This window comes from Paenochrobactrum sp. BZR 201-1 (assembly GCF_044987585.2).
In the GTDB taxonomy this organism is placed as follows: Bacteria; Pseudomonadota; Alphaproteobacteria; order Rhizobiales; family Rhizobiaceae; genus Paenochrobactrum; species Paenochrobactrum pullorum.
Genome location: NZ_JBJDRZ020000017.1, coordinates 57,338 through 153,809, shown reverse-complemented (window position 1 = coordinate 153,809; position 96,472 = coordinate 57,338). Strand labels below are relative to the sequence as shown.

At 49.6% G+C, this 96,472-nt stretch carries 96 protein-coding genes, 1 tRNA gene, 1 other RNA gene, 1 pseudogene and 1 riboswitch (1 of these 100 only partly in view); of the genes and pseudogenes, 59 read left to right on the top strand and 40 right to left on the bottom strand.

Going from position 1 to position 96,472, the window contains the following annotated elements; genetic code table 11:
- Positions 1–80: 80 nt before the first annotated feature.
- Genes ACI0FR_RS11205 through ACI0FR_RS11190 form a run of 4 tightly spaced genes read right to left on the bottom strand, consistent with a single transcriptional unit; the run spans position 81 to position 4,437 of the window.
- Positions 81–575, bottom strand: coding sequence for a hypothetical protein (locus ACI0FR_RS11205; protein WP_374832452.1), 495 nt, complete (start codon positions 573–575; stop codon positions 81–83).
- Positions 576–590: 15 nt separating this feature from the next.
- A complete protein-coding gene (locus ACI0FR_RS11200; RefSeq protein ID WP_374832450.1) occupies positions 591–1,400 on the bottom strand; it encodes an SH3 domain-containing protein in 810 nt (269 codons plus the stop codon).
- A 2-nt stretch (positions 1,401–1,402) separates the two neighbouring features.
- Entirely contained in the window at positions 1,403–3,454 is a 2,052-nt protein-coding gene (locus ACI0FR_RS11195) for a vWA domain-containing protein (protein ID WP_404907505.1), read from the bottom strand.
- On the bottom strand, positions 3,451–4,437 hold the full coding sequence (locus ACI0FR_RS11190; RefSeq protein ID WP_374832446.1) for a hypothetical protein: 987 nt from the start codon (positions 4,435–4,437) through the stop codon (positions 3,451–3,453). Before ACI0FR_RS11190 ends, ACI0FR_RS11195 begins: the two co-directional genes overlap by 4 nt.
- A 204-nt stretch (positions 4,438–4,641) precedes the next feature.
- Between ACI0FR_RS11190 and ACI0FR_RS11185 the strand changes: the two genes are divergently transcribed.
- From ACI0FR_RS11185 to ACI0FR_RS11165, 5 genes are all read left to right on the top strand, one after another.
- Positions 4,642–5,145, top strand: a complete 504-nt coding sequence (locus ACI0FR_RS11185; RefSeq protein ID WP_374832444.1) for a putative pterin-binding protein — start codon at positions 4,642–4,644, stop codon at positions 5,143–5,145.
- Positions 5,142–6,947, top strand: coding sequence for a sensor histidine kinase (locus ACI0FR_RS11180; protein WP_374832442.1), 1,806 nt, complete (start codon positions 5,142–5,144; stop codon positions 6,945–6,947). The genes ACI0FR_RS11185 and ACI0FR_RS11180 overlap by 4 nt, the downstream gene beginning before the upstream one ends.
- Positions 6,944–7,573 (top strand): response regulator, encoded by a 630-nt coding sequence (locus tag ACI0FR_RS11175; RefSeq protein ID WP_374832440.1) that lies wholly within the window; start codon positions 6,944–6,946, stop codon positions 7,571–7,573. The genes ACI0FR_RS11180 and ACI0FR_RS11175 overlap by 4 nt, the downstream gene beginning before the upstream one ends.
- A gap of 364 nt (positions 7,574–7,937) precedes the next feature.
- Positions 7,938–9,194: an FkbM family methyltransferase gene (locus tag ACI0FR_RS11170; RefSeq protein WP_404907498.1), complete on the top strand. Its 1,257-nt coding sequence runs from the start codon at positions 7,938–7,940 to the stop codon at positions 9,192–9,194.
- Complete coding sequence (locus ACI0FR_RS11165) at positions 9,194–12,829, top strand: glycosyltransferase (protein WP_404907496.1); 3,636 nt, start codon at positions 9,194–9,196, stop codon at positions 12,827–12,829. Before ACI0FR_RS11170 ends, ACI0FR_RS11165 begins: the two co-directional genes overlap by 1 nt.
- 38 nt (positions 12,830–12,867) lie before the next feature.
- Here ACI0FR_RS11165 and ACI0FR_RS11160 read toward each other — a convergent pair whose 3' ends face one another.
- The 3 genes from ACI0FR_RS11160 to ACI0FR_RS11150 are packed head-to-tail and all read right to left on the bottom strand — an operon-like array spanning position 12,868 to position 14,045.
- Positions 12,868–13,290, bottom strand: coding sequence for a DUF6691 family protein (locus tag ACI0FR_RS11160; protein WP_374832434.1), 423 nt, complete (start codon positions 13,288–13,290; stop codon positions 12,868–12,870).
- On the bottom strand, positions 13,291–13,719 hold the full coding sequence (locus ACI0FR_RS11155; RefSeq protein WP_404907494.1) for a YeeE/YedE family protein: 429 nt from the start codon (positions 13,717–13,719) through the stop codon (positions 13,291–13,293). It lies immediately after the preceding gene.
- The gene (locus ACI0FR_RS11150) at positions 13,716–14,045 is read right to left on the bottom strand and encodes an ArsR/SmtB family transcription factor (protein WP_404909764.1); all 330 of its coding nucleotides are present in this window, start codon (positions 14,043–14,045) and stop codon (positions 13,716–13,718) included. Before ACI0FR_RS11150 ends, ACI0FR_RS11155 begins: the two co-directional genes overlap by 4 nt.
- 356 nt (positions 14,046–14,401) lie before the next feature.
- On the opposite strand from ACI0FR_RS11150, the gene ACI0FR_RS11145 reads away from it, so the two are divergent.
- Both ACI0FR_RS11145 and ACI0FR_RS11140 read left to right on the top strand, forming a co-directional pair.
- Complete coding sequence (locus ACI0FR_RS11145) at positions 14,402–14,872, top strand: thioesterase family protein (RefSeq protein WP_404909763.1); 471 nt, start codon at positions 14,402–14,404, stop codon at positions 14,870–14,872.
- Positions 14,873–14,939: 67 nt separating this feature from the next.
- On the top strand, positions 14,940–16,118 hold the full coding sequence (locus ACI0FR_RS11140; RefSeq protein ID WP_404907488.1) for a BaiN/RdsA family NAD(P)/FAD-dependent oxidoreductase: 1,179 nt from the start codon (positions 14,940–14,942) through the stop codon (positions 16,116–16,118).
- 15 nt (positions 16,119–16,133) lie between these two features.
- On the opposite strand, the gene ACI0FR_RS11135 is transcribed toward ACI0FR_RS11140, so the two are convergent.
- Genes ACI0FR_RS11135 through ACI0FR_RS11125 form a run of 3 tightly spaced genes read right to left on the bottom strand, consistent with a single transcriptional unit; the run spans position 16,134 to position 17,954 of the window.
- The gene (locus ACI0FR_RS11135) at positions 16,134–16,628 is read right to left on the bottom strand and encodes a peptide deformylase (protein ID WP_404907487.1); all 495 of its coding nucleotides are present in this window, start codon (positions 16,626–16,628) and stop codon (positions 16,134–16,136) included.
- A gap of 4 nt (positions 16,629–16,632) precedes the next feature.
- A complete protein-coding gene (locus tag ACI0FR_RS11130; RefSeq protein WP_404907485.1) occupies positions 16,633–17,274 on the bottom strand; it encodes a class I SAM-dependent methyltransferase in 642 nt (213 codons plus the stop codon).
- A gap of 11 nt (positions 17,275–17,285) precedes the next feature.
- Entirely contained in the window at positions 17,286–17,954 is a 669-nt protein-coding gene (locus tag ACI0FR_RS11125) for a pseudouridine synthase (RefSeq protein WP_404907483.1), read from the bottom strand.
- A gap of 224 nt (positions 17,955–18,178) precedes the next feature.
- Here ACI0FR_RS11125 and ACI0FR_RS11120 point away from each other — a divergent pair, with 224 nt between their 5' ends.
- Together ACI0FR_RS11120 and ACI0FR_RS11115 are read left to right on the top strand one after the other, a co-directional pair.
- Positions 18,179–18,769, top strand: a complete 591-nt coding sequence (locus ACI0FR_RS11120; RefSeq protein WP_374832418.1) for an ankyrin repeat domain-containing protein — start codon at positions 18,179–18,181, stop codon at positions 18,767–18,769.
- 103 nt (positions 18,770–18,872) lie between these two features.
- Positions 18,873–19,424, top strand: a complete 552-nt coding sequence (locus tag ACI0FR_RS11115) for an NADPH-dependent FMN reductase (RefSeq protein ID WP_374832416.1) — start codon at positions 18,873–18,875, stop codon at positions 19,422–19,424.
- Positions 19,425–19,491: 67 nt separating this feature from the next.
- Here the strand turns inward: ACI0FR_RS11115 and ACI0FR_RS11110 are convergent, their stop codons facing one another.
- The 5 genes from ACI0FR_RS11110 to ACI0FR_RS11090 form a co-directional block, all read right to left on the bottom strand.
- The gene (locus ACI0FR_RS11110) at positions 19,492–20,928 is read right to left on the bottom strand and encodes an aspartate aminotransferase family protein (protein WP_374832414.1); all 1,437 of its coding nucleotides are present in this window, start codon (positions 20,926–20,928) and stop codon (positions 19,492–19,494) included.
- Positions 20,929–20,939: 11 nt separating this feature from the next.
- Positions 20,940–21,950 (bottom strand): NAD-dependent epimerase/dehydratase family protein, encoded by a 1,011-nt coding sequence (locus ACI0FR_RS11105; RefSeq protein ID WP_404907480.1) that lies wholly within the window; start codon positions 21,948–21,950, stop codon positions 20,940–20,942.
- Between the two features lies 1 nt (position 21,951).
- Positions 21,952–22,383 carry an EamA family transporter gene (locus tag ACI0FR_RS11100; protein WP_374832410.1) on the bottom strand — a complete coding sequence of 144 codons (432 nt, stop codon included), beginning with the start codon at positions 22,381–22,383 and terminating at the stop codon, positions 21,952–21,954.
- Positions 22,384–22,452: 69 nt separating this feature from the next.
- Positions 22,453–23,763 (bottom strand): FAD-binding oxidoreductase, encoded by a 1,311-nt coding sequence (locus ACI0FR_RS11095; protein ID WP_404907478.1) that lies wholly within the window; start codon positions 23,761–23,763, stop codon positions 22,453–22,455.
- The gene (locus ACI0FR_RS11090; RefSeq protein ID WP_404907476.1) at positions 23,763–25,229 is read right to left on the bottom strand and encodes a UbiA family prenyltransferase; all 1,467 of its coding nucleotides are present in this window, start codon (positions 25,227–25,229) and stop codon (positions 23,763–23,765) included. The genes ACI0FR_RS11095 and ACI0FR_RS11090 overlap by 1 nt, the downstream gene beginning before the upstream one ends.
- Before the next feature lie 199 nt (positions 25,230–25,428).
- Between ACI0FR_RS11090 and ACI0FR_RS11085 the strand changes: the two genes are divergently transcribed.
- Entirely contained in the window at positions 25,429–26,613 is a 1,185-nt protein-coding gene (locus ACI0FR_RS11085) for a hypothetical protein (RefSeq protein ID WP_404907475.1), read from the top strand.
- 24 nt (positions 26,614–26,637) lie between these two features.
- Here the strand turns inward: ACI0FR_RS11085 and ACI0FR_RS11080 are convergent.
- Positions 26,638–26,727, bottom strand: a tRNA-Ser gene (locus ACI0FR_RS11080).
- Between the two features lie 331 nt (positions 26,728–27,058).
- On the opposite strand from ACI0FR_RS11080, the gene rplU reads away from it, so the two are divergent.
- The 8 genes from rplU (at position 27,059) to ACI0FR_RS11040 (ending at position 33,437) form a co-directional block, all read left to right on the top strand.
- On the top strand, positions 27,059–27,427 hold the full coding sequence (gene rplU / locus ACI0FR_RS11075; RefSeq protein ID WP_374832402.1) for a 50S ribosomal protein L21: 369 nt from the start codon (positions 27,059–27,061) through the stop codon (positions 27,425–27,427).
- A gap of 24 nt (positions 27,428–27,451) precedes the next feature.
- Positions 27,452–27,721 carry a 50S ribosomal protein L27 gene (gene rpmA, locus ACI0FR_RS11070; protein ID WP_374832400.1) on the top strand — a complete coding sequence of 90 codons (270 nt, stop codon included), beginning with the start codon at positions 27,452–27,454 and terminating at the stop codon, positions 27,719–27,721.
- Between the two features lie 123 nt (positions 27,722–27,844).
- Entirely contained in the window at positions 27,845–28,480 is a 636-nt protein-coding gene (locus ACI0FR_RS11065) for a GNAT family N-acetyltransferase (protein WP_374832398.1), read from the top strand.
- Between the two features lie 83 nt (positions 28,481–28,563).
- Positions 28,564–29,145, top strand: coding sequence for a GNAT family N-acetyltransferase (locus ACI0FR_RS11060; protein ID WP_404907472.1), 582 nt, complete (start codon positions 28,564–28,566; stop codon positions 29,143–29,145).
- Between the two features lie 90 nt (positions 29,146–29,235).
- Entirely contained in the window at positions 29,236–30,264 is a 1,029-nt protein-coding gene (gene obgE, locus ACI0FR_RS11055; protein WP_404907470.1) for a GTPase ObgE, read from the top strand.
- Between the two features lie 42 nt (positions 30,265–30,306).
- On the top strand, positions 30,307–31,455 hold the full coding sequence (proB, locus tag ACI0FR_RS11050; protein WP_404907468.1) for a glutamate 5-kinase: 1,149 nt from the start codon (positions 30,307–30,309) through the stop codon (positions 31,453–31,455).
- Between the two features lie 36 nt (positions 31,456–31,491).
- A complete protein-coding gene (locus ACI0FR_RS11045) occupies positions 31,492–32,775 on the top strand; it encodes a glutamate-5-semialdehyde dehydrogenase (RefSeq protein WP_404907466.1) in 1,284 nt (427 codons plus the stop codon).
- 14 nt (positions 32,776–32,789) lie between these two features.
- Positions 32,790–33,437, top strand: a complete 648-nt coding sequence (locus tag ACI0FR_RS11040) for a nicotinate-nucleotide adenylyltransferase (RefSeq protein WP_404907464.1) — start codon at positions 32,790–32,792, stop codon at positions 33,435–33,437.
- A gap of 79 nt (positions 33,438–33,516) precedes the next feature.
- On the opposite strand, the gene fsa is transcribed toward ACI0FR_RS11040, so the two are convergent.
- Positions 33,517–34,170: a fructose-6-phosphate aldolase gene (fsa, locus tag ACI0FR_RS11035; protein WP_374832386.1), complete on the bottom strand. Its 654-nt coding sequence runs from the start codon at positions 34,168–34,170 to the stop codon at positions 33,517–33,519.
- 95 nt (positions 34,171–34,265) lie between these two features.
- On the opposite strand from fsa, the gene ACI0FR_RS11030 reads away from it, so the two are divergent.
- From ACI0FR_RS11030 to ACI0FR_RS11000, 7 genes are all read left to right on the top strand, one after another.
- Complete coding sequence (locus tag ACI0FR_RS11030) at positions 34,266–36,449, top strand: primosomal protein N' (RefSeq protein ID WP_374832478.1); 2,184 nt, start codon at positions 34,266–34,268, stop codon at positions 36,447–36,449.
- A 75-nt stretch (positions 36,450–36,524) separates the two neighbouring features.
- Positions 36,525–36,914, top strand: coding sequence for an AGROH133_08824 family phage infection protein (locus tag ACI0FR_RS11025; protein ID WP_374832382.1), 390 nt, complete (start codon positions 36,525–36,527; stop codon positions 36,912–36,914).
- A gap of 229 nt (positions 36,915–37,143) precedes the next feature.
- Positions 37,144–37,704, top strand: coding sequence for a F0F1 ATP synthase subunit delta (locus ACI0FR_RS11020; RefSeq protein ID WP_374832380.1), 561 nt, complete (start codon positions 37,144–37,146; stop codon positions 37,702–37,704).
- Positions 37,704–39,233, top strand: a complete 1,530-nt coding sequence (atpA, locus tag ACI0FR_RS11015; RefSeq protein ID WP_374832378.1) for a F0F1 ATP synthase subunit alpha — start codon at positions 37,704–37,706, stop codon at positions 39,231–39,233. The genes ACI0FR_RS11020 and atpA overlap by 1 nt, the downstream gene beginning before the upstream one ends.
- Positions 39,234–39,254: 21 nt before the next feature.
- Positions 39,255–40,133, top strand: a complete 879-nt coding sequence (locus tag ACI0FR_RS11010) for a F0F1 ATP synthase subunit gamma (RefSeq protein WP_374832376.1) — start codon at positions 39,255–39,257, stop codon at positions 40,131–40,133.
- A 17-nt stretch (positions 40,134–40,150) separates the two neighbouring features.
- A complete protein-coding gene (atpD, locus tag ACI0FR_RS11005) occupies positions 40,151–41,689 on the top strand; it encodes a F0F1 ATP synthase subunit beta (RefSeq protein ID WP_374832374.1) in 1,539 nt (512 codons plus the stop codon).
- 70 nt (positions 41,690–41,759) lie between these two features.
- Positions 41,760–42,167, top strand: a complete 408-nt coding sequence (locus ACI0FR_RS11000) for a F0F1 ATP synthase subunit epsilon (protein ID WP_404907460.1) — start codon at positions 41,760–41,762, stop codon at positions 42,165–42,167.
- Positions 42,168–42,260: 93 nt separating this feature from the next.
- On the opposite strand, the gene ACI0FR_RS10995 is transcribed toward ACI0FR_RS11000, so the two are convergent.
- Positions 42,261–42,407 (bottom strand): hypothetical protein, encoded by a 147-nt coding sequence (locus ACI0FR_RS10995; RefSeq protein ID WP_374832370.1) that lies wholly within the window; start codon positions 42,405–42,407, stop codon positions 42,261–42,263.
- A gap of 269 nt (positions 42,408–42,676) precedes the next feature.
- On the bottom strand, positions 42,677–42,985 hold the full coding sequence (locus ACI0FR_RS10990) for a hypothetical protein (RefSeq protein ID WP_374832368.1): 309 nt from the start codon (positions 42,983–42,985) through the stop codon (positions 42,677–42,679).
- A 416-nt stretch (positions 42,986–43,401) separates the two neighbouring features.
- On the opposite strand from ACI0FR_RS10990, the gene ACI0FR_RS10985 reads away from it, so the two are divergent.
- From ACI0FR_RS10985 to ispG, 8 genes are all read left to right on the top strand, one after another.
- Positions 43,402–44,310: a branched-chain amino acid ABC transporter permease gene (locus ACI0FR_RS10985; RefSeq protein WP_374832366.1), complete on the top strand. Its 909-nt coding sequence runs from the start codon at positions 43,402–43,404 to the stop codon at positions 44,308–44,310.
- A 2-nt stretch (positions 44,311–44,312) separates the two neighbouring features.
- Positions 44,313–45,689 (top strand): high-affinity branched-chain amino acid ABC transporter permease LivM, encoded by a 1,377-nt coding sequence (gene livM, locus ACI0FR_RS10980; RefSeq protein ID WP_404907458.1) that lies wholly within the window; start codon positions 44,313–44,315, stop codon positions 45,687–45,689.
- Positions 45,690–45,706: 17 nt separating this feature from the next.
- Positions 45,707–46,966, top strand: coding sequence for an ATP-binding cassette domain-containing protein (locus ACI0FR_RS10975; protein WP_374832476.1), 1,260 nt, complete (start codon positions 45,707–45,709; stop codon positions 46,964–46,966).
- Positions 46,966–47,697: an ABC transporter ATP-binding protein gene (locus ACI0FR_RS10970; protein ID WP_374832362.1), complete on the top strand. Its 732-nt coding sequence runs from the start codon at positions 46,966–46,968 to the stop codon at positions 47,695–47,697. The genes ACI0FR_RS10975 and ACI0FR_RS10970 overlap by 1 nt, the downstream gene beginning before the upstream one ends.
- Before the next feature lie 12 nt (positions 47,698–47,709).
- On the top strand, positions 47,710–48,054 hold the full coding sequence (locus ACI0FR_RS10965; protein WP_374832360.1) for a DUF6867 family protein: 345 nt from the start codon (positions 47,710–47,712) through the stop codon (positions 48,052–48,054).
- 111 nt (positions 48,055–48,165) lie between these two features.
- Entirely contained in the window at positions 48,166–49,293 is a 1,128-nt protein-coding gene (locus tag ACI0FR_RS10960) for a branched-chain amino acid ABC transporter substrate-binding protein (RefSeq protein ID WP_404907455.1), read from the top strand.
- A 227-nt stretch (positions 49,294–49,520) separates the two neighbouring features.
- Positions 49,521–50,699 (top strand): MFS transporter, encoded by a 1,179-nt coding sequence (locus tag ACI0FR_RS10955; protein WP_404907524.1) that lies wholly within the window; start codon positions 49,521–49,523, stop codon positions 50,697–50,699.
- A 156-nt stretch (positions 50,700–50,855) separates the two neighbouring features.
- On the top strand, positions 50,856–52,130 hold the full coding sequence (ispG, locus tag ACI0FR_RS10950; protein WP_374832356.1) for a flavodoxin-dependent (E)-4-hydroxy-3-methylbut-2-enyl-diphosphate synthase: 1,275 nt from the start codon (positions 50,856–50,858) through the stop codon (positions 52,128–52,130).
- Positions 52,131–52,197: 67 nt separating this feature from the next.
- On the opposite strand, the gene ACI0FR_RS10945 is transcribed toward ispG, so the two are convergent.
- Positions 52,198–53,118: a polyprenyl synthetase family protein gene (locus tag ACI0FR_RS10945; protein WP_404907452.1), complete on the bottom strand. Its 921-nt coding sequence runs from the start codon at positions 53,116–53,118 to the stop codon at positions 52,198–52,200.
- Between the two features lie 185 nt (positions 53,119–53,303).
- Here ACI0FR_RS10945 and mtgA point away from each other — a divergent pair, with 185 nt between their 5' ends.
- Together mtgA and rpmF are read left to right on the top strand one after the other, a co-directional pair.
- Entirely contained in the window at positions 53,304–54,032 is a 729-nt protein-coding gene (gene mtgA, locus ACI0FR_RS10940) for a monofunctional biosynthetic peptidoglycan transglycosylase (protein WP_374832352.1), read from the top strand.
- Positions 54,033–54,274: 242 nt separating this feature from the next.
- The gene (gene rpmF, locus ACI0FR_RS10935) at positions 54,275–54,457 is read left to right on the top strand and encodes a 50S ribosomal protein L32 (protein ID WP_374832350.1); all 183 of its coding nucleotides are present in this window, start codon (positions 54,275–54,277) and stop codon (positions 54,455–54,457) included.
- A gap of 167 nt (positions 54,458–54,624) precedes the next feature.
- Here rpmF and ACI0FR_RS10930 read toward each other — a convergent pair whose 3' ends face one another.
- Positions 54,625–55,056 (bottom strand): GlcG/HbpS family heme-binding protein, encoded by a 432-nt coding sequence (locus tag ACI0FR_RS10930; RefSeq protein ID WP_184222579.1) that lies wholly within the window; start codon positions 55,054–55,056, stop codon positions 54,625–54,627.
- Between the two features lie 256 nt (positions 55,057–55,312).
- Here ACI0FR_RS10930 and ACI0FR_RS10925 point away from each other — a divergent pair, with 256 nt between their 5' ends.
- The 5 genes and pseudogenes from ACI0FR_RS10925 to ACI0FR_RS10905 all read left to right on the top strand — a co-directional run bounded on the left by ACI0FR_RS10925 (position 55,313) and on the right by ACI0FR_RS10905 (position 62,080).
- Complete coding sequence (locus ACI0FR_RS10925) at positions 55,313–56,491, top strand: acetyl-CoA C-acetyltransferase (protein ID WP_404907522.1); 1,179 nt, start codon at positions 55,313–55,315, stop codon at positions 56,489–56,491.
- Between the two features lie 637 nt (positions 56,492–57,128).
- Positions 57,129–59,826: pseudogene (locus ACI0FR_RS10920) on the top strand (helicase-related protein); the annotation flags it as partial.
- Between the two features lie 358 nt (positions 59,827–60,184).
- Complete coding sequence (locus tag ACI0FR_RS10915) at positions 60,185–60,577, top strand: RNA-binding S4 domain-containing protein (protein ID WP_404907449.1); 393 nt, start codon at positions 60,185–60,187, stop codon at positions 60,575–60,577.
- A gap of 214 nt (positions 60,578–60,791) precedes the next feature.
- Complete coding sequence (gene fdxA, locus ACI0FR_RS10910; RefSeq protein WP_374832346.1) at positions 60,792–61,127, top strand: ferredoxin FdxA; 336 nt, start codon at positions 60,792–60,794, stop codon at positions 61,125–61,127.
- A gap of 383 nt (positions 61,128–61,510) precedes the next feature.
- The gene (locus ACI0FR_RS10905; protein WP_374832344.1) at positions 61,511–62,080 is read left to right on the top strand and encodes a CarD family transcriptional regulator; all 570 of its coding nucleotides are present in this window, start codon (positions 61,511–61,513) and stop codon (positions 62,078–62,080) included.
- 91 nt (positions 62,081–62,171) lie between these two features.
- Here the strand turns inward: ACI0FR_RS10905 and cdlP are convergent, their stop codons facing one another.
- From cdlP to thiB, 4 genes are all read right to left on the bottom strand, one after another.
- Complete coding sequence (cdlP, locus tag ACI0FR_RS10900; RefSeq protein WP_404907520.1) at positions 62,172–63,644, bottom strand: cell division protease CdlP; 1,473 nt, start codon at positions 63,642–63,644, stop codon at positions 62,172–62,174.
- A gap of 363 nt (positions 63,645–64,007) precedes the next feature.
- The gene (locus tag ACI0FR_RS10895; protein WP_404907446.1) at positions 64,008–64,718 is read right to left on the bottom strand and encodes a thiamine ABC transporter ATP-binding protein; all 711 of its coding nucleotides are present in this window, start codon (positions 64,716–64,718) and stop codon (positions 64,008–64,010) included.
- A complete protein-coding gene (gene thiP, locus ACI0FR_RS10890; protein ID WP_404907444.1) occupies positions 64,718–66,358 on the bottom strand; it encodes a thiamine/thiamine pyrophosphate ABC transporter permease in 1,641 nt (546 codons plus the stop codon). The genes ACI0FR_RS10895 and thiP overlap by 1 nt, the downstream gene beginning before the upstream one ends.
- A 16-nt stretch (positions 66,359–66,374) precedes the next feature.
- Positions 66,375–67,379, bottom strand: coding sequence for a thiamine ABC transporter substrate binding subunit (gene thiB / locus ACI0FR_RS10885; RefSeq protein WP_404907442.1), 1,005 nt, complete (start codon positions 67,377–67,379; stop codon positions 66,375–66,377).
- Between the two features lie 45 nt (positions 67,380–67,424).
- A riboswitch (TPP riboswitch) is annotated at positions 67,425–67,539 on the bottom strand.
- An 85-nt stretch (positions 67,540–67,624) separates the two neighbouring features.
- On the opposite strand from thiB, the gene ACI0FR_RS10880 reads away from it, so the two are divergent.
- The 3 genes from ACI0FR_RS10880 to ACI0FR_RS10870 all read left to right on the top strand — a co-directional run bounded on the left by ACI0FR_RS10880 (position 67,625) and on the right by ACI0FR_RS10870 (position 70,667).
- Positions 67,625–68,254, top strand: coding sequence for a thiamine diphosphokinase (locus ACI0FR_RS10880; protein ID WP_404907440.1), 630 nt, complete (start codon positions 67,625–67,627; stop codon positions 68,252–68,254).
- Between the two features lie 118 nt (positions 68,255–68,372).
- On the top strand, positions 68,373–68,657 hold the full coding sequence (locus tag ACI0FR_RS10875) for a YMGG-like glycine zipper-containing protein (protein ID WP_374832334.1): 285 nt from the start codon (positions 68,373–68,375) through the stop codon (positions 68,655–68,657).
- Positions 68,658–68,846: 189 nt separating this feature from the next.
- Positions 68,847–70,667: an ABC-F family ATP-binding cassette domain-containing protein gene (locus ACI0FR_RS10870; protein WP_374832332.1), complete on the top strand. Its 1,821-nt coding sequence runs from the start codon at positions 68,847–68,849 to the stop codon at positions 70,665–70,667.
- Positions 70,668–70,730: 63 nt separating this feature from the next.
- On the opposite strand, the gene ACI0FR_RS10865 is transcribed toward ACI0FR_RS10870, so the two are convergent.
- From ACI0FR_RS10865 to ACI0FR_RS10840, 6 genes are all read right to left on the bottom strand, one after another.
- Positions 70,731–71,483, bottom strand: coding sequence for a TerC family protein (locus tag ACI0FR_RS10865; protein WP_374832330.1), 753 nt, complete (start codon positions 71,481–71,483; stop codon positions 70,731–70,733).
- A 178-nt stretch (positions 71,484–71,661) separates the two neighbouring features.
- A complete protein-coding gene (locus ACI0FR_RS10860; RefSeq protein ID WP_374832328.1) occupies positions 71,662–72,486 on the bottom strand; it encodes a TIGR00282 family metallophosphoesterase in 825 nt (274 codons plus the stop codon).
- A gap of 9 nt (positions 72,487–72,495) precedes the next feature.
- Positions 72,496–73,083, bottom strand: coding sequence for a 5-formyltetrahydrofolate cyclo-ligase (locus ACI0FR_RS10855; RefSeq protein ID WP_404907437.1), 588 nt, complete (start codon positions 73,081–73,083; stop codon positions 72,496–72,498).
- A gap of 42 nt (positions 73,084–73,125) precedes the next feature.
- Positions 73,126–73,284, bottom strand: a non-coding RNA gene (ssrS, locus tag ACI0FR_RS10850) — 6S RNA.
- A 109-nt stretch (positions 73,285–73,393) separates the two neighbouring features.
- Entirely contained in the window at positions 73,394–73,729 is a 336-nt protein-coding gene (locus ACI0FR_RS10845) for a cell division protein ZapA (protein WP_374832324.1), read from the bottom strand.
- Between the two features lie 11 nt (positions 73,730–73,740).
- The gene (locus tag ACI0FR_RS10840; protein WP_404907435.1) at positions 73,741–74,013 is read right to left on the bottom strand and encodes a DUF4164 domain-containing protein; all 273 of its coding nucleotides are present in this window, start codon (positions 74,011–74,013) and stop codon (positions 73,741–73,743) included.
- Positions 74,014–74,502: 489 nt separating this feature from the next.
- Here ACI0FR_RS10840 and tkt point away from each other — a divergent pair, with 489 nt between their 5' ends.
- The 4 genes from tkt (at position 74,503) to ACI0FR_RS10820 (ending at position 80,140) form a co-directional block, all read left to right on the top strand.
- A complete protein-coding gene (tkt, locus tag ACI0FR_RS10835) occupies positions 74,503–76,497 on the top strand; it encodes a transketolase (RefSeq protein WP_374832320.1) in 1,995 nt (664 codons plus the stop codon).
- Positions 76,498–76,589: 92 nt separating this feature from the next.
- Complete coding sequence (gap, locus tag ACI0FR_RS10830; RefSeq protein WP_374832318.1) at positions 76,590–77,597, top strand: type I glyceraldehyde-3-phosphate dehydrogenase; 1,008 nt, start codon at positions 76,590–76,592, stop codon at positions 77,595–77,597.
- A gap of 69 nt (positions 77,598–77,666) precedes the next feature.
- The gene (locus ACI0FR_RS10825; protein ID WP_404907432.1) at positions 77,667–78,857 is read left to right on the top strand and encodes a phosphoglycerate kinase; all 1,191 of its coding nucleotides are present in this window, start codon (positions 77,667–77,669) and stop codon (positions 78,855–78,857) included.
- A 257-nt stretch (positions 78,858–79,114) separates the two neighbouring features.
- The gene (locus ACI0FR_RS10820) at positions 79,115–80,140 is read left to right on the top strand and encodes a class I fructose-bisphosphate aldolase (protein WP_404907430.1); all 1,026 of its coding nucleotides are present in this window, start codon (positions 79,115–79,117) and stop codon (positions 80,138–80,140) included.
- A 124-nt stretch (positions 80,141–80,264) separates the two neighbouring features.
- Here the strand turns inward: ACI0FR_RS10820 and ACI0FR_RS10815 are convergent, their stop codons facing one another.
- Complete coding sequence (locus tag ACI0FR_RS10815; RefSeq protein WP_374832312.1) at positions 80,265–80,957, bottom strand: DUF1013 domain-containing protein; 693 nt, start codon at positions 80,955–80,957, stop codon at positions 80,265–80,267.
- Between the two features lie 222 nt (positions 80,958–81,179).
- The gene (locus ACI0FR_RS10810) at positions 81,180–82,184 is read right to left on the bottom strand and encodes an NAD(P)H-quinone oxidoreductase (protein ID WP_404907428.1); all 1,005 of its coding nucleotides are present in this window, start codon (positions 82,182–82,184) and stop codon (positions 81,180–81,182) included.
- 157 nt (positions 82,185–82,341) lie between these two features.
- Between ACI0FR_RS10810 and ACI0FR_RS10805 the strand changes: the two genes are divergently transcribed.
- Entirely contained in the window at positions 82,342–82,533 is a 192-nt protein-coding gene (locus ACI0FR_RS10805) for a DUF1192 domain-containing protein (RefSeq protein ID WP_374832308.1), read from the top strand.
- 140 nt (positions 82,534–82,673) lie between these two features.
- Positions 82,674–83,909, top strand: coding sequence for an MFS transporter (locus tag ACI0FR_RS10800; RefSeq protein ID WP_404907426.1), 1,236 nt, complete (start codon positions 82,674–82,676; stop codon positions 83,907–83,909).
- Positions 83,910–84,241: 332 nt separating this feature from the next.
- Here ACI0FR_RS10800 and ACI0FR_RS10795 read toward each other — a convergent pair whose 3' ends face one another.
- Positions 84,242–84,424 (bottom strand): DUF465 domain-containing protein, encoded by a 183-nt coding sequence (locus tag ACI0FR_RS10795; protein WP_374832304.1) that lies wholly within the window; start codon positions 84,422–84,424, stop codon positions 84,242–84,244.
- Positions 84,425–84,665: 241 nt separating this feature from the next.
- Between ACI0FR_RS10795 and ACI0FR_RS10790 the strand changes: the two genes are divergently transcribed.
- The 5 genes from ACI0FR_RS10790 (at position 84,666) to ACI0FR_RS10770 (ending at position 87,823) form a co-directional block, all read left to right on the top strand.
- The gene (locus tag ACI0FR_RS10790; RefSeq protein ID WP_374832302.1) at positions 84,666–84,869 is read left to right on the top strand and encodes a YdcH family protein; all 204 of its coding nucleotides are present in this window, start codon (positions 84,666–84,668) and stop codon (positions 84,867–84,869) included.
- A 77-nt stretch (positions 84,870–84,946) separates the two neighbouring features.
- Positions 84,947–85,447: a 5-(carboxyamino)imidazole ribonucleotide mutase gene (gene purE, locus ACI0FR_RS10785; RefSeq protein WP_404907423.1), complete on the top strand. Its 501-nt coding sequence runs from the start codon at positions 84,947–84,949 to the stop codon at positions 85,445–85,447.
- Positions 85,437–86,534 carry a 5-(carboxyamino)imidazole ribonucleotide synthase gene (locus ACI0FR_RS10780; protein WP_404907421.1) on the top strand — a complete coding sequence of 366 codons (1,098 nt, stop codon included), beginning with the start codon at positions 85,437–85,439 and terminating at the stop codon, positions 86,532–86,534. The genes purE and ACI0FR_RS10780 overlap by 11 nt, the downstream gene beginning before the upstream one ends.
- A gap of 201 nt (positions 86,535–86,735) precedes the next feature.
- The gene (gene ykgO, locus ACI0FR_RS10775; protein WP_184222528.1) at positions 86,736–86,861 is read left to right on the top strand and encodes a type B 50S ribosomal protein L36; all 126 of its coding nucleotides are present in this window, start codon (positions 86,736–86,738) and stop codon (positions 86,859–86,861) included.
- A gap of 248 nt (positions 86,862–87,109) precedes the next feature.
- A complete protein-coding gene (locus ACI0FR_RS10770) occupies positions 87,110–87,823 on the top strand; it encodes a tetratricopeptide repeat protein (RefSeq protein ID WP_404907419.1) in 714 nt (237 codons plus the stop codon).
- Between the two features lie 68 nt (positions 87,824–87,891).
- Here ACI0FR_RS10770 and pyk read toward each other — a convergent pair whose 3' ends face one another.
- Both pyk and ACI0FR_RS10760 read right to left on the bottom strand, forming a co-directional pair.
- Entirely contained in the window at positions 87,892–89,328 is a 1,437-nt protein-coding gene (gene pyk / locus ACI0FR_RS10765) for a pyruvate kinase (protein WP_374832294.1), read from the bottom strand.
- Positions 89,325–89,786, bottom strand: coding sequence for a DUF1036 domain-containing protein (locus ACI0FR_RS10760; RefSeq protein ID WP_374832292.1), 462 nt, complete (start codon positions 89,784–89,786; stop codon positions 89,325–89,327). The genes pyk and ACI0FR_RS10760 overlap by 4 nt, the downstream gene beginning before the upstream one ends.
- A gap of 277 nt (positions 89,787–90,063) precedes the next feature.
- On the opposite strand from ACI0FR_RS10760, the gene ACI0FR_RS10755 reads away from it, so the two are divergent.
- Together ACI0FR_RS10755 and ACI0FR_RS10750 are read left to right on the top strand one after the other, a co-directional pair.
- Positions 90,064–90,849 (top strand): N-formylglutamate amidohydrolase, encoded by a 786-nt coding sequence (locus ACI0FR_RS10755; RefSeq protein WP_404907416.1) that lies wholly within the window; start codon positions 90,064–90,066, stop codon positions 90,847–90,849.
- Positions 90,850–90,861: 12 nt separating this feature from the next.
- Positions 90,862–91,167, top strand: a complete 306-nt coding sequence (locus tag ACI0FR_RS10750; RefSeq protein ID WP_374832288.1) for a DUF1244 domain-containing protein — start codon at positions 90,862–90,864, stop codon at positions 91,165–91,167.
- A gap of 68 nt (positions 91,168–91,235) precedes the next feature.
- Here the strand turns inward: ACI0FR_RS10750 and ACI0FR_RS10745 are convergent, their stop codons facing one another.
- Entirely contained in the window at positions 91,236–93,152 is a 1,917-nt protein-coding gene (locus tag ACI0FR_RS10745) for a propionyl-CoA synthetase (RefSeq protein ID WP_404907414.1), read from the bottom strand.
- A 164-nt stretch (positions 93,153–93,316) separates the two neighbouring features.
- Here ACI0FR_RS10745 and ACI0FR_RS10740 point away from each other — a divergent pair, with 164 nt between their 5' ends.
- Together ACI0FR_RS10740 and ACI0FR_RS10735 are read left to right on the top strand one after the other, a co-directional pair.
- A complete protein-coding gene (locus ACI0FR_RS10740; protein WP_374832284.1) occupies positions 93,317–93,484 on the top strand; it encodes a hypothetical protein in 168 nt (55 codons plus the stop codon).
- Between the two features lie 90 nt (positions 93,485–93,574).
- Complete coding sequence (locus ACI0FR_RS10735; RefSeq protein ID WP_184222512.1) at positions 93,575–93,835, top strand: GapR family DNA-binding domain-containing protein; 261 nt, start codon at positions 93,575–93,577, stop codon at positions 93,833–93,835.
- An 86-nt stretch (positions 93,836–93,921) separates the two neighbouring features.
- Here ACI0FR_RS10735 and ACI0FR_RS10730 read toward each other — a convergent pair whose 3' ends face one another.
- The 3 genes from ACI0FR_RS10730 to ACI0FR_RS10720 all read right to left on the bottom strand — a co-directional run bounded on the left by ACI0FR_RS10730 (position 93,922) and on the right by ACI0FR_RS10720 (position 96,030).
- The gene (locus ACI0FR_RS10730) at positions 93,922–94,359 is read right to left on the bottom strand and encodes a DUF1284 domain-containing protein (RefSeq protein ID WP_374832282.1); all 438 of its coding nucleotides are present in this window, start codon (positions 94,357–94,359) and stop codon (positions 93,922–93,924) included.
- A gap of 71 nt (positions 94,360–94,430) precedes the next feature.
- Positions 94,431–94,982 carry a biotin transporter BioY gene (locus ACI0FR_RS10725; RefSeq protein WP_404907518.1) on the bottom strand — a complete coding sequence of 184 codons (552 nt, stop codon included), beginning with the start codon at positions 94,980–94,982 and terminating at the stop codon, positions 94,431–94,433.
- Between the two features lie 379 nt (positions 94,983–95,361).
- On the bottom strand, positions 95,362–96,030 hold the full coding sequence (locus ACI0FR_RS10720; RefSeq protein WP_404907411.1) for a GntR family transcriptional regulator: 669 nt from the start codon (positions 96,028–96,030) through the stop codon (positions 95,362–95,364).
- A 271-nt stretch (positions 96,031–96,301) separates the two neighbouring features.
- On the opposite strand from ACI0FR_RS10720, the gene ACI0FR_RS10715 reads away from it, so the two are divergent.
- On the top strand, positions 96,302–96,472 hold the start of the coding sequence (locus tag ACI0FR_RS10715; RefSeq protein WP_404907409.1) for a YebC/PmpR family DNA-binding transcriptional regulator. The gene runs 579 nt beyond the window's last position; only the first 171 of its 750 coding nucleotides appear in the window; it begins with the start codon at positions 96,302–96,304; its stop codon lies off the right edge, out of view.

Below are 96,472 nucleotides of genomic sequence, written 5' to 3'. Positions count from 1 at the left end.
TCTCCTTGGTGGCTTTTAAAAACAACCACACTATCGCACAAAAGCGGATCAGGAGGCCGTCCACCACATCAAGTCCATTCTTACTGTGCGCTGCAATTGATGCTGAGGGTGGCGCCATTCACGACGGGTGCGCCATCCTCGTTGACCAGAACCAGATCGTTGATCGACAGCATTTCGCCGGCGACGACGATGTCAAGCTCTTGTGAATAGATGCGTCCGGCCTTGAGCTGTCGCTCAGGGCTGGCGTAGGGACGATCGACGCCGAGGCCAATGGTCAGTGCATTCGCCGTTGACGACAGTTCGAAGAAGAGCTTCTCGCCGTCTGGCGTCGTTCCGGGACCCCGGAGCTCAATATCGTAGGCTCCATCCTGCTCATAAAAGGCGCATGTTGTCGGCGTCAACTCGTAGCGACCAGCTGTAGTTTCCAGAATACCTGATCCAGCCCCAGTAACGCTCTCTACTGGCGGTGCTTCCGCCTCTGCACTGCACCCTGTAAGCATAAGGCTGCCGCACGAAGCGATCAGGAGAGCGATGCGCGTACGGCGCTTCTTCGTTTTGGGGTTTTGCGTGAACATTTCGCTCTCCAGTGCTTATGGATATGACCAGCCATCGTGCTCGACGCGGAAAATCCGCAACGGAGCGCCGGCTTTGGTGGTGTCGGCGCGCAGGTAGAAAACCGCGCGCTGCTTCTTGCCGAAATTGGTGAAATCGACGTTGATGGTGATCATACCACGCAGCATCGGCTGGTGAGGATCAGGCGTCGGATCTTCTAAGACGACATCGAAGTCCTGAGCGCCGTATAGAGGATGTGCACCAACTTTGCCTGAGGCCAGCCAGGTCACAATCTCGTCGGTAAAGTAGTTTTTGGACACCTTCGGATCGAACGCGCTCGGTAAATTGCCGTTTTCGGACTGGAACTGGCGTTCATAAATCTCACGAACCAGATCCTGCGCCTGAGCAACAGGATCGATGTCTGGTTCGGGTAAGTATGGCTCGGTCGGGTGCTCGACAGACTTTCGCGCCGGAGAGACAAGTAGCGGCTCATTATCGGGCGTGATGTAGCGTTGTGCTACCCAACCAGCCTTGCTCATTTCTTTGTTGCGCATCAGGCACCAACGTGGCGGCAGCGCCTTGATCTGCGCTTGCGTCATCTTCGTATAGTGTGCCGCGGTGTAAAATGGCACGCAGGTGATCTGCTGTAGCCCGCGCTCATAGTCGCTGAAAGCCTCGATCACCGGATAATTGGTGCCCGGTCCCATGCGCGCATTGAGCACGTCCCCGACAGTCACATTGGTGACGCGCCAGGCATCCGGTCCGTGGCCATCGATTTCGGCATGGGCGTGAGATGCGGCCAGACCGAGTGTCATGACAAGCAGTGCGGCCTTAAATGTGTGTGTCATGGTCATTTCACCTCTACGATCGCGCGACCCAGAACCTTGCGGTCGCCGACATTAAGAAACCGGATTTCATAGGTTCCGGCCTGTGCCGGCATTTGCAGTTCCAACGACTTTTCGTCTCCGACCTTGTGCGCCGCAATCCAGCTGAAATCGGCCTGATCGGTGCGGGCAATAGCGATGCGCTGATCTGCGCTTCCGCCTTCCGAGCTCCACGACACGGTGATCGTTTCGCCTATACCCGCCTGCGCCGGTACCTTGAGCCCAGCTCCGTCATCCAGCGGGGCGTTTTCCGCCACCACTTCCAACCGGTGGCTGGCAAGGGTGCGAGCGCCTTCGCGCAGCACATAGCGGATTTCGTAAAGTCCGGTTTCGGCCGGAGTTTTCATATCGGCTGCACTTGCGTCCCGAACCCGGATATAGTCGGCATATTTGCCTTCAGCGGTTCCGGCAGGGACAATGGTGAGATAGTCTTCCGGGTGGACTGAAGTCGACCAGGTGACTTTAATTTTGCTTCCCGCACGGGCGACTTCCGGACCGCTGACTGTCACTTCGGCGGCCACCACTTCCACGGGGGTGGAAGCCATTGTGCGTCCACCTTCTCGCAATACATAACGCACCTCGTAAAAACCGGGCTCGGCAGGTGCCGTCAATTTGTTTTCGGTGACATCGCGCACGCGCTGATAGTTGGTGTATTTTCCTTCTTCAGCTCCGGCAGGGACGATGGTGACATAGTCTTCCGGATGGATCGAAGCTGACCACGTCACCTTGAAGCTTGCACCGGTGGCCACCTCGCTGGACGCGCTGATGCCCATTTCGGCCTCAATGACTTCCACAGGAGCGGAAGCCAATGTGCGCCCACCTTCTCGCAACACATAACGCACCTCGTAAAAGCCGGGATCGGCGGGCGCGATCAATCTGTTTTCAGTGACATTGCGCACGCGCTGATAATTGGTGTATTTTCCTTCTTCAGCTCCGGCAGGGACGATGGTGACATAATCTTCCGGATGGATGGAAGCTGACCACGTCACCTTGAAGCTTGCGCCGGTGATCACCTCTTCGGGGGCAGTGATAGCCATTTCGGCCTCAATGACTTCCACAGGAGCGGAAGCCATTGTGCGCCCACCTTCTCGCAGCACATAACGCACCTCGTAAAAGCCGGGCTCGGCGGGCGCGATCAAACTGTTTTCGGTGACATAGCGCACGCGCTGATAATTGGTATATCTGCCTTCTTCAGCTCCGGCAGGAACGATAGTGACATAGTCTTCCGGATGGATCGAGTCTGACCATGTCACCTTGAAGCTTGAGCCGGTGGTCACCTGTCCTGGAGCTTGGATATCAATTTCCGCTTCCTGCATGGGTTCGTGCGTTGAGTTGGGCTGTTGCTCCACCATTGGCTGCAAATCCATGACCGACTGCACATGCGCCAGCGCTTCTTTCAGCTCAGCAGCATTTTGGGCCGGAACGAAGACGCCACCGGTGTTTTCGGCAATGCAGGCGAGGCTGGCATGAGCCTTGTCCTCAAGATCGAAACCAACGACATGGGTCGTGAACTTCACGCCCTGCCGTGCCAGCTGCTCGGCGACCGCGCAAGGATCGGCCTGACAGGTTTCCAGACCATCAGAAATGAGCACGACCGTGGCGGGGTTGTCACGATAAGATAAGAGTTCTGCGGCGTGCTGGACGGCTGCGGAAATCGGCGTCTTTCCTTTCGGGCGGATGCCGTTCACCGTGCTGATGAAGTTTGCCTTGTCGAGCGCGCCCGGTTTGATCAATGTTTCGATGTCGCGGCAGTCGCCTTCTGAACGATGTCCATAGGCGACCAGACCTAGATTGATGTCGTCGGACCAGCCGGTCACGAGATCGACCATCACGTCGCGTGCGATTTCTATCTTGCTGGTGCCGTTGATCTGGCCCCACATCGAGCCGGAGGCGTCATAAACGATGACCACATCTTCTGCCGCTACGGCGACCGACAGAGGGGGGATGATAGCGGTAGCCGCGATCAGTGCCGTTTTCAAAGCTTTCATCATGGTGTTTCGTTCCGTAAATTGTTTCATGCAGGCTGCACATCACTGTCGCTACGCGGACCGGAAGAACCTGACGCTCCCATGGCGCGCGCCTTCAGCTTGCGGAATTTGCCCGACATCTGCTCCAGCCTTGCGTCCCATTGGGGGTCGGGTTGCTGACCTTCGATGGTTTTGAAAAACACCTGCATCAGGCAGGCGATGGCAAACGGCTCCAGCAATGCCGCCTTAACGCTCCAGGCAAACAAAAGCGCGAACACGAAGCCACCGGCTGCCCACGCGCCAGGCATCACGTAGACTACTAGAGCTGCTGGCGCGAGCATCACCAGAAACACCAGAAAGCTCAGAAGGTAGACAATGATTGCTAGCCAGGCAGCGTTCTTGAGCATGACACGGTAGTTCTGGCCGTAAAGCACGAGCGCTTCTCTGGCCGATCCCCAAGGGTTTGTCGCGCCTGTGCGGATTGCATAGGCGAGAATGATTTCGTCGATGAAACCAACAGCAACCCGCAGGAAGGCGTGCAGGATACCCGAAAGCTGCTGCGCTCCCGGTATGGGCAGGATGGTCAGGATGCCGCGCACCAGCCCGGTGATTGCTCCGATCACACCCTTCACCAGCTGATCGATAGCAAACAGGACACTGGCCTGAGCAAAGCGTTCCTTCACCACGGTTGTCGCATGGCTGATCTGTGACTTGCCATCCGGCATTGGCTTGCCGTCGATTAGTTCCACCAATACCGCGATATGGCCCGCCTTGACGATATAAAGTATATATTCGCGCGCCCAGTACATGATGGCGCCAAACAGGCCAAAGCCTATAACGCCGCCCCATAGCGTTGTGTTTGCCTGAAACCCTTCATCGCCGAAGCCGCCCACGCCATAGCCGATACCGGCGCCGGTCCCCGTCAGCAAAACATAGCCAACCGCAATACCGAAGTAGACTGCTATCCGCAGCACGATGAACGGCATGGTCCGCGCCATCATTGCTAGCGCGCCACCGACTCTAAAATCCCACATGCCTTATCTCGCCTTCTATATAACCTTGCCTTTTACATCCGTTCAGGAAACTTTAGCAGAAGCAAAGCAGGCATGCCCCATCCATTTGGATAGGGACATGTCGGAAAAACTGAGTATAATTAGTCAAAATGTGCCAAAGTGGATAAATATATAAAATAAGTGAGCACAAAAAATTAGGGGCAGCCTGGAGGGAAGCGCGTAGTTTTGCAAGTATTTTTCTTTTCTATTTTGACAGCCGTGTTGTTTTACTTTTCTTCTGAAGTCAGTGGTCAGGATCAGTCAATATTGCCTTCCTCCATACTTGAGGTGAGCGGCGCTATTTCGAAAGGCAATGCGGAAGGGGTCGCACATTTCGACATCGTGGAGCTGCGGACACTTCCTCAAGCGCGGCTCGAAACAACCACCGCTGTCACAGATGGTGTGCACCGCTTTGACGGCGTTTTAATGAGAGATATTTTGGCGCATGTCGGCTCTCACGGCACAGTCGTGACTGCGAGAGCCCTGAATGATTACGCGATTGAATTCGCAGTCGAGGAATTTGACCAGTTCGACATTCTTGTTGCCTATGAGATGGACGGAAAACCGCTGCTGCCGAGCGAGAAGGGGCCGCTATGGATTGTCTACCCACGTGACCAGCATGCCGAGCTGCAGGATATCCGCTTTGATTATCGTTGGGTTTGGCAATTAAAATCGCTGGATATTCGATGAGCAGGCGAGCACGTGCATTGCTGGGCGTCGCGCTGCCTGTCTCGGCCATCGCTATCTTTGTCGTTCTGCTCGCATTCTCTTTGATGCGCCTGTCTGATATCGAGCGCAACATGCGCATTGAGGCCACCCAGAATATGCTTTGGGTGATCTCGCAGGCGCATATTTCAAGCCTGCAGCTGAGCGAGGCCATCGCGGACAACGCTGCCGGAGAGGCTGATCACGCGCAAACAGAGTTGCGCCTGAACATATTCCTCAGCCGGCTAGCCTTACTTGATGATGGCCCGCAACGTCGGCGGATGGAAGCGCTTGGTGCGTTGGCTCCTTTGGATGAGTTGCGGGAAAACCTCGACGAGCTTGGCTCGTTGCTGAAAAGCCCCAGCTCGGCGACAATGCCGCGCATCAGAGCTCTGCTGGATCCTTACAATGCGACGCTCACTGAAGCTGCCAACAAGGCAATGGTGGCCGAATGGGACGATCTTGGCGCGACGCTTGATGTCACGCGCAAGCAGCTGTGGCAAATCATTATCTCCATGATCGGCATATCATTGGCAGGCTCGATGCTTTGCGTTCATTTTCTGCTGGCGATCCGTGATGCAAGGCAACGGACTCGCTTGCTCAACAAGGAAAAGGCGTTTTCCGAACTGCTGATCGGATCCAGCGATGAAGGTATTATCGCTGTCGATATGGATCGACGCTGCACGGTCTGGAACGAGGCTGCCGAACGGCTGTTCCGTGTTGGTGCTGATCGGGCAACAGGTGGTGCGCTGGGAGAATTATCAGGCTTTTTCGCGGTAGACCGGGTCGAGATGGCCATCGGCGAGGCTCTGCAGGGCCAGGCTGTCGCATTGCTCGATCAGCCGTTTTTTCCAGATGATCAGTCTGAGCCGCTCTATGTCGATCTGCGCTGTTTTTCGCTGCGCGATGGTGGCCGCATCATAGGCACGATCCTTCTGATCTCGGACGTCACAGAACGACGAGCAGTCCAGCGTAAAATCGCGGATCATCGCGACTATCTTGAGCAATTGGTGCAAGCGCGTACGCAGGAGCTTGAGGCGGCGCTGGTCAGGGAACGTGCCACCGCTGATCTATACCGCAACTTCGGCACGATGATCTCGCACCAGTTCCGCACTCCACTTGCGCTCGTCGATTCTGCGCTTCAGCGGTTGATCCGCCGGCGCGAACAATTAACGCCGGCAGAGATCACTGAGCGGGGTAGCCAAGCCCGTAGTGCCATCGCACGCCTGGTCAGGCTGGTAGAGAGCACCCTCGACGCGGCGCGGCTTGATGCCGGCCAGATTGAGGTCCGCAGCCAGGCCTGCGATCTCGGCCTTCTTGTTGCGGACATCTGCGCACGGCAGGCTGAGGACATGGGTGGACGCAGGATCACGGTCATGCCGCCGGTTGATGGGTCGCCGATTGCCTATTGCGATCCGGTTCATGCGGAGCACATTTTGACAAACCTTTTGTCCAATGCGGTGAAATATTCTCCGAAGGAGACGTTGATCGGTATCAGTTTTACCGTCGATCAGTCGCTTATTACCTGCATCGTAACGAATACCGGCTCATTGGGCGGAATGTTCGAGCGGGACGTGCTGTTTGATCGCTATTATCGTGGCAGCAATACTGAAGGCTGCCCCGGTATTGGCGTTGGTCTTTACATGGCGAAAGCGCTTGCGCGCTTGCAGGGCGGCGACGTGTGTTTACAGGATTCGGAGACAGGCGTTGTTCGAATGGCGATGTCGCTGCCACGTTCTGCATCCGGTGCTGGTGCGCCCATGATCTTTCGAAAGGTGAGGGTATGATCGCGGAGCCTTTTGTGATCCTTTGCATTGAGGACGAAGTGCAATTGCGGCGTGACATCGTAGACGAACTGGTCGAGGCGGGGTATGATGTCGTCGAAGCCAGTAATGGTAGGCAAGCGCTTGGCGAGCTGGCACGTGTCTGCCCCGATCTGGTTCTTTGCGACATCTCCATGCCCGAACTTGATGGTTATGGCGTGCTTGATGCGCTGCAAGAACGAGGGCCTGACTATGCCGAAATTCCTTTTGTCTTCCTCTCCGCCCTTGCCGATCCAAGGCATATCGTTGATGGCAAGCGTCTTGGTGCAGATGATTACCTCGTGAAGCCAATCGATTATGATCTCTTACTGGCGACCATCGAAGCGCGTCTGCGACAGATCAGACGCATCCGTTCGGCGCGCCCATTACGGTCAGCTGCTCCTAATTTTACAAAATTTTCGGAAGTCTATGGCCTTACACCCGCAGAACTACGGATCACGCAAGCGCTCGCTCAAGGTAGTAAATTGACGCAGATCGCGACTGACCTCGGCGTCTCGCGTTCTACTGTTGCTTTTCACATGCGCAATATATTCCAGAAAACGGAGACCGGCCGGCAGACGGAACTGGTAGCTTTGGTACTCAAGAGATAAGATGATCAATCATATAAATGAGCTCTGGTGTAGTGATCTGCATGAGTTAGTTGAAACGACTTAGTGATATATCTTACTGATGCGCTGCTATATGGTTACCTCTAATGAATGTCGGTATCGGTAGTTGCGTGCCCCCGCAACCAAATCAAAACGGCTCAAGCAATTATGCTTGAGCCGTTTTTGCATTTAACAATACTATTTGAATTCCAGTAAATAACCAAGCGCTTGCTGTTCTCTCGTTAAATCCGTAATCTTGTAAATTGGTTGCTTTGATGAAGTTATTTCAAGCTTCATATAATTCATAAATTCATATGCTACTTTTAACTATAAATTATTTTACGCCTTTTTTTCCGGGTGATTGTATATGCTGATCTCATACGCGCAAAATTTTGAAGATATTATGTTGTGGCGCGCATTTAAAAATATCAAAAAAGGTTTTTACATCGATATCGGTGCGTGGTCACCCACTAAGGATAGCGTAACGCGCTGTTTTTATGATGCAGGATGGCATGGCATCAATATTGAACCTAATCCTTACTACTATCGCGAGTTAAAACTACAACGAAAACGGGATCTCAACCTGAAAATTGCTGTAAGTGATTATGAAGGAACCGCCACGATGTTTTTCGTTGCAGGCAGTGGTCTTTCAACACTCGATCCTGATTTCGTTACAAAATATGAAGCACAGGGTTTTAACATCAAACCACAAAAGGTTGATGTGCTCACATTACCGGCTATTTGGATTGAATATGTTCCAGATCATCAAGAGGTTCATTTTTTAAAGGTTGATGTTGAAGGTTTGGAAAAAGCGATTATTGCTTCGCATGACTGGCAGAAATATCGCCCTTGGATTGTGGTTGTGGAGGCGACTTTGCCACTATCGCAAATTGCTTCCCATCGTGATTGGGAACATGTTCTGCTCTCTAATCAGTATAATTTAGTTTATCAGGATGGACTCAACCGTTTTTATCTGGCGCATGAGCATAGTGATTTAGAGAGGTTTTTTGATTATCCACCAAACGTATTTGATAATTTTATGTTGGCGAGTGAAGCGGCCTACATAAAAAAGAATAATAAGCTGCTGACTGAACAGAAAACTTTAAAAAAGAATTTAAATGCGGTGAATGCAAAGCTGAATGATTTGATACAGACGTTGCAGTTAGAAACAACAAAGAGTGCTAAGCAACAAGACGATTTTGAATCAGCGAAACAACACTATGAAACATTGATTTCAGCAAAAGATGATCAGATTACAGCACTTTATCGCAGCACATCGTGGCGCGTGACCTCTCCAATTCGATGGATAGGGTTAAGCATTGATAAGCTGAGTTGGCAGGAATGGAAGCATAAGGGGCGTTTTGCTTTACAAAAATGCAGTTTTTTTATTATGCAGCGACCCCAAATTATGCGTATTTTTCGAACATTTTTTGTGCGATTTCCAAAAGTTAAAGACTATCTGCATCGGCTGATCATAGGGCGACCAATGAGCTCGCAATCGACTTTTCGAGCTGAGGATATGCCTGTTGAAAAGCGTGAATTGGCATTGGGTGCATTGAATTATCGCGCAAAGTCTATCTATCATGATCTCGTGCGGAGCTCTGGACATAAAGGAGAGCTCTGATGCGTATTGTTTTTGATATGCAGGGATTGCAGACAGAAAGCCGATTTCGCGGTATTGGTCGCTATACGCAATCATTGGTGAAGGCTGTTATACGTCAGAATAAGAGCCATGAGATTATTCTTGTGTTGAATGGCATGTTGGTTGACTCAGTTGCGGCTATTCGTGATGCGTTTGAACATTTGTTGCCAGCTGAGAATATTGTCATTTGGCAAGCGCCAGTTCCTGTATCAGCAGGCTTGGCAGAAAATAAAGCCCGCCACGACATAGCCGAATTGTTGCGTGAACGTTTTCTGAAAGATCTTCGGCCGGATATTATTCATATAACCAGTTTGTTTGAAGGCTATATGGATGATGCAGTGTCAACCATTCATGTCTTTGATCAAGATATTCCAGTGAGTGTAATGGTCTATGATCTTATACCGCTTAGTAATCCGGAAGAATATTTAAAAAATAATGCGGCTTATAATCATTATTATTCAAAAAAAATCGAGAATTTAAAACGAGCTGATTTATTGCTGGCAATCTCGGAATTTTCCAAAATTGAAGCAGAGGATTTATTAAAAATTCCAGCTGATAAAATTATCAATATATCTTCTGCCGTTGATCCATGTTTTAAAAAACTGACTTTATCGCAAAGAAAGATCGATGCGCTGCTACAACGATTGCAGCTCACTAGGCCCTTTATTTTATATGCAGGCGGAACTGATCCGCGCAAAAATCTTCCGCGTTTGATTAAGGCTTATGCTGCTCTGCCTGAAGCTTTGAGACAAAAATATATGTTGCTCTTGGCTGGCAAGATGAGTGCGCATGAACGTGTATTCTTGCAAGGACTGGCCAAATCGGCTGGCCTTGAGGCGGGTGAGTTATGTTTTGCCGGCTACGTAAATGATGAAGATTTAATCGCACTTTATAATTTATGCGAATTGTTTGTTTTTCCAAGCTGGCAGGAAGGGTTTGGCTTACCTGCACTGGAAGCAATGCACTGCGGAGCCGCTGTCATTGGTTCTAACACGTCCAGTCTACCGGAAGTGGTTGGTTGGGAAGATGCGTTGTTTGACCCTTTCGATGAGCAGGCGATCTCGAACAAACTTCTACAAGCTTTGACGGATGATGTTTTTCGCACATGTCTGAAGGAAAATGCAGCAAAACGCGCTCAATTATTCTCATGGGATGAGACGGCAAAGCGTTTGATAAAGGCATGGGAAGCGCTCTATGAGTCCCAGGCAGCCCGACAGCGTCATTTTCTTGCTTGGAGCGATCAATATTGTGCGAATAATGAAACCTATCAGAAGCTTATTCACAGATTGAGTGATTATCTGCCGCAGATCAAACAGGATCGCCAGCAAGAGCTGATCAATATAGCGCAGGCGATTGAACTAAACGAAAAACAGGCACAGTATTTTAATCGTGGCGCTGTGCTGGAAGAGACAATTCGCTGGCGATTGGAGGGGCCTTTTGACAGTTCCTATAGTCTTGCGCTGCTCAACCGTGAATTAGCCCGTGCATTAGCAAAATTAGGTCATCAAGTTGCTTTGCACTCAACCGAAGGGGCAGGGGATTTCGCTGCTGATCAAGCATTTTTGCAAGCAAATCCAGATTTGGCACATATGCAAAAACAGGCAGAAAATCTGGATGAATTGTCGGCGGATATAACCAGCCGCAATCTTTATCCGCCGCGTGTCGAGGATATGAAAGGCCGCATTAATCTGCTGCATTCTTATGGTTGGGAGGAGAGCAGTTTTCCTTATCGCTGGACAGAAAAACTAAATGTCAGCTTGCAGGGCATCACGGTCATGTCTGAGCATGTGCGAAAAGTCCTGATCGACAATGGTGTGTCTGTTCCTATTAAAGTTGCAGGGGTTGGTGTCGATCATTGGGAGCGTGTGGTGGCTGATGATCATTATCAGGTGCAAGGCAAGAGGTTTCGCTTTTTGCACGTTTCATCATGCTTTCCGCGCAAAGGTGTTGATGTGATGCTGGAGGCTTATGGAAGGCAGTTTACGCGATCAGATGACGTTACGCTGATCATCAAAACATTTGCCAACCCTCACAATCAGATACATGTTTGGCTTGAACAAATACGTTCGAAATATCCCAATTATCCCGATGTTGTTATTATTGAGGAGGATTTGAGCGACAGTCAGCTGAAAAAACTTTATCAGGATTGTCATGCTCTGGTTGCGCCGAGTCGTGCGGAAGGTTTTGGACTGCCATTGGCCGAGGCAATGCTTTCAGGATTAGCTGTGATTACGACGAGGTGGAGTGGTCAGCTTGATTTTTGCACTGCGCAAAACACCTGGTTGGTTGATTATCAATTTTCGCCGACCGATACGCATTTTGAATTGTTTAATTCAGTTTGGGCTGAGCCGGATGTTGAAGATCTGGCACTAAAAATGCGTGAGGTTTTTGAAGCGCCTCTGAGCGAAATCACTCAACGATGTGCCTGCGCACGTGAACAGCTTTTATCAAAGCATCGTTGGGAAGATGTGGCACAACGTAATGTAGAAGCCGCACGGCAATTCTCACAAGCTCTTCCAGAAAAAGAGATGCGGCTTGGCTGGATTTCGTCATGGAATACACGCTGTGGGATCGCTACTTATTCAGAGCATTTGATCAAATCTCTGGTACAGCCAATCCGTATATTTGCATCTCATGCTCATTCCTCATTAAAAAATGATGAACCGAATGTTTTTCGATGTTGGAACGATAATAATATCGATGATTTTAAGATGATGTATGAAGAGATCATCCGGCAGCGTATCAATGTTATTGTGATACAGTTCAATTATGGTTTCTTTAATTTTATTTATTTTAAAGAATTTTTGAGCCAGCTCCATGATGCCGGTATCGTTGTGGTTGTTGTCATGCATGCGACGCAGAATCCTGATACGGATCCAACCAAAAAGCTTGATCAATTGGTTGAAGAGTTGAAACAATGTGCACGTATTTTAGTTCACAATTGTGATGATCTTAATCGCTTGAAAAAAATTGGTATTTTTGAGAATTCTGTTTTGTTTCCTCATGGAATTCTGGAGTCAAAGATAGAAAAACAAGAGCAAAAAAACGAGAACAGTTTTGTACTAGGCTCTTATGGTTTCTTTTTACCTCATAAAGGCTTGTTAGAGTTGATTGATGTCGTCCGTATTTTAAGAGACAAGGGCATGAATGTGTGTTTGAAAATGCTGAACGCTGAGTATCCAGTACCGCAGTCAGCTAAAATCATAGCGCAGGCCCGAAAGAAAATTGAGACGCTTCAATTACAAAATTATATAAGCATCAATACTGATTTTCTGGATGATGAAAGCAGTATTAAACAACTTTCCCAAACCGATCTTGTCGTTTTTCCTTATCAAAAAACTGCTGAATCTTCGAGCGGAGCGGTTCGCTACGGTATCACATGCGGGACACCTGTTGCAGTCACACCATTGGCTATCTTTAAAGATGTCGCGCCTGCGGTTTTCACATTGCGGGGTATCTCACCGGAGGATATTGCGGCTGGAATTGAAGATTTTATCAGGCTGAGTGTGTCGGAAAAAATTGAGCAGCAACAGCGTGCGCAAAAATGGCGAGATCAACATGCATATCCGGTGTTGGCACAAAAGCTCTATGGCATGTTGCGTGGTCTAAATCGTTAAGATAAACAGAAGCGTGTTTTAAAACACGCTTCTGGCTTTTAACATTGCATTTTGCCACGCATAAAGCGTGCAATCAGAATGCCTGTGATCATCGAGGCGACCAGAATATAAACGTCAGTTTGCATTAGACCCAACGCCGGAATAGAGCCGCCTGGACAAAAACCGCCAATGCCCCAACCAATGCCGAAAATGGCAGAACCTGCAATCAAAGGTCGATCAATCTGCTGCTTTAATGGCAGGTGAAAGCTTTTATCCAGCAAAGGTGCCGGACGTTTCAAAATAAAGAAATAACCAATCGCTGTGATGATCAAAGCGCCTCCCATTACAAATGCCAGCGAGGGATCCCATGTGCCAAAAAAATCAAAGAAATTAAGCACTTTGGCAGGATTGATCATGCCTGAAACGGCAATGCCGCTACCGAAAATCAGACCAATGAATAGAGCTGATAGAATGCGCGACATTTAAAAGCCTCCGAAAACATGGCGAATGGTAAAGACAGTGATGGTTGTGGTCAGCATGAAAGTGAGAGTTGCTGCAATGGAGCGGATGGACAGCCGCGAGATGCCACAAATGCCGTGGCCGGATGTGCAACCGGAACCGATTGTGATGCCGAAACCAACAAGCAGACCACTGATAATCAGCCCAAATACCGGAACGTTATTTGCAAAGGCGGGTGTGAAGTCGAAGCAATAAAACAATAATGTTGGTGCGGCGATTGCACCAATAAGAAAAGCAGCACGCCAACCCCAATCAGGGCTGAAAGGTGGCAAAACGCCTGATAAAATACCGCTGATACCGGCAATGCGGCCATGTAGATACATCAGCATACAGGCGGCTAATCCAATCAGCGCACCGCCACCAAGTGATTGAAGAGGGGTAAAGCCGGTCATGATTTTTGTTCTCCGGCCTTACAAAACAGACCATGCATCGTTTGAATGAATGTTTCAATGCGTGGATCAGCGAGCCGGTAGAATACTTGTTTGCCTTCTTTGCGCCCTTCGATAAGACCGGCTTGGCGTAATTCCGCCAATTGTTGCGACAGGCCGGGCTGGCGAATGTTTAGCATGTCTTCCAGTTCGCGTACCGAGCGTTCACCATCGACGAGTGCACAAGTCACTAATAAGCGATCTGGATTGGAGAGCTTTTTGAGAAAGTTGGAGGCTTCTTTCACATTTTCTTTCATAAAAGCGGCCTGTTTGGAAAGGTCGTACTGCATTATTTGCCCCATGCTACTTTCGGTCGTTTATCGCGCGGAATTTTTAAATAACGCACAAAGTTATCTTCCGGCTCGCTTATGCATTGAGCCATGTCGTTTTTGCTTGTCACAACAGCCACAATAAGCTGCACCGAACCGATGTGAAGGCGGTAAAAACTGGCCGTTTAAGGAATATGAAAATATCCGCCATAAGGGCAGCTCCTTTAAACTAATTAATCATTAAATAATAATAATTGCAAAAAAATGCAATCGTTTATTTTAAAATATATGTAGTTTGTAAAATCTACCTTAAAAGTGCATCAAGACTGAGATTGAGAAAAGACGAAGAAATAGGGAGCGGATATCCGCGGGCGTAATTGTTATTTACAATGGAAGTGACGGTTCTGCCTGACTGGGTGGATTATAATGGCCATATGGCGGATCATGCTTATGGGCTTGTGTTTTCACATGCCGGCAATGCCTATCTTGAGCATCATCATTTGGGTGCGGCCTATTTAAAGGCTGAAAAGACTACATTCTACACGCTTGAAAACCGGATCGGCTATTTTAAAGAATGCCATCAGGGCGACAAGATCAATGTCAGCGTGCAATTGATTGGCCTTGATAAAAAGCGGGTGCGTTTTCTGCTAGAAATGAAAAACAAGGACAATGAGGTACTGGCTTTGTCCGAGCAGAGGCTGATGCATGTGAGCCAAGTTTCAGGTACACCGAAAGCAATGTCTATGAGCCAAGCGGTATTTGAGTGCTTAGAGCCAGAATTTGAGCGGCATAAAACCTTGCCCAAACCACGTTGGCTTAACCGCAGAATGGGTTTGCAAAGCAAATAGTGCTTTCTTGTCCGGCAGACATGCTGTAGCGCCTTATCTTTGAATAAGTCGTCGGAGTGGATGTGACGTGAAGTGGTTTGATGTTGTGATTATCGGAGCTGGTGCGGCTGGCATGATGTGCGCCATAGAGGCGGGCAAACGCGGGCGCTCGGTGCTGGTGATTGATCACGCCAAACGTGCTGGCGAGAAGATTCGTATCTCCGGCGGCGGGCGTTGCAACTTCACCAATTTGCATGCAAGCCCGAAGAATTTCATTTCGCAAAACCCGCATTTTTGTAAATCGGCCCTCAGCCGTTATACGCAAAACCATTTCATCGCCATGATGGATCGTCACGCGATCGCTTATCATGAGAAAACACTGGGGCAGCTTTTCTGTGACGGTTCAGCCCAACAAATCATTGATATGCTGCTGGATGAAATGAAACGCTTTTCTGTGCAATTGGCGCTATCGACGAGTGTCGATGTCATCGAAAAAACTGATGCCGGTTTTTTGGTGAAGTTTGACGATGTGCAGATCAATTGCGGTTCGGTTGTGGTGGCAACGGGTGGTAAATCCATCCCCAAAATGGGCGCAACCGGCTTTGGCTATGATGTGGCGCGCCAGTTTGGTTTGCGATTGGTGGAAACGCGTCCCGGCCTTGTGCCTTTGACATTCGAGCCAAATTTGCTGGAGCGCTTGAAACCACTCGCCGGTGTGGCGCTGGATGCGAAAATCACCTGTGGCAAAACCAGCTTTGAAGAGGCGATGCTTTTTACCCATCGCGGTATTAGCGGGCCTTCGGTTTTGCAGATTTCATCTTATTGGCGCGAAGGGGACGAGATCGCCATTTCAATGCTGCCACATTTGGACGTGTTGGATGTGTTAAAAAAGCAGCGGGCGCAAAATGGCCGTCACGAATTGCAAACAGCGCTTGCACAGTATTTGCCGAAAAAACTGGCGCAGACGATTGCCGAAGCGCAAGTAAAATTTGCCAAGCTTGCGGATATGCCGGACAAAGAATTCCGCCGTATTGAAGCAGCGATTAATGATTGGCGCATTAAACCGGCAGGGTCGGAAGGCTACCGCACGGCGGAAGTTACCCTTGGCGGTGTGGATACCCGTGATCTGGATTCCAAGACGATGGAAAGCAAAACAGTGAGCGGGCTTTATTTCATCGGCGAAGTAGTTGATGTCACCGGCTGGCTCGGCGGCTATAATTTCCAATGGGCTTGGTCATCGGGCTGGTGCGCGGGGCAGGTTGTATAAAAACCCCTTTAGCTATTATCTGTTCAGCTTTGAATAGCGTTTGATCAGGCGATCACGCTTGAGGCGGGAGAGGCGCTGCAACCAAAAAATGCCGTTGAGCTGATCCACTTCATGCTGATGGCAAACCGCAAGCAGCCCTTCAGATTCTTCAAACTGTTCTTGGCCCTCTAAGTTCTGATAGCGCAGGCGAATTGTGGCGTGACGTTCCACATCATCCACCATCCCCGTCATGGAAACACTGCCTTCCTGATGACGGATCATGGTTTCAGAAGCTTCGATGATTTCAGGGTTGATATAAAATTTATATCCGGTCTCTGGGGAAATTTCGAGAACGACAACACGGCTTAAAACGCCAATATGCGGTGCCGTTATGCCGATGCCCGGTGCCGCACGCATAGTTTCCAACAGGTCATGGCAAAGCGTTTTTAAAGCCTCGTCAAATTGGGTGACGGTTTCAGCTTTTTGTTGCAAGCGCGGATCCGGAAAGCGGACAATCGGGCGTATGGTCATGGTGCTATTCGGTCTCCTGCTCTTCTGGTGGCAGCAGTTTGGCTTTGACAAAAACATCATATCTGGTGCTTTTGCCTAAAATTTGGTGCGAAAATTTACGGATATTTTGCATCGGTGCAGCACGAAGCGGCCATTTCAGCACAACGCGGTTTTGTGCGTGTTCCAGCGCCACCTGCATTAGTTTTTCAGCATCCGGATCAGTACCGACGATTTCGCGGATTTGGCGCATTTCTTTTTTGACCAAAGCCGTATTGCCGCGCGGCGGGTGCATCGGGTCAACCAGCACCACTTGTGGTTTGAGATCAGGCAGCACTTCGCTGGAATCGCCATGAATGAGCGTCATGCGGGCGATCGTTTCAGCCAGTCGTCCACCTTCATTGGCGGCGCGCTGCATTCCTTCTGCGAGCAGGTGGTGCATCTTTTCCGAGCGTTCAATCAAGGTGACATGCGCGCCCAGTGTGGCAAGCAAAAACGCGTCACGTCCAAGCCCTGCTGTCGCATCGACAATAAAGGGCGTGATATTGCCGGTGAGCCCTGCCGCTTTTGCCAAGGCCTGCCCGCGGCCTTCATTGACGCGAAAGCGGTGGCCGACAGCGCCGCCGACAAAATCCACAATCAGATCATCATTTTCTGTGTTTTTTGACATGGAGCACATCTTTAAAAAGGGCAGGGAGCGCTAAATGTTACCAGACCGCCATCAGGATGCTGAAAGGTAATTTCTTCTGCATGGAGCATCAGGCGATTGGCGCGGGTCAGTGCTTCGCCGGTTGCATAAAATTCATCGCCCAAAATCACATGGCCGATGGCTTTCATATGTACACGCAATTGATGGGTACGGCCTGTAAGCGGCGACAATTGCAGCCTTGTTGTATCTGCGCCGCGCGAGAGTACCTGCCAGCGTGATTGCGCCGGTTTGCCATTAACCGCGTCGACATGATGACAAGGTTTGTTATCGGGGTCGATGCAGAGCGGCAGATCAACAAGGCCGCTCTCTTCCTTCACATTGCCCCAAACTTCGGCCACATAGGATTTTTTCGTCGAACGCTCGGCAAATTGGTTGGCAATTAGTGCATGGGCTTTACGATTTAGAGACATCAGCACAATGCCGGATGTGTCTTTATCCAAACGGTGGATCATCAGCGCTTCGGGAAACTGTTTTTGCACCCGCGTTGCCAGACTATCCGACAAGGCCGGATGACGGCCGGGTACCGATAAAAGACCGCTTGGTTTATCCAGCACCAAAAAATCCCGCTCCTGATGCAAGATCGTGAGATAAGGCTCCAATGGCGGATGATAGATCGGAGTTGGCATAGATAAAGCGCTCATGCGCCATGCCCTATCATGTTTTGGTGTCGGGCGAGAAGTCTCATTATCAGGTCTGCGTCTGTTTGTTTGCGTGTCCGTCACAATTAAGCTTTGATAGATTGAATATATTATTTTCTAAAATTGTGGTTTGCGGATGAGGTTTTTGGTTTATGTTTGAATGGAAATCCGGTTTTAAGACGGTTTTTATCGCTTTATCTTTTGTTGTTTTGACAATTGGAGGAGCTATGTCACAATCTAATGATACAAAAATTTTAAAAGCCGCAGCCGATAATGATGTGGTGGCAATCAGCACATTGCTTGAAGCGAGTGTGAAGCCTGATGTTCGTAATGAACAAGGCCAAACTGCATTGCTGGTCGCAACGATTGCCAACAATGTCGAGGCTGCAAAGCTTTTGATTGAAGCCGGTGCCGATGTGAATGCCAAAGACAGTATTCACGACAGTCCCTATCTTTATGCCGGTGCGCGAGGCCATTTGGACATTTTGAAAATGACCCTTGCTCATGGTGCTGATTTGAAAAGTACCAACCGCTATGGTGGTACGGCTTTAATTCCGGCGGCAGAACGCGGCCATGTCGAGACGGTTAAAACTTTGATTGAAGCAGGCGTTGATGTTGATCATGTCAATAATCTGGGCTGGACAGCTTTGCTGGAGGCTGTGATTTTGGGCAATGGCGGGGTAAAACATACCGCAATTGTCAAATTGCTGGTTGATGCCGGAGCTGACACATCCATTACTGATAAAGATGGTGTGAGCGCATTGCAGCATGCCAAGGCACGTGGATATCAGGATATTAACGCGATTTTGGAAAAATAATTTTGCGCCCTGCACAAGTGATGGCATGGTGCATTACATATGCAGAATAATTCTATCGAAAGATCAACAGTCTGAACCATTTAAGGGTATAAGGAGTGCATTGATGTCGAAATTGAATGTCGCTGTCTTGGTTGGAAGCTTGAGAAAAGAATCTTTCAGTCGCCGGGTTGCCAACGGACTTAAACTTGTAGCCCCTGATGATATGGCTTTAACGATTGTGGAAATCGGAGATCTGCCGTTTTATAATCCTGATCTGGAGACAGATACGCCGCCTGCAACATGGACACGCTTCCGTTCTGAAATCGCCAAAGCCGATGCCGTTATTTTGGTAACACCTGAATATAACCGCTCGGTACCGGCAGCCTTGAAAAATGCGCTGGATGTTGGCTCGCGTCCTTATGGAAAAAGCGTCTGGGGTGGCAAGCCTGCGGCCGTAGTCAGCAGCTCGCCCGGTAATATTTCAGGTTTTGGTGCCAATCATCATCTGCGCCAATCGCTGGTTTTCTTGGATATGCCAACCTTGCAGCAGCCGGAAGCCTATCTGGCGCAGGTTGATAAGCTGTTGGATGAAAAGACTGGTTTTGTAGAGGATACCGCCAAATTCATGGGGATATTCATGGCAAAATTCGACCAATTCGCCCGCAAGAATATTTGACATTATTTTGCTTGCAGCAGGATTAAAAAAAGCCGGCTAAAACCGGCTTTTATGTTTTTGTTATTATTTATTTGATCTGTGCAGTGATGAAATCTTTAACGATTTTCACGATGCCACGTCCCAAGACTTCATCCAGCGCGGCAATAAATTCGTCAACATGCTGGCGCTTGCAGATCAGTGGCGGCTCCAAGCGGATGACATTACGGTTATATTCGGTGAAAGCCACCAGAACGCCGTGATCACGCAAAAGATGCGCGCCAATAAAGCCCGGCAGTGAGCCTTTAAGCTTGTCATCCAGCATGGAAAGCAGTGGGCGCAACACCATCGGCATGGTTTGGGAAAAGTCATGGAACTCAAGCCCGACCATCATGCCTTTGCCGCGCACATCTTTGAGAAGGGCAGGGTAACGCTGTTGCAGTTCTTGCAACTTCTCCAGCAGATAGTCACCGCTTTCCGCCGCATTATCAATCAGATGCTCATCATAGAGAATGTTTAGCGCTTCAATGGAAGTGACGCAAGCTTCACCAATACCGCCGAATGTTGCCATGGCATGGATCATTGCGGTTTTTGGTGTGCCATAAGCTTTCATATAAATATCGCGGCGTGCAATCATGGCAGCCATTGCAGTTTTTCCGCCGCCCAATGATTTCGCCAAGGCGGTTACATCCGGTATCACACCATAATGTTCAAACGCATAGAACTTGCCGGTACGTCCCAGACCGCACTGCACTTCATCGGCAACCCAGATCACGCCATATTGATCACAGAGTGCACGCAATTTCTGCCAATATTCAGGCTCAGCCTGAATGATGCCACCGCCGCCTTGAACGGTTTCCAAAACAATGACACCGACTTTGGGATCGGATTTAAAGAGGTTTTCAACCGCTTCAATATCGCCGAAAGGAATTTTGACCGTATTGTCGACAAGCTCAAATTCACCGCGATAAAGCGCACCATCGGTGATGGAAAGAACACCTTTGGTTTTGCCGTGGAATGAGTTTTCCGCATAGACAATTTTAGGCCGGTTGGGGCCTGCGGCACGCTCTGCGACCTTAATCGCTGCTTCCATGGCTTCCGAACCGGAAGAGCCTAAGAAAACCATATCGAGATCGCCCGGCGAACAAGCGGCAATGTCATAGGCTAAAGCGGTGGCATATTGCGACATGAAAGCGATGGCGATTTCATGGCGTTGCTCTTCCTGAAACTGGCGGCGGGCTTGCAAAATGCGCGGGTGGTTATGACCAAAAGCGAGAGACCCGAAACCGCCGAAAAAGTCGAGAATTTTACGACCGTTTTGATCGTAATAATACATGCCTTCAGCACGTTCGATTTTAATTTTATGGAAGCCCAAAAGCTTCATAAAATGGAGCTGCCCCGGATTGAGATGCGCCGTGAACAGTTCTGTCATCTGCGCAATGCCCATATCTTTGGCTTGCTCGACACTTAGTAAATCCGGCTTTGGTGTATAATTTTGTTTGGCCGATCCGGCGATATCATTCGTCATGGTAAAAATCCTTATGCGGCCTTTAATGGTGTATGATCATGGGGCTGTTTGCCGGACAATTTATTGCGATATTCGCTATAAGCTGCGATCAGCATATCTTCATCGCGATATTGCGGCACCCAGCCAAGCTCACGCTCACCTTTAGAAACATCGAGCACGCACATTTCATCTGCAATCAGATATTGCTCCGGATCCATCAGTGGTTTGTTGAGCCAGTCGAGGAAATCCAGTGTGCGTTTTACCGCCCATGCCGGTGTCGGCAGCAAAATGGATTTTGAGCCCGCATGTTCGACGAGGTCGCCCAGCAATTTGCGTACAGGCGGCGGATTAAGCGAGCCCAAATTATAAACCTCATTGGGAACGCCCGCTTTGTAAGCTGCATATGCCGCACTGGCGCAATCAAAAACGGAAATAAATTGATATGGGTTCTTACCCGAGCCAATCATCGGAACCGGTAAATTATAATCAATCAGTTTGAAGAGTTTTTCCAAAATGCCGAGACGTCCTGGTCCGATAATGAGGCGTGGGCGGAAAAGCGTAATATTCATGCCCTTCGTGCGCCACTCGGCCGCCAGTTCTTCGGTCTTGAGTTTTGACCAACCATATTCACCTAGCGGCGCGACAGGATGTTCTTCCGTTTGCGGCCAGGAATAGGTGTGGCCATAGACCATGTCGGTGGTGAAATGAACCAGACGGGTAGCACCCGCTTCGGCCATAGCTTTAATGATATTTTCCGTGCCGAAATAATTGACCGGAAAGAAAAAATCATGACGTTTGGCGCGTATCTGCAAGGGCGAGAGCATTTTTGCCGACAGATTATAAATCATGTCGTCAGGTCGGATATTCAGCCGCGCAATAGCCTCTGGCTCGGTCACATCTGTATGAATGAACTGAGCCTGATTATAATGCGGCAGATCGCTTTTCACGATATCAGCGACGATAACTTCATATCCGTCTGCGAGTAAAAGCGGTGCAAGATAACGTCCGACGAAGCCGTCGCCACCAAAAATTATATGTCTCATTTTAAACTCCGCTCGTCATATTTTTAGAATTTTGCAATGTCGCGGCTGTGTGAGCGCTGTTACCACTGCCGCTTTGTGCAATCAGAATGGTGCCGATGCAGATGAAAATAATGCCGGCAATTTTCAGTGTGCCCAGCTCTTCGTTAAACAGCCACCAAGCAAGCAAGGCCACCATGACATAAGCGAGGCTCAAAAACGGATAGGCAAAGGATAAATCGACCTTTGAGAGCACATAAAGATGCGATGCCATTGAAATGACAAAGGTAACAAGACCTGCAAAAACCCATGGATTAAAGACGATCTGAAAAACCCGTTGAATGAGTGTTTCAGCTGAAAAATTGATGGAACCAAGTGAAATCATGCCGTATTTGAGCAGTAATTGCGCTGCCGCATTGGTCATGACCGTAAAAAGAATGAACGGTATATATTTCATGCTACCCCCGAATTACTTATTCTGCCCCAGCCGTGCTTATTCACTTTGTACGGCTAAAGCCGCCATTGTTTAACTTTGTACGGCTAAAGCCGTACGGGACCAAAAATCAGAGCAGAAAGACGGATCCCGCAAAGTTTCCAGTGTTTGCCATTGCTCAAAGCCTTGTTTAAAGCATGCGGCACTCATGTGATGGTCTTTATATGGATTAACACGACCGCCGAAATCCATCGTGATTGCGTCCAGACGATCCAATAATTGCAGTGTTTTCAGCCCCTTATTGGGGAAGTCCAGTGTCAATGTAAAGCCCGCCCGCGGGAATGATAAAATGCCGGGTGAGGCAATAAATCCGAAACGCTTCAGCACGGTCAGAAAGGACGCCTGACCTGCTTCACCGGCAGCTTGCAATAAAGCGGCAATCGCTGAACGCGCTGTTTCAAACGGGATCACACTTTGATGCTGAAACAAACCGGCGTGTCCATAAAGACGGTTCCAGTATTTTACGCCGTCGAGCGGATAGAAAAAACTGTCCATATCAGTCAGATGCGGGGTGGTCTTACTGCTTTTGGCTTTGAAATAAGCATAGTTAAACGCTTTCAGGCTGAAGCGGTTGAGCATGGAAAACGGCATTTCAAATGGCACGGATGGTAAAAATCCGCGCGGCTTTACTTTGAAGTTTCCATTGTCAGCATGATTGCCGGTTATCAAAACGCCGCGTCCGGCTTTGTCGCCGCTTGCCAGTTGGTCAAGCCACGCCACAGCATATTCATTTTCGGCATCATTGGCTTCTGCAATATCAAAATAATGATCCAGATTTTTAAACGGCTGAATCTTTTCAATAACATCAAGCGAGCCGATTTTCATCAGCCGGATACGGGCAGAAACGATGATACCAGTGAGCCCCATGCCGCCAATGGTTGCACGAAAGAGTGCGTCATTTTCACTGGTAGAACAGACATAAGTCTGACCATCGGAGCGCAACAGTCGGAAGCTTTCTACATGACAGCCGAATGTGCCACGCAAGTGATGATTTTTGCCATGTACATCATTGGCGATGGCACCCCCGAGGGTGACAAATTTTGTTCCTGGTGTAACGGCCAAGAAATAACCGGAGGGCGCTGCAGTGGCGATAATCTCTTCCAGCGTTATGCCGCTTTCAGCCTCAAAAACCCCGCTATCGGTATCAAAGCTGATAAGCTTGGCATGATTGCACATGGCAATCAGCAAGCCATCATCATTATGACAGCTATCGCCATAAGAACGGCCATTGCCGAATGCCAATAATTTTGGCTTGTCTTCAATGGGCAGATTTAATGCCTCAAAGGGTAAAGAATCGCGCTTTTTGCGATCAATACGTCCAAAACTATCCAATGTCGGGCGCATCAATGTATCCCCGCAATGATGAAGCAGAGCATCCCGATAGATATTACCAGCTGACTGCGCCAATCTGTTGCCAGAAAGACAACCGGATCTTCATCCATCTCTCCGCGATGTGCCAAAATCCAAATACGCAAATTGAGATAAAGCACGATAGGCCCTAATGGCCACAACATCCATGGATAGTCATAGCGGGTCAAAATCTGATCATTATTGATATAAAGTGCTAACACCAAGGCGGCAGTGAAGGCAGAAGCCACACCGCTTTGTCCGACAATATCGCGGTCTTCCGGACAATAGCCACGTCCGGCAAGTTTATTTTTGATCATTAAGGTTGAATTTGCAAGCTCGACATAACGCTTCACCAAGGCCAGCGACAGGAAGAAAAACATGGAAAAAGCCATCAGCCAAAACGACTGTTCAATTCCGGCTGCGGCCATGCCGCCCAGAAGGCGCAGGCTGTAAAGTCCGGCGAGGCATAAAACATCGACCAGCATTTTACGTTTGATAAATAAGGAATAGGCGAAAGTCGTTACAATATAAATGCCGAGAACTAAACTAAATTCCAACGGCAATGTCAGACAGATAAGCGCTGAAACAAGCAGGAGACTTACAGACGTTGCCAGGCCGAAAGGTATTGAAACCATGCCGCTTGCCAGAGGGCGGTTACGCTTTTTCAAATGCTGGCGGTCTGATGGCAGATCAATCAGATCATTGACAATATAAATCGCGGACGCAGCGGTGGAATAAGCAAAAAATGCAGCAATGCTTGCCATGAAAATGGCACCATTGAGAAATTCATGGGCAAGAATGACAGGGACAAAAACCAAAATGTTTTTCAGCCATTGATGCACCCGGATCATTTTCAGGAAAATGATTGGGGTCGGTGCCGGCGCTGCAAATAGTTGTGTCATATGTTTTTTTTGATATTTTGCGGCAGATCTGTCTGGTGCAACAATAATTGCTTGATTGGCAACAGCAAAAACAGCCAGATCATCACGGCTATTTCCTGCATAATCAAAGCCTTTGTCACCATAGAGTTCGCGTAAAAGCGAGGCTTTGCGATGTGAAGACAGGTTGCGGTTTATATCGGTTGCAAAAACTTTATCAAAAACACCCAAATGTTCAGCAACAGCATCGGCAAATTTTTGTGCCGAAGCCGTGGCCAGTATAATTTTTTGCCCGTCGGCATGACAATTTTTCAAAAAATTCAAAAAATCCTGACGATAAGGCAGATGGGTTGCGTCGATGGTGACACGTGCTGCAATGGCGGTTTTTAAGTAGGCTTTCCCTTTCAGGAGCCAAAAAGGTACGATAAAAATATAAAGTATATTTTTGCCGAAAAGTACAAACAGACTTTCCCAGAGAAGATCGGAAGCAATCAAAGTGCCATCCAGATCAACCGCCAAAGGAATGCCTTTTTTCAAAGATTGGCATTCTAACACATCAATGTCCCCAACATGAAGTGTCAAATCCTTTACAGGCTTCCTGGAGATATATCCAGACCAAAGGTGAGCTTTATAGCGCTCTGTTGTCTGTGGCGACTGATTAAAAAAATCAGACATAAGAGCTTGATGGGATATTTGATATTCATTAAGGCTTAATTCTACTGGTAAAAATTCTATAATTGTTGGAGAAGCTTAAATAAGAACAGTTTAGGGCTACCTGTTAATGATTATAAAGAAAAGGCCGATTGATAGAATTCTGTCACCGCTGGTAGCTGTGTGGTCGGCTGAACGCATACATAAGCTATCAAAAATTGCGGGTGTCTTGGCAATCTTGGCTGCGATGGCGACTACCGTGATTTATTCGCTGACCAAGCCGGATAATAATTGGGATATGATCCCCTATATTGCAGCCGCGCTCAATGATCGGTACTCTGATCCTGATGCATTATACACAGAAACATGGCGTCAGGTTATTGATGTGACGTCGGAATATGAGCTGTATGCGCTTAAATATGGCGATCATTATCGACGTGCGCAGTGGGAAAGCCCTGAGAATTTTGCATCACAATTACCGATGTATCATGTCAAAACCGGTTATGTACAACTTTTGCGGTTCATCGAACCCTATACCGGTTTGGTAAAGGGCGGGCATTTGATCAGTCTTGCGGCGGCACTTTTGTCGGGTGTGATTATTATCGCGCTTCTTGCCTATTATAATGCACTGCAAGCTGGGTTGTTGATCGCGCCGGCACTGTTGATCGCAGGCTATGGGCCGATGACCGCGGCCGTGTTTCCCGATATTGTTCTGGCAGCACTTTCCTTTGCGGCGATTGCCGCATTTTTGCGTAAGCGGGATTGGCTCGCGGCCATTTTACTTGTAGCGGCCTTCATGATCAGGCCGGATAATATTATAATGACTTTCGCATTGCTGATTGCAGCTGTTTTATTCGGCTGGCGTAAACTGCCACTCCTGATTGCCTTTGTGGTTTCTGTGATTGCTGGTCTTTATATTTCGAAGTCCGCAGGCCATATCGGCTGGTGGGCGCATCTCTATTTTACTTGCATTGAAATTCAACCATCACTCACCGGTTTTAAACCCGATTTTTCCGTTGTGCTTCTCATCAAGGCCTATATTCGCGGTATTTTGCTTGCACTTTATCTGGAAAGTTGGCCGTCAATTCTTTTGGTGTCGCTGGTTGCATGGGCTGCAATGGCAAAAGCCGGTGTTAAAACAACTATCCCTCGATTGAACGGTGTCGCTTTTGCGATGGTGATCGGAATTTTGGGCAAGTTTGTCTATTTTCCGATGCCTTATGATCGCTTTTTCTTCAATATGATCGTTATTCTGGTGTTGGTGCTATCTCTTGGATGGGCAAATAATGCAAACCTGAAATTTCTAAAAGAATAGAGATTGGAAAATACGGAATATAACTGGCGGAGAGAGAGGGATTTGAACCCCCGATGGAGTTGCCCCCATGCCGCATTTCGAGTGCGGTGCTTTCAACCACTCAGCCATCTCTCCGCAATTCAAGCCTCTTTGGTGCTTGAAATACACGTTTGTTCAGCCTTGAATGCTTTCAACTTCGTGTGGCTCGCTAAATAGCGGGGAACGACACATTAGACAAGACCTATTTTGCATTGAAAACGGGAATTTTCTTGACTCTCGTGCAAAATACAACCTATATGCAGCTAACTTGGGCGCAACTCCTATTGCGCCTATTGTTTTGTTTGGGGGAAATCAGGCTTTTACGATTCTGATCGCACCCAGATTAATCTTTAAATGTCACGACTGACAAAAAGACAACCCATGTGGAAACACATGAGAGTTGGTCCGAACACCGAAAGGCAAAAAAATGTTCGCAGTCATTAAAACTGGTGGTAAGCAGTATCGCGTTGCTGCCAATGATCTGATCAAGATCGAAAAAGTTGCTGGCGAAGCCGGTGACACAGTAGAATTCACAGAAATCTTGATGGTTGGCTCCACCATTGGTGCACCAACTGTTGAAGGTGCAACTGTCACTGCAGAAGTTGTTGAACAGGGTCGCGCACGCAAGGTTATTGCGTTTAAGAAGCGTCGTCGTCAGAACTCGAAGCGTACACGCGGTCATCGTCAGGAACAGACTACAATTCGTATTTCTGAAATCCTCACCGGTGGTGCAAAGCCAGCTAAAGCTAAAGCAGCGCCTAAAAAGGCAGCAGCTAAAGCAGAAGCAGCTGAATAAGTAACGGATTAAAGGAGAACTCCCATGGCACACAAAAAAGCTGGCGGTTCGTCGCGTAACGGTCGCGATTCAGAATCCAAACGCCTTGGCCTGAAAAAATTCGGTGGCGAGCAGGTTGTTCCAGGCAACATCATTGCACGTCAACGTGGCACTAAATGGCACCCAGGTGTAAACGTCGGTATGGGCAAAGATCATACCCTCTTTGCACTGGTAAACGGTTCCGTGTCTTTCCGCGCGAAAGCCAACGGTCGTGTTTTCGTATCGGTTGACCCGATTGCGGAAGCTGCTGAGTAAGCCGGTACGCTCAAATATAAGCACCGGCGTCCCATCGGACCCGGTGTAAAGGCAAGCTGCCAATAGATCGAAAAGGGAAGATGGGACACCATCTTCCCTTTTTTGTTTTTGGAGCTTGAAAAAATGGTCGCTGAACCCCCTTTAGAAGAAGAATGTTTATCTGCTGCATGTCTGGATTATGCCGATAATGAAATGACGGACTTCCCTGGCCTGGAATGTCCGACGCTGATTACTGAACGGCTGCTGTTGAGAACTCCGCATGATGAAGATGTGGATGCCATTGCCCATCTCGCCAATAATCCGCGTATTGCTGAAATGCTTACCCGTATGCCGCATCCATATGATGTGGCGGCGGCGCAAGACTTTATAAAACGCGTGCGATCTGGCGAAATGGGCAATTGTATCTATGCGATTACCCAAATGGAAACCGGTATATTTATGGGGAGCTGCGGCATCCATCCTTCCAAACATGGAGAAGGGCTGGAGATCGGCTATTGGCTTGGTGAACCATATTGGGGACATGGTTATGCGACAGAAGCAGCGCAAGCGCTGATTGATCTGGCTTTTCGTGCCACTAATATTGACGAGCTTTATATTACTTGCCGTACCATCAATGAAGGTTCACGCAATGTTATCCGTAAATCCGGCTTTTCGTTTTTGATGTATGGCACCGACGATTCTTTATACAGCGGCACTGTTGATGTGGAGCGTTACAGCCTGCATCGCGATCGCTGGATCGAGATGCGGCATCAGGCATAAAAGATAAGTTTAAGTGGTGTGACGGCTTTGGCTTTCACACCACCCAAGCTAATAAATTTATTGATATTAGGACAGTCGGAAACATGTCAGACGATAAGAAAACAACAGATGCAGCCGCATTACAGGCACGGCGCGACCGGATCATAGTGCGTGTTTTAACCCCCAATGATGTGCAGGCCTATAAGGCTGTGCGTATTCACGCTTTAAAAAACTCACCTTTGACCTTTGGTTCGAGCTATATGCAAGAAAGCGGTTATTCGGACGAGGTTTTCGCGCATCGTATTCGCCATGAAGGTGGCAATGCTGTTTTTGGTGCCTTTGATGGCGACACTTTGCTTGGAGCCGCTGGTGTATTCGTGCATGAGCGTTGGTCGGAAAAGCACCGTGGCACATTGTGGGGTGTTTATGTTATGCCGCAGGCACGTGGTTTAGGCCTTGGTCGATTGCTGGTGGAGCATGTCATCCGATATGCTGAAAAGCATGTGGTGGTGCTGGATGCCAAAGTGGTGGCCAGCAACGACTATGCACGACGGATTTATTATGATTTGGGCTTTGAAAAATACGGGCTGGAAAAGAAGTCATTTTGCATAGAAGGTCAGTTTCAGGATCAGGAATTGATTTTTATTGACTTCAGCAGTGCGGAATGGCGCTCAAAAGACAATTAAATGGCAGTTTGCAGCATGGAATGCATGCTGCATATTTGCACAGACGCGGTTTTGCTGTAATTGCCAGAGCCGACAGAAGAGGTATACCAGATGAAATTTCTTGATCAGGCTAAAATTTACATTCGTTCCGGTAGCGGCGGCGCTGGCTCGGTATCCTTTCGCCGTGAGAAATTTCTGGAATTCGGCGGTCCGGACGGCGGTGATGGCGGTCGCGGCGGTGATGTCTGGGCCGAAGTCGTTGATGGCCTCAACACGCTGATCGATTATCGTTATATGCAGCATTTCCGCGCTAAAACCGGTATGCATGGTATGGGGCGTAACATGACCGGCGGTAAGGGTGATGATGTCATTCTTAAAGTGCCGGTCGGCACCCAGATTTTCGAAGAAGATAACGAAACTCTCATTTGCGATCTGACTGAAATTGGTCAGCGTTATCGCCTTGCAAAAGGCGGTAATGGTGGTTTTGGTAATTTGCATTTCAAAACCTCGACCAATCAGGCACCACGCCGCGCTAATCCTGGTCAGGATGGCTTGGAGCGCACCATTTGGTTGCGTTTGAAACTGATTGCGGATGCCGGTCTTGTTGGTCTGCCAAATGCCGGTAAATCGACATTTTTGGCAAGCGTAACCGCAGCCAAGCCTAAAATTGCTGATTACCCGTTCACTACATTGCATCCGAACTTGGGCGTCGCCCGCGTAGATGCGCGTGAATTTGTAATTGCTGATATTCCGGGTTTAATTGAAGGTGCCAGCGAAGGCATTGGCCTTGGCGATCGCTTTTTAGGTCATGTTGAGCGTACTCGTGTTTTGCTGCATCTGGTTTCAGCACAAGAAGAAGATGTCGCAAAAGCCTACACCACCATCCGCAACGAGCTGGAGGCTTATGGCGGTGGTTTGGATGAGAAGCTGGAAATTGTAGCGCTTTCGCAGATCGATACGCTTGATCCCGAAACACGCAAACAAAAGGCCGCTGAGCTGCAAAAGGTGTGTGGCAAGGTGCCGATGCAGATTTCTGCTGTCAGCCGTGATGGTATTGAAGGTGTCTTGCGTCAATTAATCAGCATTGTCGAAACCAGCCGCAAGGCTGAAAAAGGCATTGTCGAAGACGACGATCTATAAAACCAAAAAACATATAAGAGCCAAAAAAAATAAGAGATTGACATGGGCGGGAATGGCGAGAAGGGTTTGGCGGCTCTCAATCAATATAAGCGGATTGTTGTAAAAATCGGCTCTGCTTTATTGGTTGATCGTACAACCGGTTTGAAGCGGGATTGGCTGGATAGTCTGGGGCAGGATATCGCCGCTTTATCTGCCCAAGGGGTTGAAGTTCTGGTGGTCTCTTCCGGTGCGATTGCACTGGGGCGCACCATTTTGAAACTGCCCAAAAAGGCGCTGAAACTGGAAGAAAGTCAGGCGGCTGCGGCTGCCGGTCAGATCGCTCTCGCCAAGGCCTATGCCGATGTGCTGGGTGCGCATGATATTCAGGCGGGTCAGGTTCTTCTCACTCTTTCTGATACGGAAGAACGCCGCCGCTATTTGAATGCGCGCGCCACTATCGAGACCCTGCTGAAGCTGAAGGCAATTCCGATCATCAACGAAAATGATACGGTTGCCACCAGTGAAATCCGCTATGGCGACAATGATCGCTTGGCGGCACGCGTTGCAACCATGATTGGTGCGGATCTTCTGATCCTGCTTTCCGATATTGATGGTCTTTATTCGGCGCCGCCGCACAAAGACCCGAATGCGGAATTTTTGCCGCTCATTGAAAATATTACACCTGAAATTGAAGCAATGGCAGGGGCTGCTGCTTCTGAATTATCACGTGGCGGCATGAAGACGAAGCTCGATGCCGGCAAGATTGCCAATGCTGCCGGTACGGCGATGATTATTACCTCCGGCGCACGGCTTAATCCGCTGGCGGCAATTGATCGCGGTGAACGTGCAAGCCTGTTCAAGCCATCTTTGCAGCCGGTCAATGCCTGGAAAACGTGGATTTCCGGCAATCTGGAACCGGCAGGCCGCCTTTATGTGGATGCTGGCGCTGCGACAGCACTTAAAAAGGGTAAGTCCTTGCTTCCTGCTGGTGTCACCCGTGTGGAAGGTCAGTTCCAGCGCGGTGATACGGTTGCGGTGATGAATGATGGCGGCATTGAAATTGCCCGCGGTCTGATTGCCTATGATGTGGATGATGCGCTTTTGGTGGCAGGGCATAAAAGTGATGAGATCAGCGCGTTGTTGGGCTATGATGGCCGTGCAGCGATGGTGCATCGTAATGATCTGGTCATGCGTGGGAGCAAATCTGCCTGAGTTGAGAAAAGGCAGACAAAAAAAAGGGCTATGGGTATGCTTGATAAAGTCGGGGCTGATATGACAGTTGCACAAGTGATGGCAGAGATTGGAAAGCGCGCGCGCGCTGCAGCCGCTCCGTTGGCAATCGCTCCGGCAGAGCAGAAAAACAAAGCTCTTTTGGCCATGGCCGATGCGATCATTGCACAAAGTGCCGATATTTTAGCTGCCAACAAAATTGATGTCGCCAATGCAGAAAGCGCCGGTACTGCCGCTTCTTTTATTGATCGTCTGAAACTTGATGAAGGCCGCTTGAACGGCATTGCCGATGCCATTCGTGCTATCGCTGATTTGAAAGATCCGGTCGGTGATGTGATTGCCGCTTGGGATCGCCCGAACGGTTTGAATATCGAGCGCGTACGCACACCGCTTGGTGTGATCGGTGTGATTTATGAAAGCCGCCCGAATGTCACCGCCGATGCAGGGGCTTTGTGCCTCAAAGCCGGTAATGCTGTCGTGTTGCGCGGTGGTTCGGATTCAGCCCATTCATCGCGCGCTATTCATGCAGCCCTTGTGAGCGGTTTGGAAAGCGCCGGCCTGCCACGTGATGCCATTCAGATTGTACCGACCACAGATCGTGCGGCCGTTGGCGAAATGCTGAAAGGCTTGAACGGCAATATTGATGTGATCGTGCCGCGTGGTGGTAAAAGCTTGGTCGAGCGCGTGCAAAATGAAGCGCGTGTGCCGGTTTTTGCGCATCTTGAAGGCATCTGCCATGTCTATATTGATGCGTCTGCCGAGCTTGATATGGCGGTCAATGTCGTGGTGAACGCCAAAATGCGCCGCACTGGTATTTGTGGTGCAGCTGAAACTTTGCTGGTTGATCGTCAAGTGGCAGATACCCATCTGGTGCCGATCTTGGAAGCCTTGAGCGCCAAGGGTTGTGAAATTCGCGGTGATGCCGATGTGGTCGCCTGTTTTGCAAGTGCCAAATCTGCAAATGACGCCGATTGGTCAACTGAATATCTGGATGCGATCCTTTCAGTTAAACTCGTTGATGGTGTGGGCGATGCCATCCGTCATATCGGGCAATATTCCTCCCATCATACTGAAGCGATTATTGCTCAGGACGAGCAAGCGGTTGAGCGTTTCTTCAATGAAATTGATTCGGCCATTCTTGTGCATAATGCCTCGACACAATTTGCCGATGGCGGTGAGTTCGGCATGGGCGGAGAAATCGGCATCGCCACCGGCAAGATGCATGCGCGCGGGCCGGTTGGTGTCGAGCAGCTCACCTCGTTTAAATATCGCGTCCACGGCACCGGCCAGACGCGGGCTTAAGGGCTAAGTTCCTGATGGTGAGCGTCTCCCGTTTTTCCACGCTGAAAGAGTTTTATCCTGATGTGAGCATGTGTGACTTGCGCATGCCGCATGTGGAAAAGGGTATGAGCGTGGGATTATTCGGCGGCTCGTTCAATCCGCCCCATGCCGGACATTTACTAGTGGCGGAAACGGCACTGCGCCGCTTGAAACTCGACCAGCTCTGGTGGATGGTGACACCCGGCAGCCCGCTTAAAGATGCGCGTGATTTGGTACCGTTAAAAGATCGATTGAATGCCAGCCGCCAATTGGCGCGTGATCCGCGCATTAAAATCACTGCATTGGAAGCTGCATATAAAGTGCGCTTCACCGCCGACACTTTGGCCATCATTAAAGCGGCCAATCCGGATGTGAACTTTGTCTGGATCATGGGGGCAGATAATCTGGCGCAGTTTCACCGCTGGGATCGCTGGCGCCAGATTGCTGACCAATTTCCGATTGCCGTGATTGATCGCCCCAATGCCAGCCTCACACCGCTGACATCCCGGATGGCACAAACTTATGCGCCTTACCGGTTGAATGAGCGCGACGCAGCAAGCCTTGCCAAACGTCCGGCACCCGCATGGGTGTTTTTACACGGGCCCCGTTCCAGGCTTTCATCGACCGCGTTGCGTAACCTATAAAAATACCGGCACAGTTTGCCTGCGCCGGTTTTTTTATTTTCATCGCTTAGAAGTTAAGCAATCGACTTAAGCAATTGGCTTACGCAATCGATTGGCCGGTTTTTGCCCAGTCAGCCAGGAATGCTTCCAAGCCTTTGTCGGTCAGCGGATGCTTGACCAGTGCTTTCAGGGTTGCCGGTGGTGCAGTGACGACGTCAGCGCCGATGAGAGCTGCTTCTTTAACGTGGTTTACGGTGCGAACAGATGCCGCCAAAATCTGGGTTTTGAAATCATAATTGTCGAAGATCGAACGGATTTCAGCAATCAGTTCCATGCCGTTGAGGCCGATATCATCAATACGGCCGATGAACGGAGAAACATAAGTTGCACCGGCTTTTGCAGCCAGAAGCGCCTGATTGGCGGAGAAGCAAAGGGTGACGTTGGTCTGGTGACCATCAGATGTCAGCGCCTTACAAGCTTTCAAACCATCAAGGGTAAGCGGCAGTTTGATGCAGATATTGTCTGCGATCTTGGCAATAACAGCCGCTTCTTTCATGATGGTTGCATAGTCGGTTGCTGCAACTTCAGCGGAAACCGGACCATCAACAATGCTGCAAATTTCTTTGGTGACTTCAAGAATATCGCGGCCTGATTTAAGAATCAGCGACGGGTTGGTTGTAACACCGTCCACCAGACCTAAATCATTCAGTTCACGGATATCATTGACGTCTGCGGTATCTACGAAGAATTTCATAACGGGTTTCCTTCATCCGGATGGGTGCTTTTATAAGCATATTGCGCAAAGGTGGCTTTTCTTTAACGCAAAGCCGCGCCAAGGTCACGCTCATGATGCAAGATTCGTTTTTTTCTCAACGCATTGTGCCTGTATTGGTGCCTTTGCCGTCTGAACGGCCTTATTCTTATTTGGTTCCCGATGGAATGTCGGTGCAGCCGGGCTCTGTCGTGCGCGTGCCGCTGGGGCCAAGATTGGTGCCGGGCATTGTCGTTGACGGTGAGGTGGACAAAGTTGATCCGAAAAAACTGAAAAGCATATCGGAAGTTTTTGATTGCCCGCTCATTCATCCCGACATCATCAAATTCATGCTATGGGCAGCCGATTATACGCTGTCCCCACCGGGAATGGTAGCGCGGATGATTTTGCGGGTGCCGACAGCTTTTGATCCGGAGCCACCGATTGCAGGTTTACGATATATTGGCGGTGAACCGGAGCGTTTGACCTCGGCACGCTCAAGGGTATTGGAACATGCCAGCAATGGCTTGGCATGGACACGGACCGGCCTTGCGCATGTGGCCGGTGTTTCCGCAACGGTGATTGACGGCTTGAAGGCACAAGGGCTGTTTGAGGATGTCTTTATTCCATCTCCTCCGGTTGTTGCGCCACCCGATACTAATTTTGCCCGCGCATCGCTCTCCGAAGATCAACGCGATGCGGCCGACCGCTTGGTGGAAGCGGTGGACGCCAAGCGCTTTTCGGTGTCACTCATTGATGGTGTGACGGGTTCGGGTAAAACGGAAGTTTACTTTGAAGCGGTGGCGCGTGCGCTGGAGCAGGGACGTCAAGTGCTGATCCTGTTGCCGGAAATTGCGCTGACACAGCAGTTCTTGGATCGCTTCCATGACCGATTCGGCTCAAAGCCTGCCGAGTGGCACTCAGACCTTGCACCACGCAGTCGTGAACGTGTTTGGCGCCAAGTGGCGGAAGGCACGGTGAAGATTGTCGCTGGTGCGCGTTCTGCGTTGTTTTTGCCGTTTCAGGATTTAGGCCTTATCGTTGTCGATGAAGAACATGATCCGGCTTACAAACAAGAAGATCGTGTTTTCTATAATGCGCGCGATATGGCTGTGGTGCGCGGGCATATTGGCGGCTTTCCGGTGGTGCTGGCTTCTGCGACGCCGTCGATTGAAAGTCAGGTTAACGCCGATCAGGGGCGTTACGCCCGAATCAAACTCTATAGCCGCTATGCCGATGCGGCTCTGCCGACACTCAAAACCATCGATATGCGGCGCTCACCGCCGCCACCGGGACGCTTTTTGTCGCCTGCTTTGACCGAAGTGATGGGTAAAACCATCGAGCGCGGCGAACAGGCGCTGCTTTTCCTCAATCGTCGTGGTTATGCGCCTCTGACATTATGTCGCGTCTGCGGTCACCGCTTTCAATGTCCGAGCTGCTCGAGCTGGCTGGTCGAGCATCGCTTCCGCGGTCAATTGATGTGCCACCAATGCGGCTATCATGAACCAGTGCCGGAAGCTTGCCCTGAATGCGGCACGCTTGATCATCTGGTTGCCTGTGGCCCTGGTGTGGAACGTATTGCCGAAGAGGCGGAGGCGCTGTTTCCGAAGGCGCGAATCATAGTGCTTTCGTCTGATATGGCAGGTGGCGTGAAACGTTTGCGTTTGGAGCTGGAAGCGATTTCCAAAGGTGAGGCCGATATTGTTATCGGTACACAATTGGTGGCTAAAGGTCATAACTTCCCCAATATGACGCTTGTGGGCGTAGTGGATGCGGATTTGGGGCTTGCCAATGGCGATCCGCGTGCGGCTGAGCGCACCTTCCAATTGCTCAATCAGGTGACGGGACGTGCGGGGCGAACGGGCAAGAAAAGCCTAGGACTTTTACAGACTTATCAGCCGGAACACCCCGTGATGCAAGCGATCATCAGCGGTGATACGCAAGCTTTTTACGAGCGCGAGATTGATGAGCGCGAGCGCAATGGCTTGCCGCCATTCGGCCGTCTGGCTGCATTGATTGTATCGGGTGAAAACCGCGTTGAGGCAGAGAATCACGCGCGCGCTTTAAGGCGTGCGGCACCGCCATCTTCTGAATTGTCCGTGATGGGGCCGGCAGAAGCGCCCTTAGCCTTTGTACGCGGGCGTTATCGTTATCGTTTGTTGATTCACGGCAGCAAACGCGCAGACATTCAGGCATTTATGAGGGTATTGCTGGAAAGAGCGCCAAAGATTAAAGGAAATTTACGGGTGCAGGTGGATATTGACCCGCAGAGTTTTTTGTAAACTATCGGGCAAACTTTTAGCATCTTTTTGATGCTACTTTATGCTTATTGAGAAAAGTCGCACAGGGATATCAAAATGGAATTCTATCTGCCGTCAAGTAACGGGGAATGGCTGGCATGGCTAAGTGCCGTCATAACCTCATTATTCGGGCTGGTGATGTTTTTTGCACCTGCATTCACGCTGAAATTGCTGCGTCTGGATTTGGCGGGTGGCCGTAAAGAAGGATTGGCAACGATCCGGTCGACGATGGCCGGGTTTTATTTGGGGCTTGGGCTTGGATGTTTAATCTTTGCACAGCCGTTTTTATGGCTTGTAATCGGCGCTGCTTGGGGCTTTACATTGTTCGGTCGTTTTATTTCAATTATGTCGGATAAAACCGGTTCAATCTATAATTGGAGTTTTGCGATTCTTGAGTTTTTCTTGGCTGCCGGACCGCTGCTTTTTGCCTTCGGTTTGGTGCAATAATGGGTGTTTGAGCCATATGCGCTGCAAAATATACCAAAATTGCTGCCAAGGTTATATAAAAGTGGGGGATTCGCGTGTTGCGAGTCCCGCTGGTCTATGCTAGACGGCATTCAAAATTCAGTGCGGCTACTTATGTAGTCAAGGGTTTCTCCGGAAACATTCAATCAGATCGTAATTTGGCAAAACAAAAAGCCGAAATTATGATTGCAACGTAGAGAGCTGGTATTTCGTGACAGAAACGTCTTCGCTCATTTCAGGTGTCGCTCAGCGTTATGCAGGATCGTTATTCGATTTGGCACTCGACACCAATTCCGTTGCCGCTGTGGAAAAAGATCTTGGTCGCTTTGAAGCACTTCTGGAAGGAAGTGAAGATCTGCGCCGTTTGATTAACAGTCCGGTATTTACCTCTGAAGATCAGCTGCGCGCTATTTCCAATGTCGCCGATAAGGCAGGCATCAAGGGGCTGGTCGGAAATTTGTTGCGTGTTGTGGCACGTAACCGTCGTTTATTCGTGATGCCGGGCATTATTGCAGCATTCCGCAATATTGCTGCCGAGCATCGCGGTGAAGTTTCTGCTGATGTTGTGTCTGCTTACGAGCTGACCACCGCACAGAAAAATGAATTGAAGGCAACGCTGAAGAGTGTTGCCGGCAAGGACGTGGCAATCAATGTCACTGTCGATCCGTCGATCCTCGGCGGGCTTATCGTCAAGATGGGTTCGCGCCAGATTGACACTTCTCTTCGCACTAAACTTTCTTCTCTCAAGCTTGCACTGAAAGAGGTCGGCTGATGGACATCCGCGCCGCGGAAATTTCCGCAATCCTGAAAGAGCAAATCAAGAACTTTGGCAAGGAGGCTGAGGTCTCCGAAGTCGGTCAAGTTCTGTCCGTCGGTGACGGTATTGCACGCGTCTACGGTCTGGACAATGTTCAGGCCGGTGAAATGGTCGAATTCCCTGGTGGCATTCGCGGCATGGCGCTCAACCTTGAAAGCGACAATGTCGGTGTTGTTATCTTCGGCTCCGACCGTGACATCAAGGAAGGCGATACTGTTAAGCGTACGGGCGCGATCGTTGACGTACCGGTTGGTCCGGGTCTTCTTGGTCGTGTTGTTGACGCTCTTGGTAACCCAATTGATGGTAAAGGTCCGATTGTTGCGACCGAGCGCCGTCGTGTAGACGTTAAAGCTCCCGGCATCATCCCGCGCAAATCGGTGCATGAGCCAATGTCAACCGGTTTGAAAGCCATTGACGCTTTGATCCCTGTTGGTCGTGGTCAGCGCGAGCTGGTCATTGGTGACCGTCAGACAGGTAAAACCGCGATCATTCTCGACAGCTTTCTCAACCAGAAGGCGATCCATGATAATGGTCCGGAAAAAGATAAACTGTTCTGCATTTATGTAGCTGTTGGCCAGAAGCGTTCAACTGTTGCGCAGTTTGTTAAAGTTCTCGAAGAGCGTGGCGCACTGGAATATTCAGTTGTGATCGCTGCAACGGCTTCTGATGCTGCTCCGATGCAGTTCCTTGCACCATTTGCAGGTTGCGCGATCGGTGAATATTTCCGTGATAATGGCATGCACGCACTGATCGGTTATGACGATCTGTCCAAGCAGGCTGTTGCTTATCGTCAGATGTCCTTGTTGCTGCGTCGTCCTCCGGGCCGTGAAGCATATCCAGGTGACGTTTTCTACCTTCACTCCCGTTTGCTCGAACGTGCTGCAAAGCTCAATGACGAACTCGGTGGCGGTTCCTTGACTGCTCTGCCAATTATTGAAACGCAGGGTAATGACGTTTCTGCATTTATTCCGACCAACGTGATTTCGATTACTGACGGTCAGATTTTCTTGGAAACCGATCTGTTCTATCAGGGGATTCGTCCTGCTGTTAACGTTGGTCTCTCCGTTTCCCGTGTTGGTTCTGCGGCTCAGATCAAAGCGATGAAGCAGGTTGCCGGTTCCATTAAAGGTGAGCTTGCCCAGTATCGTGAAATGGCAGCATTCGCCCAGTTCGGTTCCGATCTTGATGCTGCAACACAGCGTCTTCTGAACCGTGGTGCACGCCTGACCGAACTTCTGAAGCAGCCGCAGTTCTCGCCGCTGAAAACAGAAGAACAAGTTGCAGTGATTTATGCCGGTGTTAACGGTTATCTCGATGCAATCGCTGTTAATCAGGTTGGCAAATTCGAACAGGGTCTTCTGTCCTCACTGCGCACCGAGCACAAAGATGTGCTTGAAGCGATCCGTGATGAGAAAGCTCTTACCGATGACATCAAGGCAAGGCTCAAGGCAGCGGTTGACGCTTACGCCAAGTCCTTTGCCTGAACTTTGTGACGGGATGAACGGATGCCTTCACTAAAGGATCTGAGAAACCGTATCGCCTCGGTCAAGGCGACGCAGAAAATTACCAAAGCGATGCAAATGGTCGCTGCGGCTAAACTGCGCCGTGCCCAAGAAGCAGCGGAAGCAGCCCGCCCTTACTCGCAGCGTATGAGTGCCGTTCTGGCAAACATCGCAGCCAATGTAAGCGGTGATGATGCTCCGCAGCTGATGACCGGTACCGGAAAGGACGACGTGCATTTGCTCGTCGTCGCTACGGCAGAACGAGGCCTTTGCGGTGGCTTTAACTCACAGATTGCGCGTCTTGCGCGTGATCATGCAAGAAAGCTCCTTAGCCAGGGCAAAACGGTCAAGATTTTGACAGTCGGTAAAAAAGGCGCGGATATTCTGCGTCGTGAATTTGCTGATCTTATCCTTGACCATGTCAATCTGCGCGAAGTCAAACAGCTTGCATTCATCCATGCGGATGAGATTGGCCACAAGGTCATCAAGCTGTTTGAAGAAGGTGCATTTGACGTTTGCACACTGTTCTATTCTGAATTCAAGTCGGTCATCTCTCAGGTGCCAACTGCATTGCAACTCATTCCGGCCTCCGCGCCGCAGAGCAGCGAAGCAGCCGGTTCCGATGGCGCGATCTATGAATATGAACCTGATCCTGCGGCTATCCTCAGCACGCTGATCCCGCGTAATATTTCGGTCCAGATTTTCCGTGCATTGCTGGAAAATGTGGCGGGCGAAATGGGCGCGAAGATGAGTGCAATGGATAACGCGACGCGTAATGCCGGTGATATGATCAACAAATTGTCGATCACATATAACCGTCAGCGTCAGGCCCAGATCACTAAGGAACTGATCGAAATCATTTCGGGCGCGGAAGCGCTCTAATCGGAAGGTAAGGATCGATGGCTAAAGCAGCGACCCCGAAAACTACCGCCGCAGCAAAGGCGGCGCCGGAAGATAAGGCGGCCAAGGCTCCGGCTAAGGCTTCTGCCAAGTCTACCGCAACGAAAGCAGCGGCTAAAGGTGCTGTCGGACGTATCAAGCAGGTGATTGGTGCGGTTGTTGACGTTCAGTTTGAAGATGGTCAGCTGCCGCTGATCCTCAACGCGCTGGAAACAGACAATCTCGGTGCCCGTCTTGTGCTTGAAGTTGCACAGCACTTGGGTGAAAATACTGTTCGTACCATTGCTATGGACTCGACCGAAGGTCTCGTGCGTGGACAGGAAGTAACCGATACTGGCGCACCTATCATGGTTCCAGTTGGTGAAGAAACACTCGGCCGTATCATGAATGTGATCGGTGAGCCTGTGGACGAAGCTGGTCCGATCAAGACTGCTGCACGTCGTGCAATTCACCAGGAAGCACCTGCTTATATCGAACAGTCGACAGAATCTGAGATTCTCGTCACCGGTATTAAGGTTGTTGACCTGTTGGCCCCATATGCCAAGGGCGGTAAGATCGGCCTCTTCGGCGGTGCGGGCGTTGGTAAAACCGTTCTCATCATGGAACTGATCAATAACGTGGCGAAAGCGCACGGCGGTTACTCTGTATTCGCAGGTGTTGGTGAGCGTACCCGTGAAGGTAACGACCTTTACCACGAAATGATCGAATCCGGGGTTAATAAACTTGGCGGGGGTGAAGGTTCTAAAGCTGCACTCGTTTACGGTCAAATGAACGAACCACCGGGTGCCCGTGCACGTGTTGCTCTCTCCGGTTTGACAATTGCGGAAAACTTCCGTGATGAAGGTCAGGACGTTCTGTTCTTCGTGGACAACATCTTCCGCTTCACACAGGCTGGTTCCGAAGTGTCGGCGCTGTTGGGTCGTATTCCTTCTGCTGTTGGTTATCAGCCAACACTTGCAACTGACATGGGTCAGATGCAGGAACGTATTACGACAACAACAAAGGGCTCGATTACATCTGTTCAGGCAATTTACGTTCCTGCGGATGACTTGACCGACCCTGCGCCTGCGACATCCTTTGCGCACTTGGATGCGACGACCGTTCTTAACCGTTCGATCGCTGAAAAGGGTATTTATCCGGCTGTTGACCCGCTTGACTCAACATCGCGTATGCTTGACCCAATGATTGTTGGTGAAGAGCATTATGATGTTGCCCGTCAGGTACAGTCCATCCTGCAGCGCTATAAGTCACTTCAGGACATCATCGCCATTCTTGGTATGGATGAATTGTCAGAAGACGATAAGCTGACCGTTGCGCGCGCTCGTAAGATCGAACGCTTCCTCAGCCAGCCATTCTTCGTGGCTGAAATCTTCACCGGTTCTCCAGGTAAGCTGGTTGATCTGGCTGACACCATCAAGGGCTTTAAAGGTCTTTGCGCAGGTGATTACGATCACCTTCCAGAACCTGCTTTCTACATGGTCGGCTCTATTGAAGAAGCGATCGAAAAAGCAGAGCGTATGGCAGCAGAAGCAGCCTAATAAGTTGAAGTCCCGGCAGGTATTCTCCTGCTGGGATTTACAGTCTGTTTAGCAATCTGAGTGAGAACCCATGTCTGTAGCTTTCCAATTCGAACTGGTGTCGCCTGAGCGACTTCTGCTTTCGACGCAAGTAACGGAAGTCGTCATTCCGGGCAGCGAAGGCTATTTGACCGCGCTTTCCGGACATTCGCCCCTGATGACAACAATCATGCCGGGCATCGTCAGTGTTAAAACTGCAGATGGCAAAACTGATTCTTACGTTGTTTATGGTGGTTTTGCTGATATTTCGCCAAATGGCTGTTCTATCCTGGCAGAATCGGCAACCCATATTGACGAATTGGATCGTTCCGATTTGCAGCGTCGTATCGATGAAGCGCGTGACTCTTTAGAAAATAGTGACAATCATGAACATCGTACCAAGCTGGAAGCATTCTTGCACCAGTTGATGACTTTGCAGGGCTCAGTTCTGCCCGCATAAACTTGTTTCATGGCTGGAATATAAAAAACGGGCGAAAGCCCGTTTTTTATTGTCTACAATAGAAATATATATGCAGTTAAATTGCATAACCGGTCAGTTTTGCTCGACCGAAACACCATTTTCATTAATTTTGAGTTCGACGCCGGATGGCTTGGTTTCTTGTTTATATGCATAAACACTAAAACCAATAATCACGACGATCAGCGCGCCAAGTAGCAAGTAAAGCGTATTGCGGTTCATATATTACTCCCGAGATAACGAGCCAATCAAGCAAAAGCGATTTTCAATTTGCCGAAATTGTAAGGGCCGGCTAAATACCCAAGCCATGATATGTGAGATAAAATTGAGCAAATACAAAATAAAAAGGAGGGTGAGCTCTCTAGAGGGGGGGGGGGAAGAGGCTCACCCTCGCTTTTGACCGATGAACATTTAAGTCATGGCAAATGTTCATCGGCTGTTTTTGGCAATAGATGGCTCTCAATGTTGCCTAAAAGAACAATGCTACATCTCTATTTGCGGGCGATGAGGCCAACAAGCAGACTGATACCAGCAACAACGGCGAGCGTTGCAATCGGATTTTCCCGCGCGGTTTCTTTTACGATACGAGCTTGCTCAGACACTTTATCGGCTGCCTGTGCGCCACGCTCACGCACAACATCATAGAACTCTGATGCTGTGTCTTCAGCAGTGCTGGCAAGACTTGAGCCTTTCTTCGACAGGGATTTACTCAAAGCAGCGATTTCTTTGCGCATTTCTGCAACTTGCGCTTCCAGTGCATCGCGTAGTTCTGCTGCGGTTTTATCCGTTGATGATGCCATGTCTAACTCCTTAAAACCATAATTTACGCACCGCATTAAACTTCAAAGTTTTTCTAATGCTGTGTGGTAAGAACGAACGAATTTGATGTTGGTTCCGTTGCAGATAAGAAATTTTTTCACAAATTATAAACCGCCGACTCAAATAGGTTATTTCTTGGGAGAAAATGGTCGTTTTGAAATGCGTTGCATAGGGAGATAATTACAATTATTACGTGTAAATTTTAACTCAAAAAATCTTTATTATCAGTATTTTAATTGATTTTTACTGGTTCGTTACATCTCTATTAGCCGAATGTCTGATATGAAAATCGCTTGCATTCCGTAATACAGCGTTTAGTTTTGGTTTTTAGGGATAACAACCAAGCCGTTTAGGGCATAATTATAACGTCCCGCATAAAATAATGGGTGGCTCTTCGATGGAATATTTCCTTCAGCAAGTGATCAATGGGCTAGCGCTCGGTTCGATCTACGGCCTGATCGCCATCGGCTATACGATGGTTTATGGCATCATCGGCATGATTAACTTTGCTCATGGTGATGTCTTTATGCTTGGCGCATTTATGGCGCTGATCGTTTTTTTAATTATCACGACATTTATCGGTGCTTTACCTGTGGCTTTGGCATTGCTGATCATGATGATCGTGGCGATGTTGCTGACAGGTCTTTGGAGCTGGGCAATTGAGCGTGTGGCTTACCGGCCATTGCGCGGATCTTTCCGTTTGGCACCGTTGATTACCGCAATCGGTATGTCGATTGCTTTGTCCAACTTTGTGCAGGTCACACAGGGGCCGCGCAACAAACCGATCCCGAACCTCATCAATGATTCATATTCCCTGTTTGGTAGTAATGTGACGATTTCGCTGAAACAGATCGTGGTCGTTGTTGTAACGGCAATTCTGCTGGCAGCTTTCTGGTATGTGGTTAACCGTACATCGCTTGGCCGCGCGCAACGTGCCTGTGAGCAGGATCGTAAAATGGCGGCACTGCTCGGCATCAATGTTGACCGTGTGATTTCGCTGACCTTTGTGATGGGTGCAATGCTGGCGGCAGTTGCCGGTACGCTCTACCTGACATTCTACGGTGTTATTTCTTTTGCTGATGGTTTTACACCAGGGGTCAAGGCATTCACCGCGGCGGTTCTTGGCGGTATCGGTTCGCTCCCTGGCGCGGTTGTGGGAGGTTTGCTCATCGGCCTGATTGAAGCGCTTTGGTCGGCATATTTCTCGATTGATTATAAAGACGTCGCGGCATTCTCCATTCTTGCCATCGTACTGATCTTTATGCCGTCCGGTATTCTCGGTCGTCCAGAAGTCGAAAAGGTGTAATCATGGCGCTCAAATCGTCTTCACAGGCTGACTCCGTATTCGGTAAAGCAATTCGCGAAGGGATCATAGCCGGTCTGCTGGCTTTGGGACTCTTTGTACTGATTGTCGGTTTCAAGACCGATCAAAACATTAACAACCAATTAATACTGACCACACGCTGGCCGCAGCTTTTCATAATTGTGGCGATTGCGGCAGTCGGGCGCTTTCTGTTCAAGGCATTTCTTGAGCCGTGGCTGGATAAGCGCAAAATGGCAAAAGCAGCAAAGCCTGTTAAGGCAGAAAGCCAGTCTTTTTTCCGTAAACATATTGCCCAGATCGGCATTGCAATTCTGCTTATCTATCCCGTGTTTATCGTCAATGTTTTTGGTATGCAGGGATCATTGAAATGGGTCGATAATTTTGGCGTCCAGATTCTGATCTATGTAATGTTGGCATGGGGGCTTAATATTGTTGTCGGGCTGGCAGGCTTGCTCGATCTCGGTTATGTCGCTTTCTATGCCGTTGGCGCTTACTCTTATGCATTGATTTCAAGCTATTGGGGTTTGTCCTTCTGGATTTTGCTGCCCATGGCCGGTATTTTTGCAGCACTTTGGGGCGTTATCTTAGGCTTTCCGGTGCTGCGTCTGCGGGGTGACTATCTTGCGATCGTGACACTGGCATTTGGTGAAATTATCCGCCTTGTCTTGATCAACTGGACGGATGTCACTAAGGGAACATTCGGCGTCTCGGGTATCGCCAAGGCTACTTTCTTCGGCATTCCGTTTAATGCAACACCCAATGGTTTTGCGGCAACTTTCGGCCTGTCTTTCTCGGCGGCACATTATAAAATCTTCCTTTATTATGTGATCCTGTTTTTGGCTCTGCTGACGGCATGGGTTACCATCAGAATGCGTCGGATGCCGGTTGGCCGTGCGTGGGAAGCATTGCGCGAGGATGAGATTGCCTGCCGTTCATTGGGGATCAATACCACCACGACAAAGCTTACCGCTTTTGCAACGGGTGCTATGTTTGGCGGTTTTGCGGGCTCGTTCTTTGCTGCACGTCAGGGTTTTGTTAGTCCGGAATCCTTTGTTTTCCTCGAATCTGCCGTCATTCTGGCGATCGTGGTTCTGGGCGGTATGGGCTCACTCATGGGAATTGCTGTGGCAGCCATCGTAATGATTGGCGGTACGGAAATCCTGCGTGACATGACCTTCCTCAAAGCTATTTTCGGGCCAGACTTTACGCCGGAACTCTATCGTATGCTGATTTTCGGTCTGGCGATGGTGGTGATGATGGTTTGGAAACCGCGTGGTTTTGTCGGAAAACGAGAGCCAAGTGCATTTCTGCATAGTAAAAAAATGGTGTCAGGTGCCTTTACCAAGGAAGGGCATGGCTAATGGATAAAGCACATATGATGTCCGCCAATATGACCGGAGATGATATTCTCAAGGTAGAACATTTATCCATGCGCTTTGGCGGACTGGTTGCAATCAATGACCTGTCTTTTAATGTCAAGCGTGGTGAAATTACTGCAATTATCGGCCCCAATGGTGCCGGTAAAACCACCGTGTTCAACTGCATTACCGGTTTTTATAAACCAACCGGCGGTATGTTGACGATGACGCGAAAATCCGGCGAACAGTTTTTGCTGGAACGGTTGCCTGATTTTAAAATCACGCAGAAAGCGCATGTGGCACGAACATTCCAGAATATTCGCCTGTTTACCGGCCTGACAGTTTTGGAAAATTTGCTGGTCGCACAGCATAATAAGCTGATGACTTCATCCGGTTATACAATTCTCGGCCTATTGGGATTGCCGGCTTACAAGCGTGCCGCCAAGGAATCGATTGAAAAAGCCAGCCGTTGGCTTGAAAAAATCAATTTGATTGAGCGTGCTGATGATCCGGCTGGGGATCTGCCTTATGGTGATCAGCGGCGCTTGGAAATTGCCCGCGCCATGTGCACCGAACCGGAAATGCTTTGTCTGGATGAGCCGGCAGCTGGTCTTAACCCGCGTGAGTCGGCGCAGCTCAACAAGCTGTTGTTGGATATTAAAAATGAAACCGGCACCTCTATTTTGCTCATCGAGCACGATATGTCGGTGGTTATGGAAATCTCCGACCATGTCATCGTGCTGGAATATGGCACCAAAATCTCTGACGGCACACCGGAATTTGTCCGTGATGATCCGAAAGTGATTGCGGCCTATCTGGGTGTTGATGATGATGAAGTGGCGGAGCTGATTGAAGATGCTCCTGCCAGCGGTAATGCAGCTGATTTTGTGACTGTCGCTTTGGCTAAGGAAGCTTTGGCTGAACAGGGTGATCATGCCGCTGAAGAAAAGCTTGCGTCAAGCTTTATGCCTAAAGGCGCGCTTCAGGCACCACGCGGCGATGCACCGGATAATTTGACCCTGATTAAAGGTGTCGGTGCGGTGAACGAAGAAAAACTGAACAAGCACGGCATTTTCCACTTTGATCAGATTGCAGCTTGGGATGAAGCCGATATTGCCGAATTTGATGCTTTTCTCGCCTTCGGTGGCCGGATTGAGCGTGAAGATTGGGTGGGGCAGGCAAAGTTGCTGACTGCCGGACAGGATACGGAGTTTTCAAAGCGGGTTGAGGCAGGAAATGTCCCTACCAGTCATAAAACTCAGACTGAAGGGGATGAATGATGCAGGATAAAAATCCGCTTCTGGTGATCGATAAGGTTGAAACTTATTACGGCAATATTTGTGCGCTTAAGGGCATTGATATGGTTGTGAATGACGGGGAAATTGTCACCCTCATTGGCGCCAATGGTGCCGGTAAGTCGACCTTGATGATGACGATTTTTGGTATGCCGCGTGCGCGTACAGGGCGCGTTATTTTTGACGGGCAGGATATTACCAATACACCGCCGCATCTGATTGCGCATCTTCGTATTGCGCAGTCACCTGAAGGCAGACGCATTTTCCCGCGTATGACGGTTTATGAAAATCTGCAAATGGGAGCGAGTCTCGATAATCAGCGTTTCTTTGAAGAAGATGTTGCATTGATGTTTGATCTCTTTCCCCGTTTGAAAGAGCGTATGCATCAACGTGGCGGCACGCTTTCGGGCGGTGAACAGCAAATGCTTGCTATCGCCCGTGCATTGATGGCGCGTCCGCGTTTGCTGTTGCTGGATGAACCTTCATTGGGCTTGGCACCACTGATCGTTAAGCAGATCTTTGAAGCCATTAAAGAGCTCAACCGCTCGCGCGGCTTGACTGTATTTTTGGTGGAGCAGAATGCGTTTGGTGCGTTGAAACTGGCCGATCGTGGCTATGTGATGGTCAATGGTTCCATCACGATGAGCGGTTCCGGCGTAGACTTACTGGCAAATCCCGAAGTGCGGGCTGCCTATCTCGAAGGCGGAAGGCATTAAGGGAGCAAAATCATGCAGGGAATTCTTTACGAAGAACCATCAATCTGGCTGTTTATCCTGATCACCTGTCTGCTTGGCGGTTGGGCTGCGTGGATGACAGGGCGCGCATGCGCGCAGACTTGGCGCCCTTATACTACATTGCTGTGTTATCTGATCCCGCTCGGAGTGGCCGTGCGCTTCATCCATCACGCCTTATTCGAAGGTACTATGCTTTCATTGCATTATTATCTGGTAGATACGATTATATTGATCATAATTGGTTCTATCGGGTTCAGATATACCAGAGTTAATCAGATGGTCAGCCAATATAGCTGGCTGTATGAAAAGGCATCAATGTTGTCGTGGAGGGCTAAATAGTCACTGATCCAGCTAAACCGGCCGTTTAATATAAGCATAATTTAAAAATAGCATTATACGGAAATGACGGGTTTATTCCGTCGGGGAATTGAAAATAAAGGGAGTGAGAAGTTGAAAAAATCATTATTTACTGGTGTTGCTCTTTCCGCATTGCTGGCAGTAAGCGGCGGTGCCTGGGCTGATGTTTTGGTGGGTGTCGGCGCACCGATGACGGGTCCGAACGCCACCTATGGCGCGCAGATTTTGAAGGGCGCAGAGGCTGCGATTGCTGAAATCAACGCCAATGGCGGTATGAATGGCGAGCAAATCAAAATTGTTATTGGCGATGACGTTTCCGACCCTAAACAGGGGATTTCGGTTGCGAATAAATTTGCCGGTGACGGTGTTCAGTTTGTGATCGGCCCCTATAATTCAGGCGTCGCCATTCCAGCAGCTGATGTTTATGCCGAAAACGGTATTTTGATGATCAGCCCGGGTGCGACCAACCCGGCTTACACCGAAAAAGGCCTGTGGAACGTGTTCCGCACCTGTGGCCGTGATGACCAGCAAGGTATTGTTGCCGGTGAATATATTGCGAAACATTTCAAAGATAAGAAAATCGCAGTCGTTCACGACAAAACACCTTATGGTCAGGGTCTGGCTGATGCCACCAAGAAGAAGTTTAACGAACTTGGTGTGAAAGAAGTTCTTTATGAAGGCGTCAATGTTGGCGAAAAAGACTTCTCGGCGCTGATCACCAAAGCAAAAGCTGCTGGTGTTGAAGCTATCTATTGGGGTGGTGTCCACACTGAAGGTGGTTTGCTTATCCGACAGCTGGCCGAAAACAACCTGAAGGTTCCGGTCATTTCCGGTGATGCGATCGTGAATAATGAATTGGCATCGATTGCCGGTGATGCTGTGATCGGTACACTCAATACCTTTGGTCCTGATCCGCGTGTGGATCCTGCCAATAAGGAACTGGTTGAGAAGTTCCGTGCGGCAGGTTTCGAGCCTGAAGCTTACACCATCTACTCTTATGCCGCGGCACAGGCGATTGCAGCAGCAGCAGCTGCTGCAGGCAGCAATGACCCGCAGCAGGTAGCTGCAGCACTGAAAGAAAAGGGACCTTTCCCGACAGCACTTGGTGCGCTTTCTTTTGATGCCAAAGGTGATGCTGAATTGCCGGGTTACGTCATGTATGAATGGAAGAAGAATGCTGATGGCAATTATGTCTACGAACAGCAGGTTCTGGCCGACTAATATTTGACCGCAATCTTAATAAATGCCCCCGCTGTTTGCCATCCAATAGCGGGGGCATTTTTGTTCCAACTTGTCTGTCGAACTAGCCACGTTGGGTATCTGTCGCAATTTTGTGATGAGCTATTATTTTGACATATCTACATGTTTTTGAAACAAGAGCGATGACGAACTGTATTTTCATGCTTTAAACCAACGCGGCGTACGCTTCCTTGACAAATTTTTTTAATATAGCGGTGCTGCAACAGCGCTTTAAAGTATCTTTTCCGCCTGCACGTTTTGCTGTAGCGCTTCTGTTTTTAATGAATGGCTATATTTTTGGCAGCTGGGCACCCAGAATTCCGGAATTTGCTGCGCGTTTAGGTTTTGATAGTGCGCAAATGGGGCTGATGATCCTAATTTTCGGCATCGGCTCAGTATTGTTTATGCCATTATCCGGTGCATTGTGCGCGCGTTTCGGCTCGGCCAGTATCGTTAAAATATCGGCAGTTGCAGTCGTGCCCGTGTTGTTTTTGATCAGTCTGGTGCAGCATGAAATTGTGGCAGTGATTGTGCTTTTCTATTTTGGCGGATTTATCGCTGCAATGGACGTGGCGATGAATACCAATGCGGTGGCGATGGAAAAATCATTGCGCCGCGCGGTCATGTCTTCATGTCATGCTTTTTGGAGCCTAGGCGGTTTGCTTGGAGCTGGAACAGCCGGTTATCTTATGACCAATATCGGCTCTATTGCTCATGGGGCAGTTGTTTCTGTGGTGGCCGGTATTTTAATTGTGTTGGCTTGGCCCAATATTCTGGAAGACAAAATTAGCGAGGCCAGTGAACGTGTGAAGTTGAGTTTGCCCAAACAACCATTGCCGTGGCTGATTGGACTGCTGGCATTGTTTTCGATGATACCGGAAGGGGCGATCATGGATTGGGGCAGTTATTATCTGCGCCAAGATTATGGTGCCTCGGTAGAAACGGCCAGTTTTGCTTTTGCCGCCTTTTCCCTCACAATGGCATTGATGCGCTTTGCCGGTGATAGTGTGCGCGATCGTTTTGGGGCAGTGAAAACATTGCGGGTCTGCACGCTGGTGGCAATCACTGGATTATTGATGGCAGCTTTTGCGCCGACACCCTGGCTGGCTATTGCAGGTTTTGCAGTTTGCGGCATCGGCATTTCCAATATGGCGCCGATCATCTTTTCAATGGCCGGCAATGTGCCGGGGGTGGTGCCAAGCGTCAGCCTGTCGATTGCCACCAGCCTTGGTTACTCCGGTACATTAGTGGCCCCATCGCTGATTGGCTGGATTGCCAAGTTTCATGGCTTTGCGCTGGTCTTCGCCTGTTTGCCGGTTTTACTGCTTGTGGTGTTGACCTTTTCAAGGTTGGCGCGTTTTGCTGACCATAATCATGATGGCCAGTAAGAAAAGCCAATAAAATTTTGCATGATTGGCGCGACAAGGGGCGACATGCGACTTGTAAGGGACTATATAAAGCCATAAATTTATGGCACTTGATATTTGTGATCATCAACGCGCAGCCATCGAGTAGTTTAAAAAATCCTGGATGAATTGAATAAAATGGCCTCCGAACAAATCAGCTATTTTTCGCACCCTTTTGCCCGTCGCACGTCAGTTGGCGTGGATGTTGGCGGTGTGATGGTGGGCGGCGGCGCGCCTGTGGTGGTGCAGTCGATGACCAATACGGACACGGCTGATATTGATGGCACTGTGGCGCAGGTTGCAGCCCTTCATCATGCAGGTTCTGAACTGGTGCGCATTACCGTTGATCGTGACGAGTCGGCAGCGGCTGTGCCTAAAATTCGCGAACGTCTTGAGCGTCTGGGTCTTGATGTGCCGCTGGTGGGTGATTTCCATTATATCGGCCATAAATTGCTGGCTGATCATCCGGCCTGTGCCGAGGCTTTGGCGAAATATCGTATCAATCCGGGCAATGTTGGCTTCAAAGATAAAAAAGACAAGCAGTTTGCCGATATTGTCGAAATGGCAATTCGCTACAACAAGCCGGTGCGTATCGGTGTCAATTGGGGTTCGCTTGATCAGGAATTGTTGACCACTTTAATGGATCGCAATCAGGCGGAAGGTGCGCCACTCACTGCTCAGCAAGTGATGCGTGAAGCGATTGTGCAATCTGCGCTGATCTCTGCTGATCTGGCGGAAGAAATTGGTCTGCCGCGCGATAAAATCATCCTGTCTGCCAAAGTCAGTCAGGTGCAGGATTTGATCGCGGTTTATACAGAACTAGCACGTCGCTCCAATCATGCGCTGCATCTGGGACTGACCGAAGCGGGCATGGGTACCAAGGGCGTGGTCGCATCATCTGCTTCAATGGGGATCTTGTTGCAGCAGGGAATCGGCGACACAATCCGCATTTCGCTGACGCCGGAACCGGGCGGCGACCGTACCCGTGAAGTGCAGGTCTCGCAGGAATTGTTGCAAACGATGGGTTTCCGGCAGTTCATTCCTATTGTTGCAGCATGCCCTGGTTGCGGCCGCACCACTTCGACTGTGTTTCAGGAATTGGCGCAGACCATTCAGGACGATATTCGTAAAAACATGCCGATCTGGCGTGAGAAATATCCAGGCGTCGAGGCGCTTTCTGTGGCAGTGATGGGTTGCATCGTCAATGGACCGGGCGAATCGAAACATGCCGATATCGGCATTTCACTGCCGGGTACCGGTGAAACGCCATCTGCGCCGGTTTTTGTCGATGGTAAAAAAGTAACCACTTTGCGTGGGACCGCCATTGCTGAAGATTTCCAGAAAATGGTAGCTGAATATATCGAAAATCGGTTTGGTCTGGGTGCTAAAGAACCAATGGAAATTGAGGCTTGAAGCTTAAATTGACTTATAAAAAAGCCGGTGTTTTAAATAAACATCGGCCTTTTTATTTGTTAAGTGTTTAGCTTTGTCGATGCGCGATAAAATGGGCGGCTTGCTTTAAAATCCCGGCCTTCTCGCCAAAAGGTTCCAGCAGTTCTTCAGCTTGCGCTACCAAACCCGCCAATTGCTTGCGTGTCCAGTCAATACCATGAAGCGCCACTAATGTGGCTTTCCCGGCATCCGCATCTTTGCCAGCGGCTTTGCCAAGATGCGCTGCATCCGATGTCACATCCAGCAGGTCATCAGCAAGCTGGAAGGCAAGACCGATAGCTGAGCCAAATTCTGCCAAACGCTCGCGTTCCTGTGTGGTTGCACCACCAATAATAGCACCGCTTTCACAGGCAAAACGAATGAGCGCGCCGGTTTTCATCGCCTGCAAGGTGATAATCCCAGCCTCATCCGGACTTTGTTCTTCCGCCATTAAATCAAGGGCTTGGCCGCCTGCCATGCCGCCGGGGCCGGCAGCACGTGCAAGGCTTAACACCAGCTCCAGCCGAGTGGCGGCATCCAGTTCGGTTTCTTTGCTGGCAATAATGTCAAAAGCATAGGTGAGCAGACTGTCACCGGCCAAAATCGCTGCGGCTTCATCAAAAGCTTTATGAAGGGTCGGTTGACCACGGCGCAGATCATCATCGTCCATTGCCGGCAGATCATCATGCACGAGCGAATAGCAATGGATGCTTTCAAGTGCAGCAGCAACGCGCAATGCTGCTTCTTCATTGGCACCAAAAAGGGCGGCGGTTTCCATCACCAGAAACGGGCGCAGGCGTTTGCCGCCATTCAAAACGCCGTAGCGCATGGCTGCCATCAGCCGTTCCGGACGGGCAATTTCGCCCGCTCTTAATCGCTCATCCAATTGCGATTGCAAAATGGTTTCAACCTGTATGGCACGGGCTGCAAGAGCGGCGGTGAAATCGGGGGAGAGACTGTTCTTATCCATGGGAGGAGCGTTTACCAGACTATCGCAAGGGGTCAACTATGGGAGCTTGAAGATTATATGAAATCAGTATCATAAACATGCCCCGATAAACATTGTTTATCATTTGTTAACTTTTCGGCAGATGGGTTCATTCTGCTTATTAAATAGTTTATGGCTTGTAGGACAAGAAGAACAGGCTGAGTTTAGTGGAAAAAGACATTCATCAAAACAAAGACGACGGTGATGACATCGCTAAGCCTGCCGGTAAAGCTGGCCTGCGTCTTGTTTTCAAGATTGGTTTATTTCTGCTTATATTGCCGCTGCTGTTGCTTGGCATATATAAACTGCCTTTTGTACATCCGGTTTCCACGCTGATGCTTAAAGATCAGGTGTTGCTTCAAACAATGGAGCGGCAATGGATCGATATTGATGATATTTCGCCCCATCTGGTCAATGCTGTGATGATGTCTGAAGATGGCCAATTTTGCAGCCATAGCGGAGTGGACTGGCGTCAGATGTCGCTGGTGGTAAAAGATGCCTTCAGCGGTCAACCGGCGCGTGGCGCTTCGACGATCACAATGCAAACGGCAAAGAATCTCTTTCTTTGGAATGGTCGTTCTTATTTCAGAAAAGCGCTGGAACTGCCCTTGTCGATGGCAATGGATATGATGCTGTCCAAAAAGCGCATTATGGAAATTTACTTGAATATTGCTGAATGGGGGCCAGGTATTTACGGAATCGAAGCGGCATCGCAGCATTATTTCAAACGTTCGGCGTCTAAATTGACCTTACAGCAAGCTTCGCTTTTGGCTGTTACTTTGCCAAACCCAGCGGTGCGCAATCCGGCAAAACCAAGCCGCGGCATGGTCAGAACTGCCAATATCATACAGAATCGGGCAAAAAAAGCCGGGCCTTATGTCACCTGTGTTCGTTGATATTTATTAAGCTTAGTTTGTAAGCCTGCGCTGATAAGTTTAATTGACCTTTGTCAAATGCTGTGTAGAAGCACTGATAAGCAAGAGTTAGAACAGTGATGATGCAAAAAAAATGCGAATTTGACTGGTCAAACGCTGCCAGAACGTGTATAGGCTCGTCACTTTCCGGAATCTTGTCCGATGTGACAGGCTCCTTTGGAGTCGGGCCGGACTATTATTGACCGATCATTGGAGCAGAATCCATGGCTGTACCTAAACGAAAAACTTCCCCGTCGAAGCGCGGTATGCGTCGTTCGGCTGATGCCCTGAAGGCGCCTACCTATGTTGAAGACAAAAACTCAGGTGAATTGCGCCGTCCGCATCATATCGATCTGAAAAGCGGTATGTATCGCGGTCGTCAGGTTCTGACACCGAAGGAAGCTTAAGCTTCTTCAATAGTCTGCGCTTTGTGCATAGATTATTGTTTGTGAATTAAAAACACCGTGTGAATTTCGCACGGTGTTTTTATTTGTTTTGAAGATTTAAAACATGCACATAAAAAAGCCTCCGTGTGGTTTCCCGCACGGAGGCTTTTTATTGTCAGTAATGCTATTTAGTTGGCAACAGCGGTGAAGCCTGCGGCTTCAATACCGGCAATTGCTGCCAATTCGTCATTGTCAGACGTGTCACCGGTAATGCCGACTGCGCCGAGAATTTCATTCTCTGCATTTTTGATCAAAACGCCGCCCGGAACCGCAACAATTTTGCCGCCGGATACATTGGAAAGGCCTTCGAGGAAGTGCGGGCGATCTTTCGCCTGATCGTTGAGCCAGCGTGAACCTTTGCCGACAGCCAATGCACCATAAGCTTTGCCGGAAGCAATGGCAAAGCGCAGGTTTGATGAGCCGTCCTGACGCTGGAAGGCGGTTACATAGCCGCCAGCATCCAATACAACAACGGAAAGCGGCTGCATGCCGGCTTCTTTAGCGCGTTCCAATGCACCGTTGATCATCTGGTTAGCTTTGGCGAGGGTCAGTTTTGACATGAAAAACTCCTGTGATTTTCTGCAACCAATCTAGCGGCCTTGGCAGAGGATTGCACGTTATAAGCATAAGCCTACGGGAAAAACACTTAATCTGCAGCGTGAAGGATCATCTTATTTTGAGCCTAATTTGCCGGATTGCTGCCAAGGTGCGTCTGTTTTGTTGTTTATCAGATATTTTGTGATTACTGTGTGTGCAATGAGAGGAATTGCAGCGAGAAAAGCCTGCAAATTGGGAGCTTAAAATCAAATGCCTGCCATGAATGATGTGATTGTGATTGTTGGTGCGGCACGCACACCGGTTGGAAGTTTCAACGGTGCTTTTGCCAATGTGCCGGCACATGAGCTGGGCGCAACTGCTATTGCTGCAGCTTTGAAACGCGCAGGTGTTGCGCCGCAAGAAGTCGATGAAGTGGTATTCGGTCAGGTTTTAACCGCAGGTGAGGGACAAAATCCGGCACGTCAAGCGGCCAAGCTTGCAGGCTGCCCGAATGAAACCACAGCCTTCAGCCTCAATCAGCTTTGTGGTTCAGGTCTTCGTGCGGTTGCAGTTGGTATGCAGCAGATTTTAAGCGGTGATGCCGATATTATCGTCGCTGGTGGTCAGGAATCCATGTCGATGGCACCGCATTGCGCACATTTGCGCGGCGGGGTCAAAATGGGTGATTTCAAAATGATCGACACCATGATGAAAGACGGTCTGACGGACGCTTTCTATGGTTATCCAATGGGCACAACCGCTGAAAATATTGCCACCCAATGGCAGCTTAGCCGTGAGACACAGGATCAGTTTGCGGTTGATTCTCAAAACAAAGCCGAAGACGCACAAAAATCCGGCCGCTTTAAAGATGAAATCGTACCGGTGGTGGTTAAAACCCGCAAAGGCGACATTATTGTCAGTGAAGATGAATATATCCGCCATGGTGCAACACTGGATGCGATGGCAAAACTTCGTCCTGCTTTCGATAAGGTTGGCACTGTTACAGCCGGTAATGCTTCCGGCATTAATGATGGTGCGGCGGCGGTTGTGCTGATGCGTGCAGGTGAGGCAGAAAAGCGTCAGGTGAAGCCACTGGCGCGAATCGTTTCCTGGGCAACCGCAGGTGTTGATCCGTCGATTATGGGGACTGGGCCTATTCCTGCTTCGCAGAAAGCCTTGCAAAAAGCAGGCTGGACAGTGGATGATCTTGATCTGGTGGAGGCCAATGAAGCCTTTGCCGCTCAATCTTGTGCTGTGGTGCGTGATCTGAAGCTTGATCCGGCGATTGTGAATGTGAATGGCGGGGCGATAGCAATCGGCCATCCGATTGGCGCATCGGGTGCGCGTGTGCTGACAACTTTACTTTATGCCATGCAGCAGCGTGATGCAAAACGTGGCCTTGCCACTTTGTGTATCGGTGGCGGTATGGGTGTAGCGCTTTGTGTCGAGCGTGATTAAGCGGCACTTAACGGTGACTGTATTGCAGTGTAAAAGTTAATAAAAGCAGCGCTGAAAACAATAAAAGACAGAGCTTGTGCGAGCTCTGCCTTGTTATTTATGGGCTGTTACGGTTCATACCCACCAGATAGAGCGTGTACAAAATAAGAACGTGCATTAAGTGTCGATTCGTCGCCGATTCGTTCCGGCTTTGAACCAAAGCTTAACAAAAGTGCTGAAATTCAAACATTTACGCTCAAAGATTGCCTTGTAAAATTGGCACATGAGGCATGCATATTTGCTGTGTCTGAAAAGACAAAAATAATCCGTATGCAAAGGTTAATATCTGCCAATGGAATTAGTTGGATTTTCATCCACCATCAAGGGTGGTTTACGCGGCATTTCTGGCGCTGGTAGAGGCTTCAACCGATTTGACTAGATGTAGAGGTGAACAAAAAGAGAAAGTTGCGAGGTCGACGATTCGTCGCCGATTCGTTCGAGAGTCGTTCCATTCGTTAAAATTGCCATTGTAATCAGCAAAACGCACGCTATTGTGCGGCTTGTCATTATTTATAGCGGTATTCCAGTGACTGGGAATCAGTGCTATCGCTGACAACGAAATTCAAGACGATATACTGAGGCTTTAACCGCTAACCTTATGAACCATCAACCAACCCAAGATATGCCTTTAGTGCTGAGCGGCCGCAATGTGACGGCTGTACTGGGACCGACCAATACCGGTAAAACGCATTTGGCGATCGAGCGTATGCTGGCGCATAGTAGCGGTATGATTGGTTTACCGCTGCGTTTGCTGGCGCGTGAGGTTTACACACGGGTGGTCGAGCGGGTAGGGGCGGCCAATGTTGCGCTCATTACCGGTGAAGAAAAAATCATTCCTGCCGGAGCGCGTTATTCTGTTTGCACGGTGGAAGCCTTGCCGCGCTACACCAATGTGGCCTTTGTGGCTATTGATGAAGTGCAGCTGGCAGGTGATCTCACCCGTGGCCATATTTTCACCGACCGTATTTTACATTTGCGCGGGCGGGATGAAACGCTGCTGCTGGGTGCGGCGACCATGCGTGGTATTTTGGAAAAAATGCTGCGCGGTATCAATGTCATCACCCGTCCGCGCTTGTCGCATCTGGCTTATGCCGGTTCCAAGAAAATCACCCGCCTGCCGCGTCGCTCGGCCATTGTCGCTTTTGCAGCTGACGAGGTATATGCGATTGCCGAACTGATCCGCCGCCAGCGCGGCGGTGCTGCGGTGGTTATGGGTGCGCTTAGCCCGCGAACCCGCAATGCACAGGTCGAGCTTTATCAGTCGGGCGATGTCGATTTTCTGGTCGCGACGGATGCAATCGGCATGGGGCTTAATCTCGATGTCGATCATGTGGCATTCGCGCAGAACAAAAAGTTTGACGGTTATCAGTTTCGTGATCTGACACCGTCGGAAATCGGACAGATTGCCGGTCGCGCCGGACGTCATTTACGTGACGGTACTTTTGGCGTGACGGGACAGGTTGATCCGTTCGACAATGAAATGGTGGAACGGGTCGAATCACATAATTTCGATCCCGTGAAGCTGATGCAATGGCGCACAGCCAAGTTCGACTTTTCGTCGATCACAGCTTTGCGTAATTCTTTGGACAAACCTGCACCGATTGAAGGACTTGTCCGTGCATTACCGGCAGTGGATGCGCAAGCATTGGACCATCTGTCGCGTGATGAAGAAATTAGCCGGTTGGCAACGACACCAAAACGTATAGAAATGTTATGGGATTGTTGTGCTTTGCCGGATTATCGCAAGATCGCGCCGGCACAGCATGCTGAAATTATTGCGTCGATCTATCAGGATCTCGTACGCCGGGGGAGCGTCGATGAAAATTATATGAGCGAACAATTGCGCCGTGCGGATAATGTTGATGGTGAAATCGACACTATTTCGCATAGAATAGCGCAGATAAGAACCTGGACTTTTGTGTCGCATCGGCCGGGATGGCTGGCAGATCCGACACACTGGCAGGAAAAGACGCGCGAAATTGAGGACAGATTGTCCGACGCGCTCCATGAGAGGTTGACGAAACGCTTTGTAGACCGCAGGACAAGCGTGCTTATGAGGCGCCTGAGAGAGAATGCCATGCTTGAAGCTGAAATCAGCCCGTCCGGTGATGTGATTGTTGAAGGTCATAATGTCGGACATTTGGAAGGATTCCGTTTCACTGCCGATACGCAAGCCGAAGGTTCGGATGCGAAGGCAGTGAGAGCGGCTGCACAAAAGGCGCTTGCCGCCGAGTTTGAAAAGCGGGCAGAGCGATTTGCTGCCGTGCCCAACGGTGATTTTGCACTGGGGTCAGACGGTGTGCTGCGTTATGTCGGTGCGGCTATTGCCACACTGGTAGCCGGTGAAAATGTAATGAAGCCACGTGCGGTGCTGTTGGCTGACGAGCAGCTGACAGGTCCGGCACGCGATAAGGTCGCCGCCCGTATTGATCGCTTTGTTGCCCACCATATTGAAACCGTGCTGAAACCATTGACCGATCTGGCAGAGGCGGATGCCCTGACCGGCATGACCCGTGGTCTTGCTTTCCAGCTCGTTGAAAATTTAGGCATTTTGCAACGCCGTGATGTGATTGAAGAAGTACGTGGCCTGGATCAGGATTCCCGTGCCGCCCTTCGCCGTCTTGGTGTGCGCTTTGGTGCCTATCACGTCTTTATGCCAGCTTTGCTGAAGCCGGCACCGGCAGGTCTCATCACATTGTTGTGGAGCCTGCAAAATGACGGGCGCGATAAAAACGGTTACGGCGAAGTCGTCAATGTGATGGCTGCTGGTCGTACATCGGCTGTTGTCGATCCGGAATTTGATCCGGTTTTCTATCGACTGGCCGGTTACCGTGTGCTTGGTCGTCGTGCTGTGCGCATCGACATTCTGGAACGTTTGGCGGATCTGATCCGTCCGGCTTTGGCATGGCGTCCGGGCATTGGCGAGCGTCCGGAAGGCGCTTATGACGGCAGCAAGTTCCTTGTTACCGCAGCAATGATGTCCATTTTGGGCGCAACCGCTGATGACATGGAAGAAATTCTGAAAAGCCTTGGCTATCGTCATGAAGCAACCACCGATGTGGCTGTTGCAGCGAAATTTGCCGAGCTTGATGCTTTTGCAGCCAAAGCTGTCGAGAGTGCCAAGCCTAAAGTGCCTGATGCAGAACCGGTTCCGGCACCCGTGGTACAGCAAGAGGTTGCTGAGGTTGCAGTGGCTGATGATGCCGCAGAAACCGTTGTTGAGGCTGTTGCAGAAGAGGCCAAGCCTGTTCTCCTGTGGCGTCAGGGCCGCTTTGAAAACCGCAACCGGAATGATAATCGCGGCAATCAGCGCGGCAATCATAGCGGTGGTGGCCGTCAGAACAATCAGCGCACTAATGCTGAAGGTGCAGAAGGCGAAAAAAGCGAACGTCGCAATTTCCGCGGGCCTAAGCGTAAGCCATCTGGCGACAATGCAGCCCAAAATCATGCCGGTGAAGGTGAAAACCGCAAACACCATCGTGACGATCAGCGCAAATCCGGTGCGCCCCATAAGGGTGGTCCGAAGCGCGGTGGCCAGCACAATAAGCATGAAAGCAATCAGCGTTTTGAACGTCAGGAACGTGTTGTGAAGCTTGATCCTGATTCGCCATTTGCAAAATTGGCAGCGCTGAAGGAACAGCTGAAGAAGTAACCATGGGTACAGCATCAGAAAAGCAGCGGATCGATAAATGGCTGTTTTTCGCGCGCGTGGTGAAATCAAGATCGCTGGCGGCAAAGCTTGCCGCCGGTGGTCACGTCAGAGTCAACGGACAAAAGCTTGATCAAGCGTCATATGGCGTGAAACTCGGTGATGATCTGACCATTACGTTAGAGCGTAAAATTCTGATTTATAAAGTTTTATTGTTGGGTGAACGGCGAGGGCCTGCATCGGATGCACAGCTGCTTTATCAGGATAACTCGCCCGCGATGCCGGACAAAGATGAAATGGCCAATATCAAACCTGGCTTGCGGGATGCCGGATCAGGTCGCCCGACCAAGCGTGAGCGTCGTTTAACGGATAAATTGCGTCAAGTTTTTTCCGATTAACAAAATTCTGATTTTTGTAGTGCAAATATATTTTTGCGAATTTTATTACTTTTAGTTGAAAATACCAAGACTGCGGCAAAATCTGCAATCTGTGTGCCATTTTAGTTTTGCCCTGCGGTGAACCGTCACTATTGGGCGTTTCTAGGCTTGTCATACGGCTTCAAAATCGTTACCTGACTGCTCAACGAATGCCTTTTCTGACTGGAGTTTGACTATGACCTACGTTGTCACTGACAATTGTATCCGTTGTAAATACACGGATTGTGTAGAGGTCTGTCCTGTTGATTGCTTTTATGAAGGTGAAAATATGCTCGTCATTAATCCTGACGAGTGTATTGATTGCGGCGTTTGCGAGCCTGAATGTCCGGCGGAGGCAATCAGCCCCGATACAGAGCCCGGCCTTGATAAGTGGCTGGAACTGAATGCTGAATATGCTGTCAAATGGCCGAATATCACTGTGAAGAAAGATGAACTGCCTGAGGCCAAAGAGATGGACGGCGTTTCTGACAAGTTGCAGTATTTCTCAGCTGAACCAGGCTCCGGTGATTAAGCGATAAAATTATCTGATAAAATGGATCTGGCTGAAGGAAACTTGCTTCGGCCAGCACGATTTTGTCAAATTCTTGCTTCTGTATCTATTTTATGGTATGGTGCCGCCAAAATGTCGGTCTCTGGACGTTAAGTCGCTACGTTTATGCGCTAATCTTTGATAGGATATATTCATTTACCGGATAAAATGACCCGGAGCGGTTAATCACGTTGATTGCAAACTGCTCATCATTAAGCCGGTCGATGAATTATGCTTAGCAGTGATTTTCAGAAAGTAAACTGACAATTTTATGCCTGCAAGTGCTTTTTTAAGGCACGGGCTAAAAAAGAATATCGCGTGTTAACCGGCGGAAGCGCCGGGCACAACAGGGAGTATGGAAGCGTATGTCATCCCAGCAGAAGAAGTCCCCAGCTCGTCAGGGTTTCAAGACCGGTGAATCGATTGTTTATCCCTCTCATGGTGTCGGTCAGATCGTCGCCATTGAAGAACAAGAAGTTGCCGGCCACAAGTTAGAACTTTTTGTAATTGATTTCGAAAAAGATAAAATGCGCCTGAAGGTTCCTGTAGCCAAGGCTCTGACTATCGGTATGCGCAAGCTTTCGGAAACTGATTATGTCGAACGTGCTTTGAAAGTTGTTCAGGGTCGTGCGCGTATCAAACGTACAATGTGGTCACGTCGTGCGCAGGAATATGATGCAAAGATCAATTCCGGCGATCTGATTTTTATCTCCGAAGTTGTCCGTGATCTTTTTCGCGCTGATAACCAGCCGGAACAGTCTTATTCAGAACGCCAGCTTTATGAAGCAGCGCTTGATCGTATGGCTCGTGAAATTGCAGCTGTTAACAAATTGTCGGAAACCGAAGCAGTTCGTCTGATTGAAGTTAATCTGGCAAAAGGTCCAAAACGTGGCGCCAAAGGCGAGGCTGAAGACGAAGAAGTTGAAGCAGCATAATTTTTTAAGCTGTTATTTTGAAAAAAGCCCGGGTTTGACCCCGGGTTTTTTTATGTCTGGATTTATCGCTTTTACTCTGATCTGGGCTCTACTACTCTGAAATGAGTTTAACGCGGTCTCCTGCTGATACAGTTGCACCGATTGGCAGCGCATTGATGAGGCGGAAGAGATCAAGTTTTTTGTCTGTGCCATACATGCGCTCGGACAGACTGGCGACAGTTTCTCCTGCTTTGACTGTGACCACACGGATGCGCAGTGGCTTCAATGCGTCTTTCTGGGCGGCTGTGAGCATTTTGAAGGACTGGGTGATGCTTTGTGAGGCAGGCATTAAAGCATTGCTGCCACGCGGCGCTGCGGTCAGGAAACGATAGACCTTGTCGCCTGCTCCAATCACCACAATATCAAACTCCCAGCGATCCGCACTGGCACGCGCGGTTGCGGCCGGCAAACCATTGATGGTGATCGGGCGGATGGTTTTTTCATCCAATCCTGTCACCCATCCAGAAGAAATATAATCGGTGAGCGACATGCCGGATGGCAAATTGGCGCCATCAAAACGGATCGCTACTTCACCCGGACCACTCGCCATGACGGCGGTAGCCGAATTGTCGATGCTGAAACCGGCTGGTGCTGTGAAGGTCAGGCCGAGTTTCGGGTGGATAAAGACCCGTTCGCGCACATAGCCTTCGCTTGGGGTGTCGCCATAAAGCAGGCCGTCAATGCCGTTGAGGAATGAATCGCGGTCGGTGGTGCCGACACCTGGTGCACCAACGCGCCGCGCATGTCCCATTGCAAGCTCAATACGTTGCGGGGTTGCCGGATGGCTGGCCAGAAAGTCGAGGCTGGCATCGGTCGCACCGGAAATGGAGCGGAAGCTTGAATAGGCTTCCATGGATTGCAGGAAGCGTGGAGAAGCAAACGGATCATAGCCTGCTTCACCGATCATGCGGATGCCGATCGAATCTGCCTGCAATTCCTGATTGCGCGAGAATTGCGCAAGTTTCAGCTTGCCGCGAATGAGGGCTTCACGTCCTGCTGCTTCATTATGCAACACTTCGGTGGCGACACGGCTGGCAATCGCAGTTTCGGCTTCTTTTTCCTGACGCAAAATACCATGATTGGCGGTGACATGTCCCATTTCATGGGCAATGACGGCTGCGACTTCGGAGGAGTCGTTGGCAAGAGCCAACAGGCCGCGTGTCACGTATAAAAATCCACCCGGCAATGCGAAGGCATTGATATTCGGACTATCAAGAATTGTGATGCGGTAGGTCTGATCGGGCTTATCGGAAACAGTGGTTAGTTTACCGACGATTTTAGCGACCATACGTTCTAACCTGGCATCTTTATATTCACCACCATAGGTGGCCAGAATACGCGGATGCTGCTGTGCACCAAGTTGTGCCAAACGGTCATTACGGGTCACATTGGCAACAGTTACCGGATTGTCAGACGGGCGCAGACTATCAGAATCACTGAAATCAAGTGTCTGGCAGGCACTCAAAAAAGACAGACCTGCCAACCCTAAAACGGACACATACCGTCGCAGACCGCGCTTATGCATCGCAGCCGGAACATGACTAATTAGTGTGAGGCTCAATTTCGCATCATTGGATGAAGTCGAGCGGAGAGGGCGGAGAGGTTTTATCTTAATCCTCGCTTTGATTCCGGATCTGTTCTTATTATCTTTAGCCAAAAAAACGAATAGTCTTTTTTGCTTCTGCTAGCTTGTGACGAAAACGCTTCTGGCTGACTTAAGTTGCATGAATAATGTTTTTTCTATGTCGACTTCATAGAGTTCGGCAGCTTTGATGCGAATAATTTGTTGCCAATTTAATTATTTAAAGTGCCGGTGTCCAGTGGAGCTGCGGTTCAACTATCGTTAATAATTTGTCAGATTCGATTATGTGATCACTACTTAACGCGGTCAGGTCAATTGGTTGCCCATATAATGCTGCAAAGCTTGCGGACCCAAGCTTGAAAGGAGGTGCTCCGCTTCGCCCGTCGCACTGATTTGGCCCGCTTCAACGAAGACCAGCCATGTTTTTAAACGCAATGCATCTTCCGGCGTATGGGTGACCATCAAAATGTTCATGGCATTTTCTTGTTGCAGTTCATCAATCAGATCAAGCATTTGATGGCGCAGTGCTGGCCCCAAAGAGGCAAAGGCTTCATCAAGCAATAAAACCGGTTTTTGCCGCACCAAAGCACGGGCAATGGCGACACGCTGACGTTCACCGCCTGATAATGCTTCTGGTTTGCGATGTTCTTTGCCGCTCAAACCAACGCGGGCAATCGCGTCTTTGATTGCTTGATGATCGGCTTGGACAAGTTTCAAATTACCGGAGCGGCCAAGGCCGACATTTTGCGTCACATCCAGATGGGCAAAGAGATTATTATCCTGAAACACCATTGAAACAGGACGCTCGGACGGTAGCAGATCACTCATATCCTGACCATTAATGATCACTTTGCCGCTCAGTGGTGTTTCAAAGCCGGCAATGATGTTGAGCAAAGTTGATTTGCCCGAACCGCTGGGGCCGATGATGGATGTAATGCGGTTTGCAGGCAGCTTTGTGTCAAAGCGCATCTGCATTTCACCATAGTTAAAGTGCACATCATCAATGATAATCGACATTAATCGGCTTTCTGATAGGGGCGGGCTTTGGCGGCGCGGTCGGCAATCATCATCAACAACAGACATAAGCTACCTAAGATAAGAGCAAGTCCCGCCGCATCAAGTGTTCGATAACTGCCCATCCGCTGTAGCAGCAAATAGGGCAGAGTGGTGAGCGCATCACTGCCAAAAAGTGCAATTGTGCCCAGATCACCCAAAGATAAGGCAAAGGCAAAAGCAAAGGCAATGATGGCAGGCTGGCGCATCACCGGCCAGTCGATCAGGCGCAAACGGCTGATGCCGGAAATACCAAGCTGCGCGCATAATCGGTTATGACCGGCGGCTGCATTGTCCCATGCGGGGCGAATGAAGCGTACGGCAAAAGGCATAGCCATAGCTGCATTAACAATGATGACCATTGCAGCAGCAAAGGAAAACGGATTGCCGAAATTACGCAGTAGAATAAACCAGCCTGCACCTAAAATAATTGGTGGCACGACCAATATTAAACTTGAACCTGTTTCCAGTGCGCTTTGATAAAAGCGTGTGGTGGCAGGCGGTTTGCTATTGCGTGATAGGCTGGCGCTATATTCACGTGCAATCACCAAGGCGAAAGAGAGAAAAACCGACAGGCAGGCGGAAGAAGCGCCAAGCCAGAGACTGGTGAAGATTGCATTCCAAACCGCAGCTTCGCTTAACAGGCGTGAAAAATCCGCCATGAATGATGATGCCACAATGCCGATCACAGGGCTGGCAATAAACAAAAATCCGGTCAGAATGACTGTGTAGTTGAAGAAGCGTTCTGTTTTTTTCACATTGTCATAGCGCTTAGTGGTTATTTTCAGCGAAAAGCCTTCCTCGCTTGGGCGACCAAAAAAGCGCAAAATGACGAGCACGGTGAGTGTCAAAATAAGCTGCATCAACGTGAGCGCTACAGCACGGGTCAGATCAAAATCGAAATGCAGTGCCTGATAGATTGCCACTTCCAAGGTGGTGGCACGAGGGCCCCCGCCAAGGGTCAAAACGGTGGTGAAAGACGTAATGCACAGCATGAAAATCAAACCGGCAATACCGGAAAGGTTGCGCCGGATCACCGGCCATTCGATCAGCCGGAACCTTGAAAAGTTACCCATGCCCAATTGCGCCGATAGTTTCCAATAATCGGCAGGAATGGTTTCAAGATTGGCCAGAATAAGCCGTACCGCCAGCGGCATATTGAAAAACACATGTGCCAGCAAAATGCCGGTGAGGCCGTAAATATTGGGCACAAAAGAACTGCCACTTAAATCTGCCAGATAAGCAATGAAGCCATTGCGTCCATAAATGGCGGTAATGCCTAAAATGGCAACCAGTGAAGGCAGCACCAAGGGCAGGGCAAAGAGCCGCAAAATTAATGCGCGCCCATAAAAATTTTCTGATGCATGTAATGCGCGCGCCAAGGGAATAGCGACAGCCACCGATAACAGGCTGGAAAGCAGTGCTTGCAACAGAGTGAAGCGGGTGATGCGCCAGACATAGGCATCAAAAACCGAGAAGAGCGAACCTTCGCCAAAGGCTTGCCATCCAAGCGAAAAGAGTGCGCCGCCTGCGAGCAAGCACAAAAAGGCGAGAGCCAAACTCCCGCCTAATGGTTTTATGATTGATGCTGAATATGCACGCACGCACTCTATTCCGGTTTTACTTGCTGGAAGCGTTTAGCCATTCGTCGATCCATTCCTTACGGTTGGCGGCGACATCTTCAGACGAAATCTGCAAAGTTTTAACAGGCTTCACCAAAGCATCAAAGGCCGGATCAAGCGGCTTGGAGGTTTTGGCGACCGGAAACATCCAATTGGTTTCCGGAATGGCGTCCTGAAAGCCCGGCTCGAGCATGAAAGCCAAAAACTGTTTGGCGAGCGGGTTTTTCTCGCCCCTACTGGTCATGCCAGCCACTTCAACCTGCAGATAATGGCCTTCTTCAAAACCAAGAGCCTGATAGCGGTCGGTTTTGTCGGCAATCACATGATAGGCAGGCGAGGTGGTATAAGAAAGCACCATTGGTGCTTCACCTTTGGTGAACAGGCCGTAAGCTTCCGACCAGCCCGGTGTGACGGTGAGAATGCGTTTTTGCAACTGCTCCCATTTGGCGGCTGCTTCATCGCCGTAAACAGCTTTCATCCATAACAACATACCAAGGCCAGGTGTCGAGGTGCGCGGATCTTGCAGCACGATTTTTTGTGATGCATCGCCTTCAACCAGCTCTTTCAGGCTTTTGGGCGGATTTTCCATCTTTTCGCTGTCATAAACGACGGCGAAATAGCTGTAATCATAGGGGACGAAAACATCATCCTTAAAACCGCCCGGCACATTGATAGAGGTGAGATCAATGCCGCTAGGGGCAAAGAGGCCGGATTTATGGGCATCGGCAATGAGGTTATTGTCGAGGCCGAGCACGATGTCGGCTCCGGTTTTAGTACCCTCCAGCTTCAGGCGGTTGAGTAACGCCACACCATCAGCAGCTGCCACAAATTTAACTTCGCAATGGCAAATTGCTTCAAAGTTTTCTTTGACAATCGGCCCCGGCCCCCATTTGGCGGTGAAGCTGTCATAGGTATAGACAGTGAGGGTATCTTTTGCCTGTGCCGCATGCGCTACGCTCAGCATGATGACAGCAGACGAGGCGAGTAAAGACAACAGCCGCATTATGCGTCTCCTTAAGGTATCAGGTTCAAAAGGATTATGCGTCGGACATTGACAGCATCTAATCCCTCCGCCGGTACAAACCGGATCAGGTTCAGCGGGTTGGCCGATTGATTGCGGCCTCTCAGCCTGATGAAAACAGCAGGCACCCCGTTAGAGCAGCTTTATCTTAAGCATTTCGACGACTTATCGCAAGCCATCCCTAAAGGAGCTTTTCGGGGCGTGATGCGCATGTTATGAGCGATTTCATGAGCACATTTGTCATTCTTCTCGGCGGCGATCTGACCGTCACGGATCGTTTGCGCCGCCAAGTTGAGGGCGCACGGTTTTTAGCCGCTGATGGTGGTATGCGCCATGCGCTTCGTTTGGGTGTGGTTCCAGAATTATGGCTTGGGGATTTTGACTCAACCGATCCGGATTTGCTGGAGGTTTTTGCCGAAGTGCCGCGGCAAACCTTTCCGGTTACCAAAGACATGACCGATGGCGAATTGGCGCTTAATAAAGCTTATCAATTGGGCGCAACGCGGGTGATTCTATGTGGTGCATTCGGTGGTGATCGTGCCGATCACACGCTTTTGCATCTGACTATGGCAACAAGATACGCGCTTGAAGGGCGTCAGATTTTGTTATCCAGTGGTTTTGAAGAAGCATATCCGCTGGTGCCGGGCAATTATCGATATGACCTGCCTGAGGCTTCCGTTTTCAGTATTTTAAGCTTTTCACAGCTCGAAGGGCTGACGATTGAACAAGCAGAATGGCCTTTGGATAAAATTACTTTGCCTTTAGGTTCGTCTTTGACAGTTTCTAATGTTGTTCATGGAACTCTTCATGTTTCTTTGCGTTTAGGCCATGCGGTACTTATCGCAAGACCGTTATGAAAAGGCTTGACGAACAACGCCTAATATAATGTAAGCTAATGATAGCAGGACTACCTGCAAGCGCCGAATTGGGGACGCAAGGTCGGTGGTTTTCAACATTCAAAGGGAGATTTCTTCCATGAAATCACGTCTTACTATGATCGCAGTCGCAGGATTGCTCGCATTCTCAACAGCAGCTTGCACAACCAATGAACAGCGTACGGCTGGTTATGGCGTTGGTGGTGCAGCTCTTGGTGCGTTGGCAGGTGGCGCAATTGGCGGTAATGGCCGCGGTGCGCTGACAGGTGCTGCTATTGGCGCAGTTGCCGGTACATTGGTTGGTGCATCCACAACCCGCAATGGTGTGCAATATTGTAAATACCGCGACCCATATGGCCGCGTTTATGAAGCTCCTTGCCAATAATAATAGAACCATTGAGGTTCATTTATTTGCAAGCTTGGCTTGAAAATATGAGAAACAGGTCGGATTTTCCGGCCTGTTTTTTTGTGTGCTGACAAGACGTCATTTGACACAAAGCTCTTTCTCGACGACAAGCAGTGCAATTGACCTTTGATTTAAAAAATACACCTGAACGAGAAGTAATCATTATCCATGGCACCACCACCACTTCTTCGCCTTGACCAGATTAAACTGACTTTTGGCGGAACACCGCTGCTTGAAGATGCTGGCTTGTCGGTCAGTGAAGGTGAGCGCATTGCGCTGGTCGGGCGCAATGGATCGGGTAAATCCACACTTTTGAAAATCGCCGCCGGCATGGTTGAGCCTACCAGTGGCGAAGTTTACAAACATCCGGGCGCAACTGTGCGTTATTTGGCGCAGTCTCCCGATATGGATGGCTTTGCCAATGTGCGCGCTTATGTGGAAGCAGGCTTGGGGCCGACCGATGATCCGCATCGTGTCACCTATCTGCTGGAACATCTGGGGCTGACAGGTGAAGAAACGCCGCAGCAATTATCGGGTGGTGAAGCACGTCGTGCAGCTTTGGCGCGGGTGATTGCGCCGCAGCCTGATGTGTTGCTTTTGGATGAGCCGACCAACCATCTTGACCTCAATACGATTGAATGGCTGGAAGATGAGCTGCGCCAGATCCGTTCGGCGATTGTGCTGATTTCCCATGACCGTCGTTTCTTGGAAAATGTCAGCCGCTCGACCATTTGGCTTGATCGTGGTGTCACACGCCGCATCGAACAAGGCTTTGCCCATTTTGAAGAATGGCGCGATAAAGTCTTGGAAGAAGAAGAGCGCGACCTGCATAAGCTTGGCCGCCAGATTGTGCGTGAAGAACATTGGCTGCGCTATGGTGTGACGGCACGGCGTAAACGCAATATGCGTCGCCTTGGCGAATTGCATTCCATGCGCGCGGAGTTTCGCAATCATCGCAAAGCGCAGGGCACGGCTGTGTTGGCGGCAAGTGACAGCAAAGAATCCGGCAAATTGGTGATTGAAGCCAAAGGCCTAAATAAAGCCTATGGCGAACGTGTGTTGGTGAAAGATTTCTCCACCCGCGTGCAGCGTGGTGATCGTATCGGTCTGGTGGGGCCAAACGGTGCCGGCAAAACTACATTGCTTTCGATGCTGACCGGCCAATTGGCGCCCGATTCAGGCACATTGCGCTTGGGCGTTAATCTGGAAATGGCAGAGCTTGATCAAAAGCGTGAAAGCCTCAATCTCGATGATACATTGGCGCATTATCTTACCGATGGTCGTGGCGAGAGCCTGATCGTCAATGGTGAGCAGCGCCATGTGGTTTCATATATGAAAGACTTCTTGTTCCAGCCGGAGCAGGCACGCACACCTATCCGTGAATTATCCGGTGGCGAACGCGCACGTTTGATGCTGGCACGGGTTTTGTCGCGCCCTGCCAATTTGCTTATTCTTGATGAGCCGACCAACGATCTGGACATGGAAACGCTTGATCTGTTGCAGGAACTGGTTTCAGCCTTCAACGGCACTGTTATTCTGGTCAGCCACGATCGTGATTTTCTCGATCGCACCGTTTCATCGGTGATTGCGCCGGAAGGCGACGGGCGCTGGTTGGAATATGCCGGTGGCTATGCCGATATGATGGCGCAGCGCAAAGAGCTGGCGCTTGCCAAACGTCAGGTGGCAAAGGCTGCATCTGCGGCTGCGAGTGGTGATGGGGCAGCTGCTCAGGCACCAAAGCGCGATGAAAAGCGCAAGCTTTCTTATAAGCAGAAATTTGCGCTCGAAACGCTGCCCGGCAAGATTGACGCTTTGTCCAAAGAGATTGAGGTGCTGGAAGCCAAAATGGCTGATCCGCAGCTTTATGCAAAAAACCCTGATCTTTTTGCCAAGGTTGCAGCCGAACTGGAAAAAAAGCGCAGCGAAAGCGATGCTTTTGAAGAGGAATGGCTTGAACTGGAAATGCTGCGCGAAGAGATTGAAGGCTAACCTAAAGCTTTGAAATAATGATATTAAAAAAGCCGCTCTTATAAGCGGCCTTTTTATTGCGTGTTACTGCTCGCCTGATTGTTTGCGTCTGCGGCGCGCCAGCATATTGAGTGCTTCCACCAAGGCGGAGAAGCCCATTGCGGCATAGATATAGCCTTTCGGCACATGATAGCCGAAGCCATCGGCAATCAATGTCATACCGATCATCAGCAAGAAGCCCAGCGCCAGCATGACGATTGTCGGATTGGCGGCAATGAATTTTGATAGCGGGTCTGCCGCCAGCATCATCACGGTGACCGCGGCCAGAACTGCAATTACCATAATAGCAATTTCATCGGTCATACCGACAGCGGTGATGATGGAATCAACCGAAAACACCAGATCAAGCAGCAGGATCTGTACGATTGCTGCACCCATTGTCATGGTGACAGCACCTGAGACTGCGGCGTCTTTTTGTCCGTCGGGATCAACCGTGTGGTGAATTTCTTTGGTTGCTTTCCAAACAAGGAACAAGCCACCAGCCACCAGAATAATGTCGCGCCATGAAAAGCCGTTACCGAATATTTCAAAGACTGGCTCGGTCATTTGAACAATAATGGAAATGGTGAACAGCAAGAGCAGGCGTAAAATCAGCGCAGCTGAAATGCCGATGCGCCGCGCTTTGGATTGCAATTCTTGCGGTAGTTTATTGGTGAGAATGGAAATAAAAATAAGATTGTCGATACCGAGTACGACCTCCATGACAACCAATGTAATCAGTGCAGCCCAGCCTGCCGGACTGGACAAGAAGGATAAATGTTCCGCAATAAATTCCATATAGGTGCTTTCTCCGGTTTCCGGAGCAATCTTTGCGGAAAAAAACGGACTCCCGTCATCAACTGCGTCGGAAAGAAAAATAATTCAGATGCAGAAAAACTGTCTGGCGGATGATATCGCACCAGACAGTAACCCCAAACACAAAAATTAGGATGGTATTTAAAAATTACAAGCGGCTTTAAGCCCAAAAAGACGGGATTGTTTGCTGTAAATGCGCACCGATACGTAATGGTTCGATTTTTTCGGCCAAACCGGTACGGTCGGAAATTTCAATGCCGACGCCGCAAATGGTGGCAGGGCCCGAAGCCACTTCAAAACGTCCCTTTGGTACCTTGGAAAGAAACCGATTGAGCGGTTCTTCCTTGTCCATACCAAGGGATGAATCATAGTCCCCGCACATGCCCGCATCGGACATATAGGCGGTGCCGTTACGCAGGATTTGATAATCAGCAGTTGGCACATGGGTATGGGTGCCGACAACAGCGCTGGCGCGACCATCAACAAAATGGCCGAAACATTGTTTTTCGCTGGTGGCTTCGGCGTGGAAATCAAAAAACACCACATCGGCTTGTTCGCCAAGCGGGCAAGCTTCGAGAATTTTTTCTGCGGCTAAAAACGGATCATCCAGATCAGGGTGCATGAAGACGCGCCCCATAATATTGGAGACCAGCACGCGCGCCCCGTTCTTGGCCATATAAACGCCGGAGCCGTGACCGGCCGTGCCTTTAGGAAAATTGGCAGGGCGCAGGAATTGTTGTTCACGGCGTGAAAATTCTAATGCCTCGCGTTGATCCCAGACGTGGTTACCTGTAGTTACCACATCCGCACCGGCGCGGATCGTATCATTGAAGATTTCTTCTGTTATGCCGAAACCGCCAGCAGCATTTTCGCCGTTGACGATAACGAAATCCAATTTCAGGTCGGAAACCAGTTCCGGCAGCTTTTGATAAACTGCCGTGCGTCCTGTCCGACCCACCATGTCACCCAAAAATAGCAATCTCATAAGATGTCTTTAATAACGGGTTTGAAAAAAACGCAAGCCATTCTCGGTCACGATTTTTTCAAGCGGCACATCATGTGGCTCATCGGGCACGGATTCCAGTTCCTGACAGGCAAAAGCCAGACCGATCAGTTGCGGAAAATGATCGCTCTTATGAAGATTTGCGATATAGCGGTCATAATAGCCAGCGCCATAGCCAATCCGGTGGCCGTGTTTGTCGAAACCGGCAAGCGGCATCAGCATCATATCGGGGCGTATCGTTGGTGCATTTTCATCCGGTGCCATCGTGCCGAAGCCGCAAGGGACAAGCGCTTGTTCTTCTTGCCATAGCCGGAAGCAAATATTGCTTTTATCAAGAATGACGGGCAGACAAATGAGCGCGCCTTGCTGACGTAAATTTTTCAGAAGAGGGCGCGGATCGATCTCGGAACGGATCGGCCAGAAGCCGGAAATCACTTGCCCGCTTTTGATGTTTAAATCAGCGGCATAATTTTCAGAAATTTTTTGTGCTGCTTTTTCTCTGAAATCCGGCGTGAGTGCATCGCGTTTGGCGAGGCTCAAATTGCGCAAAACTTGTTTTTCAGTGAGAGAGCTTGGCACACTATACATCCGTTGACAGATGGAAACGGCAGAAAAAATAAGTGGCGACCGCGACGACCGATGGAAGTGTTTGATCCCGGGTGCCTACAAAGTAGGTGGGTGCCATATGCGAAAGCCCACGAGCCTTCACAGGGACAGCTCCCTAAGAGATCAGTAAGGCCCCGGGGATGCTGTTACCCCTGTCGCGAAGCGCAGTACGCCAATACAGAATATAATCTTTTTGGCTTTAAATTACCAGTGCCTGATACACTTAAATATTTAATTTTATTGATGATCTGAATGGGTAGGGATTAAGTCATTCGATTAGGCTTCATGAGCCAGGGCGCGGGGCAATCCGGCTGGCCAATTGCTCGATCCGTTGCGCCATGTCGTTAAGAACATGAGTGAGTGTCGCATCATTGCGATTGGCTTGCGAAGATACTTCTTCCAGCGCTTTGACGCGCTTTTGCATCTCGTTCAACTCGTCCATCACCATGATGCCGGCCATGACGGTGAGGCGCACATCGCCAATTTCGCCAAATGAAGATTTCAAATGGCCGACATATTGATCAAAACGCTCAGCCAGTCCGGTCAGGTGTTGTTCCTGTCCTTCGTCGCAGGCCATGCGGTATAATTTGCCATCAATCGTAACAGTAACGGTTGCCATAATGCTCTCCCTTAGCGATCCAACACAGCGCGAATGGTTTCCATCGCTGTGACCAGCCGGCGGGATACTTCACGATTAGCGGTTTCAAGACGCTCGGCGCGTGCTTCGGAGTTGTCCAGTTCCTGTGCCAACCTGCTGCGGTCGGCATTCATACGCTGCACCTCTTCCTCAGCTTCGGCAAAATCCCCTTCTTTATCAAGACGGAGATCAACAGCCTGCTCCAGCCCGTTCAGCGCCTTTTCAAGTCGCTCCAAAGCCTGTGTAAGGGTGGTTTCTCGCGTCATTATCAACCTTTCCAGTATATGCTCCGAACGATCAGAAAGATATTTAAGAACATTGAGCAAACATATTAACCACTGAATGCCGGTGGCAATACGGTTAAACATTAAGAGGAACGGCTGATTATTTTTTAATATCCATCCGTCCAATCGTTCAAAATCAACAATGAGCTGGCTAAACGATAAAAAAATCGGTTCGAATCGCGCCTGCAATTGCGATTTATTTGTCTGACTGTAATAATCAGCGGGCTGATAAGCAACAAATCACGGCAATAAGGCGGCATTCATACACTGGAATCAGCGGTAAATTGATGCAGAGACTATCAAAAAACCATAGTTTTAGCCTCTCATCCACCGTTCAATCGATTAGGTGATACCGGTTTATCGTTTGAAAGTGTATCGTTTTATTGACTCCCAAGGTGCAGGTGCTATGTGTCCGATGCCTTCAAATTTCGCCACAAGCGCTGAACGTTTCATGGAAAGACAGCAGAGACCATGACCAATTCCGACAAACAAAACCAGTTGGCCAACGCAATCCGCTTCCTCTCAATGGATGCAGTGGAAAAAGCAAATTCCGGCCATCCAGGCTTGCCAATGGGTGCCGCTGATATTGCCACCACCCTTTACACCCGTTTTTTATCACATGACCCGCAGAACCCGCATTGGCCGGATCGTGACCGTTTCGTGCTTTCCGCCGGTCACGGCTCAATGCTGCTTTATTCGGTTTTGTATCTCTCTGGTTATGAAGATATCAGCATCGACGAGATCAAGAAATTCCGTCAGATTGGTGCCCGCACTGCCGGTCATCCGGAATATGGTTATGCCGCTGGTATAGAAACCACGACCGGCCCGTTGGGTCAGGGCATTGCCAATGGTGTTGGTATGGCGCTTTCCGAGCGTATTCTGAACGCTCAATTTGGTGACAGTATTGTTGATCACTACACCTATGTGCTGGTTGGGGACGGCTGCCTGATGGAAGGTATCAGCCAGGAAGCTATCGCTTTGGCGGGCCATCTTGAGCTCAGCAAACTGATCGTTTTCTGGGATGACAACAACATCACCATCGACGGCGCTGTTTCGCTCTCCGATAAAACTGATCAGGTTGCCCGTTTTCAGGCATCAGGCTGGAACACAATTTCTGTCGACGGTCATGATCAGGATGCGATTGCCAAAGCGATCGAACAGGCTAAAACATCGCCAAAGCCAACCTTCATCGCTTGTAAGACCGTGATTGGTTTTGGTTCACCAAACAAAGCCGGTACCAACAAGGTTCATGGCTCACCTTTGGGCGCAGAAGAAATTGCTGCAACCCGCAAAGCATTGGGCTGGACTGCTGAACCATTTACCGTTCCGGCAGAAGTTTTGGATGCCTGGCGTTTGGCAGGTCTCAATGCTGCCAAAAAGCGTTTGGAATGGGAAAAGCGTTTCGCGGCTCTTGATGCCGATAAACGCGCCGAATTCGAGCGCCGTCAGCGCGGTGAATTGCCGATTGGTTTTGATCAGGCCATCATCGATTACAAGAAGAAGCTCTCCGTCGACAAGCCAAAGGTTGCCACCCGTAAATCTTCGGAAATGGCGCTGGAAGTCATCAACGGTATCGTGCCTGAAACCATCGGCGGCTCTGCCGACCTCACTGGTTCCAACAATACCAAAACCAGCCAGACCAATGCTGTAACCCCTGAAAACTATGATGGCCGTTTCGTCCATTACGGTATTCGTGAACACGGCATGGCTGCTGCGATGAACGGTATGGCGCTGCATGGCGGCCTCATTCCTTACTCCGGCACCTTCATGTGTTTCTCGGATTATTGCCGTCCGGCCATGCGTTTGTCCTCGCTGATGGGCATTCGCGTTATCTATGTCATGACCCATGACTCGATCGGTCTTGGCGAAGATGGCCCAACCCACCAGCCGGTTGAACATCTGGCAGTGCTGCGCGCTATTCCGAACCATCTGGTATTCCGTCCGGCCGATGCTGTGGAAGCCGCAGAATGCTGGCAGTTGGCGCTTGAATCCCAGAAAACACCTTCGACATTGGCTCTGACCCGTCAGAACTTGCCGACCGTGCGCACCACCCACACCGATGAAAACTTAAGCGGTTATGGCGCTTACGAATTGGCCGGCACTGATCAGGATGCTCAGGTCACTCTGTTTGCAACCGGTTCGGAAGTTGAAATTGCAATGAAAGCCAAAGCGATGCTGGATGAGAAAAACATCCCTGCACGCGTTGTATCGGTTCCTTGCTTCGAACTGTTTGAACAGCAAAGCGACTCCTACAAGGCATCGGTTCTGGGCAATGCCCCGGTTAAGATTGCTATTGAAGCAGCTCTGTCACTTGGCTGGGAACGCTTCATTGGTGAAAACGGTGTCTTTATCGGCATGAAGGGCTTTGGTGCTTCTGCTCCGATTGAAGACCTTTACAAGCATTTTGGCATTACTGCTGAAGCCGCTGTGGAAGCCGCTGAAGCCAAGCTGAAAACCGCTGCATAAAACAGCGAAGTGATTGATTGCGGGGTGGTTTTCAAACAACCCCGCAAGACACGCAGATTTTTAATCAACCCACCCGGAAGATGAGAGATAAAATGGCAGTTCGCGTCGCAATTAATGGTTTTGGTCGTATTGGCCGTAATGTCCTTCGTGCCATCGTTGAATCAGGCCGCACCGACATTCAGGTCGTTGCGATCAATGATTTGGGCCCAGTTGAAACCAATGCGCATTTGTTGCGCTATGACAGTGTTCATGGCCGTTTTCCGGCTAAAGTCACTGTTGATGGTGATACAATTGATGTGGGCTATGGTCCGATCAAAGTTCATGCGGTTCGCAACCCTGCCGAACTGCCTTGGAAAGAAGAAGGCGTTGATATCGCGCTGGAATGCACCGGCATTTTCGCAACACGCGATAAAGCCGCAGCGCATCTGGAAGCCGGCGCCAAGCGCGTTATCGTTTCCGCACCAGCCGACAATGCCGATCTGACTGTTGTTTATGGCGTGAACCATGACAAGCTGACCAAAGATCATCTGGTTGTTTCCAACGCTTCCTGCACCACCAACTGCTTGTCGCCAGTGGCACAGGTTCTGGATGCAACTGTTGGTATTGACCACGGCTTCATGACCACCATTCACTCCTATACCGGTGATCAGCCAACCCTCGACACCATGCACAAAGACCTCTACCGTGCACGTGCGGCAGCTTTATCGATGATCCCGACCTCAACCGGTGCAGCTAAAGCCGTTGGTCTGGTTCTGCCGGAGCTGAAAGGCAAGCTGGACGGTGTTGCAATCCGTGTACCAACCCCAAACGTATCTGTCGTTGATCTGACTTTCGTTGCCAAGCGTGCAACCACTGTTGAAGAAATCAACAATGCAATCCGTGAAGCTGCCAATGGCCGTCTGAAAGGCATTTTGGGCTACACTGATGAACCGTTGGTATCAACCGACTTCAATCATGATCCGCATTCATCCGTATTCCACATGGACCAGACCAAAGTGATCGATGGCACCATGGTGCGCATCCTGACCTGGTACGACAACGAATGGGGCTTCTCCAACCGTATGAGCGACACTGCTGTTGCGATGGCTAAGTTCCTCTAAGATAAAATCAACGCCCCTTTTGAATGAAAGGGGCGTTTTTCATTAGTTTTAAAGACAGAGAGAAAACCGATGACTTTCCGCACTCTCGACAATGTTGATGTTCAGTCCAAACGGGTTCTGGTACGCGTTGACCTCAACGTGCCTGTTGCCGACGGTCAGGTCAGCGATGCCACCCGCATCGAGCGCATTTTGCCAACCATTCAGGAACTGCATAAAAAAGGTGCCAAAACCATTTTGCTGGCGCATTTCGGTCGTCCGAAAGGTGAGGCAGTTGCAGAATTTTCACTGAAAGTTGTGGTTAGCGCATTGCATAAAGCACTGGGCTTGAAAGTCGCTTTTGCGGAAGATTGCATTGGTGAAAAGGCAAGCAATGCTGTTAACGCCATGAATGACGGTGATGTTTTGCTGCTTGAAAACACCCGTTTTCACAAAGGCGAAGAAAAGAACGATGTGGAATTTGCCAAGGCGCTTGCCGCAAATGGCGATATCTATATCAATGATGCTTTTTCAGCAGCGCACCGCGCCCATGCATCCACCGAAGGTTTGGCGCATATCCTGCCGAGTTTTGCCGGTCGCGCTATGCAGGGCGAATTGGAAGCACTGGAAAAAGGTCTCGGCGCACCGGTGCGTCCGGTTGTGGCCATTGTTGGCGGAGCAAAAGTTTCCACCAAGCTTGATTTGCTTTCCAACCTGATTGAAAAGGTAGATGCACTGGTGATCGGTGGTGGTATGGCCAACACATTCCTTGCCGCTCTTGGCCACGATGTTGGCAAATCTTTGTGCGAGCATGATCTGGCCGATACAGCGCGCGCCATTATGGCAAAGGCTGAAACAAGCAAATGCGCGATTGTGCTACCGGTTGATGCAGTCGTCGCATGGCATTTTGCAGCCGATGCGCCGCATCAGACCTATGGCGTGGATGCGATTCCTTCAGACGGTATGATGCTGGATGTGGGCGCGCAGTCGGTTGAGCGTATTGCGTCCGTTATTGATGATGCCTCTACCCTGATCTGGAATGGTCCGCTCGGTGCGTTTGAATTGCATCCGTTTGATGCTGCAACTGTTGCGATTGCCTGCCATGTGGCAGAGCGCTCCCGTCAGGGCAAGTTGGTATCCGTTGGTGGCGGCGGTGATACTGTTGCAGCCTTGAACCATGCCAAGGTTGCCGATGATTTCACTTATATCTCCACTGCAGGCGGTGCTTTTCTTGAATGGATGGAAGGCAAACCTTTGCCGGGTGTGGATGCACTGAAAGCATAGTCAGTTTTCAGACAAGTTTAGAAGACAGACCCCGCCGGATTTTTCGGTGGGGTTTTTTTATTTTATGCTCGCTTTACAATCCGAATGGAATTAGCCTGTGGATCAAATCTGTTGCAGTTTAACGATTATTAAAAAAACTTGTTCAAACTAAATCGATTGAAATTATTTCAATCGTTTCAAATAGTTGGCGGGCATTTGTTTTATCTGCCAGTTCTGCTATCGGCAAACCAAGCTAACTTTTACAGGAGTTTTTGGGTATGACCGAACGTCTTGAAGATATTGCAATTGCCATGGTGGCAAGTGGTAAGGGCATTCTTGCGGCCGACGAAAGCTCCGGCACAATCAAGAAGCGCTTCGATTCCATCAATGTAACATCAACGGAAGATGCACGCCGCGATTACCGCGAAATGCTGTTCCGCGCTGATGATGCGATGAAGAACCATATCTCCGGCGTTATCCTTTATGACGAAACCCTGCGTCAGAAAGCTAAAGACGGCACACCATTGGTCGATATCATGCGTAATGCAGGCAGCATTCCTGGTATTAAAGTGGATATGGGTGCCAAACCATTGGCAGGTTTTGAAGGTGAAACCATCACCGAAGGTCTGGATGGTCTACGCGAACGTTTGACCGAATATTATGCACTGGGTGCACGGTTTGCCAAATGGCGTGCTGTTATCTCGATTTCTTCTGCGCTGCCAACCTATGGCGCGATCAAGCAGAACGCACAAGCTTTGGCTCGCTATGCAGCGCTTTGTCAGGAAGCTGGCATTGTTCCAATCGTAGAGCCTGAAATTCTGATGGACGGCGTTCCAGGTGATCATTCCATCGACCGCAACTATGAAGTGACCGATGCAGTTCTCAAATCTGTTTTCAATGAACTCTATGATGCACGTGTGAAGCTCGAAGGTATGATCCTCAAGCCAAACATGGTCATTGATGGTAAAAATGCCCGTAAGGCATCAGTTGCTGAAATCGCAGAAAAGACTGTTCGTTGCCTGAAGGCGAACGTTCCGGCAGCCGTTCCGGGTATTGCATTCCTCTCCGGCGGTCAGTCGGATGTTGAAGCAACCGCAAACCTCAATGCGATGAATGCAGGCTTTGATATGCCTTGGAACCTGACCTTCTCTTATGGCCGTGCATTGCAGGCTGCAGCTCTGAAAGCTTGGGGCGGTCAGGCTGAAAATGTTGCTGCTGGTCAGAAGGCCTTTGCACATCGTGCCCGCATGAATGGCCTGGCTGCTGAAGGTAAGTGGAGCGAAGCTCTCGAAAATGCCGGCTGATAAGCCTGAATTAAAAAAACCCCGCTTCAAGCGGGGTTTTTTTGTATCTTTTTTTGAAATGAAGTGACGTGAGGCATTAAAAAAGCCGGAACATTTAAAATGTTCCGGCTTTTTAAAAAATCAATTAAATTTCTTCTTCTTCATCATCTGATGCAGAGCCTTTGAGTGAAGAAAGCTTAGCGAATACTTTTTCAGCATCCAGCTCTTCTTCTTCAGCAGCTCCACCATGATATTGTGCATTTTCAGTGGCAGTTGCCGGCATCAATGTCGGATCAATCGCTGCATCAGCCGGACGGTTGCGGGCTGCACGATCAACTTCAATATCCAGATCAATTTGGGAGCAGAGGCCGAGTGTAACCGGATCCATTGGTGTCAGGTTGGCTGAGTTCCAGTGGGTGCGGTTGCGAATCTGTTCGATGGTGGATTTCGTGGTGCCGAGAAGGCGGGAAATCTGCGCATCTTTTAGTTCAGGATGATTGCGAACCAGCCAAAGAATGGAGTTCGGGCGATCCTGACGCTTTGACAAAGGTGTATAGCGGGCACCTTTGCGCTTTGGCTCAGGTACACGTACTTTAGGTTCCGACAATTTCAGACGGTGGTTGATATCTTTTTCACCGAGTGCAATTTCTTCGCGCGATAGCTGGCCAGTGATGACTGGATCCAGACCTTTGATGCCCTGCGAAGCCTCGCCATCTGCAATGGCTTTGACTTCAAGCGGGTGCAAACGACAGAAGTTTGCTATCTGGTCAAAAGACAGCGCTGTATTGTCGACAAGCCAGACGGCCGTTGCTTTTGGCATAAGAAGCTGGGTGGCCATTAGATATAATCCTCTTGTTCGTCCGCTCCGGTAGCGCGGGACGTGGGCAAAAACCACAATTTCCGGGAAATTCAAATCCTATATATATGTTTATTTGCAAGTCGGCAAGAAAACCCTGCATCAAGTGACATTGTTTATCTTCAACTTTGGTGATGAGATACGGCAGTTTTTCATTCAAATCCAAGAAAGCGGGCTTATTTTGACGAAAAACTGCCGTGTTTATCAAAAAATTTTCAAAACGATTTTGCCAATATGGTTACCGTCTTCCATACGCTTATGGGCAAGATGAGCATCTGCAAGTGTAAAACTTTGATCCATAACCGGTGCGACTTGACGCTTTTCAAGCAGTGGCCAGACTTGGGTTTTTAGTGCCGCGGCAATGCCTGCTTTAAATTCCACCGAGCGCGCGCGCAAAGTAGAGCCGGTATGGGTCAGGCGTTTGGTCATTAACCGAGCAAAATTGGCGGTGGATTTGGCACCATTGAGAAAGGCGATTTGCACAATGCGGCCGTCCATAGCGGCAGCCTGATAATTGCGGTCGACATAATCGCCACCAACCATATCGAGAATCACATCCGCACCTTTGCTCTTGGTAGCGATTTTGACGGCCTCGACAAAATCTTGCGTTTTGTAATTGATGGCAATGTCTGCGCCAAGTCTCATGCAGGCTTCGCATTTGTCATCTGATCCCGCCGTGGCAATAACGAAAGCGTCGAAAGCTTTGGCTAATTGAATGGCGGTGGTGCCGATGCCGGAGGTGCCGCCATGCACCAAAAAGACTTCGCCGCTCTTTAAATTGCCGCGTTCAAACACATTGTGCCAGACGGTGAAAAAAGTTTCGGGAATGCAGGCGGCTTGTTCAAAACTGAAACCTTGCGGCACCGGCAAAGCATTGCTTTCATGCACCACCGCATATTCAGCATAACCGCCACCAGCAAGAAGCGCGCAGACTTTATCGCCGATTTTATAGCGGCTAGTTTGTGCACCCACCGCGACCACGTCACCGGCAATTTCAAGGCCGGGAATGTCAGATGCACCTTCAGGCGGGGCGTATTGGCCAAGACGTTGTAACACGTCAGGACGATTAACGCCGGCCGCATGCACGTGTACCAGAATTTCGCCCTCTTTCGGCTCAGGAATGTCGCGGGTTATCAGGCTCAAAACATCAGGGCTACCTGCTTCTTTAATTTCAATTGCCTGCATTTTCGAAGGGTATGACGGATGCATTTTGATCTCCTGATTGCTTTAAAATAACCGGGGCAATTTTAGGGGTGCTAAATCGGCTTATTGAGGTATGATAAGTATTTGTGTGCTGGCTTTTAAGGGGTCGTGAAAGACAGCTACAGCCTGTTGGGTGACGGATATTGACTTGGAGGAGTATACCATGTCCGGCTTTCTGGAAGAAACCATCGAGCTTCATCATAGATACAGTATCGGCGATGATCTCTCGGAGCTATCTGTTTCGGATATTGAGCAACTGATCGAGCAGCTTCATCAGGAAATTGACCGCCTGCGGGAGGAACACGGCCTACGGGGCAGCAGCCGCGAACAAGCGGAAGCATTGTTTCGTTATTAATCCAATCAATGTGAATCAGAATAAAAATAAATGCGCATCTCGCAGTAAATAAATATTTTTGACTGGCAAAATCACCATAATTGATGGTGATTTTGCCATAACTTCAAATCAAATAACGACTGAAAATTAGGAATATTCTTTTGCGCATTTATGTTCAGGTTTTGGCTCTGTTATTTGGTACAGCTTTTTTGCTGATGGGTTCGGGATTGCACGGGCTTTTGTTGCCGCTTCGTGGTGGTGCTGAAGGGTTTTCGGTGACATCGCTGGGGCTGCTTGGAACTACATGGGCGGGCGGTTTTGTGGCTGGCTGTTTATTCGCGCCACGTTTGGTGCGCCGTGTCGGCCATGTGCGCGCCTTTGGTACTTTTGCAGCGTCGGCTGCGATCATCGCGCTTTTATCCGGCATTTATGTTGATGTTACAACATGGATAGCTTTGCGCACATTTACGGGTTTTTCGATGGCAGGCGCTTTCATGGTGATCGAAAGCTGGCTGAATGAACGCGCCAGCAATGAAAGCAGAGGTAAGATTTTTGGTCTTTATATGATGGTCAACTACGGGGCGACCGTGACCGGACAAATGTTGGTTTCTGCCGGTGATATCCGCTCCGATCATCTCTTTATGTTTGCCGGTATTTTCTTTTGTCTGTCGCTCATTCCGATTGCGATTTCCACTGCCAGCAGCCCTAAACCGCTAACTGAAGTGCAGCTTGATCTCAAAGCCTTGTTCCGCAATTCACCGGCGGCTTTTGTCGGTTGTATTTTGGTGGGCATCGCCAATGGGGCATGGGGCACATTGGGCGCGGTTTATGGTGCAAAATCCGGTATCACCAATGTACAGATTGCCTTGATGGTGTCGGCAACCATTGCCGCCGGCGCATTGATGCAGATCCCCGTCGGGCGCATTTCAGATTTGATTGACCGGCGCTATGTGTTGGCCGGAACGGCAACCCTTGCCGCAATGGTAGGTTTGCTGACATTTTTGTTGAGCCCGCACAGCAGTTCAATGATTATTATTTCTGCGGCTTGTTATGGCGCACTGGCCTATACGCTTTATCCGGTGGCGGTGGCTCATGCCAATGATCATGCGACATCGGAAAATTTTGTCAAAATATCCAGTGGTTTATTGTTGCTCTATGGTTTTGGTACCATGCTGGGGCCCTTGCTTGCGGCAACGGCGATGGATTATTTATGGCCCTCCGCACTCTTTGCCATCACTGCCGTATCGCATATTTCTATTGCGGTTTATGTGTTGTTTCGCTCACGTGTGCGCAAATCTGTGCCACGTCAGGAAAAAGATCAGTTCTCGACTATTTCACCGGAACGCAGTGCAACACCTGAAGCTTTTAAGCTTGATCCGCGTGCAGAAGCAGAGTGAGATTTTGAGGGCAGGTTGTTGATTGTAACGATCACAACCTGCCCCAACCGAACCGGAGACAAACCGACCGGTTCCGTATGCAACCCTGTTAAATCTGACAGGAAAATGACAGTGATAGTTTCAGCATACCAGCTGTCAATTTTGACAGGTTGCAAAGAAAAAAATTTTAAAAAGGAAGAAGTGCTAATCTGGCTGCACGCTTTGTGCGAAAAGTGATCTTTTACCACCGATCACAAAGCGTCCAGCCTGTTAGCCGTGAACATCAGACTTGCTTATATGGATCAGTCATTGCTGATCCTGGTCTGTTAAATGTCCCGCGTCTGATTCAATATTTAGTGTTGTGTGACTTGTTGTTTAATTTTTTCAATCTGCTCTTTAAGCAGTAGTTTTTTTCGTTTCAGGTCGGTTAAGAGAAGATTATCGATAGCCGGTGATGCCATCGCAGTGGAAATTTCCTGTTCGAGAGTACCGTGCTTCTTTTCCAGCGTGGCAAGATGGGACTCGATAGCCATCATCAATTCTCCTTGGTTGTTTCCTTCAAGTGTCTTGAGCTGCGTTTCAAGCAGCTTTTATGACAAGACAATGACAGTGTGACATGAATGAGGCGGTCTGTCGAATTGATAGTAGTAGCATTTTCTAACTGCAATATTTGTGCTAAAGGCATGGCGCAAACCATCAAACAGCTTTTAAGCGTCCAAAATCGATTTTTGAACGAAACGCTGTTGCATATCAACGCATTGTAAAATGGGGCACTGTATGTCCGATCAAAATCAAGCCGAAATCAGACTGGCACTGGCACGGCTGAAACAAGACCATGAAGATTTTGATGTCGCAATTAATGCTATGATAGCAACCGGAAGTGACATGTTGCGCATCCAGCGAATGAAAAAGAAAAAACTTGCCATTAAAGATAAACAGCATGAACTGGAAAGTCAGATCATTCCTGACATTATCGCTTAAAAAACCTCTTGTCCTGAGACCCGTGTTCTGACCGTTTCAAACGGCAAGGGCACTTTTTTATTTTATAGGGAAAACCAATGACCTCTGCTCCGCGTTTCGATGTTGCCGTCATCATGGGAAGTCAGTCCGATTGGGAAACAATGCGCCATGCCGCAGAAACTCTGGCAGCGCTTGGCATTGGTTTCGATGCGCGCATCATCTCGGCACATCGCACCCCAGAGCGGATGATGGAATTCGCCAAAGGCGCGAAAACCGAAGGTTTTAAAGTGATTATTGCCGGTGCCGGTGGTGCAGCGCATCTGCCGGGTATGACCGCTTCACTCACACCGCTACCGGTGTTTGGTGTACCGGTTCAGTCCAAAGCGCTGTCGGGTCAGGATTCATTGCTTTCCATCGTGCAGATGCCGGCCGGTATTCCTGTCGGCACTATGGCGATCGGTCGCGCTGGTGCTGTCAATGCCGCATTGCTGGCAGCAGCCGTGCTTGCACTGCATGATGAAGAATTGGCAACCCGTCTTGATGCATGGCGTGAAAACCAGAGCGCAAGTGTTGCTACACGTCCAAGCGATGAGGCATAAAATGTTGAAAGCAGGATCAACAATCGGCATCATCGGCGGTGGCCAGCTTGGCCGCATGTTGGCGATTGCCGCAGCGCGTTTAAGCTTCCGCACCATCATTCTGGAGCCACAGGCTGATTGTCCGGCTTCGCAAACCGCCAATCGTCAGATCGTTGCAGCCTATGATGACAAGGCAGCACTGGCTGAGTTGGTGGAGGCTTGTGATGTTATCACCTATGAATTTGAAAATGTCTCCATCGAGGCAGTGCAGGAACTGGCTGAAAAAATCGGCGTTTATCCGCCACCTGCCGCTTTGGAAATTTCGCAGGATCGTTTTACTGAAAAGCAGTTCTTGAATGAATCCGGCATTGCCACCGCTCCTTGGCGCTTGGTCGATGATGCCGAGATGCTGGTTTCAGCTTTGGCTGCTCTTGGCGGTCAAGGTATCTTAAAAACCCGTCGTTTTGGTTATGACGGCAAGGGGCAGGTGCGCTTGACACCTGAAAACAGCAATAGTGCCGACAAAGTCGATGCAGCACTTAACGAAATCGCCCATGCACCGGCGATTCTCGAAGGACTGATGAGCTTTGAGCGCGAGATTTCGGTGATTGCCGCGCGTGGCCGTAATGGCGAAGTGGCGCTTTTTGATATTGCTGAAAATGTGCACAAAAACGGCATTTTGGATACCTCCACTGTTCCGGCCAATATCAGTGCTAAGACAGCATATGAGGCTCAAATTGCTGCCGAAAAACTGCTGCATGCGCTGGATTATGTCGGTGTGCTGGGCTTGGAATTTTTCGTGATGCCTGACGGCACATTGGTGGCTAATGAATTTGCGCCGCGTGTGCATAATTCCGGCCATTGGACTGAAGCTGCCAACCCTGTTTCACAGTTTGAGCAGCATATTCGTGCCGTTGCCGGATTGCCGCTTGGAGACAGCACTCGCCACTCCGATTGCCGGATGGTCAATCTGATTGGTGATGATGTTTTGCAGGTGGAAGCGATTCTTACCGAGCCTCATGCGATGCTGCATTTATATGGAAAAGCAGAGGCGCGTGCAGGCCGAAAAATGGGCCATGTGACCTATGTCAGCCCTAAGAAAGGCTGATTTTATAGCTCTTTATTGCAAAAGGGGCAGTTTCTTATGAAGGATTTCAGGATTCTTGCCCCTTGGGAGTTGACATTTTGGCCGATATTTGTGTATTTCGGCCAACCCAATGGATAGCTTGTCTGTCCGTTTTAGTAATTGGCGCCTCGGGCGCCTGTTTTTATGACGCCCGGTGACGGGCCAACCCGACCGGTGATTGACATGAAGATCAAGAATTCGCTCAAAGCGCTCAAAGCTCGTCATCGCGACTGCAAGCTTATCCGCCGTAAAGGCCGCGTTTACATCATTAATAAGACTGCTCCGCGTTTTAAAGCACGTCAGGGCTAATTTTGCACCCCGTGTCAAAACGGGTTTCAGCACTCCGGCAGCGGAGAGCGCAAGTTAGAATGATCGCTGAAATATAGACTTCTTTTTTAGAAATCTATGGCAGCCTTATCGAAATAGAATGAGAGCATTTTAATCTGACAACGGATTAAAATGCTCTCATTTTTTATGCCTGATGATAAAATTTTTTATAAAACTTGCGGCTTGAAAATTTGACTTGTGCAGAGGGGCTCTATGGCTAAAATTACCTCATGTTGAATTTTTGCTCCTATGCGCATGCGCAATCCTGTTTTGTTAAAAATTTACTGGCACTGGTATGTGCCGGTACTGTGTCGCTTGCTGTATCTGTCGCAGCCGCGCAGGATGCGTTGCAACCAATGCCGGAGCTGCTTCCAAAGCCATTGGAGCACAGTGCAGGTAAAGCTGTTTCAGAAGAACCTAAGGCAGAGGTTAAAGACGTTGCAGAGGCCGTTAAGCTGACACCAGCGGAGCGGCTGGACAAGCTATTTGCCGAGCTTTTGAAAACGTCTAATGAAGTGAAAGCCAGACGTATTGCAGCGCAAATCTCCGGTATTTGGGCGCAATCCGGCAGTGCGACTGTCGATTTGCTGCTCGGCTGGTCTTATGAGGCGATGCAACAGAAGAAATATGCAGTTGCGATTGATTTTCTGGATGAGGCGGTAGCGCTGGCTCCTGACAACGCAGAAAGCTGGAATCGTCGCGCCGCATTGCATGTGCTCAATAATGAATTTAACCGCGCCATCTATGACATCAACCGCGTTTTAGAGCTTGAGCCACGCCATTTTGGTGCCTTGGCAGGACTTGCAGGTATTCTGCAGGAGAAAGGCCAGAAGGCGAGCGCTTTGAAGGTTTATGAGCGTATTTTGACGCTTTATCCGATGATGCGTGAAGCGCAACAGCAAGTGCAGCTGCTAACCGAAGAATTGAGCGATATTCACACATGAGGCTCAATTAAAGCCAACAAAAAAAGCGGCATTTTTGATGCCGCTTTTTTTATGCGCTGTAGCTTTGATTATGTGCCGCTGCTGCCGTCAGTGCCGATATAGGCAATACGCAGCATATTGGTGGAACCTGGTGTGCCAAGAGGAACACCTGCCGTGATGATGATGCGATCGCCGCCTTTACCGAAGTTTTCACGATAGGTGATGTCGCAGGCGCGATTGACCATATCGTCAAGGTCTTTGGCATCTTCCGTGACCACGCAGTGCAGACCCCAGACAAGCGAAAGGCGGCGTGCGGTTTCAACAACCGGCGAAACGGAAATGATTCTGTTTCTCGGGCGTTCGCGGGCTGCACGCAAACCGGTGGTACCGGATGCGGTATAGGTGACGATGGCCGAGAGATTGAGTGTTTCGGCAATCTGACGGGCAGCCAGCGAGATTGCATCCGCACCGGTTGGTTCCGGCAGCGCGCGCTGGGCGTCGATGATGACCGGATAGGTCGGATCTTGCTCAACCTGTTCGGCAATACGGTTCATGGTGGCAACAGCTTCAACCGGATAAGCGCCCGATGCTGATTCTGCCGACAGCATGATGGCATCAGCACCTTCAAACACGGCAGTTGCGACGTCGGAAACTTCCGCACGTGTAGGCACGGGCGCGGTAATCATTGATTCCAGCATCTGTGTGGCAACGACAACCGGTTTGCCGGCGCGGCGTGCTTTACGGGTGATCTGTTTTTGAATGCCCGGCACGCTTTCAAGTGGCATTTCCACACCGAGATCGCCGCGAGCGACCATCAAAGCGTCGGACATTTCGATGATTTCATCGAGACGGGTTACAGCCTGCGGCTTTTCGATCTTCGACATCAGGCCGACGCGGCCGCGTGCGATTTTGCGCACTTCCGCCAAATCTTCCGGACGCTGGATGAAGGAGAGGGCAACCCAGTCAATTTCTTCTTTGAGAACCGCATCAAGATCGCTGCGGTCTTTTTCGGTCAGAGCGCCGACACCCAAAGTGGTATCCGGCAGGCTCACGCCTTTGCGGTCAGAAATATTGGTGCCGGAAATAACTTTACACTGGATGGAGGTGCCATCGCATTTTTCAGCAACCAGATGCAGCTTGCCGTCGTCGATCAGCAGGCGATGACCCGGCTGCACGGCTTCCAGAATTTCAGGATGTGGTAGGAATACGCGGGTCGTATCCCCCGGCTCTTCCTTGTTGTCCAAGGTGAAGGTCTGTCCGGCTTGAAGCTCGACTCTACCCTCAAGAAATTTGCCGACGCGGAGCTTTGGCCCCTGCAAGTCAGCCAGAATACCAATTGGGCGACCGACTCGTTTTTCAACATTACGGATGCGTTTTACCAATGTGCGCATGAGGTCATGACTGGCATGGCTCATATTAATACGAAAGACGTCGGCTCCGGCTTCAAAAAGCTGGGCGATGGTTGCTTCTTCCGATGATACCGGGCCAAGGGTTGCGAGAATCTTGACCTTACGATTACGCTTCATGGATTGGGTGTTCCTGTTACTGTCGGAGTTTCAGGCGGTGTCTCATCAGTCAGCTGGACCATCCAGCTCGATTGTTCGCCTGTGTCATATTCTTGGAAGCCTGCGCGCTGGAACCCGCGTGAGAGACATTCTTCCACGCCGTTGATACGGAATTCTTTTTCAGCCACGCACATATTCACTTTGCCATCCCAGCGACCGCCACCTTCTGCATCTTCTGCATAAAGATAGTAATATCTTGATGACAAAGGCCCTTCGATCAATGTTTTGCAGCTGGAAGCATTAACGTGCCACCAGCCTTCTGTGACCCAACCGCTTTTTGCACGATAGCCGATCGAAACGCCGACCAGATTTTGCGTTGCATTGCAAACGCGGAAATCAGCGCGTGCTTCAACGCCCATCAGCGCCGTTGCCATGAGGCCGGTGCCTGCAAATAAAGCTAAATAATGTGAAAGTCGCATTCAACGAAACCTTTCAGCGCGCAATTGACTGGTTGCTACGCTTGGAAAATTCATCTTTTGATGCTCTCTTTTCGGCAGTTTCGCATGGGATGTCAACGTGCACAACCAAAGACTTAATAGGGGCAAGCAAACAGATCATTGCGTTCATATTATAGCCATGTCACAGAATAAATCGATTAGATTTAACTTTTATGCGAGCTATGCGGTCATAACAAGACAATTTTTCAACTATCTGTATGATCAAAATAAAATTGGATAAAAGAAAGCCGGAATTTTTATGTCTTTTGCATCTTTTGAACTGATTGACGGTAATAAAAAATCAGGGATCGTACTGACCGCAGATCATGCCAGCCGTGCTTTGCCGGAGCGCTATGGCAGTTTGGGGCTGGATGCTGCACAATTTGACCGCCACATTGCTTATGATATCGGTGTCGCGGATTTGACCCGAAAATTGGCGGCAAAGCTTGATGCACCTGCTGTGCTTGGCGGTTTTTCGCGGCTGTTGATTGATCCGAACCGCGGTGAGGATGATCCGACATTGATCATGCAATTGTCGGATGGAGCGGTGATACCGGGCAATTACCCGATGGATGCGCAGGAGCGAGAAAAACGGCTCAACGCGTTTTATCGTCCCTATCATAATCAGGTTTCAGGCTTGGTGGATGAGGTGCGTGAGCAAAGCGGACGCGCACCTTTTATTGTTTCCATTCATTCTTATACGCCGGTTTGGCGCGGTAAAGCGCGACCATGGCATTGCGGTTTACTCTGGGATAAAGATGACAGGGCATTGCGCCCATTATTGGAAATGCTGCGTGCCGAGCATTTGCTGATTACCGGTGACAATGAGCCTTATGATGGTGCTTTACGCAATGATGCGATGTTCAAACATGCGACATCAAAAGGTTATCCGCATATTCTGATTGAGGTGCGGCAGGATTTGATTGCCGATAGTGCGGGCACGGATCAATGGGTGGCGCGTCTGGCACCGATGTTGACTGCGATCAATCAGCGGCCTGAGATGCAGGAAATTCAGTTTTTCGGATCGCGTACCGATCCGGTTTGACAGGAGGTAGGTATGTCGAAAATCAATGAACAGACACAAGTTGAATTGGAAGCGGCAGCGTTTCGCCGGTTGGTTGAGCATTTGCGTGAAAATACCGATGTGCAAAATATCGACATGATGAATTTGGCCGGTTTTTGCCGCAATTGTTTGGCGAACTGGTATAAGGATGCGGCTGAAGAAAAAAATATCAGTTTAAGCAAAGACGAAGCGCGCGAAATTATTTACGGCATGCCGTTTGAGGAGTGGAAGAGCCGCTATCAAGTGGAAGCGACCGACGCGCAAAAACAAGCATTTGCTGCAAAAAATCACGATCATTAAGACCGGATTGATGCTTGTCAAAAAAGCCGCCCGCACCAAAGCAGACGGCTTTTTTATTGTTGAAGTCATCAGGCGGCTTGGCAGGCATTGCCGATTTTACGTCCGCGTAAAACCTCGCCGATTTCGTCAAGGATTGCCGGATCATCAATAGTACCGGGCATTTTCCACGGTTCGCCATCGGCAATTTTCTGGATGGTGGAGCGCAGGATTTTACCGGAACGGGTTTTCGGCAGACGCTTGATGACAAGTGCCAAGCGGAAGGAAGCAACGGGACCGATTTCACTGCGCACACGCTCGATGCATTCTGCCTCGATAACACTTTCCGGCCTGTCGACATTGGCTTTCAATACTAAAAAACCGCAAGGCACCTGACCTTTTAATGTGTCGGCAATGCCGAGGACTGCACATTCTGCCACATCGGGGTGGCCTGAGATGATTTCTTCCATCGAGCCGGTGGAAAGACGATGGCCCGCTACATTGATGATGTCGTCGGTACGGCTCATGATATAGACATAGTTATCTTCATCCATATAGCCGGCATCCGAGGTTTTATAATAGCCTTCAAACTCGTCGAGATAGGATTTGCGGAAGCGTTCTTCTGCATTCCAAAGTGTAACCAGACAACCGGGAGGCAGCGGAAGTTTGATCAGCACATTGCCCAGTTCCCCGCGTTTGACCTCATGGCCTTCATCATCCACCACGCGAATGTCATAACCCGGCATGCCCACGGTGGGAGAGCCGTATTTGGTCGGCATTTTACCAAGCCCTAAAGGATTGGCGGCAATGGCCCAGCCGGTTTCGGTCTGCCACCAGTGGTCAATCACCGGCACATTGAGAATGTTTTCTGCCCATTTGACCGTGTCGGGGTCAGCGCGTTCGCCAGCCAAAAACATACATTCCAGCTTGGAAAGATCATATTTTTGGGTGAGTAATCCTTCCGGATCTTCTTTTTTGATGGCGCGCAGGGCTGTGGGAGCTGTGAACATGATGCGGACATTATATTCGGAAATCACTCGCCAGAATGCGCCTGCATCAGGGGTGCCAACCGGTTTTCCCTCATAGATGACAGTAGTCGCGCCAATGAAAAGCGGAGCGTAGATAATATAAGAATGACCGACAACCCAGCCGACATCAGAAGCAACCCAGAAAACATCGCCCGGCTTGATGCTGTAAACCGCACCGACAGACCATGTAAGTGCCACCATATGGCCGCCGTGATCGCGCACCACGCCTTTGGGCTCACCGGTGGTGCCGGATGTATAGAGGATATAAAGCCCGTCCGTTGCCAGTACCGGTACGCATGGCACATGACGACCACGGGCGGCATCAACGGCTTGTTTATAATCGATATCGCGGCCTTCCACCGGAATATGCGCCTTTTCAGGGCGTTGCAAAATAATGCAATGCTGAACCTTGCGGCGGCTCATCTCAATCGCTTTATCGAGCATGTCCTGATAGGCAACAACACGGCCAGGCTCGACACCGCAAGAGGCGGCAATAATCATTTTGGGAGCAGCATCATCAATGCGTGTCGCCAGCTCGTGCGCCGCAAAACCACCAAAAACAACCGAATGAATGGCACCGATTCGCGCGCAAGCCATCATCGAAACAGCGGCTTCTGGGATCATCGGCAGATAGATGAGCACGCGGTCACCTTTGACAATGCCGTTATCCTGCATCACCGCGGCGAGAGCTTCCACCTCTTCCAATAGTTGCGTATAAGTAATTTTACGCTTTTGGTTGGTGACAGGGCTGTCATAGATAATGGCGGTTTGATTGCCGCGGCCTTGTTCGACATGGCGGTCGATAGCGTTATAGCAAGTGTTGGTTTCGCCACCGATAAACCAGCGCCCGTAAACGCCTTGATCGGCATCAAACACCTTCTCGTAAGGTTTGAACCAATGCACATTTTGTGCAGCCTCATGCCAAAACTGTTCCGGATTTTTCTGCCAGTTGGAATAAATATCCCTGTATTGCGATGCCATTCTGTTCCTCCCAAAACAGTCTGAGTTCGCGATCTTAGGCACATCTCGCTAGGCGCGTCCATAAAACTTAAGATCAATTTAGCGTTTTGCGGATAAGGATTGTTTTCTTATCCCTGTCTTCCGTGGGCGAGGGGTAAAGAATTAAATGTTTTAAGGGGACGCGGATGTCCAAAATATTGCCTGCTTTGCTGATCATTGTCATGATCTTGCATATTTTCAGGCCATTGGGTTTGCCGGGATTGCGCCGCCGCAGTGATTTTTGGAAAATCGCGGTGATTGCACTCGGCACAATGGCTTTGATAATGGGCATCCAGTTGCGTGGATACCCTTGACCATTGTGCCCCTGTCAGGCATCGAAAAGCAAAATATTCATGCTGCGAGTCGCAGTCAGTTACCTGTTTTAATAAATTGGAGTATCTCCTGTGGATGACATCACAACTGAAACCGCACAAACGGTAGCCGTCGGTCAACTGCGTTCTTTCATCGAGCGTATCGAACGTCTGGAAGAAGAAAAGAAAACCATCGGGGACGATATCAAAGAAGTTTATGCCGAGCTGAAAGGTTCGGGCTTTGATAGCAAAGCTGTTCGCACCATTATTCGCCTACGCAAAAAAGAAGAGCATGAGCGTCAGGAAGAAGAAGCGATGATCCAGCTTTATATGGATGCGCTCGGTATGGGTTAAGTTATTTATCCGGCTTTGATGGGCGGATGGATAAGTATTAAAACGGTTGGTTGCGGGATGCTGTAACCAACCGTTTTTTTATGGGTTTAAATTATGTCGATGCATTGCACTTTGACATGTTGGTAAGCAGATTCTTGCGCGATGTCGGTGCAGAGATCTGACCATTCGCAGCCTTTGCAAGCATTGCGGATTGTGTTCTCGCGAAATGCATCACGCAGCTTTTGCAATAATTGCCGGTTGAGAATAAATTTGCTGCCTTGTTGCAGGCGCACGCCCAGCAGTGCGCTGATATCTTCCAGTGCTGCCTGATCGCGGAAGGTGACGCTTTGATTGTGACAATGGCAGTTGCTCTCACATAAAAGTGGCGCGCAAATATCATCGGGGCCATTGACCAGTGTGATGACCGTGCCGCGACTGAGTTGTTCGGCAATCTGGTCATAATTTTCGACAAAAAAGGGCGTATAGCCTTTGCCGATATAGGTCAGCATGCAAAGCAAATGGTGGCCGCGCAGATGAATAGTCATGAAACCGTATAATCTGTAACCCTATCCGGTTCACGAACCGGATAGGGTTTATTTTAAATCAATTCAGCAGGTTAACGGCTTGCTGCTTTTAAAATGGCGGCACCCAATGCAGATTTAATCACAGCGCCGACCAAAAATGGTGTTGCACCAAAGGCAATGGCTTTTTCCATGCCGATAAGTGAGGAGAGCCAGAGCGTGCCCATGACAAGGCAAAGTGCATTGGCGGCAAGGAATGAAGCGAAGGCAAAGCCAACGTGCTTCCCATTCCAGCCGCGTTCGGCAAGATAACCGGTGAGGGCAGCGATAATCGGGAAGGATACCAGATAGCCGGCAGTCGGGCCTGCAAAAGCCATGATGCCACCCGAACCGCCTGCCAGAACCGGCATGCCCACCATGGCTTCACCGAGCCATGCGAGTACGGTGAGGGCGCCTAATCGCCAGCCGTAAAGCGCACCAATCAATGGTACAACCAAGGTTTGCAAGGTGATCGGAACCGGAATCATCGGCACTTCGACCTGCGAGGTGAGTGCGAGGATAAATGTACCGAACAGAACGGCGGCAACACGTACAGGCAGCGAGCGGCTATCAAGGTTTAAGGGGCTGAAACCTGAATGCGCATGCATCTCGATTTGGGACATAATCACTCCATAGATAAATTATAGATAAAATCTAATTTTGATCTATATATCTGTTATGAATTTTTACAAGAAAGCAAGTCTGCACTTTATGATTAAGCGCGGAAAACAACGAATATGATTATAAATCATTGTTGTTATTGATAATAATTTTATTCGTGTCGATGGGGTGGTTGGTAAAAATATAGCTTTAATTTAATTTTTATAGATAATTTTTAAAGTCATATGCATTGATATGGCTGTTTCGGTGTTGGTCAGCAGGTGAGAAAAGCCCAAAGCAGCATATCAATCCGCTTGATCGTGATGCGGCTCTCAGCTGAAGTGGTTTTAAAAAAAGAAAGACTGTTATGGTAAAAGTGGCTGGAATTTAACCAATGATGGAGAAGCCATCGCGGATTTTTCCGGAGGCGGTTCTGACTGGTCGGTGGCCGATCCATTGCACGTGACGGGCGAGGATAAGGCAGGCGCTGTCAGTGTCGCCCTTGCGCAAGGCGTCAAGAATGGCGCGGTGGTCGTGGTCGGTGCGCACTTCCCATTCGCTGCGCCATGTGGAAAACAAGAAGCGGGCGCTGGCAGCATGCAGATCATCAATCGCTGACAGCAGGCGCGGCATGCCGCATGGCTCAATAATCAGGCGATGAAAGCGCCGGTTGGCGGCTTCCCATTCGCGGATATTGGCGCAATTGTCGCCCTCTGAAGTGGCTTGTTCGGCGGCTTCCAAAATGGCACGGGTCATATGCGGCGCGGCATGGCGCAGTGCCAGAACTTCCAATGCAGCACGCATTTCTGCCACTTCACGCACTTCGTTGATGTCAAAAGAGGCAACGCGAACACCGCGGCGCGGCTCGGAAATCGCGAGCCCTTGCGCTTCCAGACGGCGAAAAGCTTCACGCACCGGCACATGGCTGGTTTGAAACTCTTCCGCAATGTGGTCTTGCCGCAGTTTTGCGCCCGGTTCCAGTGTGCCATCGATAATACGGTCGGCAAGGATACGGCTGATTTTGGCGGCAATAGTTTCGTTGGCTTCGCTTTTCATGTAATTATAGATAATCAATAATGACTGATGTGTCTATGTTTTTGTATTTTTTTGCGCGCAAAATCAGCAATATATAGTCTCGCAACGCTTGTGGCTCAGGGGGTGGACTGGACGTAGAGCGCAAGTTTCCGTATAAGGCCGCATTCCCGTCCGGATAAGGATGGCCGGCTTGCGGTTACGGCGCAATAAAAGGCGCTGCAAATAGCTTGATTTTCAAAAGCCGCCATCGCTTTTGTCCGCACGTTATTTAAAGAACCTATACAGGGGTGTCATGGCTGGTCATTCGCAGTTTAAAAATATTATGCATCGCAAGGGTCGTCAGGACGCTATGCGCTCAAAAGTTTTTTCGAAGCTCGGTAGAGAAATCACCGTTGCTGCAAAACAGGGTTTGCCTGATCCGACCATGAATGCGCGCTTGCGTCTGGCGATCCAGAACGCGAAA

What these genes read in the sequence shown, in the direction of transcription:
- ACI0FR_RS11205 (WP_374832452.1), bottom strand. Translation starts at nt 575, where the DNA reads ATGTTCACGCAAAACCCCAAAACGAAGAAGCGCCGTACGCGCATCGCT.
- ACI0FR_RS11200 (WP_374832450.1), bottom strand. Translation starts at nt 1,400, where the DNA reads ATGACACACACATTTAAGGCCGCACTGCTTGTCATGACACTCGGTCTG.
- ACI0FR_RS11195 (WP_404907505.1), bottom strand. Translation starts at nt 3,454, where the DNA reads ATGAAACAATTTACGGAACGAAACACCATGATGAAAGCTTTGAAAACG.
- ACI0FR_RS11190 (WP_374832446.1), bottom strand. Translation starts at nt 4,437, where the DNA reads ATGTGGGATTTTAGAGTCGGTGGCGCGCTAGCAATGATGGCGCGGACC.
- ACI0FR_RS11180 (WP_374832442.1), top strand. Translation starts at nt 5,142, where the DNA reads ATGAGCAGGCGAGCACGTGCATTGCTGGGCGTCGCGCTGCCTGTCTCG.
- ACI0FR_RS11175 (WP_374832440.1), top strand. Translation starts at nt 6,944, where the DNA reads ATGATCGCGGAGCCTTTTGTGATCCTTTGCATTGAGGACGAAGTGCAA.
- ACI0FR_RS11170 (WP_404907498.1), top strand. Translation starts at nt 7,938, where the DNA reads ATGCTGATCTCATACGCGCAAAATTTTGAAGATATTATGTTGTGGCGC.
- ACI0FR_RS11165 (WP_404907496.1), top strand. Translation starts at nt 9,194, where the DNA reads ATGCGTATTGTTTTTGATATGCAGGGATTGCAGACAGAAAGCCGATTT.
- ACI0FR_RS11160 (WP_374832434.1), bottom strand. Translation starts at nt 13,290, where the DNA reads ATGTCGCGCATTCTATCAGCTCTATTCATTGGTCTGATTTTCGGTAGC.
- ACI0FR_RS11155 (WP_404907494.1), bottom strand. Translation starts at nt 13,719, where the DNA reads ATGACCGGCTTTACCCCTCTTCAATCACTTGGTGGCGGTGCGCTGATT.
- ACI0FR_RS11150 (WP_404909764.1), bottom strand. Translation starts at nt 14,045, where the DNA reads ATGCAGTACGACCTTTCCAAACAGGCCGCTTTTATGAAAGAAAATGTG.
- ACI0FR_RS11135 (WP_404907487.1), bottom strand. Translation starts at nt 16,628, where the DNA reads ATGACCATACGCCCGATTGTCCGCTTTCCGGATCCGCGCTTGCAACAA.
- ACI0FR_RS11130 (WP_404907485.1), bottom strand. Translation starts at nt 17,274, where the DNA reads ATGTCAAAAAACACAGAAAATGATGATCTGATTGTGGATTTTGTCGGC.
- ACI0FR_RS11125 (WP_404907483.1), bottom strand. Translation starts at nt 17,954, where the DNA reads ATGAGCGCTTTATCTATGCCAACTCCGATCTATCATCCGCCATTGGAG.
- ACI0FR_RS11120 (WP_374832418.1), top strand. Translation starts at nt 18,179, where the DNA reads ATGTCACAATCTAATGATACAAAAATTTTAAAAGCCGCAGCCGATAAT.
- ACI0FR_RS11115 (WP_374832416.1), top strand. Translation starts at nt 18,873, where the DNA reads ATGTCGAAATTGAATGTCGCTGTCTTGGTTGGAAGCTTGAGAAAAGAA.
- ACI0FR_RS11110 (WP_374832414.1), bottom strand. Translation starts at nt 20,928, where the DNA reads ATGACGAATGATATCGCCGGATCGGCCAAACAAAATTATACACCAAAG.
- ACI0FR_RS11105 (WP_404907480.1), bottom strand. Translation starts at nt 21,950, where the DNA reads ATGAGACATATAATTTTTGGTGGCGACGGCTTCGTCGGACGTTATCTT.
- ACI0FR_RS11100 (WP_374832410.1), bottom strand. Translation starts at nt 22,383, where the DNA reads ATGAAATATATACCGTTCATTCTTTTTACGGTCATGACCAATGCGGCA.
- ACI0FR_RS11095 (WP_404907478.1), bottom strand. Translation starts at nt 23,763, where the DNA reads ATGCGCCCGACATTGGATAGTTTTGGACGTATTGATCGCAAAAAGCGC.
- ACI0FR_RS11085 (WP_404907475.1), top strand. Translation starts at nt 25,429, where the DNA reads ATGATTATAAAGAAAAGGCCGATTGATAGAATTCTGTCACCGCTGGTA.
- rplU (WP_374832402.1), top strand. Translation starts at nt 27,059, where the DNA reads ATGTTCGCAGTCATTAAAACTGGTGGTAAGCAGTATCGCGTTGCTGCC.
- rpmA (WP_374832400.1), top strand. Translation starts at nt 27,452, where the DNA reads ATGGCACACAAAAAAGCTGGCGGTTCGTCGCGTAACGGTCGCGATTCA.
- ACI0FR_RS11065 (WP_374832398.1), top strand. Translation starts at nt 27,845, where the DNA reads ATGGTCGCTGAACCCCCTTTAGAAGAAGAATGTTTATCTGCTGCATGT.
- ACI0FR_RS11060 (WP_404907472.1), top strand. Translation starts at nt 28,564, where the DNA reads ATGTCAGACGATAAGAAAACAACAGATGCAGCCGCATTACAGGCACGG.
- obgE (WP_404907470.1), top strand. Translation starts at nt 29,236, where the DNA reads ATGAAATTTCTTGATCAGGCTAAAATTTACATTCGTTCCGGTAGCGGC.
- proB (WP_404907468.1), top strand. Translation starts at nt 30,307, where the DNA reads ATGGGCGGGAATGGCGAGAAGGGTTTGGCGGCTCTCAATCAATATAAG.
- ACI0FR_RS11045 (WP_404907466.1), top strand. Translation starts at nt 31,492, where the DNA reads ATGCTTGATAAAGTCGGGGCTGATATGACAGTTGCACAAGTGATGGCA.
- ACI0FR_RS11040 (WP_404907464.1), top strand. Translation starts at nt 32,790, where the DNA reads ATGGTGAGCGTCTCCCGTTTTTCCACGCTGAAAGAGTTTTATCCTGAT.
- fsa (WP_374832386.1), bottom strand. Translation starts at nt 34,170, where the DNA reads ATGAAATTCTTCGTAGATACCGCAGACGTCAATGATATCCGTGAACTG.
- ACI0FR_RS11030 (WP_374832478.1), top strand. Translation starts at nt 34,266, where the DNA reads ATGCAAGATTCGTTTTTTTCTCAACGCATTGTGCCTGTATTGGTGCCT.
- ACI0FR_RS11025 (WP_374832382.1), top strand. Translation starts at nt 36,525, where the DNA reads ATGGAATTCTATCTGCCGTCAAGTAACGGGGAATGGCTGGCATGGCTA.
- atpA (WP_374832378.1), top strand. Translation starts at nt 37,704, where the DNA reads ATGGACATCCGCGCCGCGGAAATTTCCGCAATCCTGAAAGAGCAAATC.
- ACI0FR_RS11010 (WP_374832376.1), top strand. Translation starts at nt 39,255, where the DNA reads ATGCCTTCACTAAAGGATCTGAGAAACCGTATCGCCTCGGTCAAGGCG.
- atpD (WP_374832374.1), top strand. Translation starts at nt 40,151, where the DNA reads ATGGCTAAAGCAGCGACCCCGAAAACTACCGCCGCAGCAAAGGCGGCG.
- ACI0FR_RS11000 (WP_404907460.1), top strand. Translation starts at nt 41,760, where the DNA reads ATGTCTGTAGCTTTCCAATTCGAACTGGTGTCGCCTGAGCGACTTCTG.
- ACI0FR_RS10995 (WP_374832370.1), bottom strand. Translation starts at nt 42,407, where the DNA reads ATGAACCGCAATACGCTTTACTTGCTACTTGGCGCGCTGATCGTCGTG.
- ACI0FR_RS10990 (WP_374832368.1), bottom strand. Translation starts at nt 42,985, where the DNA reads ATGGCATCATCAACGGATAAAACCGCAGCAGAACTACGCGATGCACTG.
- ACI0FR_RS10985 (WP_374832366.1), top strand. Translation starts at nt 43,402, where the DNA reads ATGGAATATTTCCTTCAGCAAGTGATCAATGGGCTAGCGCTCGGTTCG.
- livM (WP_404907458.1), top strand. Translation starts at nt 44,313, where the DNA reads ATGGCGCTCAAATCGTCTTCACAGGCTGACTCCGTATTCGGTAAAGCA.
- ACI0FR_RS10975 (WP_374832476.1), top strand. Translation starts at nt 45,707, where the DNA reads ATGTCCGCCAATATGACCGGAGATGATATTCTCAAGGTAGAACATTTA.
- ACI0FR_RS10970 (WP_374832362.1), top strand. Translation starts at nt 46,966, where the DNA reads ATGCAGGATAAAAATCCGCTTCTGGTGATCGATAAGGTTGAAACTTAT.
- ACI0FR_RS10965 (WP_374832360.1), top strand. Translation starts at nt 47,710, where the DNA reads ATGCAGGGAATTCTTTACGAAGAACCATCAATCTGGCTGTTTATCCTG.
- ispG (WP_374832356.1), top strand. Translation starts at nt 50,856, where the DNA reads ATGGCCTCCGAACAAATCAGCTATTTTTCGCACCCTTTTGCCCGTCGC.
- ACI0FR_RS10945 (WP_404907452.1), bottom strand. Translation starts at nt 53,118, where the DNA reads ATGGATAAGAACAGTCTCTCCCCCGATTTCACCGCCGCTCTTGCAGCC.
- rpmF (WP_374832350.1), top strand. Translation starts at nt 54,275, where the DNA reads ATGGCTGTACCTAAACGAAAAACTTCCCCGTCGAAGCGCGGTATGCGT.
- ACI0FR_RS10930 (WP_184222579.1), bottom strand. Translation starts at nt 55,056, where the DNA reads ATGTCAAAACTGACCCTCGCCAAAGCTAACCAGATGATCAACGGTGCA.
- ACI0FR_RS10925 (WP_404907522.1), top strand. Translation starts at nt 55,313, where the DNA reads ATGAATGATGTGATTGTGATTGTTGGTGCGGCACGCACACCGGTTGGA.
- ACI0FR_RS10915 (WP_404907449.1), top strand. Translation starts at nt 60,185, where the DNA reads ATGGGTACAGCATCAGAAAAGCAGCGGATCGATAAATGGCTGTTTTTC.
- fdxA (WP_374832346.1), top strand. Translation starts at nt 60,792, where the DNA reads ATGACCTACGTTGTCACTGACAATTGTATCCGTTGTAAATACACGGAT.
- ACI0FR_RS10905 (WP_374832344.1), top strand. Translation starts at nt 61,511, where the DNA reads ATGTCATCCCAGCAGAAGAAGTCCCCAGCTCGTCAGGGTTTCAAGACC.
- cdlP (WP_404907520.1), bottom strand. Translation starts at nt 63,644, where the DNA reads ATGCATAAGCGCGGTCTGCGACGGTATGTGTCCGTTTTAGGGTTGGCA.
- ACI0FR_RS10895 (WP_404907446.1), bottom strand. Translation starts at nt 64,718, where the DNA reads ATGTCGATTATCATTGATGATGTGCACTTTAACTATGGTGAAATGCAG.
- thiB (WP_404907442.1), bottom strand. Translation starts at nt 67,379, where the DNA reads ATGCGGCTGTTGTCTTTACTCGCCTCGTCTGCTGTCATCATGCTGAGC.
- ACI0FR_RS10880 (WP_404907440.1), top strand. Translation starts at nt 67,625, where the DNA reads ATGAGCACATTTGTCATTCTTCTCGGCGGCGATCTGACCGTCACGGAT.
- ACI0FR_RS10875 (WP_374832334.1), top strand. Translation starts at nt 68,373, where the DNA reads ATGAAATCACGTCTTACTATGATCGCAGTCGCAGGATTGCTCGCATTC.
- ACI0FR_RS10870 (WP_374832332.1), top strand. Translation starts at nt 68,847, where the DNA reads ATGGCACCACCACCACTTCTTCGCCTTGACCAGATTAAACTGACTTTT.
- ACI0FR_RS10865 (WP_374832330.1), bottom strand. Translation starts at nt 71,483, where the DNA reads ATGGAATTTATTGCGGAACATTTATCCTTCTTGTCCAGTCCGGCAGGC.
- ACI0FR_RS10860 (WP_374832328.1), bottom strand. Translation starts at nt 72,486, where the DNA reads ATGAGATTGCTATTTTTGGGTGACATGGTGGGTCGGACAGGACGCACG.
- ACI0FR_RS10845 (WP_374832324.1), bottom strand. Translation starts at nt 73,729, where the DNA reads ATGGCAACCGTTACTGTTACGATTGATGGCAAATTATACCGCATGGCC.
- ACI0FR_RS10840 (WP_404907435.1), bottom strand. Translation starts at nt 74,013, where the DNA reads ATGACGCGAGAAACCACCCTTACACAGGCTTTGGAGCGACTTGAAAAG.
- tkt (WP_374832320.1), top strand. Translation starts at nt 74,503, where the DNA reads ATGACCAATTCCGACAAACAAAACCAGTTGGCCAACGCAATCCGCTTC.
- gap (WP_374832318.1), top strand. Translation starts at nt 76,590, where the DNA reads ATGGCAGTTCGCGTCGCAATTAATGGTTTTGGTCGTATTGGCCGTAAT.
- ACI0FR_RS10825 (WP_404907432.1), top strand. Translation starts at nt 77,667, where the DNA reads ATGACTTTCCGCACTCTCGACAATGTTGATGTTCAGTCCAAACGGGTT.
- ACI0FR_RS10820 (WP_404907430.1), top strand. Translation starts at nt 79,115, where the DNA reads ATGACCGAACGTCTTGAAGATATTGCAATTGCCATGGTGGCAAGTGGT.
- ACI0FR_RS10815 (WP_374832312.1), bottom strand. Translation starts at nt 80,957, where the DNA reads ATGGCCACCCAGCTTCTTATGCCAAAAGCAACGGCCGTCTGGCTTGTC.
- ACI0FR_RS10810 (WP_404907428.1), bottom strand. Translation starts at nt 82,184, where the DNA reads ATGCATCCGTCATACCCTTCGAAAATGCAGGCAATTGAAATTAAAGAA.
- ACI0FR_RS10805 (WP_374832308.1), top strand. Translation starts at nt 82,342, where the DNA reads ATGTCCGGCTTTCTGGAAGAAACCATCGAGCTTCATCATAGATACAGT.
- ACI0FR_RS10795 (WP_374832304.1), bottom strand. Translation starts at nt 84,424, where the DNA reads ATGATGGCTATCGAGTCCCATCTTGCCACGCTGGAAAAGAAGCACGGT.
- ACI0FR_RS10790 (WP_374832302.1), top strand. Translation starts at nt 84,666, where the DNA reads ATGTCCGATCAAAATCAAGCCGAAATCAGACTGGCACTGGCACGGCTG.
- purE (WP_404907423.1), top strand. Translation starts at nt 84,947, where the DNA reads ATGACCTCTGCTCCGCGTTTCGATGTTGCCGTCATCATGGGAAGTCAG.
- ACI0FR_RS10780 (WP_404907421.1), top strand. Translation starts at nt 85,437, where the DNA reads ATGAGGCATAAAATGTTGAAAGCAGGATCAACAATCGGCATCATCGGC.
- ykgO (WP_184222528.1), top strand. Translation starts at nt 86,736, where the DNA reads ATGAAGATCAAGAATTCGCTCAAAGCGCTCAAAGCTCGTCATCGCGAC.
- ACI0FR_RS10770 (WP_404907419.1), top strand. Translation starts at nt 87,110, where the DNA reads ATGTTGAATTTTTGCTCCTATGCGCATGCGCAATCCTGTTTTGTTAAA.
- pyk (WP_374832294.1), bottom strand. Translation starts at nt 89,328, where the DNA reads ATGAAGCGTAATCGTAAGGTCAAGATTCTCGCAACCCTTGGCCCGGTA.
- ACI0FR_RS10760 (WP_374832292.1), bottom strand. Translation starts at nt 89,786, where the DNA reads ATGCGACTTTCACATTATTTAGCTTTATTTGCAGGCACCGGCCTCATG.
- ACI0FR_RS10755 (WP_404907416.1), top strand. Translation starts at nt 90,064, where the DNA reads ATGTCTTTTGCATCTTTTGAACTGATTGACGGTAATAAAAAATCAGGG.
- ACI0FR_RS10750 (WP_374832288.1), top strand. Translation starts at nt 90,862, where the DNA reads ATGTCGAAAATCAATGAACAGACACAAGTTGAATTGGAAGCGGCAGCG.
- ACI0FR_RS10745 (WP_404907414.1), bottom strand. Translation starts at nt 93,152, where the DNA reads ATGGCATCGCAATACAGGGATATTTATTCCAACTGGCAGAAAAATCCG.
- ACI0FR_RS10740 (WP_374832284.1), top strand. Translation starts at nt 93,317, where the DNA reads ATGTCCAAAATATTGCCTGCTTTGCTGATCATTGTCATGATCTTGCAT.
- ACI0FR_RS10730 (WP_374832282.1), bottom strand. Translation starts at nt 94,359, where the DNA reads ATGACTATTCATCTGCGCGGCCACCATTTGCTTTGCATGCTGACCTAT.
- ACI0FR_RS10725 (WP_404907518.1), bottom strand. Translation starts at nt 94,982, where the DNA reads ATGCATGCGCATTCAGGTTTCAGCCCCTTAAACCTTGATAGCCGCTCG.
- ACI0FR_RS10720 (WP_404907411.1), bottom strand. Translation starts at nt 96,030, where the DNA reads ATGAAAAGCGAAGCCAACGAAACTATTGCCGCCAAAATCAGCCGTATC.